We start from the raw sequence: 115343 nt of genomic DNA on the forward strand, positions 1-115343 counted from the left end.
CCAGCGGGTTATGGTTAGCCATCAGACCGCTGATGTGATTGCCCAGGGCCACTACGCAGGCGCCGGTCAGAGTGGCGACGTCAATCACGCACTCAGGCTCAAAGCGCTCAACGTAAGTCAGTGCGTCACACAATACCAGGCGGCCTTCGGCATCGGTATTGAGCACTTCCACGGTTTGCCCTGACATAGTGGTCAGGATGTCACCCGGACGATAGGCATTGCCGCCCGGCATGTTTTCACAGCCTGCCAGCACGCCTATCACATTGATGGGCAGATTCAGTTTCGCCAGTGAACGCATGGCACCGAATACGGTAGCCGCGCCACACATGTCGTATTTCATCTCGTCCATGTTGGCTGACGGCTTGATGGAAATACCGCCTGAGTCAAACGTCAGACCTTTACCGACCAGCACCAGCGGCTTGGCATTAGGATCAGGGTGACCTTTGTACTCAATGATCGACATCATGGCTTCATTTTTCGAGCCCTGGCCCACGGCCAGATACGAGGTCATGCCCAGCTCTTTCATTTCCTGCTCGCCAATGATTTTGGTGCTGACGGTGTCGAAGTCATCTGCCAGTCGGCGGGCCTGAGAGGCCAGGTAGGCCGGATTCGCCACGTTAGGCGGCATATTGCCCAGATCTTTCGCTGCGCGGACACCCGAAGCGATCGCCAGACCATGGCTGATAGCACGCTCACCCAGTGACAGCTCGCGGCGTGTCGGGACATTGAAAACCAGCTTGCGCAGCGGGCGGCGGGTTTCCGGCTTGGTGCTCTTGAACTGGTTAAAGGTGTAGAGGCTGTCTTTGGTGGTCTCAACCGCCTGACGGACTTTCCAGTAAGTATCACGGCCTTTAACGTGCAGTTCAGTCAGGAAGCAGACGGCTTCCATTGACCCGGTTTCATTCAGCGTGCTAATAGTTTGCTTAATAATTTGTTTGTACTGGCGTTCATCCAGCTCACGCTCTTTACCACAGCCAACGAGTAAAACGCGCTCGGAAAGAACGTTCGGGACATGGTGAAGCAACAGCATCTGGCCAGGCTTTCCTTCCAGATCACCACGACGCAGCAGGGAACTTATGTAACCCTCGCTGATCTTATCCAGTTGTTCAGCAATTGGAGAGAGGCGGCGTGGTTCAAAGACGCCAACGACGATACAGGCACTGCGCTGTTTCTCGGGGCTACCACTTTTTACACTGAACTCCATGCGTACTCCTACATCCTATAAAGACAATTAGGGCTAAATGTTAGATAATACCGCACTTACTTGTTGGTTCTTGAATTCAGGTTAAGATCAAAGTGCAGGCTGACAGTTAGCCGAAAGATAAAAAAATAACTGATTTACCGGAAAATTATAGTGATTCCAGCAAAAAAACAAGTTTTCTATGGGTATATAACGCGTGATTATTGTTCGTTATTTGACACGTGAGACAATCAAGAGCCAGGTAGCGGTCCTTTTTGTATTGTTTCTTATCTTTATCAGTCAGAAGTTTATCCGCATTCTGGCTGATGCGACAGACGGATCCATTCCTGGTGATCTGGTGCTGACTCTGATGGGGCTTTATATGCCCTCAATGGCGATGCTGATGCTGCCGTTGAGTTTATATATTGGGATCCTGCTCACTTTCGGACGATTATATGCCGAAAGTGAAATCACAGTCATGAATGCAACCGGTATCGGGAACACCTTCCTGATTCGGGCGGCACTGTGGCTGGCGATTATCACAGGGGCAATTGCGGCGTTCAATGCGCTGTGGCTGGCTCCCTGGAGTGCCGAAAAAGAAACTCAGGTCATGGAGAAAGTGGAAGCAGACTCAGGTCTGGATCTGCTGGTGAAAGGCCAGTTTCAGGGCGCGCCGGATGGCCGTGGCGTGGTGTTCGTCGATGATATTTCTGACAAGGGCAGCAAGCTGCACCGGGTATTCGTCGCACAGCCGACTGCCAGTGATACATTGCGTCCTAGTGTGATGTTTGCCAACAGCGGTACTGTGGATGTACTCAAAGATGGCCGCCAGGTTCTCGATCTGCAGGATGGCGTCCGCTATGAGGGACTGCCGACCCGTTTGGACTATTCCATCACGGCTTTTGATAATTATCAGGCGGTGATCGGCCAGCGCGCAATCAAAGAAAAAGATCGTGACTGGGATGCATTGCCAACCTTGGCCCTGATGCAGCGGCCAGAACTGGCGGCCCAGGCCGAATTCCAGTGGCGGATGTCCCTGGTGATCTGTATCCCGCTGCTGACTATGGTGGTGGTGCCTTTATCGGCGGTGAATCCGCGGCAGGGGCGCTTTGCCAAACTGGTGCCTGCGGTGCTGATCTATCTTTGTTATTTCCTGGCGATCAGCGCGGCGAAATCGGCGGTGGAAGATGGTGGGCTGCCGGTCGGTGTCGGATTGTGGAGTATTAATATTGTCATGCTGTTAGTGGCGATTGGGCTCAACAGCTGGGACTCGCTGCCAATGCGACAATTCAGAGACAAATTCCGGAGACGCGGCTGATGTTTAAAATTCTCGACTGGTACATTGGCCGTACCATTATTGCCACTTCTGCTCTGACGCTGTCGACCCTGGTGGGCCTGTCAGCCATCATCAAATACGTGGAACAGCTGCGTAAAGTGGGCGACGGAACGTACGATTTATGGAAAGCATTACTCTTTGTGCTGCTCAGCGCACCACGTGATATCGAAATGTTCTTCCCGATGGCAGTATTGCTGGGAGCGCTGATAGGTCTGGGCACACTGGCGTCCAGTTCAGAGCTGGTGGTTATGCAGGCGGCAGGCTTCTCTAAGCTGGATATCGGCCTGTCGGTGCTGAAAACCGCTGTGCCACTGATGTTGCTGGTGATGGTGCTGGGGCAGTGGGGAGCCCCGGAAGCGCAGAAAGCAGCGCGGGAATTACGTGCGATCTGGACTTCTGGCGGTAATGTGTTTTCGGTACAGCGCGGGGTCTGGGCCAAAGATGATAACGACTTTATTTACATTGGCCGAATTCATGAACAAACCAATCTCAACGCAATAAACATCTGGGAATTTGATGAAAAAGACGCGCTGAAAGACAGTTTGTTTGCCCGCTCTGCGACTTTTCTCGACGGAAAAGGCTGGGAGCTGAAAGATGTCACTGTGACCCACATTGGCGAAGAAAAGCAGGAAAATATCCATTTCGACACCAAAATCTGGCAGACCAGTCTGACCCCGGATAAGCTGGCCGTGGTCACAGTCAAGCCGGAAGAACTGGCACTTTCAGGTGTATACGATTATGTGCAGTATTTAAAAGACACCAAGCAGGATGCCTCCCGCTATGAGCTGGCATTCTGGCGTAAAGCCCTGCAGCCGTTCTCAATAGCCGTCATGATGCTGCTGGCTCTGTCTTTCGTTTTCGGGCCGTTACGTTCCGTAACTATGGGGGCACGGGTACTGTCCGGGGTGATCTTCGGGTTTGCTTTCTACATTTCTAATGAAGTGTTCGGCCCGCTGAGTATGGTGTACCGTTTGCACCCTGTTATAGGTGCGTTGGGGCCAAGTCTGGTTTTCCTCTTTATTACCCTCTATCTGCTCCGACGCAAACTCTGAGTCTGATGACAGGCTCCGATGACAGATAGACAAAAGGCGCCGTTCAGGCGCCTTTTTTGCACGTTCGATCTGCCGATCAGTTGGGTTTTGGCAGCAGCACCATTTCACATTCTGCCATCAAATCCTGCAGTGATTGTTTGGTGTGGCTGAAAGGCACCAGCAAATTGCCCAGGCCAAAGGCCGATGTCGCCATGCGGATAAGGGCTTGGGTAAAACGGATATTTGAACCATCGGCATTTTGAATGCGCAGCTTCCAGGCGCGCATTCCCAGTGTCTGGCCAGCCTTGCACCAGAAATAGCCAAAGAAGGCGACTATGGTGGCACCCAGATACACAGAGTATATCGGTGCAGCAACCGGATGCCGGGTGAGATATTCACTGGCATCAGCATAGTTGCCCAGGCTCAGTGCGCCACTGCTGAGCAGCAGAGCAATAATGGCCATGGCAAGACCGCCTGCCAGCATCAGTACCGCTGCGACGACCAGAGCGTCATAAATCCAGGCCCCGATCCGGCGAAATAGCCCCGGATATTGTTTGGTTTGCGTCATGTCCTTTTTCACTGTTGTTGTCATGGTTCCACCAGAAAGAGTAAAGAGGGCAGGCAAACCTACCTGCCCTAAAAAAACTGCGGCACAGTGTAGCAATAGTTCCAGGCTCAGGGTACTCAAGTCGCGAGTTACCGTGCCATTGCACCTCATAGTGTCGACTGGATTGGCAACATTATGCATGGGAAAAAGCCGCAGTGATGAAAAATGCAGCAAACGGTGTATCACTCTTCATAAAGTTGCTTGCACATCAACACCGTATACGTATAATGACCGCCATTGCCCGGGTGGCGAAATTGGTAGACGCAGCGGATTCAAAATCCGCCGGTGGTAACACTGTGCCGGTTCAAGTCCGGCCCCGGGCACCAACTTCAACGACAAAGCCTCGACGAAAGTCGGGGCTTTGTCGTTTCTGCCGCTCAAAAACTTACGCTCGCTTTTTTCTTGTCATCAACCTGCGAGAGGCGAGCTTAAGCCTTTTTATCCTCATTCGATTGTGCATGAAAATGTCAGTGGCGGGATTTAGTGTACTGAGCCATACCTTGCCACAAACATCTTCACTGTTTCTTCGATCACGCTTTGCTCGTCGGCATTCTCTAGTGCGCTGAACCCATAGAGTTTCGGGTAAAACGTAAAGGCTTTCAGCTGGTAGACAAACTGCCGCGCTGCGAAGTCGCAATCTTCCACCATCAGCACACCGGCTGAATTGGCATCCTGTAAAAATTGCACCAGCGCAGTCATACAGCCGATGTCTGTATTATCAAGCGACTGCATCAGTTCGGGTTGCTGCAACATTTGCATAAAGGCAATTTTGGCGATGCGTAACAGCTGCGGTGAGGTCAGTAGGGCGACCTCCTGCCCGGCAATTTCTGTCAGCTGCTCTGCAATGTCCCGACTGGCATTAAAGGGTTTGTCCACTCCCTGGCTCAACTGCTCAAACATGCGTGCCAGGATAGCTTCAAACAGTACCTGCTTGGTGGCGAAGTGGTTATACACGGTGCGCTTTGAGACGCCGGCCTCACTGGAGACCTGATCCATACTAGTCTGTTCGACTCCCTGTTGATGAAACAGGGTTTCAGCGGCGTCCAGAATCGCCAGCCTCTTTTTCTCTGATAACGTCATGCCAGTCCTCACTATTCACCCCGGCATTGTAGCCAAACACAAAAAAACTTGCACTACAGAGTTTACTTTGCTTTGTTTGAGTGTAAAACTACACCGTATAGTTTACTTTATTGGGTGGGGAAACATGCGTATCTGTCGATGGACATTAACCTGTGCCGTGGGTATAGCAGTCGGAGTGATGATCGTGAATAACAACTTATCTGCCGAGATGACGGAAACCGCCGCTCAGTCTGAGCGCTTTTATGAAGGGACCTTTCATAATGCCAAACACCGCGAGCAGCCGGGCTTGATGAAGACACTGGGTATCCTGACTCGCTATATCACAGAGAAGCGGGTGGATGTATCGCCCAGCAGTGCAGTACCTGTCCAGGCGTTGAGCAGAAGGCAGTTGGATGCGCTGAGCACAGATGCCATTCATGTCGTTAAATTAGGCCACTCTTCCATCTTACTCAAAGTGAAGAGTGAGTACTGGCTGCTTGATCCTGTGTTTTCTGAGCGCGCCTCGCCTTTTTCTTTTTTAGGGCCTAAGCGCTTTCATCCTGCGCCTATCAGCATAGATGCATTGCCGCCTATAGATAAAGTGCTGATTTCTCATAATCATTATGACCATTTAGATAAAGCGGCGATAAAACAACTGGCCGCGAAAACCTCGCAGTTTCTGGTGCCTCTGGGGGTAGAAGGTGATTTGAAAAACTGGGGCGTTGATGAAGCGAAAATCCTGACATTTGGCTGGTGGCAGGAACACCAGAGCAGGGATGCCATGATAGCGTTTACGCCGACCCAGCATTTTTCAGGACGCGGACTGACGGACGCGAATCAGACCTTATGGGGATCATGGGTGATCAAAACGGAGGACACCAGTTTGTATTTCAGTGGCGATTCCGGTTATTTCGACGGTTTTAAGGCCATCGGGCACAAATACGGCCCTTTTGATCTGACTATGATCGAAACCGGCGCTTATGATAAAGACTGGGCCAGCGTGCATATGACGCCGGAAGAATCGGCACAGGCCCACCTGGACTTACAGGGCAACATCATGATGCCCATCCACAACGGGACTTTTGATCTGGCGTTTCATGCCTGGTACGAACCGTTGGAACGTATCTGCTCGGTCTCCAAAGAGCGCGGTATTACTCTCACAACCCCTGTATTTGGCCAGCCAATGGCGCTGACACAACTTCCTGTCACCACAGCCTGGTGGCGAGAGATCTGAGCCGTCAGAATTGAGCCCCGGATATGATGAAGCCCCTGCTTGTAAGAGCCGGGGCTTTTTACTTCATTGCAGGCCATTGACCTGTAGCGTTGAGGAAGAAATAAATACTGCATCTTGCTGATAAATGAATTGATTAGAGCGCTACAGTGCGTAAAATCTGATTCTCAGAAGGCATATTTATACAGATATCAGAGCCGGGCAGAAGAAAGCACACGCTCAGAATCCATGAAAAAGGCCCGATACCACCTTGCTGGTTTATTCCTGTCGCAGAGGAGAAGGGGTTTAACCTCGATATTGGCAACTGGGTGCTGATGCAGGCGGTGTCAGATATTCATAGATTAAATGGCGAGCTGGCCACACAGTTGGCAGTGCCTATCAATATTTCCAGACGTCAGTTACAGGCTGAACACCTTTATTCTTTGATTGATTATGATGACGAACACTCTGCTGGTCTCATTTAAATGACAAATTTAATATTTATATTCACTCATTTTGTACAGGTAAATTAAGCAGAGGAAAAACTTCACATAGAGCATGTTTTATAAATATCAAATATTTATTTCGACATGTTTCACACTTTAACTTAATCCTTTTCTTTAGTGTGAGTGTTATTTTATTTTCGTTTTTATTCCCTTTAAAAACAATACGATATGTGTGTTTTTGCTGTGCGGGTGAAGCGGTTTCATTATCAGGTTTTCTTGACGAATATGTACTCGGGTATACACTCAATGAGTTCCCTGATTGAGCGATGGTTTTGTATTTAGCTTGGGAGCGAAATACGAAAGGATGTTTAATTGGAGTAAAAGATGGATTTAATTCACAATCTCTTCACCTCAACACCTCTTATTGCTTTATTTGTTACACTCGCTCTTGGTTATCTTGTCGGGAAAATATCAATAGGAAAGTTTGTATTAGGCGGCGTTGCTGGCACGCTTCTTATGGGGGTTCTGGTTGGTCAGTTTGGTGTCGAAATCGATGGCGATGTGAAAAGTGTTTTCTTTGCTTTATTCATTTATGCCGTGGGATTTCAGGGGGGACCACAATTTTTCAAAGCAATCAACTTTCGTACGATCAATATATTGCTTTCTGCAGTAGTCATGACTTTAAGCGGATTGCTCGTTGTGCTCTGTACCGCGTGGCTATTTGATTTAGATCGTGGAACAGCGGCTGGCCTGGCTGCTGGCGGACTCACACAATCAGCCATTATTGGTACTGCCGGTGATGCAATAGCTAAGCTTCCTGGTATTTCTTCAGATGTTGTTCATACAATGCAAACCAATGTTGCTGTTGGGTATGCAGTCACATATATTTTTGGCTCTCTTGGACCTATTTTGATGGTTTCTATTATTCCGGCCATTATGGGATGGAATATTCGTCAGGAGGCACTGAAGTTAGCTGAAAAACAAAGCTCAGGAAAACCTGAGTTAGAACCTGGTCAGTTCAATGCATTAACGTTTTTGGTGTCGAGGGCCTATAAAGTGACGCCTGAGTCGTCCGTTTACGGTAGGACGATCTCTGATATTAATAACGATTTGCTAGATACAGCGATAGAGTTGGTTGAACGCGATGGGGAAACAATCAATCTGGATCAACTGAAAACGCTTAATGAAGGCGATATCGTCACTGTGACTGGACGGCGTGATGCTATTAGCTCAGAGCAGCTTACATTTGGTCAAGAAATCAGCCTACCTGCCGATCAGGTTTTGGTCGAGGAAGACAGAGAACTTATTATTCAAGACCCAAGCTTAATCGGAAAAACGCTGCAGGAAATTAAACAAAATATCAATCGTGATGAATATCGTGGTGTCTACATTACTCATTATAAACGGGGTGGAGAAGCTGTTGAAATTACACCTGACTTGATAGTGAGAAAAAATGATGTGATCCAGCTTACTGGGGCACCCAAAGATATTAACCGTATTGAAAGTCGTATCGGTCGCCGTTTGGGGTCTGCATTTGTCACTGATTTTGTACTATTTGGTTCCGGTATGGTGCTTGGATTTCTTATCGGAATGATCCACTTTAAAATTGCAGGTATTCCCGTCACTATTGGATCGGGTGCCGGTTGTCTTGTCTCTGGGCTTATTGTTGGGTGGCTTCACAGTCGTCGCCCCAGTAATGCCTCTTTCCCGCTAGGAGCGTCAAATTTTGTTCGTGATATTGGCCTTGCTATATTTGTTGGAATTGTCGGTTTGGAGGCTGGTCCTCAGGCAGTAGAAACCATCAAGGAACATGGTATGGCACTGCTGTTCATGGGGGTCGGGGTTACCATTATTCCGCAGATTATCGGATTTTTGATTTCTTACTATATTTTGAGAATTAAAAATCCGGTTGAAGTGTTGGGTTGTCTAACGGGTGGACGAAGTGCAAATCCAGGTTTTGCTGCATTGCTTGAAAAAACAGAAAATGCGACTCCTGTTTTTACCTTCACTGTTACCTATGCTGTCGCCAATGTGCTTTTAACACTTTGGGGGCCGATTATTGTCGGTGTTATATCCGTAAATGCAGGTATGTGATGTTTATTTGATAGTGATTAATACACCTGATCAATGCTTTGAAAAAGGAAAAGTATCATGACTGATAACAACATTTCACAGTTCGAAAACTTAAGTCCATTTGAGTTAAAAGACAAGCTTATTGATGCGGCAAAGTCTGTTCCTGATCGCCTGCTTCTTGATGCAGGGCGTGGTAATCCCAATTTTCTAGCGACACTTCCCCGTAGGGCTTTTCTGCGATTAGGAGATTTTGCCATAGAAGAGGCTGAGCGAGCTTATTCGTATCTTGATGCGGGCTTTGGTGGTATCCCTAATGGGCAAGGAATGGTGGAACGCTTTGATACATTTGCGCGTGATAACAGTAATACGGTAGGTATCAGTTTCCTGCAACGGGCCATGAGCTATGCACAAGATCGATTGGGTATTAATAAACAAGACTTTTTACATGAATTCGTATTAGCTTTTCTGGGGTGTAATTATCCTGTACCTCCTCGGATGCTGACGCATGCCGAAACAATAGTGAAAGAATATATCTGTCGCGAAATGTATGGCTCAATGCCGCTGTCTCAGGATTTTGACCTGTTTGCCACGGAAGGGGGGACGGCATCTATGACATACTCCTTCCATACATTATTTACGAATGGCTTATTGGCAAAAGGCGATAAAATCGCACTGATGACGCCAATATTCACCCCTTATCTAGAAATTCCTGAACTAGAAGAATATGAACTTGATGTTGTTGAAGTTCGCCTAAATGAAGAAACCTGGCAATTAGATGACAGCGAAGTTGAAAAACTGGCAGATCCTGCTATTAAACTTCTGTGTGTCGTGAATCCGGCTAACCCTGCTTCAGTCCGACTATCAAATGAGTCTCTGGACAAAATTGCACGTTTAGTTGAAAACCAAAGACAGGATCTGTTTATTATTACAGACGATGTGTATGGCACTTTTTCCGATGACTTTATCTCATTGTTTGCTAAATGCTCATATAACACTATGTGCGTTTATTCGTTTTCAAAATATTTTGGCGCGACTGGATGGCGACTGGGTACCACTGCGATTCATCATAAAAATGTATTTGATGATGCGATTCAATCTTTACCTGAGAGTAAGCTAAAGTCTTTGGATCAACGTTATCAAACACTCCTTCCTAATCCAAGAGAGCTTCGTTTTATTGATCGTATGGTTGCCGATAGCCGAAATGTAGCTCTTAACCATACGGCTGGGCTTTCATTGCCTCAACAAGTTCAAATGGCATTGTTTTCCCTATCATGCCTGATGGATTCTGCAGAGGTTTACAAATCAGCTTGTAAGCGAATTATTCGTGAACGCTATAATACGCTTTATAAAAATATTGGTGTGATACCTGAACATTCAGATGAAAGTGTCGACTACTATACCTTACTGGATTTGGATATTTTAGGTGTCAAAATGTATGGCCAGGAGTTTGTCGACTGGTTTAAAACTAACAATAAAGGTAAGGGATTTCTCTTCCGACTGGCAGAGCAAACTGGCGTGATTCTGCTACCCGGAAAAGGTTTTGATGTTATTCATGGTTCTGCTCGTGTTTCATTGGCTAACTTGACTCATTATGAGTATGAGTTGATTGGTCGTGAAACCCGGAAAGTTCTTGATGAATATTACACAGATTATTTAGAAAGCAAAAAGTAGATTTATACGATCTGTATAAACAATCTTCTGGACAGGATCGCGATTTCATCAATCTTGTTAGCGATAAAAAAGCAGCGAAAGATATCATATCTTTCGCTGCTTTTGTCTGATCACATCACTATAGACTCAATAATCTGCTTTACAACCTCACTGACTATGGGCGAGACTTCTCCCTGTAAATTTTATGGTCAATGTTTTGTGCTGTTTGCTGCTGTGCAGGGCGCGATAATCTGCTAACAGGTTGAATGCTAACTATGTGGGATCCTTTCTTGGAAAAAATTGAGCTGGTCATGATGTACTTTTTGACCCACAAACTCTTGCTCAGTCTGTGTGTCATACTGCTGGTGATCGTGATCCGTCGTGTCACCATCACGCGGATCCGTGGCGAGGTTAATTTTCTCAGTGAAGATCAGCGAAAATGGATCTCGCGCACCAAAAATGGCGCTTTTACCTTATTGCTGCTGACCCTTTTTCTATTATGGGAATCGGAAATCAGCAAGTTTGCCCTGTCGCTGACCGCCATTGCAGTGGCCCTGGTGGTGGCATCGAAAGAAATCATTCTCTGTATTACCGGCTCCCTGCAGCGTGCCAGTTCCCGTTCGTTCCGAATTGGCGACTGGATTGAAGTGGGACCAGTTTACGGCGAGGTTATCGAGCATAATCTGATGGCTACTGTGATTCAGGAAATTGCCCTGCAGCAAGGCCAGTACCATTACACGGGCAAAACCATTACTTTGCCGAACAGTATGTTTTTTACCGTGGCGGTAAAAAACCTGAATTTCATGAAACGCTATGTTTATCATGTGTTTACTGTCACAGTGAAAGAAACGGTGAACCTCTATCCTATGGTTCCTGTTCTGTTGGATAAAATTGACGAACATATCGCCGACTTTATCGATATAGCCAGACGCTATAACCATATGATTGAGCGCCATGCCGGGGTCGATTTACCGGGTTCAGATCCGCATATTTATATCACCACGACCGCCACGGGTGAGCAGCAGGTGCACTTTAAGCTGTTTTGTCCGACAGTGCAGGCAGCCGAACTGGAGGCGAGAATCCGGGAAGACTTTATGACCCTGTACTGTGAACAATATCTGCCTGTTGCCGCCAAAACCGTTGATCTGGAATACCAATCAGCCTGATCTGCGTCGGATAAATCACATCATATATCGCAAAAGCCAAGCAGCGCCCTGAGGCGCTGCTTGGCTTTTGCACAAACTGATTTTCATTGAACACAACACAGTTCGGGTAGTGAATGATCACCACTGTGATTGAAGCAAGTTGCAGGCCAGCATGCGTTCAGTTTCAAGTCTTTGAAAGTTAGAGCACTAAAATGGCTCTACTTGGGTTTTCGGTCTGGCAATTGCATTTTGCAGTTGCTTCTTGCAACCCCACTCAGAATTTGCAATTTGAAAAGGCACAAGGCATTGTGCTACCGGATGTATAAGTATTAAGGATGACACGTATGTTCAGTCAGATCGTTGATCAGGATATCGAACTGGTTCTGATTCAGCCTTCTTTCGCAGCCCGTTATGTCGAGCTGGTGAATGCGCATTTTGATTATCTGGCCCAGTGGCTGGCCTGGCCGCCACACTGTAATACCGAGGCGGATTTTACCGATTTTATCCGTCGCTCCCTGCATGATTACGCAGAGGGGAAATCCCTGGTGTGCGGCATTTTTTACCGGGGACAACTGGTCGGCAACTGCAGCTTTAATACCATAGATTACAGCCTGAAAACGGTGGATATCGGTTACTGGCTGGCGGCCGATTTTCAGGGGCAGGGCATTATTACCCGGGTATGCCGCCATCTTTGCTGCCTGGCGTTTGACCACTTTGCTATGGAGAAAGTGGTGATTTCAGCCGCGGTTGAAAATACGGCGAGCAGAGCGGTTGCGGAACGTCTGGGCATGAAGCTGGAAGGAGTGATCACCCGCAGTGAGAACCTCAACGGCCGCATCCTTGATCATGCTATTTATGCCCTCCATCGTGATTCAGAACATTAATGATTGTAAGGAGAGATAATGAGTGAAGTGACTTACCCTATTCACGGGGCCTGCCAGTGTGGCGGCGTGACGTATACATTGCTCACACCGCCGGCAATGGTTGTGGCCTGCCACTGCAAAGAGTGCCAGAAGCTCTCGACCAGTGCGTTCAGCATTACCGCTATGGTGGACGCCAAAGACGTGGTTTTTGAAGGCGAGATGGCTGACTGGTCTCGTCCTGCTGACAGCGGTAATACCAGCGCCGCGAAATTTTGCCCGACCTGCGGCAACCGTATTTATCATTTTAATCCCAAGCAGCCTGATGCCATTAAACTGAAACCCAGTAACCTGAGTGACACCCGCGTGATTCAGCCGACTGCTCATGTCTGGGTCAGTGAAAAACAGGACTGGGTTTCCATTCCGGCTGGCGTGAAGCAATTTGCCCGGCAGCCGTAAATCCAGCCCACTCTTCCCTGCTTAATCAGTGCCTACTGCCTAACCTCGCTTGATCGTCTACCCCTTAGCTATGGGATATAACTCCAATGGTATGAAAGGTTTGTGCAGACAAGAGATTACTAATCACGGTGCTTTTTTGTTCTACACTCAGAAAGGCAATGTCCGGCAACCTCAGCATGCACGCTGTAAAAGGGCCGGGTGTAAAGCATGACATAAATAAGAATAACAGGGTATCGCGATGAGCAATGTATTCAATATTGGGCCAGGAAAGGCCTGTGGGTGGTTAGGCTTAGGTTTGCTGCTGTTATCTGGCGGCATACAGGCAAAAACAGAAGAAGAGGCAAAAGCGCAGATCAAGCAGGATCTGATAGGCTTTTGTTCAGATTGTCATGGCAGAAACGGGGTGTCTGAGCTTAAGAATGTGCCTAACCTGCGTGCCCAGCCTCCTGAGTATCTGAAAGCGCAGTTGCTGGCTTTTCGCAGTCAGCAAAGAAGCAGCTCCTTCATGGATGCATTTATCTATCAGATTAATGATGCACAGATTGAGCAGGCTGTGGCCCATTTCTCTGCCCAGCCTTCGGCACTGAAAGGCAAACCAGCCTGGCGCGGTGAGAAATGGCCCGGTGACATGGCCGCCGGCGAACAGCTTGCGTATGTGGGTAATGCGTCGGCCAATGTTCCCGCCTGTGTGGCCTGCCACGGCCCAAGTGGTATTGGGGTGGAACCGGGTTTTCCACGGTTGGAGGGGCAGAAACCTCAATACATGATCAACCAGCTTAAAGCATGGCAGGCCGGTAAACGTCCGCCAGGCCCCCTTGGTGTGATGAGTGCTATTGCCAAGTCAATGACGGATGATGAAATTGTCGCCGTTTCTCACTACTTTGCGCAACTGGGGGGCGAACAATGAAAACGCTAATGTTGTTCACTGTGTGTCTGATGAGCTCTGCGGTCTCGGCCGCCACCGAGTATGAACAAGAGTATGTGCATTTAGGCGAAGTGGAGCCGGGCAAGCGATTGCCAGAGGGAGAAAACTACCACGCCCTGCCAGACTGGAATAACCTGCCTGAAGCGCATTTTGGCGAAGCGGTAAAGAAGGGCTATACCCTTTTTACAGATACCCAATCGCTTAAAGAGCAGGGAGTGATCAAAGGGGGGCTGAACTGTGTTAACTGCCATCTGAACGCTGGTCGTCTGGCCGGTGGCGCTCCGCTTTGGGCCGCTTATGTGGCGTATCCGGCCTACCGTTCCAAAAATGACAGAGTGAACACTTTTGAAGACAGGCTGCAGGGATGCTTTCGCTATTCGATGAACGGTGGCGATAAAGTACCGGCGCTGGACAGTGATGAAATCCGAGCCTTGACGGCGTATTCCTATTGGCTGGCAACCAATGCGCCGGTTAACAGCCAGTTACCCGGCCGCGGGTATTTCAGTGCAGACAAACCTGCACAGGCTCCTGATTTTGCACGTGGTAAAGCGGTTTATCAGGAACAATGCGCATTTTGCCATGCGCAGAACGGTGAGGGACGTAAAGCTGAAGGACGTTATGTTTTCCCGCCGCTTTGGGGAGAAGACAGTTATAACTGGGGCGCTGGTATGCACCAGATCAATACTGCGGCTGCTTTTATTAAAACCAACATGCCGCTGGGGATGGGCAATACGCTGACCGATCAGCAAGCCTGGGACGTCGCCCTGTACATCAACAGCCAGAACCGGCCCCAGGATCCGCGCTTTACCGGCAATGTAAAAGAAACCGCTGAAAAATATCATGCCCATCAGGGCATGTATGGTAAGCCTTCGCCGGCTGATAAGCACATTCTTGGTGATCCGGCTCAACAACCCAAATGACCCGGTGAGTTGAAATTAAGCGAGATAGCGAATGACGGCTCGCTGTCTCGCTTATTACGGCCGATTAAATCATTACACCTTGAAGTGACCAGCCATTTTTTCCAGTTGGGCAGAGAGGGTGGACAGCTCTTCGCTGCTGGCTGATATCTGTTCGACCGCGCTGCTGGTGTCGCGCGACATAATATAAATATTGTTGATATTATTGCTGATTTCTTCTGACACTGCAGATTGCTGCTCAGAGGCTGCCGCGATCTGAGATGTCATGTCTGCGATATGTTCCACCGATTGCACCACTTGCTGAAGGCGCTGAGTGGCATTGGTGGCCTGTTCAGAGACGCCGTAAGTGTGCTCAATGCTTCTGGTCATTACATCGCTGACGTCACGGCCGTGGTTGAGCAGGGTTTCCAGCATGGTGGCGGTGTCGCTGGTGGCATCCTGAGTGTGTTGAGCCAGATGACGCACTTCTTCTGCAACAACGGCAAAGCCACGCCCGTGTTCGCCTGCCCGTGCAGCTTCAATCGCGGCATTGAGGGCAAGCAGGTTAGTCTGGTCAGCAATATTGCGTATGGTGTCCAGTACCTTGGTGATCTCATCTGAGCTTTGACGAAGCAGGCCCAGTTTATCGTTGGCTTCACGCATGTCACTGGACATTTCATTTAGCCTTTCAGTACTTTGCATAAGTAGGCCAGCGCAATCTGTCACTTGGGTGTTGGCATCGTTGCTGACAGTGGCGACTGTCGCTATATTGCCTGAGATATCTTTGGCTGTGGCACTCATCTGATCGATCGCCACTGTCAGCTGTGTGGTTTCCTGCTCCTGCCGCGATACAGTCTCTGCCGTCTGCACCGCACTGGCAGCTAATGCCTCCGCTTCACTGCGCTGCTGACCGGCCGCGATTTTCAGTTGATGGATGATCTCACTCAGTTTACCGGACATGGTTTTCATCGAGGCATACACCCCGGTCGCCGGTTTGTCGTCAGCCATGTCCAGACGCAGATTGCCGTCGGCAATGGCGCTGGCAATGTGTTCCATGTGCTCAGGCTCTCCGCCTATCGGTCTGGTAATGCTGCGGCTGATCAGGAGGGCGGCAGGAATGATCAGTACCAGCATAGCCAGAATGACAAAAAAACCGCTGATATTGAGCTGGCTGATGGCTGCCAGCGCTTCAGCTTGGTCGATCTCTGCAACGATAACCCAGCGTATGGCCCCGAATTGAACCGGTGCAAACGCCGATAGCACGGCGTTTCCTTTGTAGTCACTGATGGCATCAATATTGGTTTCACCCGCCAGGGCGCGGCGCACGGCTTCGGTATCAATACTGCCTTTGTCAGGATGCAGGAAAGAAGCATGTACTGAGTGGTTAACAGGGTCGATATACGAGTTGGAACGCATCAGCTTATCCGGCCCGACAAGGTAGGTTTCCCCGCTGTCACCCAGTCCGGCCCGGACGCCCATAATGGCCGTCAGACGATCGATCGGAAACTGAATAACTAATACACCAGCCAGACTTGCCCCCTGATAAACCGGAGCCGCTATGAAACCGGCCGGAGAGTGGTAAGAGGGCAGATAGAGGCTGAAATCTATCAACGCAGTCTGGCCTTTCGCCAGCGCCATTCCAGCCTGGTAAGCGTGACTGAGCAAGCTGGCACTGAAAGGGCCGTTATTCAGAGAGGTCGCAAAATCCACTTCCTTGTAGACGCTGTACACTACCTGTGACGTTTGCGCATCGATCAGAAAGAGATCGTAATAGCCTGAGGTTTCAATCAGCTCCCGAAAAAATGGGTGATAGGCAGCATGGGCCTGATCGTAGGCTGAATCACCGCTTTCATCGAGCCGTTGCTTCTCACCCAAAGGATAAGGACTGTTCGCCAGGTAGCTGGCTTGCAGTGAAATAGCTGCAGGAGAAAGCTGGCTAAATAGCGAGTCTGCGGATATCTGAAGATCCGGCGCGTTAGCCTTCAGCTTGGGGATGAACTGCTCGGTGTAAAACTGTTTGACCTGGTGACGCGCAGTCTCATCGACCGGCGGCAGATCAGCGATTCCCTGACGCAAAGCCTTCAGTGCCTGCGCCGTGAACGGGTTGTTGGCTTCCAGTGTAATTTGCTGATTGAGTGCGGAAAAGTAACGCTCTACCGCATCCAGTTTTACTTCGCGTAATGATTCCAGCTGGTTATAGGCTTGCAGTTTTAGCGAGTCTCCGGCCTGATAAGTGGCAATGATCATCATAGCCAGTGCCGGAACCAGTCCTGACAGGAGCAAAGCGGTGAGTATTTTTTGCTGCAGTTTCATGGTTTGCCTCGTAGAAGCGACGCTGCTGTAATTCGAAATTAGTTCACGTTTTGTGCGACGACGTCAGTTAAACGCGATCAAGAGTGCGTTTTGTGATGTGAATCAAGTGTAATAATGTGAGTGTTGAATAAGCGCATTCAGGGCAGGGGCACGGATGAAGAATCAGGACAATTGTCCCAAAAATAAATGAATTTGCAGTCAGTCTCGGTGCTGAGCAGGCGATTCTTTTTCTGATCGATAAGATTCCGTCGCCCTAACTAGCAGTAATGAACTTAGTCAGGAGACTGTTTTGATGGCAAAAGTGACAACGCTGAGTGCAGAAGAGAAGCAAAATCTGGTGAATGAACTGAAACAGCTCATTGCCCTGCGCATGGGAAAATCGGTCAGTGTGACGCATCAGTTCAATGATGAACAGGGCTTAGTCGTAGCCTTTGCTGTCGAAGGACAACGCTGTATGGAAGTGGCCTTTTAGCCGCCAGTTGCCCGTGCTGAGGTAGCGACGGGCCGCTGACAGATTACACAGGATCAAAAGTGGCCAGCGCCAGTATCTGCTCGATAGTCCGGGTAAAGTCGAGACCGATTTCGCGGCTGGCCATCGGAAAGACGCTGCGCTGGGTCATACCCGGTGACGTATTCATTTCAATAGGGTAGATCTTACCGTCGTCGCCGAGAATCACATCCAGCCGGCCCCAGCCGCGGCATCCTAGCGCCTGAAAAGCCGACAGTGAAAGTTGCTGAATAGCCCGTTCTGTCTCGGTGTTAAGGTCGCTGGGGCAATGGTAACTCGCAGTCTGGGCGCCGAATTTGGCTGTCCAGTCAAAGAAAGTGTCAGAGCGAATTTGTACTACGGGCAGTGCGGTGTCACCCAGAATACCACAGGTGTATTCCCGGCCAGTGATGAAAGCCTCAAGCAGGATATCGTGGTCATATTCAAAGGCCTGCATCACTGCGGCCTCCAGCTGAGCTGAGGACTCTACTTTCGACACCCCTATGCTGCAACCCTGAGAGCTGGGTTTGACGACCAAAGGGTAGCCCAGATCGTCGGCTGCCGACTGAATCTCTTGCAGCGACTGCTGACGATGAACGGCGACCCAATTGGCATAGTGATAACCGTGTTGAGCCAATATCTGGCGTGTGCGCAGTTTATTGAGACACAGTGCTGATGTGGCCAGGCCGCTGCCGGTATAAGGGATTGTCAGCCAGTCCAGCAACCCCTGAATATGACCGCTTTCTCCCAGGCTGCCATGCAGGGCAATAAAGACCTTATCGACCGACTGCAATGCCTCCAGGGTACCGTATAGGCTGGAGGGATCAATCGCCACCACCTCATGCCCTAATTCACCAATGGCTTCGCAGACGGCCTGACCAGAACGCAGTGATACACTCCGCTCGCTCGATTCCCCGCCCATTAACACACCTACACGCATAATCAATCCCTTCCATAAGTCCGTAAGCTCATATAGTAACGAATTAGCCCTGTGATACAAAACTATTGATTTACAAAACAATAATGAAACATGACCTTGGTTCGGTAAATGACAGCTCAATCATTTACTTACCTTTAGATAAAAAACGTGTCAGCGGATAACGAAATCAGATCGCATGAGGTGGCATTGTTGTGATGATCTTCAAAGACAGCCCTTCTTTTTCTCTGCTAGCATTTGTTATCAAAGTTACCGGTAACATAACAACTAACAGCCGGTCTTTAACGACAACGACGTGACTAATAACAATAGGACTGTACCTGATGAAAAAGCTCACCTGCACTCTGCTCGCTGCCTCACTGGCCGGCACTTTTACTGCTTCCGCGCTGGCGGCTGACTACACCTTTAAATTCCAGTCGTCTGACCCGGCTGGAGATAAAAACTTTCAGGTTCAGCAAGCCTGGGCGGAGCGTGTTGAAACCATGTCTGCCGGCCGTATCGACATTGACTTACTGCCTGTGGGCAGTGTGGTTAAACACACCGAAACCCTGAACGCGATTAAACTGGGGATCCTGGATGGTCACATCACAGCGACCAGCTACTTTTCCGGCAAAGATCCTGCGTTCGGTTTGATTGGTAACACGGTCGGTGCCTGGTCTGATACCACTCAGCTGTTGCAGTACGTGAATTACGGTGGCGGCTATCAGCTGATGACCGAGCTGTATGCACCTTACGGGGTGAAATTTGTCGGCGGCTCGACCACAGGTGTGGAGTCTTTTGTGTCTAAAGTACCGGTCAATGGTGTGGACGATCTGAAAGGCCTGAAACTGCGTGCCCCGGAAGGTCTGGTTCAGCAGGTGTTTGCGGCGGCGGGGGCCTCACCGGTTAACCTGCCGGGTTCAGAAGTGTTCACCGGCCTGAGCAAAGGTGTGATTGACGCCGCGGATTACACTGTCTTTTCCACTAACCAGAAAGCCGGTATGAACGATGTGGCCACACACCCGGTTCAGCCGGGCTTCCACTCACTGCCGCTGATCGACATTTCGATGAGCCAGAAAAAGTGGGACAAACTGCCTGCGGATCTGCAGGAGATCCTGACGACCTCTGTACGCGATTTTGCCTATGACATGACCACTCAGCTTAAGATCGCCGATCAGCAGGCGGTGAAAGAAGCCCAGGCGAACCCTAACATTACCATTCACAACTGGTCGGACGAAGAGCGTAAGAAATTCCGGGAAATCGCCCGCGAACAATGGAAAGTATTTGCTCAAAAGTCGCCAAATGCAGAGAAAGTCTACCAATCTGTAACTAAGTTCCTGGAAGATAACGCACTGTTGTAATCCTCCGAACAGCTTGTCTGACACGCACCACTAATCCCCCTGTGAGAGGGCTGTAATCAGCCCTCTGTATCCGATGTAGTAAGAGTTGTGAACTGTCATGAATACCAATCCAACCCCCGCAGAGCATGATGAGGACAAGCCGAAGAATGGCTTGGATGCGGCCATCGTCCACATAGGCAATGCGCTGAGTCTGTTGTTTATTTTTACGGTGATCATTTCATTTTATGAAGTGCTGATGCGCTATGTGTTTGATTCACCGACTATCTGGGTGCATGAAACCGCATCGTTTCTTGGTGGTTCTCTCTTTATTGTCGGCGGCCTGTATGCCATGGCGACCAACAAGCACGTGCGTGTGGTCCTGCTGTACGACATGGTGTCACCGCGCACGCGTCAGTACCTGAATGTATTCCATCATGTGATGGGGCTGCTGTTTTCTGTGCTGATGTCATGGGCCTCGTACACCATGGCCCGTGAAGCCTGGATCACCCCTTGGGGCGAAATGCGTCTGGAAACCTCAGGTTCTGCCTGGAACCCTCCTTTTCCCGCTTTGCTCAAAGGGATCATTTTTATCTGCCTGTGTGTATTGTCTGTGCAGTTTCTGTTGCACCTGATCGCTGAAATCCGTGGACTGAGGAAAAAAGATGTTTGAGTTATCGTCAATGGGGATCGGCTTCGGCAGCCTGCTGATGCTGGGGCTGATGATTGCCTTGTTGCTGACCGGGATGCAACTGGCGTTTGTCACCGGCCTGGTGGCACTGATCTTTACCTTGGGCTGGTTTGGTCCGGATGCCTTGCCGCTGGTCACCAGCCGGATGTATTCGTTTGTCGACGGCTATATTTTCCTCGCTGTGCCTATGTTCGTGCTGATGGCAGCGCTGCTTGATCGCTCCGGCATCGCCCGTGATCTTTTCGACGCCATGAAATCCGTCGGCCGTCGTCTTCGTGGCGGCGTCGCGGTGCAGACCTTGCTGGTGGCCGTGGTGCTGGCGTCCATGTCGGGCGTGATCGGTGGTGAAACCGTGCTGCTGGGTATTCTGGCGTTGCCGCAAATGCTGCGCCTGGGGTATGACCGCAAGCTGGCAATCGGCACCACCTGTGCCGGCGGCGCGCTGGGCACTATGCTACCGCCGAGTATCGTGCTGATCATCTATGGTCTGACGGCCAGCGTGTCGATTGGCGATCTGTTCAAGGCGGCTTTCCTGCCTGCCTTGTTGCTGGCACTGATGTACATCGGCTATGTCCTGATCCGCTGCAAACTCAACCCTGCGCTGGCCCCTTTGCCAACCGAACAAGAGCTGGCGGAAGACGCCGCCAGGGATATCAGCTATTTCAAAGCTTTATTTTTCCCATTACTGTCGGTCGGGGTTGTGCTCGGCAGTATTTACACCGGTGTGGCTTCAGTCACGGAAGCCTCTGCGCTGGGTGTGGTCGGCATCATGATCAGCACTGTGATCCGGCGCGAAATGAGCTGGAGCATGCTCAAAGACAGTGCCATTGCGACCATGCGTACCTGCGGCATGATCATGTGGATCGGCATCGGCGCCAGTGCGCTGGTTGGTGTGTACAACCTGATGGGCGGCATTGATTTCGTTGAAGAAACCATTCTGGCCTTCAGTGGCGGCAGTCCGACCATGACCTTGCTGATTATGATGGTGATCCTGCTGGTACTGGGTATGTTCCTGGACTGGGTGGGAGTCGCGCTGCTGACTATGCCTATCTTTGTGCCCATTATTACCGGTCTGGGCATGGACCCGATCTGGTTCGGCGTGGTGTTCTGCCTCAACATGCAGGTCTCTTTCCTGTCTCCGCCTTTTGGCCCGGCGGCTTTCTATCTTAAATCGGTGGCACCCAAAGATATCAGTCTAGGTGAAATCTTCAGTTCTCTGCTGCCTTTTATCGGCCTTCAGCTGATTGCACTGACTCTGGTGATTGTTTTCCCGCAGCTTGCGCTGTGGTGGCGTTAAGAAAATAACAATAACAATAACTATAAGGAACTGCCCTGCGCTGTGAGCAGGGCTGGGATAATGGCGATGAAACCAAAAAAGATAATTGTAATGGGCGTATCAGGGTGCGGCAAAAGCCTGATAGGCAGCACGCTGGCGACGGCACTGGGGCTGCGCTTTTTTGATGGCGATGATTTTCACTCGCCGGACAATGTTCGCAAGATGAGTGAAGGCGTGCCCCTCAATGATGAAGACAGGGCTGAGTGGCTGGCACGGCTCAACCAGTTGTTGCGGGATGCCCCCAATGCGGTGCTGGCTTGCTCTGCGCTGAAACCTGAATACCGCCGCCAATTGCGCGCCGGGATCGACGGGCTGGAAATTGTCTACCTTCAGGGGGATTTTGACACTATCTGGAACCGCCACCAGCAGCGTGCGGATCATTATTTTAACGGTCGCGCCATGCTGGAAAGCCAGTTTGCGACTCTGGTTGAGCCAGAGCAGGATGAAGCACTGTTTATCGATATCCGCCAGTCTCAGCATGAGGTATTGCAGGATATTCTCACGCGACTGTCGCCGGCCTGAATAAGGCAAAGCGATTTTGAGTCACTCATTGCAGTAAAGGAAAAAGGAATGACATCAACCCAGTGCAATATAGCCATGATTGGTTTAGGCGTGATGGGGCGGAACCTGGCGCTGAACCTGCTGGAACACGGCTTTGCGGTGGCTGGCTTTGATCTGCAGGCCTCCCTGGTGCAGCAAGCCGGGCAGCAGGCTGAAAAGCTGGCGAAAGCGCCATTTACTGGCTGTGATTCTCTGCATCAGGTATTGGCGGCGCTACAGTCGCCGCGGGTGATTGCCTTGTCTGTCCCGGCAGGAAAACCGGTTGATGCCGTGATCTCTGCGTTACTGGAAGCCGGACTGGAACCACAAGATATCGTGATTGATACCGGCAACAGCCTGTGGACGGATACCCTGGCCCGCGATAAGCAGTTTAAGGGCCAGTTCCAGTTTTTCAGCACAGCTGTGTCGGGCGGTGAAGAAGGTGCCCGCCATGGCCCGGCTTTGATGGCCAGCGGCAGTGCCGCGGCCTGGCATCAGGTCGGCCCGATGTGGACAGCCATCGCCGCACAGGTCGACAGTGCGGGTCAGCCGCTGCCGCCGTTGAGTCAGGGCGAGGCCTGCGCGGCTTACCTGGGACCGGACGGTGCCGGCCATTACGTGAAAATGGTGCATAACGGCATTGAATATGCCGACATGCAGTTGATCTGCGAGGTTTATCACTTTCTCAGCCAGCACCTTACAATGTCTGCTGCCGAGATAGGTGAGATCTTTGCCAACTGGAACCAAGGGGTACTGAACAGCTATCTGATGGAAATCAGTGCCGATATTTTGCAGCAGCAGGATCCTGACTCCGACCGGCCGCTGGTGGAAATGATCCTGGATAAAGCCGGGCAGAAAGGCACAGGTTTGTGGACGGCCGTCAACAGCCTGGAAGTCGCCAGTCCGGCCCCGACTATTGCCCAGGCGGTGTTTGCCCGCGCGATGAGCGGGATGAAATCTCTGCGTGTGCAGGCGGCCAGCTCACTGCCTCTGGTCGCGGATGACGCTCAGACCCAGAATAAAGCCGAACTGATCGCCCAGCTGCACGATGCACTCTACTGCGCCAAGCTGTGTACCTACGCACAGGGATTTGCGCTGATGAAAACCACAGCTGCCGGGCAGGGATGGCCGCTTGATTACGCCGTTATCGCCAGGATCTGGCGTGCCGGCTGTATTATTCGCGCTATTTTCCTGCAGGATATCAGTCGTGCCTTTGAGCAGCAGCCAGCGCTGGAAAACCTGCTGTTAGCCGATCACTTCCGCACTCAGCTTACCGAGCGTCAGTTAAACTGGCGTAAGTCCGTTGCGTCTGCCAGCCTGGCCGGTGTTGCCATGCCGGGGATCAGCTCAGCGCTGCAATACTTTGATACCCTGCGCAGTGAAGTGCTGCCGGCCAACTTGTTACAGGCCCAGCGCGATTACTTTGGTGCCCATAGCTATTCCCGCATTGATCAGCCAGAGGCTGACGCCTTCCATCTCAGCTGGGGTCAGTCCCCGCGCGTGCAACGCAAAGTGTAATGCAAACAGGCCGGAGGGCCTGTTTCTTTTTGCGCCAGGTTACAAATCACAACAGGCGCTTGTGGTAATCTTGGGCTTGTTTAGCCCAATCCGACACATGAAAAATACCATGACAACCAAAAATAAACGCCCGACTTTGCAGGATGTTGCGAACCTGGTCGGAGTGACTAAGATGACGGTCAGTCGTTACCTGCGCGATCCCAGTCAGGTTTCAGCGGCCTTGCAGAGCAAAATTGCCGCCGCTGTCGAGGAGCTGGGATACATTCCCAATCGCGCCCCCGATATTTTGTCCAATGCCAAAAGTTATGCCATCGGTGTGCTGGTACCTTCACTCACCAACCAGGTGTTTGCTGAAGTGATCCGGGGCATTGAAAAGGTCACCGGTCCTGCCGGTTATCAGACCATGCTGGCACACTATGGCTATAGCGCTGAAATAGAAGAGAAAAATATCGCCTCTCTGCTGTCCTACAATGTGGATGCCATTATTCTGTCGGAAAGCGTGCATACCGAACGGGCGCGAAAAATGCTCGATACTGCCGGGGTGCCTGTGGTGGAAATCATGGATTCAGTTTCCCCGGCCATTGCTCAGGCGGTGGGGTTTGATAATCAGGCCGCCGCTGAGGCGATGACAGAGCAGATGATCGCCCGCGGTCGCCGCCATATCGTGTATTTTGCCGCCCGTATGGATGCCCGAACCCACTTGCGTTTTACCGGATATCAGCAGGTAATGAGGAAATACGGGCTGGTGCCGCGCAGCATTCAGACCGAGGAAGCCTCCTCGTTCAGCTTAGGCGCCGGTTTACTGCGGCAGTCACTGGCAGAATATCCGGAGGCTGACGGTATTTTCTGCACCAATGATGACCTGGCTATCGGGGCGATTTATGAATGCCAGCGGTTAGGTATTCAGGTGCCGGAGCAAATGGCGGTGGCCGGTTTTCACGGTCATGATATCAGTCAGGTGATGGTGCCGCGCCTGGCCACTGTGGTTACCCCGCGTGAGCGGATTGGCTATGTTGCTGCCGAGCAGATTCTGCAGCGGTTGCGCGGCGAGCCGGCGACAGAGAAAGTGATCACCCTGGATGTGAAAATTGAGCTGGGCGAGAGTATTTAGCGGCCCTGAGTTTGGCTTGTTCACGCAACACTGAGCAAGTCATCCGGCTAGTGGCAGAGGTAAAAAAAGGGGACCAGAGGTCCCCGAACTTATTGCCAACACAACCATATAGGATGTAAAAGACACTTCACGACACACGACAGAACCCACCCGCAGCTCACCACTGTGACCTGGCTCTGGACATGTTCTGTTAACCCTGGCGGTAGTTCAGTCCCACCCGGTCTAAATAGTTCAGCTGGCCATGGAGGCGGGCTTTGAAATCATCCCAGTCACGCTGATCCGGCGGACACCAGCAGACTTCACTGACCGCCAGCAGGCGGGGATAGAGCAGGTATTCAAACCTTGCCTGGCTGTAGACATGCTCACACCATAACGCGCACTGAATACCCATGATTTGATTCAGTTTGGGATCGTTTGGCTCCAGCTCGGCCAGCGGGCGATAGCTGTACACAGTTTCCAGCGGTAAGATCCCGGCCCAGTTTGCACCGGCTTCCTCGGCGGAATGTCCCTGCGCCAGATCCAGATAGGTGTACTGCGCGGGCTGCATGATGACCTGATAGCCTTTGCCTGCACACTCCAGTCCTGCCTGTTCATTTATCCATGGCATCACTATGGTGTTTTTACTGACTTTGTCGCCTTTGACCACTTCCTGCCAGCCGAGTATGCGCTTGCCTTTCTGAGCCAGATAATTTTCGACAAAGCGTAAAATATGGCCTTGCAGTTCAAACGGGTCTTCATAGCCCTCTGCGGCCATCAGTTCGCGACACGCGGGGCTGTCAGTCCAGACACCGTTTGGCACTTCGTCTGCCCCCACATGCAGGAAAGGCGCCGGGAACAACTCGCAGACTTCATCCAGCACTGTGGTCAGGAAGGTGTAAGTGCCTGCCAGCGCCGGTGACAAAATGTTGTCTGAGTAATTCTGGATGCTGCGGTACTGCGAGCGATCAGCTTCATCAACCAGCAGCTCCGGCAGCGATTTTATGGCTGCCCGGCAATGGCCGGGAATATCGATTTCCGGGATCACCTGAATACCGCGATCTGCCGCATAGGCGACGATATCCCGGATCTGCTGTTTGGTGTAAAAGCCGCCGTACCGGCGATCAACAGTCGAAAACTGCGGGACCAGCTGCTCTTGCGGCCCGCGCCAAGCTCCTATGTCAGTCAGGGCAGGGTAGGCTTCTATCTCGATGCGCCAGCCTTCATCGTCGGTCAGGTGCCAGTGGAATGTATTGAACTTATAACGGGCAAGCTGATCGAGCAGTTTTTTGATCCGGGCAACGGAATGAAAATGGCGCGCGCAATCCAGCATCATGCCGCGGTGGCCGTATTGCGGCTGATCGTTAATTTCCACCATAGGCACGCTGAGCGAGTGCTCAATCTGATGAGTCGGCTGAGCAGGCAGTAACTGCAGCAGGCTGGCTGTCGCATGGCTGAACCCGGCCGAGGAGCTGGCTTCGAGCCAGATGTGATCGGGTTCGATCAGCATATGGTAAGCGCCTTCAGCCAGATCGGCGCGCGCCTGATAGTGAATATTGCCGCCGGGGCCGACCTGCAGGGGCGTGTCGAGCCAATGGGCCAACTCCTGCTGCAGCCAGTTCACACAGCCCTGTGCGGCGTCAGGAAACGCTGCCAGTGCGGTATCGCGGGTAAAACGGAACTCGCCCGGTAAGGTTTTCAGACTGGCGGGAGCCGGGATCAGGTTAATCGACTTGGGCGCAGGCAACTCGACAGTCTGTCTGTCCTGCACCGGGTGTTTCAGGTTCACCGGGGTCACAGTCACCGGCAGTGCTTCGCCTTGCTGACTGGCATACAGGCAGGCTTCGATCACGCCGTCACCATGCAGGGTGAGTGGCGGGGTCTTAATGGAAAATTCGGTATAGAAATGGCTGTTGGGTGCCAGGGCGGTAGCGTCTGAGGCTGACAAGGTGCAGTAGCTGCCAATCTGCTGCAACACGCCGCGAGAGACCGAAGCCGGTTCAATCCAGCGACTGAGGATAAAAGCCAGGGACCAGGCTTCCAGCGTCTGTTCACCCAGGTTGTGTAAGGTCAGCGCGAAGCGGGATTCCGTATCGGTTTGATTGATAACAGTTAAATCAAGGCGATAGCTCATGATAGCCCCTTATAATGGATACAGGTTATGATCGCCCTGAGCGATCAGTATTGCGCCATCCATGGCATCTCCCTGCGGAGCAGCCAGTCGGCGTTGAATAGCGGGTGTCAACCAGGGGGCGATGCGCTCGCCAATGCCGCCCATCAGACACACTTGGTCTGCACCGCACGTCAGCAGAGCGTTCAGCCACATCTCAATATCTGTGGCTGTCTGCTGAAGCAATGCCACCGCCAGGCTGTCGTTTTGCTCTGACAGCCGGAAAATCTGCGGGGAAAACTGGCCATAATCGCAAGGACGGGCGGTTTTTGACCATTCGACAATGGCATCGACATCCTGTCCGAAGTGAGCCAGTACATGGCGGACCAGTTCGGTTTGAGGCACGATACCGTCAACGCTCAGTAACACTTGCTGAATGAGGCGCAGGCCCATGATGGCGCCGCTGCCCTGATCGGAAATCGGAAATTCCCGCCCGCCCAGCACAGTGATCTCCTTGCCGCGGCGAAGAATACCGACAGAGCCGGTACCGGCGATGAAAATCGCGCCGTCCTGCCCGTTCCAGGCACCCAGACAGGCGCCATAGCCGTCTGTGTTGAGCGCCATCCGGCCATAGGGATGCGGCTGGGCCATGAAGTCGTACCAGGCTTTGCGATGTTCAGCGCCTGCCAGTGCCAGACCGACAGCCATGTGAGAAAAGTCGGCATCGGTCAGGCCGGCTTGTGCCGCGGCGGTTGCAATCGCATCCTGTATCGATGCCATGGCAACTTCCGCGCCGAGCAGAATATTGGCGCTGCCGGTTTTAGCTTCAGCCAGTAGCTGGCCGTTATGATCGCAAAGCCGTGCCCGGCAAGAGGTGCCGCCGCCGTCAATACCGACCAGAAAACGCAAATCATCAGCCATGATGGCGCTCCTTACATTGCATCACGATAGCTAACAGATACCAGGCGGCATGCGGGATCCATTGCTCCCCCCAGCGCCAGTTCTGCAGCATGTCATTCGCCTGGGCCGGTGGCGCAAAGGCAATATCCGCTTCATTGTCAAAACCTGAGGTAATGCCATTGCAGATACCGCCTTTGGCATTGAAAAAACCTAACTCAGGCAGATAAAGCGGATTATTACGGCCGTGTCCGTCCAGCATACTCATATCAAAGGGGTTGAGGCCCAGCATCCAGTTCAGGAGCTGAGTGCCGTAATCTTTCAGCCTGCGGCTCAGTTCACTGCTGTGCACAACCGGGGCGGCCATGAAGGCCATAGCGGCGAGAGAGCCAAGTCTGGCATTTTCTCCCTGCCACCAATATCCGCTTTCATTATTGTGCGGAATAAAGAAAGCACAGTGCTTGTCGCCATCCACTGCTTTGACATACTGGCGCGGATAGCCAAAAGGATTACTGGCCGATTGCGTGATGTTCAATTCAAATTGCAGTGCATTGTCCAACACCTCTTCCATCGCGTTCAGGCGGTGTTGATCCGATTCAATCTGTAAATACTGCAGCAAACTGATGACCGGCAGACCCGCTTCGGCGGCATGAAAATACGGCCGGCTGCCATCAGCGTTCGCGCTCCAGTAATGTTGCTGCTGGTTATCGGACTGCTGACGTGCAGCCAGTCGATCGGCCCAGTAACGGGCTTCGCTGAGATAGCGGGTTTGATCAGTCGCTTTACTCAGCTCGACCGCCGCCAGCAGCGCGCAATATTCATCAATGATGTTTTCTTCACCATTATCCAGATATTGGCTGTTGTGGGTTTTAAGGTGCCAGTATGCCGTCTGGGCCGATTCCAGATAGGCGTCGGTATGTTTCACCTTGCCCAGATCCAGTTTGCTCACCGCAGCACTGCGTACCAGCCTGGCCGCTGCGGCCAGGGCGGCAATCGCCATGCCGCCGCCCTGACGAAAAGCGGCCTGATAGCTGTCAGCTTTTATTCCCTCCTGAGTTGAATAGCTACAAATCTCCCGTTGCCCGGTGGACTTACTCCACTTATCGAACACTGTCATATAAAAATAACCCTGCGGTGCATGCATCCGCAGTAAAAAATCCGCGCCAAAAAGTGCCTCTTCAATCAGGCGGACGCGGGAAAAATCCGCAAAAGCGGGATCACCCTGCAGCGACTCAAAGGCGGTGAGCATATTCCACACCACCATAGGCGTCTGCTGCGGATTGAGGTAATTGGCATAGGACAGGTGACTCAGGTATTTACTGACATCGCCCGAGGCGTCGTACCAGCCGCCATGGGCGTCGACGACTGTGTCCTGATGGCCAAACAGCGGGACGGCATGATCATGCTGATCGAATTTGCCGCCGCAGCGCTGGGATTTGAAATAGTGCAGTACATCACTGAAAGTGCGCTGCATCAGCAAGCCGTCTGCGATCTCAAAGTCTGAAGACTCAAGATCACCAAAGCGGATCCGGTAGCGTCCTGCTTCCTGCCAGGCACTGAAATCGATGGGTGTTGCCGTGCCTGTGTGCCATTGATCTGTGCGCTGGCTTTGAGAGAGCGGCAGTTGCATCACAGCTTGTCGGTCGTCACTGCGGATCAGGGTCGCCTGCGTCAGGGATAAAGGGGCCTGATGCTGAACTATGGCAACCTTATTACCTGTGCGTTCATAACCGAGATGGTTGATTAACAACTGCATAGCTTTCCTTTGTTGTTGTGAGTTATTGTCGGTTTTTCAGCGATGTTCGCTGCGATTAGTTACCTGAGCTGCCATCAGCTATTGAACAGATAGCAGCGGACAAAATGGTTTTCCGCCAGCTGCGTGACTTCCGGCAGGCGTTGACGGCACTGCTCGGTCGCGTGGACACAACGCCCTGCAAACGGACAGCCGACACTGTCTGGTGTCCACAGCGGAATATCCCCTTTGTTACCGGCTAACGGCTCATGGATCGACTTGCTCGGATCCGGCACGGCAGAGACCAGTAACTGGGTATAAGGGTGCTGCGGATGATGGATAATCTCTTCGGTATCACCCCATTCCACCATGTGACCGACGTACATTACGGCCAGATCTTCGGCGATATAACGCGCAGTGGCGATATCGTGAGTGATATAAAGCAGCGCCATCTCGCGCTCAAACTTCATTTCTTCCATCAGGTTAAGGACACCGGCACGAATAGAGACATCCAGCATGGAGGTCGGTTCATCGGCCAGGACCACTTCGGCACCAACCGCGATATTGCGGGCCAGGTTGACGCGCTGACGCTGCCCGCCGGATAACTGGTGCGGGTACTTTTCTGCTGTGGCTTTGGGCGGGATCAGACCGACTTGCTCCAGCAGCTCATAGACTCTCTCTTCCAGCTCTTTTTTATTGCCCCGGCTGACTTTGTTGTGGATCAGCAGGGGACGGGCCAGGTGGTGAAAAATAGTATGGGTTGGGTTGAGCGATCCGAACGGATCCTGCCAGACCATCTGTACCCCCTGACGGTACTGCATCAGCTCGCTTTTTTTGGTGATGTCCTGAATATCACGACCGAAATATTCGATAGCCCCTGAAGTGGGCTCGTACATTTTGGCGATCATTTTCGCTGTGGTGGATTTACCGGAACCGGATTCTCCCACCACCGCCAGGCCACGACTTTTGTACATTTTAAACGACACCTGATTCAGTGCCCGCATCTTGGATTTTTTCAGCGAGTTACTGTTGACCGAAAAGTCTTTGACCAGGTTCTTCCCTTCGATAATGGGTGTTCCGACTGGATTGCTCATTTTGCCTCCGATCCTTCTTGTTATAACTTGTTGTACAGGTGGCAGTTGCTAAAACGGCCGGGTTCCAGTTGGCGAAGCTGTGTGCTTTGCGAGAAGCAGGCGTCGTGCGCTTGGCTACAGCGCGCCTGGAAACGGCAGCCCTGAGGCACTTCCAGCAGGTTGAGCGGATTGCCCGGAATGCCGGTCAGACGGGTTTTTGGCCCGGTCAGTGGCGGAAACGAGCTGCCCAAACCCTGGGTGTAAGGGTGGAACGGGGATTCCAGAATCTGCTTTGACGGCGCGACTTCGACCAGCTCACCGGAATACATGATGCCGATACGATCGGAGAACTCGACCATCAGAGACAGATCATGGGTGATGAACAAAATCGCGAAACCGAATTCTTCTTTCAGGGCATAGATCTTTTGCAGGATCTCGCGCTGTACCACCACATCCAACGCTGTTGTCGGTTCGTCCATGATGATCAGTTTGGGGTTCAGAGCCAGGGCAATGGCAATCACCAGGCGCTGGCGCATACCGCCGGAAAACTGGTGCGGGTAATCGCTCAGTCGGTTCGGGTGGATATCAACGATCTCCAGCAATCCCTGAGCGCGGTGCACGGCCTGCTCTCGGGTCATGTTGGTGTGACGCATGATCACATCACAGAACTGCTCTTCCATGGTCAGTACCGGGTTGAGGGCGTTCATCGCACTCTGGAAGACCATGGAAATCTCACTCCAGCGAAAGCTGTTCAGTTTCTGGTCGCTGAAAGTCAGTATGTCGCCGTGACCGTCGAACAGCACTTCACCGGCAGTAATAAACGCAGGCGGCTTGTGCAGACGCATCAGGGAAAAGGCAACGGTGGATTTACCACAGCCAGACTCACCAGCCAGCCCGAAGACTTCACCTTTACCAATGTCAAAGCTGACATCGTTGACGGCGCGGACATCACCGGCGTCGGTAATATAGTCGACGCACAGGTTGCGAATGGAAATTTGTGGAGTCGTCATTACTTCTCTCCTCCTTGCAGTGCAGGCTTGACGGTCGTCGCGGTGGCACGCTGTGCCTGTTGGTTTTTCTTTGCCATGTTCTGCCAGCGGCGCAAGCCTTTGTGCGAACGCAACTGCGGGTTGGCAATCTCATCCACGGCGAAGTTCAGCATCGCCAGTCCGATCGCAATCAGTGTCAGGGCCACGCAGGGTGCCAGCAGCTCCCACCAGGCGCCAACCAGCATGGAAGAAGAGGTCTGTACGTTGTACAGCATTACGCCCCAGCTGATAGAGTTCGGATCGCCCAGGCCGAGGAATGACAGGGTGGCTTCTGTCATGATGGCGAGCATTACTGAGCCGATGAAGCTGGCGCCGATAATCGAAATCAGGTTAGGCAGAATTTCGACAAAGATGATGCGCCAGGAAGATTCGCCCAGAACTTCAGCCGCTTTGACGAACTCTTTTTCGCGCAGTGACAGGGTTTGCGCCCGGACCACACGTGCGCCCCATGCCCAGGAGGTCAGGGCGATAACCACGGCAATCGTCAGCGGTCCGGCCTGGCCGATAAAGGCAGCGATGACGAACAGAATGGGGAGCTGAGGCATCACCAGCATGATATTCATCGCAGCAGTCAGGGTGTCGTCGATCCGTCCGCCAAAGTAACCGGCAGACACACCGATCACCGTTGCCAGGAAACAGACCATCAGACCGGCACCGAAACCGACCGCCAGAGACGTACGGGCGCCGTAAACCAGCTGTGACCAGATATCACGGCCCATACGAGAGGTGCCCAGTACATGGTCTGCTTTTTTTGATAACCGCAGGGTCCGGTTGTTATCAGCTAGATTCTGTGCCACCCAGCTGTCCGGGTTGCTCTGTGCCGCCTTGACGATAAAGGCCGGATACTCGTGCGGATTGCCGGTGCGGCGGTCAGGTTCATGCTTGGTGATCAAAGGTGCGAACACAGCGGCCAGAATAAATAAGCTGATAATGATTAAGCCAGCCAGTGCTTTATTGTTGTTGGACAATAGTTTGATTAAAGCTTTCATGATTATTTGCCTCCCTTACGCAGGCGAGGATCCAGTGCCACAATCAGCAGATCGGCCAGGAAGTTAAAGAACAGCATAAACAGCGTCATGATCAGCAGCTGCCCTTGCAGAACCTGATAGTCACGGGCGTGAATGGCATTGAGCATCACTGTGCCCAGGCCCGGATAGTTAAAGATGATTTCGACAATCAGCTGTCCGCCAATCGCCATCCCCAGCGCCATAGACAGTGCCGTTACGCTCGGCAGCATGGCATTACGGGCGGCATAGTTGAAAACCACGCGGTTTTCATTCAGCCCTTTGCCTTTGGCCATGGTGATATAGTCTTCGTTGAGCAGGTTGATCATGTTATTACGCATGCTGATCAAAAAGCCGCCGATTTGAATAGCTGTGGCACACAGCAGCGGCAGTACCGCGTGGTACAGGACGTCTTTATAGAAAGCCAGGCTGGTCCAGTCTGGCAAAGTGCCCGGTGTATAGGCATAGCTGGTCGGGAACCATTTCAGGCCCATGCCGAAAGTAAAGAGCACCAGCATGGCGATAACCACAGGCGGCACGGCCTGGATCACCAGCATACCGGGAGACACAAAGGCGTCATATTTACTGCCGCGTTTCCAGGCGGCGAAAATCCCCAGTACAGAGCCGATGCAGAAGGCCATGATGACAGCAGAACCGGCCAGGAACATTGACCAGCCGACCGCCCCGCCCAATATTTCGGTCACGGTTTGCGGATAAAATTTGATTGAAATACCCAGATCCCAGTTGAGGATACTTTTGATATAGGTGAAATATTGCTGGTACCAGACCTGGGCTTCATCAAAGCCAAGCAGTTTTTTCATTGCTTCGATACGCTCGGCTGTCACCTGAACGGAAGCATTGGCAAACATCATTGTCACCGGATCGCCGGGCATCGCCCGGGGAATTGCGAAGTTCAACGTGGCTGCAAACAGCAAGGCAACCAGGTAGAACGATAAACGACGTAGAAAAAATCCCATAACTCACACCTTTCCCAACCAGTGACTTACGACTCTGGGCTGAACTCTGGACGAAAAACCCCCTGACGCCAGGCGCCATACTTTACACAGTGTGGGGGAAGAGGCGGTGCGCAGAACACGCACCGCAAATTAAACAATAATTATGATTTTGGTTTCAGGTCAATGACTTGAAGTAAGCGCTCTGGAACGCCAGCCCAAACCATTGGACGACCGTTCGGGTGTTTCTCATTCCACCAGCCAGTGAAGCGGCTTGTGTTGTACTGGAACATATCAGCACTGGACATCACAGGAATGGTGATCTGATTTTCAGCAATGATTGCCTGAATCTGATAGGCCATTTTCTTCTGCTCGTCTTTGCTTGCTGTTTTGTAGAAACCATCCAGCAATTTGTCTAGCTCGGCATTCTTGAAGAAGTGCATGGCAAAACGTGGGTTTCCTTCGCCCTGCAGGCGGGAGTTGTAACCACTGTTCCAGTACAGATGCGGATCCGCACCGTGGAAGTAGTTGGTGTACGCCACGTCATACGTTCCTTTGATCATGCCTTCGTTATACACAGCGAAGTCAGGGGTGCGTGCGTTGGCCTTGATACCGGCTTCCTGCAGTTGCTCAACTGCCAGCTGTACTGTGTTGTTGAAGTCGGTCCAACCGTTCGGAGACTGAACGTCCAGCTCAATCTTTTTACCGCTTGGCGTTTCAACGAAACCGTCACCGTCGATGTCTTTAAAGCCGGCTTTTTTCAGCAGGGCTTTTGAGTTCTCAAGGTTGTAGGTGTTGAAATCTTTGTACTTGTTGTAAACCGCATTGTCAGACCAGGCTTTGAAACCCTCACCCAGACCAGACGCATAGTGGTTTGGTGTACCGCTGCCATAGAAGGCAATGTCGATAATGGTCTGACGGTCAATCGCCATAGAGAAAGCACGACGGAAGTCTACATTGTTGATAGCTTCGTTGTTACCTTCTTTTGGCGACTTGAAGTTCAGCATGAAGGCTTGGGTGCCAGACGCCGGATACCAGTATTTGTGGTTCGGGTTAGAGGCCGCGTACGTGCTGTCGATGTCCGGGATGAACGACGATGTCCAGTCCAGCTCAGAAGCAATAACTTTGCTCAGCAACTGGTCATTGTTGGCAATCTGAGGCATACGAAGACAGTCAACATCCAGATTATCATTATCCCAGTAGTGCGGGTTACGGCACTGAATGTACAACTGAGGTGTGAAAGTGTCGATTTCAGTAAACGGACCTGTACCAACCGGATTTTCGTTGGCAAAGGTTTCAGGCTCTTTCACTTTGCTCCAGATGTGCTCAGGTACGATAGAAACGAAAGACATTTCATAAGGTACGTTGGAGTTGGCTTCAGTCAGACCGAAAGTGATCTTATTGCCGTCAACTTTGACATCTTTCACCCACTTGATGATACCGCGCTGGTCAAGTGCAGGATGATTTTTCAGCAGCTCATAGGTGAAGGCCACGTCTTTGGCTGTGAAGGGTTTACCGTCTGACCACTGAACGCCGTCACGAATCACAAAAGTGACTTGCAGCAGGTCGTCAGACATATAGAAATCTTTCGCCAGACGCATGACAGGCTCGTTACCGTGCATCTGGTTGAAAATGACCAGTTGCTCATAAACGAAGTCTGTGGTGGTACGCAGGTTGGTTTGCAAATATGGGTTGAAGTTACGTACCAGAGTCGGATAAAAATCGGGCACTATGGTCAGCTCACTGCGTTCAGCACTCATCGCAGGAGAAGTCATGGCAGCGGCAGCCGCGGCCAGGATGGCAAGTGTTACCTTTGTTTTCTTTATGTTGGCAAGCATAGCTGTTCCTTACTCTTTGCTTTGTAGGGTTTACATTTCACTTAGGTTCCCCTCCATCTATGGTGGGGCTGGTAATCCACTCTGGACCGGTTGAGTAAAGCGACCTGGTTCAGATGGCCTGTGGACACTCAGTGCCCTAAGGAAACGACTTCGGGCGGGAATCGTCAATTGCATTGCACGTTAAAAACGTCAAAAACATTAAGCTTGCTGTCAAAAACGTAAAAATCGCCCGCTATTCTACGGGAAAATGCCAGCCATTCTAGCCTTAGAACGAATTGATAACTATCCGCATGTTGGCGCTTACTATCTAAATATTTCATTATTATTAATGATTTAGTTTTTATTTTAACAATGAGGATTACAGGCTTTGAACGTAAAAGCGCTTATTTTCAAACGGAAAATTTTTGTAAAGATTTTGTTGTGATTGGCGTCTCATATCATGAAATTTATCATTAGCTGCCCCTGGTTTGCTGTGGTTGAGGCGATTTTTTCATCACTACCTGGTGGCAGTTTGTACTTTATGTTGAGTGAAAACTAAGCTTATTTTTCGTCACGTGAATTCACTGACGGGCGATTTAGAGGCGAGGACTGTAGCATGAGCCGCGACCTGAAAAACGCACAGGATGCGCGCGTGGCTGAACGGCTGATGGCGGATGGGAGGCTGATGGTATGGCGAACTGATAGCGCACGGGAGGCTGATGGCACGCGGGGAACTGATGGCGGATGAGAGACTGATGACGTGGCGTACGGAGGGCGACGGAATTGCTGTCCGGGCCGCAGAGTGACACAAACCAGTCTCTAATCAAATAGGGTTATTTAAGGCCATAGATGGCTGTCATTCATCCAGCAGCGGGGGGGAGCTGCCCCATTGTCCGGGATGAAACGGCTGAATTTACTGGCTGATCATACGCTGAAGACGATTACGCATCTCAAGGATTGCTTCCCTGTCCCGGCTCTCTTTGGCACAGCGTTCCAGCACAAAATCCAGTGTGTTGAGAACGGTGCGCCAGCGCGGTGTTTTCGGCAGTGTTTCCAGCTGTAAATATTTGTCCAGGGTACGTGTTTGCAGTGTGCTCCTGTCGAGGTACACGCGCCACAAGCCACTTTCTTCTGCTAGATCAAACTTGGTTTTTCCGGTAGAGGCTTCCCAGAACTGCAGGCAGTCTTTCATTACATCTACCAGCATTTGTCTCAACTGATCGGCTTTATCCGGCTGAGAGTGATCCAGCCGGTCTGCCAACTGGCTGAACTCACCACCCATGTCGCGTAAACGCTGCAGGCTGTGCTTGTCGCCATCTGTCGCGAAACCGGAGAGCACATCGACGGCATTTTCCAGTAACGCAATGCGTTGTACTGAGCTGGGACCCTGACTGTCAAAGATAAACATCTGGCTGAGCCCGGACTCGGCGGGCAACTGGATAAGATCGGTCGCCAGAGTCTGCTTGCCATCCTGAATCCGATAGCTCAGTTCACCGCTGTAATGGCGGTTCTGTTCAATATCTTCAGGCAGTTGGGTCAGCAGCAGATCCTGAATCGACAAGCGTTCCAGCTGCTCCGGTGCGCGCTGAAAGAGCTGGCCGGCCGCATTGTTAGCATAGCGGATGCGGCCATCTTCGCGGGTGCACAGGATGGCCTCGCTGGTGGATTCCAGCAGACCCAGCAGGCGTGTCTGGGTATCAAGCAGGGCCAGCTGCACCTGTTCGCGGTGGCGGATTTCCTGCTGCAGCCATTGATTTTCAGTGCGCTGCCTTTCTGTCTGGGCGGCTTGCAGGTGGGCCCGGATCCGGGCGGTCAGCTCGTCTTTATTAAAGGGTTTGGTCAGGTAGTCGTTGGCACCGAATTCAAAGCCTTTTACCCTGTCCCGCACTTGCCCTAATGCAGACAGCATGATGATCGGCAGTTCTGTCAAACTATAGCGGGTACGTAATTGCTGACACACTTCATAGCCGCTCATGCCCGGCATCATGACATCAAGCAGGACCAGTGACGGTTGATGCGCTTCCATCAGACTGAGGGCTTGCTGACCGTTTTCAGCTGTGATCACCCGATAGCCGGCAATGCGTAAAAAGCTGGTGACGACCTGTAAGTTCACCGGTTCATCGTCGACGACCAGCAGGATCTCGCCATCAGGATTATCAGGCAAGTCATCAATATTGACCGTGTTGGCATCCTGGCGAGGAGCCTGAAAATGGTCATGCTGCGGCGTGCTGAGCTGGCTGCGGGCAATGTCTTCTTTGGTGGCCAGTGGCAGGATGAAGCTGAAGGTCGTCCCTATCATTGGCTGGCTGCTGACATACAGGCTGCCGCCCATCAGCTCAATCAGCTGACGGCTGATGGACAGTCCCAGCCCGGCCCCCTGGTGGTAGTTCGCCGAGCCTGTGTTGGCCTGCACCAGGGGTTCAAAAATGTGTTCCAGTTGCTCAGCAGGTATGCCCTGACCGGTATCAACTACCTGAATGCGGACCTGACTTTCCAGCACAGTGGCGGAAAGAATAATTTTGCCCTCTGAGGTGTACTTAATGGCGTTGCCCACCAGGTTGTACAATATCTGTTCCAGGCGTTGTTCGTCAGCGATCACCAGAGGTAAATCCGCAGGGATCTGATTGATGATACGCACCGGTTTGCCATCCAGCAGATGTGCCGACAGTTCAAGCACTAAGCGGTTGGCCGCCGCAAGATCGACCGCGTGGGGCTGGATATCGAGATCGCCATAGCGCATTTTGTGGTAGTCGAGCAAATCGTCGACCAGTTTGGTCAGGCGCTGACCACTGCTGATGATCATGTCCAGCTGGCGTTGCTGATCCGGCTGGATCGGTCCGTTGGCCCCGGCCAGCATGGCTTCGGCGATGCCGACCATACCGTGCAGCGGGGTACGCAGCTCATGGGAGGTGGTGGCAAGAAATTCGTCTTTGAGCTTGTCGGCGGTCTGCAATTCTTCGTTCTGTTGCTGGATAACGGCCAGATTGTGTTCCAGCTCGGTATTTTGCTCGCGGATCAGGGTGATTTTTTCGCGAATGGAGCGTTGCATTCTGGCAAAGCTGATCGCCAGACGGCCAATTTCATCACGGCGATCGGTCGAGGTGATCTTTTGATCCAGATCGCCGGCTGAGACTTGCTCGGCGGCCCAGGTTAAACGCAGCAGCGGGGCGGTAATGTAATTGGACAGCCAGTGCGCCGTGATGGTCACCAGTATGACGGCAGCCAAAATGGCCAGAAGGAAAAATTCCTCTAACTGGTGGATGCGGGAGAAAGCTTCCTGCTCCGGCAGTTCAACTACCAGGGCCCATTTGTTGCCGAGCACGTCAATGGGGGCATACGCACTCAGCACAGGAATCTTGTTGAAATTCAGTAAGCTGCCGACGCCTGCCTGGCCTGCCAGTGCATGATCAATACCGGCACTGGCCAGCTCTGCCGGTAAGTCACCGTCGTTGGGCAAGCGCAGGTTGTGGTCCTGCCCGATGAGCAGCGTCTGGACGTACTGATTAGCCTCACTGCTGCTGGACATGACGTCGGCAATGGTGCGGTTGCTCAGTTTAAAGAAAGCGTAACTGTGCAGGTAGCCATGCTGAATGATAGGAGCGGCGAACCAGGCGGTCGCTTCTCTGTTTTCGCCATCGGCGGCGAAATCGGTAAAGGCGATAGGCATCTGCTCTGGCTCGCGATCACCCAAGTTTTTTTGGCTGTTACGAGATTGCCGCTCTCTGAACTGAGCGGTCAGGTTTTTGATGGTGCTGTAAGTCTGGCTGAGTGCCGGGTATTGCGCGCTGCCGGCCCCTAAACGGGCTGCAAACAAATCCGGGCTGCGAGAGGTGTACACCACATTACCATCAAGATCCACCAGCAGAAGGTCACTGAAATCAGAGCGTTTCAGATATTCCTCATAGGCCCAGTGATAGCGTTTGTAGATCAGGCGGTATCTTTCCTGAACGATATAATCAGGGGAGGTGTTATCCACTTCGCTGGACGGTGGCCGGGAGATCAGGGTACGACTGAAATATTCGCCGTTAGTAGAGCCTTTGCTGAGGCGGTTGATGTCCCCTAACTGGCGGAAGGCGCCGACTATGCCATAAAAACGCCCGCCACTGGCGTTGGCCAGTTCGGAGCGAACAAAGCTCTGTATTTCAGATTCTTTCGCGGTAAAAAAGGCACTGATCTGCTGGCGTTTGTTATCGCGCAATGAAGCCAGGTGATTGGTACTCTGTTCAGCCAGATCCCGGGTGTGTGAATGCAGGAAAAACAAGGAAGACAGGGTGAGCGGGATCAGGCTCAGCAAAAGGAAAGCCAGCATCAGAGTATGCTGGAGACGTTTAAAACGGGTGGTATTTTGCATGTCCGGCTGACCTTTGATCTGCTGATACAAATCTGTCTGTGATGCTATCAAAAGCGCTCACTGGCATTTTTGCCAAAACGCAGCCAGCCGTTTTGACGGCGAACGGGCAGTTTACGCGGGGGCTTTTGCAGCTGAGTTACCGTTTATACTGAGTTTTTTTTTACAATCAAGGAAGTCATGGATGAAGCGTGTGCTATGACACAATTTTGACGGATTTGACGGACTTTGTCGCGAAAAGCAGGGATTTCATTGCCTGCCATCACAAAAGACGGCAGGCAAACAGACTTATTTTTTTGCGTGATAAATGGAGAACTTATTGTTTTTTGCGCGAATATCATAGCCCCCCAGGCAACGTTCCAGCAAAGGCGGATATTGCAGAAAATTGTTGGCCACTATCAACAGCTCTCCACCAGCACTCAGGTGAGCCGGAGACTGTTCGATAAACTGCTCAGTGGCAGCATAGAAGGTTTTCAAACCGGCATGGAAGGGCGGGTTGCTGATGAGAAAGTCGTATTGTTCCGGCAGTGAATGATAAACATCGGTGGCAATAAAACCCCCTTCCAGGTGGTTGACGCGGAAAGTCTCTCTGGCAGAGGCAATGGCCAGGGCGCTGATATCCGCCAGATCCAGTGTGATGTCCGGAAAACGGGTTTTCATCACCGCACCTATGACGCCGGCGCCGCAGCCAAAATCCAGCACGCGTCCGGACAGATCCGGCAGATTGTCAACCAGAAGGCGGGATCCCTGATCAAATTCGCCCAGGCTGAATACGCCCGGCAGTGAACGGATAGTCAGCGTTTGCTCACCGATAGTCAGGGTGTAATTGCGGAACCAGTCATCAAGCTTGAATTCTGGTGCCTGATCCTGACAGCGTCCCCAGTAAAAACTGCACCGGCGTGCGGTGTCGTATTTGTTGAGCGGGCCGTACGGGGCAAACATTTTTTCGGCACTGCGCACGCCACTGCGGTTTTCACCCACAATGCAGATCTCGGTTTCCGGTCCGCAATGCGCCAGCAGCATCGCCAGCAGATAGTCGGCTTCGGCTTTGGCTTTCGGCCAGTAGAGCAGGATCATGTCGACCCCTAGTGCATCATCGGCTGACAGCTCTGCGCCGAAATGGCTGCTGATCTTACTCGAACGGCTCAGGCTGAGATGCTGGCCATAGTGGGTGGTGAAAACCCGGACACTACTGGCGACTGCTGCCAGCTCTATTGGATAGAGATCGTCCAGTTCTCCGGCTACCAGCACATGGCGATCGGTAAAAAAGTCGATTTGACGGGCAACTACCTGGCTGGCAGCACTATAGGTCGACGCATTGGAAGACATGAGAGCCTCTGTGGTGATTCTGATTCCGGGCGCGAATTGTTCCACAATTCCGGCCGTATGGAAAGGCAGCCGTTGATTCGGCTGCCGACGGTTGACTAGCTATGATCCTGCTGGTCGAGAAAGTCTTTAAACTCAGTTTCATACAGTTTAAACAAGACTAGGGTGACCGCGAAAATGATCGGCCCGTATATCAGCCCAATCAGGCCGAACAGATGTAAGCCGCCCAGAATAGAGAAGAAGATCAGCAAGGTGTTCATGCCTGAATTGCCCTGCATCAGCAGTGGCCGAACGAAATTGTCGATAGAGCCAACCACTATAATGCCCCAGGCGATCAAAAACACCGCCCATTCCCATTGATCAATCAGCAGGAGATATAAGGACGCCGGTAACCAGATCAGTGCCGTACCGAACACTGGAATGAAGGAAGCAAACGCCATCATAGATCCCCAGAATAGTCCGGGGAAACCGGCTAACCACATGGCAAAGCCGCCGGCGACACCTTGTGCCAGCGCCGTCAGGAAGGATCCCATGACGGCAGACTTTGCCACTTGCTCGACTTCAGTCAGTAAGGCATCTTCCTGGCTGCGCGATAAAGGCAATACATGGCGCAGGGTGGACACAATTTTGTCGTGGTCACGTAACAGAAAAAAGAGCACAAACAGCATCAGCAGAAAGCTGAGCACAAAGTTAGTGGCATCACCCAGCAATTTGGCACTGATATTCAGCAGCTGGGTACCCAGCTTAGAGGCCGCTGACGCCAGCTTCTGAACAATGGAGTGCACGTCCAGGCTTTCAAAAGGAGACCATTTATTGATGGTATGCAGCACAGTTTGCGCGTAAGGATGCGACAGGACTTCCTTGGGACCGCCTTCGGTCAGCCAGACGTAGCTGTCTTTGGAAAAAGCGGAGCCTTGCTGAACAATGGAGGCGAAGACGACCAGCACAGGGATCACTATGATAAAGGTCAGTATGGTGCAGGATAAAATGGCAGAGCGATTTGGCCGGCCAAAGCGCTTTTCAATTCTGGCGTGCAACGGATAGAAAAGCAGGGAAATGATAAAGGCCATGACGATTGGGCCGAGATATGGCTCAATCAACCGGTAACTGGCATAGGTGGCCACTGCCAGCGCAGCCATGAGCATCCAGTGTCTCGACTGGGCTTGAAAAGGTTTTGGCACGGGGTTGTCCTTCAGCAGATTTGCAATCTGTTTATCATTGCATCCGGTTGAGATGCTGGCAATGGCGTCAGTGAGTATTTCTGTGATATTTCAGTGACATCTGTCCGGAACAAAAAGATGTTCATTCTGTAACAAAAGGTAAGCTGCAGAAAGAGCCAAGGAATGTGTAAAGGGTAGTGCAAAGAAAAGGGCAGGATTTCTCCTGCCCTTGCGCAACCAGAAATAGGACGCGTGTTTTACCGGGCTTCTTGTGCCAGTGTTGCAAACGCGTATTCTGCCGCTTCCAGGGTGGCGTCGATCTCTTTCTCGCCGTGTGCCAGCGAGGTAAAGCAGGCTTCGAATGCTGAAGGTGCCAGATACACACCTTTTTGCAGCATCAGGTTGAAGAAACGCTTGAATCTCTCTACATCACAGCGGGCAACGTCCTGGTAGCTGTGCACATTTTGCTGATCGGTAAAGAAGAAACCAAACATAGCACCGACCTGATTAGTGACCAGCGGGATGCCATATTTGTCGGCCAGCGCCTGAAAACCTTCGGCCAGACGCTGGGTGGTTTGCGCCAGGCGTCTTTCATTGCCTTCCTGGGTCAGGATCGTCAGGCAAGCAAAGCCTGCAGCCATGGCCACCGGGTTACCCGACAGCGTACCGGCCTGATAGACAGGGCCGGTCGGTGCAATATACTGCATGACCTCGCGTCGGCCGCCGAACGCGCCGACAGGCATACCGCCGCCAATGATTTTACCTAAAGTCGTCAGATCCGGTTTAACGTCGTAGTAAGCCTGAGCGCCGCCGTGAGCGACGCGGAAACCTGTCATTACTTCGTCCAGGATCAGCAGGGCACCGAACTCGTCACAGATCTCGCGCAGCCCTTGCAGGAAGCCCGGTACAGGTGGAATGCAGTTCATGTTGCCAGCCACAGGCTCCACTATGATGCAGGCAATTTGCTCCGGGTGTTCAGCAAAGGCTTCACGCACCGATTCCAGGCTGTTGAAGGTGCAAGTCAGTGTGTGTTTGGCGAAATCTGCCGGTACACCCGGCGAGCTTGGCTGGCCTAAGGTCAGGGCGCCGGAACCGGCTTTTACCAGCAGGCAGTCAGCATGGCCATGGTAGCAGCCTTCGAATTTGATAATTTTGTCGCGGCCGGTGAAACCACGGGCCAGGCGAATGGCACTCATGGTGGCTTCGGTGCCAGAGCTGACCATGCGCACCATTTCCATGGATGGCACCAGCTGAGATACCAGCTCTGCCATGGTGATTTCCATCTCGGTCGGCGCACCGAAGCTCAGACCCTGACGGGCAGCATCGATCACCGCATCACGGATGGCAACATGGTTGTGGCCAAGGATCATAGGTCCCCAGGAGCCGACATAGTCGATGTAAGCTCTGCCATCGGCATCAAAAATATAGGCACCGTCGGCACGCTCAATAAACAGCGGATCGCCGCCCACGCCAGCAAATGCGCGGACCGGAGAGTTGACCCCGCCAGGAATGGTATGTTGTGCTTTGGCAAATAATTCAGCCGATTTGCTCATGGTTATTTCCTGTAATCCTTTGGTGATAAGGGCGCTATTGTACGTAAATGCGAATTCAATGGCGAGAGGGCATTTTTGTTGATCCGCCCACTTATACGACGCGTTTGTGGTCAATACTTGAACGCAGCAGTCAGGTATTAGATAATCGTCTCAAAGGTCAGTTGACCAACATGAAGATGAATTGAGAGGTTGCTAATGAGCGATGCCAGTTTCCCGCTGAACTTTTCGGATGTTGCAGCGAATAAGGTGAAAGCGCTGATAGCGGAAGAGGAAAACCCTGAGCTGAAACTGCGTGTGTATATCACAGGCGGTGGCTGCAGTGGCTTCCAGTATGGTTTCACCTTTGACGAAAAAGTGAATGACGGCGATACCACCATAGAGAACAGCGGTGTCACCCTGGTGGTTGACCCTATGAGTCTGCAGTATCTCATTGGCGGTACGGTTGATTATACCGAAGGACTGGAAGGCTCCCGTTTCTTTGTGAGCAACCCGAATGCCACCACCACTTGTGGCTGCGGTGCATCCTTTAGCGTGTAAAGAGCCGTTACATGCGACGCCAAAAAAAGCCGTCACCTTGGGTGACGGCTTTTTTGTTTGCCATTTTTATCTCAAACCTCAGCTTCTGGACGGTATTAAACTGGCATTGCTATTGGTGGCCAGTAATTGTCGCAGCTGAGTGAGCTGCGCCAAACGTTCACTGGCTTGCTGCTTGAAGGCGGCTTTGTCTTTACCTTGCAGCGAGTCTGACTGAGGCAGAGAGACTGTTCTGGGGTTCTTGTGTACGCCGTTGACCAGAAACTCATAGTGCAGGTGAGCCCCGGTTACCCGGCCACTGCTGCCCAGTTTACCTATTGTTTGTCCCTGTTTAACCCGCTGTCCGGTTTTCACCAGGCGTTTGCTCAGGTGCAGGTATTTGGTGACATAGGTGGAACTGTGGCGGATAAAGACATAATTACCGTTGAACTGATTGTAGGCCGATTTCATCACCACACCGTCACCGGCCGACCAGATAGGTGTCCCCACCGGGGCCACGTAATCGGTGCCGCGGTGCGCTTTCACCTGGCCGGTTACCGGGTGCAGACGGCGCGGGTTAAAGTTTGAACTGACGTAGCGGAAGTTCACCGGGGAGCGCAGGAAGGCTTTTTGCATCGCCCGGCCATCCGGATCGTAATATTTGCCGTCGCTGCTGTTTCTGACCGCAGTGAAGGTCTGACCCAGGTTAGAGAAGGTGGCGGCAAGAATATTGCCACGGCCTATGGGCTCGCCTTCGACATAGCGTTCTTCAAACAAGACTGAAAAGGTGTCGCCTTCGCGAATATCCAGAGCAAAGTCGATATCCCAGCCAAAAATACCGGCAATTTCCATGATCTGGTTCGGTGTCAGACCGGCATCCGCCGCGGCATTCCAGAAGCTGGAAGTGATCACCGCCTGGGCAAAATTGAGCTGAGTATCGACCTTCTTCACTTCTGTTCTGGAATGGAAAGTGTCGCCCTTGCGTGTGATATAGAGGGTTTCTGTGGCATTTATCGGCTGAATTAACTGAATCAGATCTTTTTTGTCATCGAGCCCGAACCGTAGCTTGTCGCCGGGGCGTAATGTGATCAGGGATTTGGTGCCCTCATCGGCATTGATCAGGCGATAGAGTGTGGCTGGGCTGAGGCCGACTTTATCAAACACCAGCGCCAGGCTTTCACCCGGCTTGATCACATGCTCTGTCCAGCTCAGCGGGGGCGGTAATAAGGGCGGTGTGACGCCGGTTGCCTGCAGCTGAGGCCCGTCGACATTGATGTCGAGCGGATAGAGTTTGCCGATTTCAAACTTTTGTTCAGGCTTCTCCATCTCCTCTGCGCCCGGCAGCAGGATCAGCAGTACAGTCACCGCACTGATAATGGTGATGAGAATCTGATGTATCCTTGGCAAACGGGAAAATTTTGATATTAGCATTTGATAATTATTTTGATGTTTTTTGCGCATAAGAGAAAAATAAGACAAGGCTAAGTCTAACTGGTTTCAAAAAACATCGCTATTCAAGTAATATTGCCCTTTATCATATTTATGCCAATTTTGTGGGAGTGAACAGGAATGGCCAGCATTGAGCATGCGTTAGCGGAAATTAAGCGCGGGGTCGACGAACTGATCCCGGAAGAAGAGTTGATTGCCAAACTGAAGGAAAATCGTCCTCTGCGAATTAAACTGGGGGCGGATCCGACAGCGCCGGACATTCATCTGGGCCACACTGTCATCCTCAATAAACTGCGTACCTTCCAGGAGCTGGGCCATGAGGTCACTTTCCTGATTGGCGACTTCACCGGCATGGTGGGTGATCCTACCGGTAAAAACACCACACGTCCTCCCCTGACCCGTGAAGATGTACTGCGCAATGCCGAAACCTATAAAGAGCAGGTTTTCAAGATTCTCGACCCGGCCAAAACCAAAATTGAATTCAATTCCACCTGGCTGTCGGAGCTGGGCGCTGAAGGCATGATCCGCCTGGCGGCCAGTCAGACGGTTGCTCGCATGCTGGAACGTGATGACTTCAAAAAGCGCTATAACGAAGGCCGTCCGATTGCCATTCACGAATTCATGTACCCGTTGCTACAGGGCTATGACTCGGTGGCAATGAACACCGATGTGGAGCTGGGCGGTACGGATCAGAAGTTCAACCTGCTGATGGGCCGTGAGCTGCAGAAAGCGGAAGGTCAAAAGCCTCAGGTGGTGCTGACTATGCCACTGCTGGTGGGCCTGGATGGCGTGAAGAAAATGTCCAAATCGGCCCATAACTACATTGGTGTGGCCGATGCCCCGACTGAGATGTTCGGCAAAATCATGTCGATTTCTGATGAGCTGATGTGGAACTACTATGAACTGCTGTCCTTCCGTCCGCTGGAAGAGATTGAGCAGCTCAAGCAGGAAATGGCGAACGGCCGTAACCCGCGCGATGTGAAAATTCTGCTGGCGAAGGAAATCATTGCCCGCTTCCACTCTGAAGCGGATGCCGATGCGGCAGAGCAGGATTTCATCAACCGTTTCCAGAAAGGGGCGATGCCGGATGAAATGCCTGAGTTCGAATTTGCAGCCGGCGTGGCAATCGCTAACCTGCTGAAAGATGCCGATCTGGTCAATTCAACCTCTGACGCACTGCGGATGATCCGCCAGGGCGCGGTGAAAATCGACGGCGAAAAAGTGGATGATACCAAGCTTGAGCTAAGTGCCGGTACGGCTGTGTATCAGGTCGGTAAGCGCAAGTTTGCCCGTATTACCCTGAAATAACAGCTTGTCATAGCATGAGAGAAGGCGCCATTACGGCGCCTTTTTTGTTTCTGTCAGGCCAGAGACGGCACAGGCGCACCGGTCACTACCGGCTGGGTTTGCAGGAGTGCCGCCACCCGCTGGCCCAGATGGGCCGCGGTTTTCACGTCGGCGTCACTGAGCTGTCCGGTTGGGGTGTGACCACTGGCACCCAGCTGGCGGCCCATAGGATTGATCCGTTTGTCGTCATAGCCATAGGGCATATCCATACCGACCCACAACATGCCATGCTGCATTGCCAGTACGAAGAGGTAATTCAGGGTACTGTCCTGCTCGCCGCCCAGACTGCCGCCGACGGTAAACCCGGCAGCCAGCTTGTTACGCCAGCCTTGCCCGCTCCAGCTGTCGCTGCTGGCATCGGCAAACGCTTTGAACTGAGCGGCGGGGCCGCCCATATAGGTCGGACTGCCAAAGAGAATGGCATCGGCCTGCTGCAGGCTGGCAAACAGATCCGGGTCGCTGAAGCGGCCGTTCTGAATATCTTCACCGACAATGCGGTAGCGCATCACCTGAGTGCCGGGCTGGGTTTTGGCACCCTGCGCAATCGCCTCGGCCATTTGATGGGTTGCGCCAGAGCCGGAATAGTAAACCAGTGCAATTGTTTTCATGCGGTGTTCCTTCATAGTTCTTCGTGGGCGGCTAAGCGCATTTGAATGGCCGACAGATATTCGTTGAACTGAAAAGTCTGATACAGGCGGCTGCAGCTGTAGGTCAGTTTGATACTGTGGTCGTCCGACAGGGTGGCGACTGTGCTGAACCAGGCAACCCAGTCCGGCTCAATGCTGCTTGGCTGCGGCTGATTCGGGAACGGACGATCCTGCGTGGAGCAGAAAGCCGCGACATACCCCTGCCAGTAGTAGGCCAGTGCCAGCTGGCGATCCGGCAGGAAAGGCATGAGTTGCAGCAAGGCATCAAACCCGGTGACCCCGTGCAGCAGGGTAAAGTCGTTGCTCGCCAGATAAGCGCGAATAGTGAGGCGGGCAATATCCGATTCTGTGAGATCATCAGGAACGGCGGCGATGGACTGATAGGCTGCGTGATGAACCACTTCATTAACGCGATCAACAATGATGCCGGGTTGAAACGCATAGTGCCTGAAAGCCTCGCACGCCTGCTCGAGTTGAGTCTCAGCCTGATACTGCTCGGTGAAATGTAGTTCACCTAAAGCCTGATACTCACTGGCCCAGTAGGCAAGCGAAACGGCAATTTCATCGGATTCGCCCGTTTCTACCGCATAACTGAGGCGTATCAAACCGTGAAACGCGCTGGTGGCAAGGCCGGGCAGCAGGACGGGGAGCCATTCGTGCAGGACGGAAACGACACCCTGTGCCGCGATGTGCTGGCGAAATTGCCGGTAAAAAGCTGCGAAACTGTCGCGAATACCCAGCTCTGGTGCTGTTTCCTGTGTCGGGTTCCCCTGCCGGATTGGCTGCAATTGCGGCGTGTATTTCTGATAAAAATGCTGTAGCTGTAATGGGCTGGCACCGCAACGTGCCAGAGCGACCAATGCCATGGGTAAATGATTCGACAACTCAGGCCCGTAGATGGGGTCAAATTGCAATCCATTGTCAATCAAAGCCAGACATTCGGCGTGAATGGGCGCATACATTTTAAGATCTCCTGTCCTGAGGGGTTAGAGGGAATAATCATTGCGCAGCAATGGATCGTCACTCAGATACTGGGTGAATTCCCATTCAATACCGTCCCTGTCATAAAAGTAGATCCGCTGGCGCCATGGGTGACGGGTTTCCATGTCATTTTCCCGATACCCCGCGCTGAGCAGGCGCTCACGTACCTGTACAACATCATCAACCACCAGACCGATATGGTTGATCCCCAGATCCTGATAAGGCGTGCGATCGATCTGATCGCGAGCCACCACTTCCTGCAACGCCAGATACGTGCCTTCTGTGCCGATATGACACCAGCGATGTGTGGGTTGTTGCCCCTGGTGACGAACTGCAAATTCCGGGATCGCGGTTTGCTGAAAGTGAATCGTGTTGTCCAGATCACGGACTGTGACATTGGCGTGTTCAACGTAGGGCACCATATGACCTCCTGTCGGATGTTGTGTTTTTGTTAGTAAGGTGTTTTGTTTACATATTAGTGTGGATTTGAATTAAGTAAAGTTTTTTATTTACTTATAAGTGTGAGATCTTTCTTACGACGGCAATCGGGTATAGCATTAAAGTAAGCACACTCAGGAGAAGTTCATGCAGGAGCTGGTGCAGGAATTGTCGCCACTGATCGAGCAATACGGTTACTTAGTGCTGGCACTGGCGATTGCCATTGAAGGGTTGGGGGTGCCGGCACCCGGCCAGTCTCTGCTGATCGTGGCCAGTTATCTTGCCGCGAGCGGTGCGCTTTCTTTGCCGTCTGTATTGCTGGTGGCGGGGGCGGCCAGCTGGCTTGGGAACACGGCAGGCTATGTGCTGGGTGCGATGCTGGCCCGGCTCGTCGAGCGACGAGGATGGGCAAAGCCGGCATCTTTAGTCAAAGTACATGCTTTTATTGATAAATATGGCGTGATTGGCTTGATCCTGAGCCGCTTTCTGGAAGGGGTGAAGCAATTGATCTGTCTCGGGTGCGGCCTCGCTCAGATGCCCTGGCCCCTTTTTCTGACAGGCAACACTCTGGCGGTGGGGATCTGGCTGCTGGTGTTCGGCTATGGGCCGGCCTATTTTTATGACGAGATCGGACAGGCGGGTTTGTTCCTCCAGCGTCATCAGTATGCTTTATGGGTACTGGCGGTAATTGCAGGGCTGGCGTTGCTGCTGAAATTCATTCGCAAGCGCCGCCCGACAAGTTAATTTTACTGACTGCTTCGCAGTGAGAAGGTCGGCAGCGACAGGTGCCAGCGAATGGCCGCCAGCCGGATAGACAGGGTCGTGGCAATACCGCACAGGCTGGCGGCCGCTGTTTCCAGCCCGAAGTGCAGTCCTACTGTGTGGACAATACCGCCCAGAATACAGGCTGTGGCATACACTTCGGTTCTTAATACCATGGGGACTTCACGGGCCAGTACGTCACGGATCACCCCGCCGCCGCAACCTGTGATCACGCCCATGATCACGGCCACCATAGGGGAAGCGCCAAAACGCAGCGCTTTTTCCACACCAATGGCGACGAAGACCGCCAGGCCTATGGCATCGGCCACCGGCAGGAAATACCAGGGCATTTTACGCGGGTTCTGGATCGCCAGCATCGCCAGCAGACAGGTTGCAAAAATCACCCACAAGTAATTGGTGTCTGTGATCCAGAATACAGGTGTCGCGCCCAGTGCCATATCGCGGATAGTCCCGCCGCCAATGGCGGTGACACAGGCCAGTACGACAACACCAAAGGGGTCCATCCTTAACCGTCCGGCAAGCAAAATACCTGAGATGGCAAAAACAGCGGTGCCAAACATATCAAGAGAGTAAATCAGCATAGGATTCCTGCACACAACCAGTGATTAAAAACCGCGCCACCCTGATGACGATGTCGCGGTAAAAAGCGGCTGAGATTGTACGGCGAAATGTAACGCGCACAACCGATAACTTTATCTTTGTGAGCTTATTCACATCCTATTGTGGGTGATGTTTGCGCACTTCATCCAGTTGCTTACAAACTTCCTGAGCGGCCAGCAATGCTCTGGGAGTAGGCCGGTTCAGCCAGTCTGCCTGGGTCTGATACAGATGCTGATCCCGGACCGCAGACAATTGCTCGCGCCAGGGTAACCAGAGGGTGAAGGCGTTGGCATCGGGGCCTGCACTGCCGTGGGTGGTGAAAATCGCTTCAGGGCGGCGGACGATTACTTGCTCTTTCGATACCTGCGGGTACGCCACTGGACTGTCGGCAAAAATATTTTCGCCGCCGCAGAGCGCGAACACCTGGCTGGGCCAGCTATCGCCGGACATGCTCATGAGCGGCGATATGCCCAGCTGGTAAAAATAGCGTACCGGTTTTTGATGCCCGTATTGCTGATTCAGCTGCGCCATGGTCTGACGGAAATCCGAGGCGGCCTGATTGGCTGTGGTCGGATCATCGGCAAAAGTGCCGAGTGTTTCCAGGCTGTCGGCAATCGCATCGAGCGTCGTGGGATGGGAGTAAAAGATCCGGATGCCTAACTGTTCCAGTTTTGCCATTTCTCTGGGCGGGTTACCGCCTTGCCAGGCCAGCACCAGATCAGGCTTCAAGGCCAGGATGCGTTCCAGCTTGATGCCCCGGTAATTCGCGACCCGTTCCAGTGCCAGAGCTTGTGGCGGGTAATCACTGTATTCACTGGCGGCGATAAGTTTGTTGCCCAGTCCGGCGGCATAGGCCAGCTCAGTGGTGTGCGGGGCTAGGCTGATAATACGCTGAGGCTTGCTGCCACTGGCCTGCGCTTCTTTGGTCTGTGCTTCTTTGCCATCTACTGTCGTGACGACCAATGTCAAAGGCATCAGCAGGGTAATAAGCAAGGGTTTAAACAGATTCACAACAGACTTCCCATCAAAAACATGCACACACTTTGCAGCGCCACCCAGGCCCATAACCGCTGTTGCATCAGACGATCAATTTGCGATAAATGCAGGGCGGCAGGGGCGATACGACCTCCGAGCCGCGGACGTTCGAGCTTGCTTGCATCGTAGATAGCCGGACCACCTAAGGCTAGCTGCAGCTTATGGCCGGTGGCGGTGAGCAGCCAGCCCGGTCCGGGCAATTGCCAGTTTTCACCTTGTTCACGCAAACCACGAAAAGCATCACGGCTGTTCTTGCCGACACTGATAGCCACGGCGAGCAGACGCAGGGGGACAATATCCAGCGTAGCCAGAATACGTACCGCAGGTAGACCAAAATGCTGATATTGCTTGCGGCTGGGAGACCAGCAACGGGCCAGGCTGACGGCCAGGCGGTAAAGAATGGCACCAAAACCGCCTGCCACCGCGTACCAGAACAGCACCGCTGCAACCTGGCGGCCATAGCTCAGCAGCTGGGTTTCGGCACAGGCTTTACCCAGGCCAAGCAGTGACAGAGTGTCAGTGTTTCGGTTAAGGGCGACAGAGAGCTGTGCTTTACAGCTGGCCTTATCTTCCCGGCTGTAGGCTTGAATGAAGTTGTGGCTGAAACGGCGGCTGTCACGCCAGCCGAGCGCTATCCACAGCAGCACCAGATGAAACAGGCTGTCTATCCACACCAGCTGATAAAAGGCAATCAGTAGGATCAGAATGGTCATCCACATCATTGACCAGGCCAGCGCGCCGGATAATATCCGCTGGCGCGGTGTATCTGTGGCTTTGTTCACCCGGGCCGCCAGCTGAATGGCGATCTGTTGCCAGATAAGCAAAGGATGGATACTGGCTGGTATGGGCAGCAGCCAGTGTAATGCCAGCGCTCCCCACATCGCCAGCAGGGTTGGATGTTGACTGAGGAGCACAAGCAAATCGTTCATTAGCGGTTAAGCAGCTCCGCCATTTTAACCACCATGGCAGAAGAACTTTTCGCCGCCAGCGGCAGGAATTCTTCGAAGCTCATCGGTGATTCTTTATCGGCCACATCTGAGATAGCACGCACTACCACAAAAGGTACCTTGAACTGATGGCAGGCCTGGGCAATTGCCGCGGCTTCCATTTCAACCGCCACCACCTGAGGGAAAAACGTGCGGATGCGTTGCTGTTGTTCAGCGCTGCATACGAAGGCATCACCGGTGCAGATCAAACCACGTACCGCATGGGGGGTGTCATCCAGCTGAGCCAGCGCCTGCTCGGCGATCTGCATCAGTTTTTCGTCAGACTGGAAAGCGGCAGGTTGCTGCGCCATCTGGCCCATCTGGTAACCAAACGCAGTGACATCGGCATCGTGATAACGCACTTCGGTAGAGATAACCACATCACCGACACTCAGGCTGCTATCAAATCCGCCGGCTGAACCTGTATTGACGACCAGGTCTGGTTCGAAAATTTCCAGCAGAATGGCAGTTCCTACGGCGGCCGCGACTTTACCGATACCGGACTGAAGTAAGACTACTTCTGCACCATTGAGGGTGCCGGTATAAAAGGTGCAGCCCCCTTTTTGCAGGGTGGTGCAGTTGTCGAGTTGGTTTTTCAGGATCACGACTTCCTGTTCCATTGCCCCAATAATGCCGATTTTCATTTACGTTATCTCTTTCTTAAAGTGAACCTTACGGTGATTGGATGCGATTGTAACAATGCCAGACAGCGTGGGAAAGCCTAAACAAAAGGCGACAGAATCAAAGGGGAACTGAAAGAAAAAAGCGAGCGGGGGAGAGCCGCTCGCTTGGCCAGGCCTGCTGGTTTTATTCACCAACAGACCGTTTGGCATAACAGACCTGACTGGCTGGGATCACAAACCGAGGAAGCCCAGAATACCATCGGCGGCGCGACGGCCTTCATCGATGGCGGTGACCACCAGATCCGAGCCGCGCACCGCGTCACCACCGGCAAAGATTTTGCTGTTGGTAGTCTGGAAGGCGTGCTCGCCGCTGGTTTGAATGCGGCCCCACTGATCCAGTGCCACATCAAAGGTGTCCAGCCAGGGCATGGCATGCGGCTGGAAACCAAAGGCCATGATCACGGCATCGGCTTCCAGCACATGCTCGCTGCCCGCGACAGGTTCAGGACGGCGGCGACCCGCTTCATCGGGTTCGCCCAGCGCGGTTTGCACCACTTTTACCCCAGTGACCTGGCCGTTGCCGTTAACGACCACACCCAAAGGCTGAAGGTTGAACATGAAGTTCACCCCTTCCTCACGGGCATTTTTCACCTCACGGCGTGAACCCGGCATGTTGGCTTCATCACGGCGGTAGGCGCAGACTACATCGCTGGCTCTCTGACGGATGGAGGTACGGACGCAGTCCATCGCGGTGTCACCACCGCCCAGCACCACTACGCGTTTACCCGCCATGTCGATATATTCAGGGGCATTGTCTTCCAGATTCATCACCTTGTAAGTGTTGGAAATCAGAAAAGGCAGTGCATCGTAGACACCGGCGGCGTCTTCATTTTCCAGCCCGGCACGCATGTTTTTATAGGTACCGACACCGAGGAAAACCGCGTCATACTCATCGATCAGATCCTGAAGCTGCACATCAGTGCCAACTTCTGTATTGAGGCGGAACTCAACCCCCATCTCGGTAAAGATCCGGCGGCGGTTGATCATCACCTCTTTTTCCAGTTTGAACGACGGGATACCGAAGGTCAGCAGGCCGCCAATTTCCGGATAACGGTCAAATACCACAGGTTTAACGCCGTTACGGACCAGAATGTCGGCGCAGGACAGACCAGCAGGGCCGGCACCGATAATGGCGACTTTCTTGTCTGTCCATTCAACGCCGGACATGTCCGGTTTCCAGCCCATTTCAAAGGCTTTGTCGGTAATGTATTTCTCAACATTACCGATAGTTACCGCGCCGAAATCATCATTGAGCGTACAGGAGCCTTCACACAGACGGTCCTGAGGACACACCCGGCCACAGACTTCCGGCAGGGTGTTGGTCTGGTGAGCGAGATCAGCCGCTTCGAGAATCCGGCCTTCATTGGCCAGGCTCAGCCATTGCGGGATGTAGTTGTGTACCGGACACTTCCACTCACAATAGGGGTTGCCACAGTCCAGACAGCGGTCAGCCTGAGCGCTGGCCTGCTGCTGAGTAAAAGGTTCGTAGATTTCGACGAACTCAATTTTACGGATTTCAATCGGCTTCTTCGGCGGATCGACACGTTCAACATCGATAAATTGGTAAATGTTCTGGCTCATTGGATTCCCTCCCTTATTGTGCCTGAACGCGGAGTTCAGCAGCTGAACGGCTTTGGTGACCCAGCAGAGTGTTCACGTCTGCCGACTTCGGTTTAGCCAGGAAGAATTTCGGGATCCACTGATCAAAGTTGGCCAGAATTTCCTGTGCACGGCTTGAGCCGGTTTCTTCCAGGTGGCGGTCGATCAGACCGCGCAGGTGTTCCTGATGAATCGTTAACTCCTGCAGTGGCAGAGCTTCGATCAATTCAGGGTTCACCCGGCCGGCGAAATCGCCGACTTCATCCAGAATGTAGGCAAAGCCGCCTGTCATACCTGCGCCAAAGTTGACGCCTGTGTGGCCAAGAATCGCCACGATGCCGCCTGTCATATATTCGCAGGCATTGTCACCGGCGCCTTCGACAACGGCAATTGTGCCAGAGTTACGAACCGCAAAGCGCTCACCGGCGCTACCGGCTGCAAACAGCTTACCGCCGGTAGCGCCGTACAGGCAGGTGTTACCTATGATGGTGGATTCATGGGACTTGAATGCTGACCCGACAGGTGGCCGGATCGTAATCACACCACCTGTCATGCCTTTGCCGACATAGTCGTTGGCATCACCGGTCAGATACAGGTTCAGGCCACCGGCATTCCATACGCCGAATGACTGTCCTGCCGTACCCGACAGATGCACATTGATGGGGTTTGCCGCCATGCCCTGATTGCCGTAGCGCAGCGCAATTTCACCCGACAGGCGGGCACCGAAGGAGCGGTCTGTGTTGCGGATATCCAGATAGATATCGGCGCCACTCTGTGCTTCCACGGCGGGCAGTGCTTCGTCGACCAGTTTCTGGTTCAGTACACCGGTATCAAACGGTGTGTTCGGCTCACTGCAGTACAGGGTTTTGCCTTCAGCTGGCGTAGGCGCATGCAGCAGGCCGTTGAGATCCAGCTTGCTTTGCTTGGCGGTAAAGCCGTTGACCATTTCCAGCAGATCGGTGCGTCCGATCAGGTCGGTCAGTTTTTCAACGCCCAGTTTTGCCAGCAGCGTGCGCACTTCTTCACCCAGGCCGACAAAGTAGTTCATGACCTGCTCAGGCAAGCCCTTGAAGAAATCGCGGCGCAGGGTGTCATCCTGAGTCGCTACACCGGTTGCACAGTTGTTGAGGTGACAGATACGCAGGTATTTACAACCCAGAGCCACCATAGGCGCGGTCCCGAAGCCAAAGCTTTCTGCACCCAGAATAGCGGCTTTCACCACGTCCAGTCCGGTTTTCAGACCACCATCCACCTGCAGGCGGATCTTATGACGCAGGCCATTGGCCACCAGTGCCTGCTGCGTTTCCGCCAGGCCCAGCTCCCACGGGCTGCCAGCGTATTTCACCGAGGTCAGCGGGCTGGCACCTGTACCGCCGTCATAGCCTGAAACGGTGATCAGATCGGCATAGGCCTTAGCCACACCGGTAGCGATAGTGCCGACGCCGGGTTCTGATACCAGCTTGACCGAGACCAGAGCTTTCGGGTTGACTTGTTTGAGATCGAAAATCAGCTGCGCCAGATCCTCAATCGAATAAATATCATGGTGCGGTGGTGGTGAAATCAGGGTTACACCCGGTACCGCATAACGCAGTTTGGCGATTTCAGTGGTGACTTTATGGCCGGGCAACTGGCCGCCTTCACCGGGTTTTGCTCCTTGCGCCACTTTTATTTGCAGCACATCAGCATTGACCAGATAGTGAGGAGTAACGCCGAAGCGGCCGGATGCGACCTGTTTGATTCGGGAATTGCGCTCGGTGCCGAAGCGACGAGGATCCTCGCCCCCTTCACCTGAGTTGGAGAAACCACCGAGACGGTTCATGGCAATTGCCAGGGCTTCATGGGCTTCCGGGCTCAGAGCACCGATAGACATTGCGGCTGAGTCGAAGCGTTTGTACAGCTCGGTAGCAGCTTCTACGTTGGCGACGTCAACCGGGTTGGCCGATTCTTTCAGTTTCAGCAAGTCACGCAGCGTTGCTGCCGGACGTTCGTTCACTACTTTGGCAAAGGCGAGATAATCCTGGTATTCACCGGATTTAACGGCTTTTTGCAGCGTAGTGACAACATCCGGGTTGTAAGCGTGGAATTCGCCACCATGGACAAATTTCAGCAAGCCACCGTGATCGATTTGCTTGCGCTTGACAAACGCTTTACGCGACAGATTGAACAAATCTTGCTGGAAATCATCAAAGTTAGCGCCTTCAATACGGCTCGATACACCCTTGAAGCACAATGCCACCACATCCGAATGCAGACCGACAGCTTCAAATAGCTGCGAGCAACGATAAGAGGCGACTGTGGAAATCCCCATCTTCGACATGATCTTATACAAACCTTTGTCGATACCATTACGGAAGTTCAGCATCACGTCGCGGTAGGGCTTATTGATAGCACCGCTGTCAATCTGCTGTGCCAGCGACTCGTAAGCCAGATACGGATAAACAGCCGTGGCGCCAAAACCCAGCAATACAGCGAACTGGTGCGGGTCACGGGCTGTGGCGGTTTCCACTATGATGTTGGCATCACAACGCAGGTTGGCGGTCACCAGACGTGCCTGCACTGCACCCACGGCCATCGCAGCCGGGATCGGCAGCTTGTCGGCACTGATACCACGGTCAGACAGCACGACAAGTACAGTCCCGCCACGGACCAGGCGTTCTACCTGATCACAAAGATCGACCAGGGCCTGCTTCAGATCTTTCTCGTTCGGATCGAAGTTAATGTCGATAATGCTGTTACGGTAATGCTGGTTATCCAGACCCAACAGCTGCACCATGTCAGAGTACAGCAGGATAGGTGATTTGAACGCCACACGGTGTGCATGGCCGTCGGTTTCGTTAAACACGTTCATTTCACGGCCGATACAGGTGGCCAGCGACATCACGTGTTTTTCACGTAACGGATCGATCGGCGGGTTCGTGACCTGTGCGAACATCTGACGGAAATAGTCAGACACCAGACGTTCTTTGGAAGACAGCACGGCCATAGGGGCATCATCACCCATAGAGCCGGTGGCTTCCTGACCGTTTTCACCGATCACCCGCATGACCTGATCAAGCTCTTCACGGTTCACCGCAAAGAGTTTCTGGTAAGTGTTCAGCTCTTCCGGCGACATTTCCCGGCTGCCGACCTGATCATCACCCATCTCTTCAAACGGTACCAGGCGGCGAACATGGGTATCCAGCCACTCTTTATAAGGGTGACGTTCCATCAGATCGTTATCAATGTCGGCGGAATGCCAGATTTTGCCAAGCTTGGTATCAATGACCAGCAGTTCGCCAGGGCCGACCCGGCCTTTTTGCGCCACTTCGTCCGGCGCGTAATCCCAGATACCTACTTCTGAAGCCAGGGTGATCAGTTTGTCTTTGGTGATGACAAAACGCGCAGGGCGCAGGCCGTTACGGTCGAGGTTACAGGCGGCATAGCGACCGTCAGACATAACGATACCGGCCGGGCCGTCCCACGGCTCCATGTGCATGGAGTTAAAGTCGTAGAAGGCGCGCAGTTTCGGATCCATATCCGGGTGGTTTTGCCATGCCGGCGGCACCAGCATGCGCATGGCACGGAACAAGTCCATGCCACCGGCCAGGAACAGCTCCAGCATATTATCAAGGCTGGAGGAGTCAGAACCGGTTTCGTTAACAAAGGGCGCGGCTGTTGCCAGATCAGGCAGCAGCGGGGAGGCAAACTTATACGCCCGCGCCCGAGCCCACTGACGGTTACCGGCTATGGTGTTGATCTCACCATTATGGGCCAGGTAACGGAACGGCTGAGCCAGTGGCCAGCGGGGTTGTGTATTTGTCGAGAAACGCTGGTGGAACAAACAGATAGAGGATTCCAGACGTAAGTCACCTAAGTCTTTATAAAACTTAGGCAGATCGGCGGGCATACACAGGCCTTTGTAGACAGTGACCTGAGTCGACAGGCTACAGATATAGAAATCAGGGTCGTCCTGAATGCGTTGCTCAATACGGCGACGGGCAATATAAAGGCGGCGATCCACATCCCTTGGCTTCCAGCCAGCAGGCGCATTGATAAATACCTGAGCGATAGCCGGCAGGGAGGCTTTTGCGATAGGCCCCAGCACTTGCGGGTTGATCGGTACATCGCGCCAGCCGGCAATAGACAGGGTTTCTTTGCTTAATTCTTCCTGGATGATCGTGCGGGCTTTTTCAGCCAGGACAGGATCCTGACTAAGAAACAGCATACCAACGGCGTACTCACGGGCCAGTGCCCAGCCAAGCTCTTTAGCAACCAGCTGATAAAAGCTGTCCGGCTTTTTCATTAACAGGCCGCAGCCATCACCGGTCTTGCCATCAGCAGCGATGCCGCCTCGGTGTGTCATACGATCCAAGGCCGATATTGCGGTACGGACCAACTTGTGGCTGGCTTCGCCTTCTGTATGGGCGATCAGACCGAAACCACAGTTATCTTTTTCCAGCTTTGGGTCATACAGTGTCATTGCAACTCTCCCTTGCGCCTGCTCCATTGAGCAGGGTTACTGCATAATTATGACAATCTCCCTGATTGTCACTCTCGCGTCCAGCGGACTTTCAAACTAACGGCAAATTACAAAAAGGTCAAATTTTCTTTAATTCTGGTCATAAATTCTGGATTATTCAAAGTCAACTATTTATCTGTATGATTTATAGTGATTTATTATTTTTTTGAAATATTTTGTTTACAATTGAAAGTGTCAGAAATGAGACTTTTTTGCGGTAAAACGAACTGATTTTCATTTGCAGGCAAAGTCAGTGTTAAAAAGGATAAAACACTGATTAGTTTTAAATAAAAAAGCCAGCTCCTGGGAGCTGGCTTTAAATTTTAGTATAAAATCCAGATTGATCAGGATTCTGATAGCATAAGTGAATGGTCTTTCGCTTCTAACTTAGAATCACCCATCAGGTAAGCGTCAATTTCGCGGGCACATTCACGGCCTTCATTGATGCATCGTACGACAAGTGACTGCCCGGTTCGCATATCACCCGCAGCAAACACGCCTGGCTGGTTTGTCGCAAATCCCTGAGTTGCGACATTGCCGCGATCATCGAGTCCAATATTAAGCTGGGCCAGCACACCCTGAGGTTCCGGATGCAGGAAACCCATGGCTAAAAAGGCCAGATCACACGGAATGATACGCTCGGATCCCGGTACTTCTTCAAAGCCTGGGCGTTCACCGGGTTTGGCTTCGTTCCAGCTGATGTCCGCAATGCGCAGTGCCGTGACCTGACCGTCTTCATTGCCGATGAATTCTTTGGTCAGGATATTCCAGTGGCGCTCACAGCCTTCTTCATGAGAGGTGGAGGTGCGCATGATCATCGGATACGCAGGCCAAGGTTGGTTCACCGGGCGCTTTTCTGGCGGCATCGGCATGATTTCGACCTGAGTGATGCTGGCTGCACCGTGGCGGTTAGAAGTACCGACACAGTCAGAGCCAGTATCACCGCCGCCAATCACCACCACGTGCTTGCCGGCAGCATGAATCTCTGCTGTTTTCAGATCCATGCCATTGGCGCGGCGGTTGTTCTGACCCAGGAACTCCATGGCAAAATGGACGCCTTGCAGTTCACGGCCCGGGATCGGCAGGTTACGAGGCACAGTGGAACCGCCGGTCAGCAGTACTACATCGTGCTGTTTACGCAGTTCACGCGCATCAATATCCACACCTATGTGGGCATTGACCACAAATTTGATACCAGCCTGAGCCATCATATCCAGTTTACGGTCAATCACGCTCATGCTGAGTTTGAAATCAGGAATACCAAAGCGCAACAGGCCGCCTATTTTCTCGTCGCGTTCGTACACTGTGACTGTGTGGCCGGCGCTGTTAAGCTGCTCCGCGGCTGCCAGGCCTGACGGGCCGGAGCCGATAATCGCCACGCTTTTGCCTGTGCGGCTGCGCGGGGTTTTTGGCTTTGCGTAGCCTTCACGGTATGCTGTTTCAACGATTGTCTTCTCTATGTTGCAGATGGTGATGGGATCTTGGTTGATCCCCAGTACGCATGAGCTCTCACACGGAGCAGGGCACACACGCCCTGTGAATTCCGGGAAATTATTGGTTGAGCTCAGGATATGCCAGGCTTCTTCCCAGCTGTCCCGGTACACCGCATCGTTAAACTCAGGAATGATGTTGCCGATTGGGCAGCCGTTGTGACAGAAAGGCACGCCGCAATCCATGCAACGTGAGGCCTGTGTGCCAATTTTGCTGCCGAACTCGTCATTCAGAACGAATTCTTTGTTGTCCTGAATACGCACTTCAGGGGCAATTTTTGACGGCAGTTCACGGCCGTGCTCGAGAAATCCGGTTGCCTTACCCATGGCTCACCTCCAGTGCTTCCTTGTTCTGTGCTTCTGCCGCTGCTTTACGTTTTTGCAGCACGGCTTTGTAGTCGCGTGGCATCACTTTGACGATGTGCTTGAGGTTTTCCTCCAGATTGCTGAGGAAGGTTTCAGCCACCGAACTGCCGGTCAGTTGCTGGTGACGGCTCACCATGTCTTTCAGCAGAGCAATGTCTTCGCTGTCCAGTGGATCCAGATCGACCAGTTCAGGGTTGAGTTTGCTTGCAAAGTCGCTGAACTGATCCCAGACATAGGCGACACCGCCGCTCATACCTGCTGCGAAGTTACGACCGGTCTGACCGAGAATAATCGCTACGCCGCCTGTCATGTATTCGCAGCCGTGGTCACCCACACCTTCAACTACCACACGGGCACCTGAGTTACGGACACAGAAACGCTCACCGGCTTTACCTCGGATGAAAGACTCGCCCGATGTGGCGCCGTAGAAGCACACGTTGCCGACTATGATGTTGTCTTCGGCAATCAGATCAGACTTGGCATCCGGGTAGAGCACCAGCTGACCGCCCGACAGGCCTTTGCCCCAATAGTCGTTGGCATCACCTTCAACGTCAAAGCGCACGCCTTTCGCCAGGAAAGCCCCCAGACTCTGGCCGGCTGAACCTTTGAATTTAACCTGCATAGGTTGCGGCAGGCCCTGGTCTTTGTAGACTTTGGAGATCTCGTTCGACAGCATAGTGCCGACGCTGCGATCTATGTTGGTGATCGGGAACTCAGCATTGACTGCTTCACCGCGCTCCAGCGCAGGCTGAGCCGCAGCAATCAGCTGGCGGTCAAGCACGGCATCCAGATGGTGGTTCTGGCTGCACTGGTTGTATACACCGTCGGCCTCACGGGCCGGTTCAATGTGCAGCACAGGGCTGAGATCCAGATTTTTGTATTTCCAGTGGCCTATATTGTCGCGGATTTTCAGGCGCTGTGACTGGCCGACCATCTCATCTATGGTACGGAAACCCAGCTCAGCCATGATTTCACGCAAGCCTTCAGCCATGTACTGGAAGAAGGTGACAACATCTTCGACGCGGCCGTCGAAACGTTCACGCAGGGTCTTGTTTTGTGTTGCGATGCCCACAGGACAGGTGTTTTTATGACACTTACGCATCATGATACAGCCTTCCACCACCAGAGCGGCGGTGGCAACACCCCATTCTTCGGCACCCAGCAGGGTGGCGACAGCCAGATCACGCGGGGTTTTCATCTGACCGTCACTTTGCACCACGATACGGTTACGCAGGCCGTTTTTCAGCAGTGTCTGGTGTGTTTCTGCCAGACCCAGCTCCCACGGCAGGCCTGTATGGCGAATCGAGGAAATCGGAGAGGCGCCTGTACCGCCGTCGAAACCGGCGATCAGTACCACGTCGGCTTTGGCTTTGGCGACACCTGAAGCTATGGTGCCGACACCGGCTTCAGAAACCAGTTTGACGTTGACACGGCTCTTGCGGTTGGCGTTTTTCAGGTCATAAATCAGCTGCGCCAGATCCTCAATAGAGTAAATATCGTGGTGTGGCGGCGGCGAAATCAGGCCGACACCTGGGGTGGAGTGACGAGTCGCACCGATCCAGTCGTCCACTTTGTCACCCGGCAACTGACCCCCTTCACCTGGCTTGGCACCCTGTGCCATTTTAATTTGCAGCTCATCGGCATTGGTCAGGTAATACGATGTCACCCCGAAGCGGCCAGACGCGACCTGCTTGATGGCAGAGCGTTCCCAGTCGCCGTTTTCTTTTTTCTCGAAACGGGCCGGGTCTTCACCGCCTTCGCCTGAGTTCGACTTGGCGCCGATACGGTTCATGGCGACAGCCAGTGTGGAGTGTGCTTCATGCGAGATAGAACCGAAGCTCATTGCACCTGTGGCAAAGCGCTTGAGGATATTTTCGGCCGGTTCTACTTCATCCAGCGGGATGCTGTGGCTGGTATCAACAGCAAACTGGAGCTGACTGCGCAGAGTGGCGGCATGGTCGCCCTGACTGTCTACAGCGTGGCAGTATTGCTTGAACTGACTGTAGTCTTTGCCGCGGGTGGATTGCTGCAGCAGAGAAATTGTGGTCGGGTTAAACAGGTGCTTTTCACCACGCTGTTTCCACTGATAAACACCACCGACATCCAGCATTTGCAATGGGATATCACGCAGCGGGTAACCGAGGCGGTGGCGGATCAGCACTTCTTTGGCAATGTCGTCCAGGGTCAGCCCCTGAATACGCGAGACGGTACCGGTGAAATATTTGTCGACCACGGCTTTGCTGATCCCCAGTGCTTCAAAAATTTGGGCACCGTGGTAGGACTGCAGGGTCGAAATCCCCATTTTGGAGAAAATCTTCAACAGGCCGCCGTTAACGGCTTTGCGGAAATTGTTGAAGTATTTATCGACACTGGTGTCTTTAGCCAGCTTGTTACGTTGCTGCAGCGAAACTATGGTTTCTGTCACTATGTACGGGTTGACCGCATTGGCACCGTAGCCGATCAGGGTGGCGAAATGGTGTGTTTCGCGGGCGTCGGCCGTTTCAACTACCAGATCGCACTTGGCACGCAGCCCTTTGCGGATCAAATGATGGTGTACCGCACCGACAGCCAGCACGGCCGGAATATGGGCATGCTGTGAGTTCACTGCACGGTCACTGAGGATCAGGATGGAGTAGCTGTCATTGACCGCATCTTCGGCGTGCTGGCACAGATGGTTCAGTGCTTGTTCCAGCTTGCCTGCTTCATCACTGGCCTTAAACACGATATCCAGGGTTTTGGCCTGCAGGTGGGGCTTGTCGATGGCGCGCAGCTTTTCCAGCTCGGCATCGCTCAGTACCGGTGAGTTGAGCTCCAGTTTCTGGCAGTGCGACGGACCTTCACTCAACAGGTTCTGATCTTCACCCAGATAGGTGTTGAGTGACATTACCATACGTTCACGGATCGGGTCGATCGGTGGGTTGGTCACCTGAGCAAACAGCTGCTTGAAGTAATGAGACAGATGCTGCGACTGGTGTGACAGAATCGCCAGCGGCCAGTCCGCCCCCATCGAGCCCAGAGGCTCTTTGCCGTCGCCGGCCATTGGCAGGATGATCTCATTGACTTCTTCATTGCTGATGCCAAAAGCCTGCTGTTGATGCAGTAGCTTCTCGGCTTCAGGCTGGCTATGGCTGTAATCGGCGTCAGGCAGATCGCTGAGATGAAGCAGGTTGTTTTTCACCCAGTCTTCATAAGGTTTGGCTGAGGCAATGCTGTCTTTGACTTCATCATCGGAGACGATGCGGCCTTGCTCCAGATCCGCAACAAAGATACGGCCGGGCTGTAAACGGCCACGGAAATGGACATTTTCAGGGGCGATATCCACCACGCCGGATTCGGAGGCCATAACCAGGAAATCATCTTTGGTTACTGTATAGCGAGACGGACGCAGACCATTACGGTCCAGGGTGGCACCCACTTGTACGCCGTCAGTGAAGCAGACAGATGCCGGGCCATCCCAGGGCTCCATCAGGTTGGCGTGATACTGGTAAAACGCACGGCGTTTGGGATCCATGGCCGGATTTTCCTGCCAGGCTTCCGGGATCAGCATCATCAGTGCATGGGGCAGGCTACGGCCAGACAGCACCAGCAATTCCAGGGCCATATCAAAGTTGGCCGAGTCCGACGCTCCTTCCTGGCAGATAGGCAGCAGCATGTTCAGCTCTTCTTCGCTGAACAGATCAGACTGCAACAGAGCCTCGCGGGCTTTCATCCAGTTCAGGTTGCCGCGCACTGTGTTGATTTCACCGTTATGGGCGATGTAACGGAAAGGCTGCGCCAGACGCCATCTCGGGAAGGTGTTGGTGGAAAAACGCGAGTGGACCAGCGCCAGAGCACTGACCATGGCCGGGTTTTGCAGATCGAGAAAATACTGCGGAACCTGCTCTGTCGTGAGCTGGCCTTTGTATACCAATGTTTTGCTGGAGAAGGCGTTAATGTAGAAATCGTCACCAATATTGGTCACGCTTTCCAGACAGACTCGAACCGTGTAGTTACGCAGGACATACAGCTTACGCTCCAGTTCTTCCTGCGGCATATCGCTGCCGCCGGTGACAAAAGCGTGTTCAAATTGCGGCTCAGTGCTGAGGGGATCGGCACCAATCATGCTGTTATCTGTAGGCAGCACTCGGTAGCCAAGTACGCTCAGGCCCAGTCGCTGGGCGTTGCGGGCCAGAATGTCGCGGCACTGTTCACGTTTGTCTTCGTCTTTCGGAAACAGGATGACACCGACGCCATACTGCTCAAAGGCAGGCAGTGTCAGGCCAATTTTCTGACATTCCTGCAATAGAAATTCATGGGGTTTTTGCAGCAGAATACCGGCACCGTCACCACTGCAGGGGTCGCAACCCTGGCCGCCCCTGTGCTCCATACGAGCCAGCATGTCCAGTGCCTGAGTGATAACCTGGTGGGATTTACGGTTCTTGAGATGGGCAACAAAGCCGATACCGCAGGCATCATGCTCCATTTCAGGGACATAAAGCCCCTGACCATTCAACACTTGATCTGTCATAACTACATCCTTCCAGTGTAGAGCAGACGGTTCCTCCGTCTGCGGTTCCCTATTTATTTTTATATATACCTGCATGTCTTGGTCAGGCGGGCATCTTGCCCGTTACTGGCCGCAGGAGGGCTGCCTTATCTGAAGGGAGGCAGCCAGTCTCAGACGTACGGGCTAAGCCAGCACGCTAAAGACATGAAAGCCATCCTGATGGATGGCAATCTGGTTATATAATGCACACAATGAAAATATATTACAGATCTGTTGGCTGAATTACTATCACTAAATCCGACTTTAGTTGTAGTGCGAGCTAAAACCCTGGCCGTTCTAGTTAAAATTATGACTAAAAATTCATGATATCCCGATGTTGATGAATTGTTACTCATTGGTGTAAAGGGAGGAGATTTTTTGATGGGAAAGTTTCAGTTGTATTTGTGGTTATTTTATTTCAGATTGTGTTTTTGGCATGATGGGGTGTGATTTAGATTGCGGACTAGCAGATTACTCTGTCCTGATGAATGTAATTAGTGTCGAATCCTTGACGCTCAGGAGTGTCAAACATCACTTTTTGGCATATTAAAAATCCGCGACATGCAGCAGCTTCTTGCAACTGTGTTAAATTGGCGGTTGAGTATTGCAGAGCCAAGATGGCCTACACGGAACCGCCAGGGAAGACTGCGGGGAGAAGAAACAGCATGCAGAAAGTGAACATGATGGCGTTTGCTATCGTTGCCTGTACCGCTTTACCGGTATGGGGGGAAGCTGAAGAAGGGCTGAATATGTCAGTCATTGGTATGACATTTCTGTTGGTGGCTGTTTTGACTTCACTGGCGGCCTGGATAGTGCATCATTTGGGCAGTCTGGCCTTTCGGCGTCTCCATGCCACTATTTCCCGGCTTCCCATTGCAGCGGCCATTGTCCGCAGTAAAGATGGTGAGCTGTTTTATGCCAATGCCAGCTGCCGAGAGCTCTTGGGGGTCAGTAAAGTGGAGAACCGCTTTTACTATCCGGAAGGTATTGGCGCGCGGATGATGGCGGATGTGCTGCGCCCCTTACAGCCAGGTACCGGGTTCGAAAACGTAGAAGAAACACTGCAACTCGGCAATTCGACCATCAGGGTGCTAATTTCCGGACAGTTGCTCAGCTATCGCTGGCAATCAGCCTGGTTGCTGTTTTTTGTCGCGCCAACCAGTCAGGCTAACCCTTACGTTCAGATAGAACAGCGAGTTTTCCAGCGCGTCCTGAACTCACTGTCAGAGTTGGTATATTTTCAGGATAAGGCCGGTAATATCATAGGCACCAATACCGCCTTCGATCGTTTCTGGCGCGGCCGTCGGGAAGAGGGACTGATACAGGGCGATCCGACCGGCATCGGCGAGACGCCTGTGATTCATACCTGGACCACGGCACCGGATGGTGCCAGCCGGTTGCTGGAAACCAATAAAACCGTGATGACAGACGAAGACGGTCTGATCATTGGCACGCTGAGTATCAGCCATGACGTGACCGACTGGCACGAGATGCAAGAAAGCCTCAAGCAGGAAATAGAGAAGCGGGAAGTCACGGAGCAGATCCTGGCTCAGCGTAACACCCTGCTCAACTCCATCCTCAATGCCAGTCAGGATCCTATCGGTTTGTATAATGAGCACGGCGTCTATGTTGGCTGTAATGAACCTTTTGCCAAAGTGCTGGGGTTCAGTGCCAAAGAGTTGATCGGTAAGACAGCCCGCAATGTGATTGATCCTGAGATGCTGCAGGAGTTCTATCAGACTGACATTAAAGTGCTGAGAGACGGCCTGACCGTGAAGACGGATGCCTATGTCATTCTCGAAACCGGTGAGCCGGTCTGGTATGAAATTGTGAAATCCCCGTATCGCGATCCGACCGACGGCTCAGCCGGCGTGTTGCTGATAGCCAGGGACGTGACAGAGCGTAAGCAGGCTGAGCAGCAGCTGGCCGACGCCATCATGGAATTGCAGGAGCTCAGTTTTGTCGACAGCCTGACAAAAGTGGCCAATCGCCGCAGCTTCGATGAACAACTGCGCAAGCTCTGGCACAGCCATATGCGCGAGCAACAGCCTCTGACATTAATTCTTTGTGATATCGACAGTTTTAAAGCTTACAACGATAATTACGGTCACCAGCAAGGCGATCACGCATTGCAGGAAGTGGCCCAGGTGTTCGATAGCGTGATCCGCCGGGAAACGGATGAAGTCGCCCGTTATGGCGGCGAGGAGTTTGCCTTTCTGCTGCCGAATACGCCTTTGGCGGGTGGGCAAACAGTGGCAGGTAAAATCCACAATAAACTGGCTGAGAAAGCCATCCCTCATGGCTTTTCAGGCATCAGTGACATGCTGACTGTCAGCTTAGGTGTGGCCACCATGACACCTATGCCAAATCAGGATTATGGCGAGTTGATTGCAATGGCAGACAAAGCGCTTTACAAAGCAAAAGCAGACGGGCGGAATACTACCCGCCTGATGGCCGAATCAGATGAGTTTTAATGCTGCCTGAGGGCAGCATTTTGTTGTAGCAGGAATCACAATGAAACAAATAAAAATGTTGGCGCAGTTCTATGTCGACCTGTTGGTGAAGCTTGGCATAGTGCGCTTCAGCCTGCTGTTGGCGTTAGCACTGGTGGCATTGGCTGTGGTGGTACAGGTGGGGGTCACACTGGCACTGCAGGGTGAAGTATTGGACATAGATATTGTCCGCTCTGTTTTTTTTGGTTTGTTGATCACCCCCTGGGCGGTTTATTTTCTGTCTGTGGTGGTGGATCAGCTTGAAGATTCCCGCCAGCGGTTGTCCAAGCTGGTGACCAAACTGGAAGAAATGCGCTCACGGGATCTGACCCTGAACAAGCAGCTGAAAGATAACATTACTGAGCTGAATCAGCAGATCGAAGTGCGGGTTAAGGCTGAAGAAGAGCGCCGGGTTGCGATGCAGGACTTGGAGAATGAGGTGGCACAGCGTGAGAGCGCCCAGCTCGAACTGGCAGAGCAAAGTGCCTTGCTGAAGTCCTTTCTTGATGCGTCGCCGGATCTCATTTATTACCGTAACGAAAAGAATGAATTTTCTGGCTGTAACCGGGCGATGGCCGAATTGACCGGCAGAACGGAACAGGAGCTGGTCGGACTGACTCCCTGGGATGTGTACAGTGAAGAGGTGGCGGTCAAAATAGTGGAAACTGATCAGCAGGTTTTCACCCAAAATATCTCGCTGACCTACGAACAGTGGCTGGAATACCCTGACGGCCGCAAAGCTATATTTGAATTGCGTAAAGTGCCTTTTTACAGCCGTGATGGCCGCCGGCTTGGCCTGATGGGATTTGGCCGCGACATTACCGAGCGCAAGCAATATCAGGAAGCCCAGGAGAAAGCCAGCCGTGATAAAACCGCATTTATCTCGACCATCAGCCATGAATTACGGACACCGCTGAACGGGATCGTGGGACTGAGCCGAATGCTGCTGGAAGGCCCGCTCAATGAGCAGCAGCGCGGCTACATGCGTACTATCTATGTCAGCGCCATTACCCTGGGCAATATCTTCAATGACATTATCGACATGGATAAGTCGGATCGCCGTCGTCTGGAGTTGTTGCCAACGCCGCTGGACTTCGATGCTTTTATCGAAGAAATGGGCAATATTTCCGGTCTGATGGCCGAGCAGAAGGGTCTGCGATTCGATCTGGAACAACTGACTGATTTACCACCCTATATTCAGGTCGACGGCACGCGGCTGCGTCAGGTGCTGTGGAATCTGATCAGCAACGCGACCAAGTTCACCAAGGAAGGCGGGGTTATTCTGTCTGTGAGCAGCGAACTGCTGGACAATCAGCAGGCGGAAATCACCTTTGAGATCGAAGACAGCGGGATCGGCATTCCTGAGTCTGAGCTGGATAAAGTCTTTGCTATGTACTATCAGGTGAAACAGGGTCAGGATAATCTGCATGCCGTCGGCACCGGTATTGGCCTGGCGGTATCGCGCCAGCTGGTGAACATGATGGGCGGGGATATTGAAGTCAGCTCCGAAGTCGGGGAAGGCAGTACGTTCACTGTCACTATCTGTGTCCCTGTGCTTGAGCAGATTGTCGAGGATGAAGAGCTGCCCGAATTGGCACAGCATTCACTGCGCATTTTCATGGTGGAAGACATAGAGCTGAATATCACAGTTGCCAAGGCATTGCTGGAGGGCCTGGGGCATCAGGTCACTGTGGCGATGCGAGGGGATGAGGCACTGGAGGTGTTTACACCGGCTCAGTACGATTTGGTGCTGCTGGATATTCAATTACCGGATATGACAGGTTTTGAAATCGCCAAAGTCCTGCGTGCGCGCTATCGCCAGTTGCCGCCACTGGTGGCGCTGACGGCCAATGTTATTAAAGACAAACACGAATATCTGGATCAGGGCATGGATGATGCCATCAGTAAGCCGCTCAGCGTTAAGGCGATTAACACTGTGATTCAGACTTTGATACAGCAGGGTGCCAGCCAGACGGAGGGCCAGGAGCCTGTGATAGCTGACGAGAACAGTCTGAGCGAGGATACGCTGAGCAAACTGTTGGATTTGGAGATGCTGGACTCCTATGTGGATATTGTCGGTGCTCAGCCTGTGTATGATTCACTGGATATGTTCGAAAAAATGATGCCTGAATATCTGGCGATTCTTGATTCGAATATGACGGCGAAAGACAAGGACGGCATTAAGTTTGAAGCGCACAAGATCAAGGGAGCCGCGGGTTCTATTGGCCTGAAGCGTATTCAGCAGGTGGCCCAGAAAGCACAGTCGCCTGAATTGCCGGCCTGGTGGGAAAACATCGAAGACTGGGTTGATGAAATTAAAACGAGTTATCAGGCCGATTTGAAGGTGCTGAAAACCTGGTTAGCCAATAAAGAGAGCTGAACAGGCGGATAGCAAACCATTAAAAAAGCGTCGCAATAGCGACGCTTTTTTGTGTTTGCCCAGCGAAGCTGGTAAACCCGTCAGGTTGAAAGAACCCTGAATCGCCCCGACTGAGGGGAAGATAATCCGAATCGCAAGGGCATAGCTGGCCAACGGCTGGGTCTGAAGGAAGCGATAGGAAGTTAACGGTACACAACGCAAGTGAACCTGTTACGGCAGTTTAGGTGGGTAAGCGTGCACAATAGCGCGAAGCCCGATACTCAGTCAGACCTGAGCTGTGTTTGAGGGTGGGATCGTTAACAGGGAGCCAGTGCAGTAACTGGGGAAGCCTGGCACCACATCCGGGTAGACACCGGAAACACGGGGACAAGGTGAAAGCCAAGTCTCGTGTTGGTGTGAGGTGGCAGATGAATCCGTAGTAGTGAGTAAGGCTCGGCCTGTGAAGCCCAGTAATGGTGTGGAGGATAAAACTGAGCTGACCATCGGTACTGCGTCCGATGGGGCACGGCATCGCCCAAAGCATGCCGTGTTGCGAAGGGAGGAAGTACATTTTAAGTCTGTGATGAGCAGATGTTTTTTTTTCATGGTACACGAGCCGGTTCGCGACCGGGGTATTCTCGCTCGGTAAACTGGGAGCAGGACACTGAGGGATGAAACCGTACACGGCAGTAATCAGGGCTCACTGTAGTAGATTGCCATTGCGCTAGAAGGCTATACAGTCCGATGAAACAGGCCGACATGAAAAGAAGGCATTCTGTCCCCACACGGCACACAACCCAAAGGGAGAAGATGAGAGTCTATTACAGTCTGTACGGTCATCTGCTGAATAAGGCGCGGCTGTACAGGGGATTTAAAAAGGTGTGGAAAGCAAAAGGCGCGGCAGGAATTGATATGCAGAGCCTGAGCGACTTCGCCTCAAATCTGAGTGATAACCTCGACCAACTTCTCCTGGAGCTGAAAACCAAGCAGTATCGGCCCCAGCCCGTCAGGCGGGTGGAAATCCCGAAAGACGATGGCGGGATCAGGCTGCTGGGCGTCCCGACGGTTCGGGACAGAGTCGTTCAACAAACCCTGAATGACATACTCACGCCTATCTTTGAGGCGCAGTTCCATCCATCAAGTTTTGGATACCGGCCACAGAGAAGTTGTCACGACGCCATCAACAAAGCGACCATGTTCATCCGGCGATATGGATTACAACATGTTGTGGATATGGACCTGTCTAAATGCTTCGATAAACTCGACCACGAGTTCATCCTGACGAGCATCCGAAAACGGGTCACAGATGGCAGTGTACTGGAGCTGCTCAGGCAGTTTCTGAAAAGCGGAGTGATGGTCAACGGGCAATGGCATGCAACAGAGATTGGAAGTCCGCAAGGCGGAGTGATCAGCCCGCTGATCGCGAATATCTATCTGGACGCGTTTGATCAGGAGATGAGAAGACGAGGCCACAGGATAGTCCGATATGCAGACGATATTCTGATTTTCTGTCGCAGCCGGTCGGGTGCAGAAAATGCACTCAGACAGGCGACGAAGATCCTGGAAAAAGATCTGAAGTTAACGGTGAACCCGCACAAGTCCCACATCGCCCACAGCGATGAAGGGGTGAAGTTCCTCGGTGTAGAAATCGGGAGTCGATACACCCGTATTCAGTCGAAGAAACTGCAAGGGTTCAAAGCGAAACTGAAAAGATTGACCCGGCGTAATGGCGGAAAGCCATTAGGGCAGGTGATCAGCGAGCTGAATCCAGTGCTCAGAGGTTTTAGCCAGTATTTTCGGATAGCCAATGCCAGCCGGGAGCTCAAGAAAATAGCCGCTTGGCTGAGGAGGCGGTTGCGCAGCATCCAACTCAAACTCTGGAAGAAGTCGAGCAGGCTTCACCGCTGGTTGAAGCAGAGAGGGTATAAGCCTCCGTTCAGCTACATCCAGATGTCGAGTTGGAGAAGCGCGGCGAGCCCACTCGCGAGCTATGCGATGCCAAACCAGTGGTTCAACGACCTAGGTTTGGTCAATCTTGAGCAGGTGAGGACGGGGTATGTGTTCAGCAGTTACGCTGAATGGAAATGTGCATGAGCCGTATACGAGGCCCGTACGTACGGTTCTGTGAGAGGGATGAGGCGGTAACGCCTCACCCTACTCGATATGGCGGACAAGTTAGTGTCTGGTCTTAGTTTTCTTCGATATCACCGCAGAAACGATACCCTTCACCATGGATAGTGGCGATAATTTCCGGGGTGTCGGACACTGATTCAAAATGCTTACGAATACGGCGGATAGTGACGTCAACTGTGCGGTCATGCGGCTTCAGATCACGGCCGGTCATCTTTTTCAGCAGCTCTGCACGGGTCTGGATTTTGCCTGGATTTTCGCAAAAATGCAGCAGGGCACGGAATTCAGAGCGTGGCAGCTTGAACTGATCACCGCTCGGGCTCATCAGAGAACGGCTGTTCAGTTCCAGAGACCAGCCATTAAACTCATAGCGCTCAACCAGGCGGCGATCTTCTGAGGCCAGCCCCTGGCTCATTGCGCGAGTTAACAGGTTACGGGCACGAATGGTCAGCTCTCTTGGATTGAAAGGTTTAGTGATGTAATCATCCGCACCAATTTCCAGGCCAAGGATCTTATCCACTTCGTTGTCACGTCCGGTCAGGAACATCAACGCCATATCGCCTTGCTCACGCAATTCACGGGCCAGCAGCAGGCCATTTTTACCTGGCAGATTGATATCCATGATCACAAGGTGAACATGATGTTCAGACAGCATCTTGTGCATTTCTGCACCGTCGCTGGCTTCTAAAACCGTATACCCTTCTGCTTCAAAGATGCTTTTCAGGGTGTTACGGGTTACGTGCTCGTCTTCTACAATTAGAATGTGAGGGGTTTGCATTGGCAGTACCTAATTACTCAAAACGGAATCTGGTCTAACAGAGAATATTTCAATTCTATAAAAATAATTCGCTTACAGGCAAAGTAACAGAACAGTTGCAGTTTGCACCCGTCTTTTCAACTACCTGCTGGTACGCCATCCTCATTTTTCAGCGGCCCAACGGACAACTTGCTGAAAAACCCGAACTTGCGGGACTGGCTACAATTTCCCTTGGATGCAGACGATTGTATGCATTTAACAGCGTACTAACAATATGATTTTATTGTATTGCGCTCAGTTTTTTCGATTTTACCGTGCGATACTAGCGTATCGGAAACACTATCTTATTGTTATAGCTCAAACAATTTGTTGTTTCATCAATGAAATAAGGCTGTTAAAGATAACAGTCGTATTGGCTGACCAGGCAGGGAGATCAGACACATGTCGGAAGATTGCCGCCACTCTGATGATGATCCGTTGCAGGACAGGCATGCGGAATGGCATGCCCGGCAGGCAATATGGCTAAGCTATCAGCAGATCATTTTTCGTGCGTCTGAGATACCTGACTACTCGAGCTTCGCTATTTTAACCGCTTTTAACCCTGAAAGTATCGTACTCAGTTGTAAGGAAAATCGTCAGCGGCAGCAGCGTCTGGAAGCTGAATTGTCCGCTTTGGGATATGCTTACCTGAGGCTTGATTGCAGTGCGCCGGACGGGCGCTGGCATGAGCCGAGTCTGGCAGTGTGTACCGGGTTGAGTCAGGCTTGTGAGCTGGCGGCGAAGTGGCGGCAAAATGCAATTTACTGGGTATCACAGCAGCAGCTGTTTCTGGTGCCCGTTATGCTTAAGCATCAGGGTTTTTCTCAGACCGAGCTCGGGAAATGGCCCGCTTATCTTCATATTCAAGGATTAGAGTAAGGAGTTCTACGATGAAAGATCTATTGCCGGATTTGTGTGACCACTACGAGGATGAAGTACGTTGGTTGCCGCTGGCACATCGCGATTTTGGTGGGAAGCCAGTGTTTTATGGCGAAGTGGTGACACTGCGCTGCTTTGAAGATAACAGTCTGGTGAGGGATATTCTCAACGAAGACGGCACCGGCAAGGTGCTGGTGATCGATGGTCATGGATCGTTAAACAAAGCCTTGTTGGGTGATCAGTTGGCTCTGCTGGCGATCAAGAATCAATGGGAAGGCATAGTGATTAACGGCGCAGTGCGTGATGTCGTCGCGCTGAGCGAGATGGCGCTGGGGGTCAAAGCCATTGCGGTATGTCCGTTTAAAACTGAGAAACGCCAGACCGGAGACAGGAATGTCACCCTGACCGTCGCACATACGCTGGTTTACCCCGGGGATATTCTGTACGCGGATCCCAATGGTATCTTGTTGAGTAAAGAGCCGCTGGATTTGTCCGTGCTTTAAGCCTGTGCTCTGTTGGTGTGGGGGGCTTAAAATCGAAAGCCAATACCGAGCTGATACACCTGCTCTAACGCTTCATAATCCATGGTGGCATGCAGGTTTACCTTCTCATTCAGCTCGTATTGACTGCTGAGCTCGACACCAAGACGGGTGTTTTCTTCCACCCGCTCAGACGTTACCGCACTACGCAGGCTGATTTTGGGGCTGAAGTTGTACTTTACGCCTGATAATAAGCCACGTGTTGCCGCCTGTTGCTGGTTGCCGCTTTTAAGGCGGGTACTGACATACACCTGGGTGGACTGGGTCAGGGCATAGGCATAACCGCTGTCTATCTGCCAGAGGTCAAATTGCTCAGCGCTGCGTGACTGAGAATTAAGAAACCATCCTGCCATTGCTGACGCTGAAACAGGCTCAGTTGCCGGCTCCGTGGCCAGCGCTGGCCAGGCCAGACAGAATAAGAGCAATAAGCAGCAGTGTTTCATCCTCAGCCATCCCTGTGAGTGCAGTTTCCTTTTGTATACCAATTAATCCTAGGCCAGAAATATTTCACAAAGTGCGTGTTTCGTCGCACATCACTGATTTACATCTCAGATTGCGGCAAAGATCAAATTACGAGTGTTTTTGTGCTCTTATCAGCCGATGTTTTTCTTTATACGGAAAAACATCTTCAAACCGCCCTTGCTCAATGTTTGACTGTAAGTGCTGCCAGTAGCCGGGGTCAAACAAATCGCTGTGCAGTTCATCGAACAGTTTTCGCACTTTGGGGTTGATCAGCAGGAAAGTACGAAATTCTTCCGGGAAAACATCATTGGTGCCCACGCTGTACCAGGGTTCAGCTGACAATTCATCTTCCGGGAACCGGGGCGGCGGAATATGGCGGAAGTTAATTTCGGTCATGTAGCTGATTTCATCATAGTCATAGAAGACCACGCGTTTATGGCGTGTCACACCGAAGTTTTTGAACAGCATGTCACCCGGGAAGATGTTGGCGGCCGCCAGTTGTTTGATGGCTTTGCCGTATTCATCCACGGCGTGGCGCAGATCGTCATCATTGGCTTGTTCAATATACAGGTTGAAAGGGATCATCCTGCGCTCGATATAGAGGTGCTTTATCATGATTTCCTTGTCAGTCACGATAAGGCTCGACGGTGCTTCACGCTGTAATTCTTCCAGTAACTCAGTACTGAATCGGCAGCGGTCAAAACTGAAGTTGCGGTATTCCTGGGTATCAGCCATCCGGCCGACCCTGTCATGCTCTTTAACCAGCTGATATTTCTCTTTGACTGTGGCTCGGTTCATTTCTTTCTGAGGGGCAAATTTGTCTTTGATCACTTTGAAGACGAACCCGTAGGAAGGAAGGGTAAAGACACTCATGACCATGCCCTTGATACCCGGCGCCAGATCGAACTTGTCGTCAGAGTGTTCAAGGTGATGGAGAAATTCCCGGTACAGCTCTGTTTTACCGTGCTTCTGGCAACCTATGGCGGTGTAAAGTTCGGCATGGGTTTTGTTTGGTAACAGCTCGCTGAGGAAACGGACCAGTGCAGCAGGTGCCGGAGCGTACACCATGAAATAAGAACGCGCGAAGCCAAAAACGATACTGACATCATCAACATGGCACAGACAGGCATCCACATACAGCTGGCGATTATCTGTGGTCAGCACAGGTAACACCAGGGGGATCTGGGTATTGTTTTCCAGCAACAACCGGCCAATCAGGTAAGCGGCTTTATTACGGTAAAACGGTTCTTTGATCAGCTCAAGTCGCGCTTTTTGCATCGCTGCACTGCCAAACTCATTGTTGAGCCTGTTCACTATCAGGGCAATATCCCGGTTTTTGTCTTCCCAGTTCAGTGTGAAAGGGGTTTCATCCATCATGCGTTCAAACAGATAGTGCGACCCGTTCTCAGACTGGTACAAACGGGTTAAAGCTGTTGGATAAGGCGCGATGCGCCCGGTCTGCGAGCTGTGCACAAACAGTTTGTCGCGGTTGATATCGCGATGCTCGAAAATTCGGCAATAGACGGAATTAAAGAAGCTTTCGGCAATGTCATAGCGAGGGTAATCCAGCAGCAGATCTTCATAGGAGGATTTGACGGCGGTCAGAAACTCGCGGTTAGCGTATTGCCTGCCGAGCATAATCTGGATCTGGCGGCTGACCAGTTCCACATGATGGTCGTAAAAGCTGATCCTCTGTTTCAGGGCCTGATGGACTGACATCCAGTCCTGATTTTCAAATCTGTCCTGCGCACCGGCGGTGACATCCAGAAACCGGCCGTACATGGCATCAAAGCCTTGGAGTATGGTATGTGCAACAAGCTGTTCCATCGCTGCTGTCATGCCGGATCCCTCCGAAATATTATTGTAATCATTGTCATCCTCCAGGCTGTCTTCCTGCATGGCCTGTGAGTGATCTCTCTGGTTCTGAGGGTGCGTTGACTTTCTTGAACCAGAACATTATTGGGCTTTAACGGGTTAATTGCTTCAGGTCTTGCTTGAGAAGGCAAATAATCCTTACGAGTTACTATGCTATGTCAATGAGTTAACTGCAATTGCAGAAATGCGATTTCCTCTAATTTTATGCGACTAATCTATTCTTGGCGGGAATAATGAATTGGCAGAGACAAAAACTGTATTCTGGGAAAGTAAGAAATAAATCACTAGTCAGTGTTGACTCATACCTGAGGATCAGGTAAACGTAAACAACACGCACACAACATTAGCAATAATATAAAAACATGGCACTTAACCTTATCGGCACCACCACCATTATTATTACCGGCACAAACAGTGTTGGGGCGGGCTGATACGCGCAAGATTTCAAAAAAAAGCCCGCACCTCACAGTGCGGGCTTTTTTTTCACCATGATTTTTTCAGATTCAATGGCAATATTCACTGGCCACATACAATAACAGCCAGGAAGCAATTGCCGACAAGTCAAAATTAACGGAAGTGGAGTAGGGAATGCGAGTGCTTAAGTTTGGCGGTTCATCTTTATCGGATGCCGACCGGTTTCTCAGGGCGGCGGATATCATCGCCAGTAATGCCCACCAGGGTGAAGTCTCAGTGGTGCTGTCAGCACCGGGCAAAGTGACCAACAAACTGGTGTCAGTCATAGATACCACAGTCGCGACGGGCGATGCCGAGCTGCAGCTCACCGATCTGGAAAACACCTTTAACAGCCTGTTTGATGGTATTGAGCAGCTTTTACCTGCGTTTGAGCGTTCAGCCGTGGATGCCAAACTCGCCAGCTCGCTGGGGCAACTGAAGCAACTGGTCCACGGGATGAAGTTGCTGGGACAGTGCCCGGACAATGTTTACGCCCGTGTCATCAGTAAAGGTGAACGTATTTCTATCGTAGCCATGAAAGCGGTGCTGGAAGCCAAAGGGCATAAAGCGGATCTGATTGATCCGGTTGCTTCTTTAGTGGCGCATGGTGATTACCTGGAAGGGCATGTCGACATTGAAATCTCAACTGACAACTTCCGCCGTCATCCGCTGGCTGAAGGGCACATCCATATCATGCCGGGTTTTACGGCCGGTAATGAGAAAGGTGAGCTGGTTATTTTAGGCCGTAACGGGTCGGATTATTCAGCCGCTGTGCTGGCAGCCTGTCTGCGTGCTGAGTGCTGTGAAATCTGGACAGATGTCGATGGTGTCTATAACTGCGATCCGCGTCTGGTGCCTGATGCCCGTTTGCTGAAATCGCTCAGTTACCAGGAAGCAATGGAACTCTCTTACTTCGGTGCTTCGGTACTGCATCCCAAAACCATTGCACCCATCGCGCAATTCCACATTCCCTGCCTGATCAAAAACAGTTTTAACCCGCAAGGTGCCGGTACACTGATCGGTCAGGATACGGGTGAAGACAAGCTGGCGATCAAAGGCATTACCACGCTCAAAAACCTGACCATGGTAAATGTGTCCGGCCCTGGTATGAAAGGCATGGTCGGCATGGCGGCCCGCGTATTCGGGGCAATGTCAGCAGCAGGGGTATCAATTGTTCTGATCACTCAGTCCTCGTCTGAATACAGCATCAGTTTTTGTATCGAAAGTGATGATCAACTCGTGGCTGAGCAGGCGCTGCGTAATAATTTTGAGCTGGAGCTGAAAGAAGGTCTGTTAGAGCCGGTAGAGTTTATTGACGATTCAGCGATCGTGACCCTGGTCGGGGACGGTATGCGTACTTCCCGTGGTGTGGCGTCGCGATTTTTTACCTCGCTGGCCGAAGTGAATGTCAATATTATCGCGATTGCGCAGGGCTCTTCTGAAAGGGCTATTTCCGCTGTGATTCCGGCCAACAAAGTCTCGGAAGCGGTGAAAGCCTGTCATGAGAACCTGTTCAACAGTAAGCATTTCCTGGATGTTTTTGTGGTTGGTGTCGGTGGTGTTGGTGGCGAGTTGGTGGATCAGATCCAGCGCCAGCAAGAGAAGCTGGCTGAAAACGGCATTGTCATTCGTGTCTGTGGCTTGTCGAACAGCAAAGGCATGTTATTGGACAATAATGGCCTGCCGCTGGAAAACTGGCGCGATGCGATCGGCCAGGCAAGCGGAGGGTTCAATCTGGCTAGCCTGATTCAGCTGGTGCAGCGTAATCACATCATCAACCCTGTGATTATCGATTGTACCTCAGACGAAGCCATTGCCGAGCAGTATGTGGATTTCCTGGCCGCTGGTTTCCACGTTATCACGCCCAACAAGAAAGCCAATACGACCAGTATGGCGTATTATCACCAGTTGCGTCAGGCCGCGCGCGTAACCCGCCGCCGTTTCATGTATGACACCACTGTCGGTGCCGGTCTGCCAGTGATTGAAAACCTGCAGAACCTGATGGCTGCCGGTGATGAGCTGGAGCGTTTCGCCGGTATTTTGTCAGGTTCGCTGTCTTTCATCTTCGGTAAGCTGGACGAAGGAATGAGCCTGAGTGAAGCAACGACTGTGGCCCGCAATAACGGTTTCACTGAGCCGGATCCCCGTGATGATCTGTCCGGCATGGATGTGGCGCGCAAACTCTTGATTCTGGCCCGTGAGGCTGGTTATGCCCTTGAGCTGAGCGATGTGGTGGTCGAGCCGGCCTTGCCGCCGGGCTTTGATCAAAGTGGCGATGTTGAGGCCTTCATGCAGCGTCTGCCACAGGCCGATGCTTACTTCAGTGAATGGTCAGCCAAAGCGGCCGCAGAAGGCAAAGTACTGCGCTACATAGGTGAAATTGACAACGGTAAATGCAAAGTGAAAGTGGCGGCCGTTGATCAGGATGATCCTATGTTTAAAATCAAGGACGGCGAGAATGCCCTGGCTTTCTACAGCCGTTACTATCAACCCATTCCTCTGGTCCTGCGCGGATACGGTGCCGGTACCGAGGTCACAGCGGCAGGGGTCTTCGCTGATCTGATGCGTACCGTCGGCTGGAAACTGGGAGTTTAACAATGAGTGTGACTGTTTACGCACCGGCATCAATTGGTAATGTCAGTGTCGGTTTTGATGTTCTCGGGGCGGCAGTGTCGCCCGTTGATGGCACCCTGCTGGGGGATAAAGTGACAGTGGCCGCCGGCACAGAGCCCTTTTCGCTGCGATGTGAAGGTGATTTTGTCGCTAAGCTGCCGGCTGAGCCGCAAGAGAACATCGTTTATCACTGCTGGCAGGTGTTTGCCCGTGAGCTGGATAAGAAAAGCGTCAGCCTGAAACCTGTGTCGATGACACTGGCGAAGAATATGCCAATTGGTTCCGGTCTGGGTTCCAGTGCCTGCTCAATTGTGGCTGCCCTGGATGCGCTGAACCGCTTTCATGAAAACCCGCTGACAGAGACAGAACTGCTGGCGCTGATGGGTGAAATGGAAGGTCAGATTTCAGGCGGTGTGCATTACGACAACGTGGCACCCTGCTATCTTGGCGGGTTGCAATTCATGGTCGAGGAGCTGGGGATCATCAGCCAGTCGGTCCCGAGTTTCGATAACTGGTACTGGGTGATGGCGTATCCTGGCATCAAGGTATCGACTGCTGAAGCCCGGGCTATTTTACCGGCTCAGTACCGTCGACAGGATATCATTGCCCATGGCCGTTATCTGGGAGGTTTTATTCATGCCTGCCACAGCCAGCAGCCGCAACTGGCCGCCAAAATGATCAAAGACGTGGTGGCCGAACCCTACCGAGAAGGCTTGCTGCCGGGCTTTAAGGAAGCGCGTCAGTACGCCTTGGAAGCGGGCGCTTTAGCCAGTGGTATTTCAGGTTCAGGCCCGACCATGTTCAGCATCTGTGATGATCTGGAGGTCGCAGAGCGCATTGCCCGCTGGTTGCAGCAGCATTATGTCCAGAATGATGAAGGATTCGTCCATGTCTGTCGTCTCGACAGCCAGGGTTCAACAGAAATAGGAAGTGAGTATTAATCATGAAGCTGTATAACTTGAAAGATCATCAGGAAGAAGTGTCTTTTGCCCAGGCAGTCCGCCAGGGGCTGGGCCGTAATCAGGGCCTGTTTTTTCCTGCTCAACTGCCGGATTTAGGCGACATCGATGCGTTGCTGGAGCAGGATTTCGTTACCCGCAGCAGCCGTATTCTGTCTGCTTTTATCGGTGATGAACTGGGCGCGGAAACCGTCCGGCAAATGGTCAGTAACGCTTTCCAGTTCCCGGCTCCGGTCGCACAAGTGAAAGACGCAGTCTATGCGCTGGAGTTGTTCCACGGCCCGACGCTGGCATTCAAAGATTTTGGTGGCCGCTTCATGGCGCAATCGCTGGCGGCAGTGTCTGACGCCAATGGCAATATCACTATTCTTACCGCGACCTCAGGCGATACCGGTGCGGCTGTGGCCCATGCTTTCTACGGTATGGACAACATCAAGGTGGTGATCCTGTATCCGAAGGGCAAAATCAGCCCGCTGCAGGAAAAGCTGTTCTGTACGCTGGGCGGCAATATCCACACTGTGGCAGTGAATGGCACCTTTGATGATTGTCAGTCGCTGGTCAAGCACGCTTTTGATGATGCTGAACTGCGTCAGGAAGTGGGCCTGAACTCAGCCAACTCTATCAATATCAGTCGCCTGATGGCGCAGATCTGTTACTACTTCGAAGCGGTGGCGCAACTGCCGAAAGCTGCTCGCGGCAATCTGGTGGTGTCGGTTCCTAGCGGCAACTTCGGTAACCTGACCGCCGGCCTGCTGGCCAAAGCGCTGGGTTTGCCAGTGAAACGTTTTATCGCCGCCACCAATGTGAACGATACCGTGCCTCGCTATCTGCAAGACGGCAAGTGGGATCCTAAAGCGACGGTACCGACCATTTCCAATGCCATGGATGTCAGCCAGCCAAACAACTGGCCGCGTATTGAAGAGCTGTGCCAGCAACAAGGCTGGGGCCTGAACGAGCTGGGCTACGGCGCGGTAAGCGACGAGCAGACCGCAGAGACACTGCGTCAGATGGATGCCGACGGTTATCTGTGTGAGCCACATGGCGCCATTGCCTATCGCATACTCAATGAGCAGCTGCAAGCCGGCGAGACAGGTCTGTTCCTGTGTACCGCGCACCCAGCCAAGTTCAAGGAAGTGGTGGAAGATATCCTGCAAAAAGAGATAGATTTACCTGCGCCGCTTGCCAAACATGGCGCAATGGAGTTGCTGTCGGTTGAGCGTGACAATGATTTTGCTCAGTTAAAAGCTGTGCTGCAAGCCGTTCAGGACTGATACCTCTCTGCGAGTCATACTCTGATTGAGCCACCGTTATGGTGGCTCTTTTTGTTTGTATCGTTTCTTCATCATCAGGTTAAGATTATAATTTGATTATCATGTCCGACCGAGAGTAGCTGAGTGTGGAAAGCAAGACTGCCCGTTTTACCGTATTGATGGATCCCCGCAAAAAGCAGGCTTTTGAAAAGCTGTGCGCTTCCCAGGATCTGACACCGTCCCAGGTGGTCCGTCAGTTAATCCGTGAATACCTGGAAAAGCACGACATCAGTTATCTGGATGATGACGCAACGAAGAACCCTCAGGTGAAGTAATCGCTTCAGACAGCCATGCTGGTCCCGTATAAGGTGTTGTTTTAATTGATATTACCTCCTTCATGGCAGGGGGTTGTGATGACAGAACCGGCGAGGTGATAATTTAATGATAATTACATTATAATGTCAGGCATCTCGTCCGGCACTGGCAAGTCAGTGGCGGGCGAATATCTTTAAGTGATGACTTTTTAAATGAGAGATAGCAGCGTATGAGCGATACCTTACCTCCTTGCCCTGAATGCAATTCATCTTATGTCTATGAAGACAGCAACCTGTTGATCTGCCCTGAGTGTGGTCATGAATGGATTCCGGGTGAAGTGACAGAAGATGTGGATGCACTGATTGTGAAAGACGCGAACGGCACTGTGTTGCAGGATGGCGATTTCGTTACCCTGATTAAAGATCTCAAGGTAAAAGGTTCGTCGTCTGTCGCCAAAGTGGGGACTAAAGTGAAAATCAACCGCCTGGTGGATGGCGACCATAACATCGACTGTAAGATTGATGGTATCGGGGCTATGATGCTGAAATCTGAATTTGTGAAAAAAGCCTGATTTCAGTAAAAATTAGACGGTAAAAACGCCGCAGACCAATAGGTTGCGGCGTTTTTGTACGGCAAGCTTTTATAAAGTGCTGGTAAACGTCCGGGCGATGACATCACGCTGTTGCTCTGGCGTCAGCGAGTTGAAACGTACCGCGTAACCAGACACCCGAATGGTCAGCTGCGGATATTTTTCCGGATGCGCCACGGCGTCTTCCAGAGTTTCTCGCCTGAGCACATTCACGTTGAGGTGCTGCCCGCCTTCAATACGCGGAGCCTGTTCAACAGGCAGTTCGCGGTACTCAATCTGACCCAGTTCAGACAGGGCGATGTCCTGATCTTGCGCAAAGTCGTCAATGGTACACAGGCAGCGGGCTGTGCCACTGGCAGCATCCAGCAGCCAGATGGAATTGAGCAGTTGAGGATTAGCCGCTTGGGTAATTTGAATGCCGGTGATCATGGCAGCTCCTTGGTTGTCATCTGAAACAGCAAAATAGTGTGCCTGACAAAGTGGTCAGGGATAACGGCATCCTACCGCGTTGGGCCCCCGGTCCCTTGATCTGTATCAACTAAGCACTCTTACTGCCTTACTGCCTATTGCGTGACGCTGCACAAATTATGCGCACAAATGCGCTCAACTGGCGCATTGGCGATAAAGCAGATTGCTGCTTTGGTCGCCTGAGGTCTACAGATGCCGCTAAATCACTGTAAGAAAACTCTAGTGAACAAACTGACAAAGTTGGCATTGATCTTTCATTGAATAGACTGAACCTTCAATTATGAGGAAACACCCTATGAAATCGAGCGCAATGCCAGCCCCCGGAATGAACTCAGTAAGCGGCTCACGCCTTCCTCAGGCCAATCGTCCTATTCAGGGACGCGGTCACTGGCGTACACCTGTTGGCCCTGTGTCCCGGCCCAAATGATACCTGTTGTCATTGCGATGCCGTGATCAGACAGGCAGAATGTCGGCTTACCTTCATTTTCCCCGCAGGAGCCGACATGTCTGTTTCAGATTCCCCATCTTCATCTCTTTTCGACTGGAAACAGTTGCTGGAACAGGAAAGGCAGCAAGCTTACTTTCAGCAGGCTGAGGCACAAGTTGCCGCAGAAAGGCAGGCTGGCAGAGTGATCTATCCGGCTGAGGCCGATGTATTTCGCGCTTTTGATACCACTCCCTTTGATCAGGTCAAGGTAGTGATCCTGGGCCAGGATCCTTATCACGGCCCTGAACAGGCACACGGGCTCAGTTTCTCGGTGCAACCCGGAGTTAAAGTCCCCCCGTCTCTGGCCAATATGTATAAAGAGCTGGCCACTGATATCGACGGATTCAGCATTCCCAGCCATGGCTGCTTACAGCCCTGGGCAGAGCAGGGCGTACTTCTGCTCAATACTGTGCTGACGGTTGAGCAAGGCAAAGCGCATTCGCACAGTAAGTATGGCTGGGAAATGTTTACCGACAGGGTTATTACCAGTCTGAATCAGCACAGAGATGGTCTGGTGTTCCTGCTGTGGGGAGCGCATGCCCACAAGAAAGGAAAACATATCGACAGGGACAGACACTGGGTGCTGGAAGCGGCACATCCGTCACCCTTGTCTGCTTATCGGGGCTTTTTTGGCTGTCGCCATTTCTCTCAGGCAAACAAGTGGTTGCGACAAAGCCGTAAAAGTGAGATTAACTGGCAACTTCCTGAACAAATGTAAGGCAACTTAACCTGGATCAAACAGAATTCGCTATCCCGGTTTACACTTATAGCTGGGATGTTAATGTCCGGGAGGTCGAAATGCTATTGGACAGTATTCACACCGAACATGGTTATATCAACCGGTTGCTTAAACTGTTAGGTACAAAATTAAAAGGGATCCAAGCGGGTCACGAAGTGAATTATCAGCTCATTCGCGACATAGTGACCTATCTGCAGAACCAGGCCGAGCACTGTCATCACCCAAAAGAAGATGTCATATACCATTACTACCTCAGACACTATGGTGAGGAGCAGGACATTTTGGATCTGGAGGCGGAACATATAGAGCTGGCTAGACTGACCGCAGAGTTTGCTGAAACCGTCGACATGATTCTGATGGATGCCGTGATTCCGCTGGATGTTTTTGCGGGAAAATTGAATGCCTTTGTAGAGCGCCAGCACCAGCACCTGGACACCGAAGAGAAGAAGGTGTTCCCTGTGATCCGCCAGCATTTTACCGACCAGGACTGGGCAGCCGTTGAAGAAGAATACCAGGATTGCCTGTGTGATCCTCTGTTCGGTAAAGAGGTTTCAGCTCAGTACCGGGAGTTGGCAACCCGGCTTGAGCCCGATCATTAACATCTGCCGGGCCACAAAAAACAGCACCGGCTGCAGAGCCGGTGTTGGTCGTTTGATACTAGCCTTAACCTAGTAATGGTAGTGCAAAACCCAGATTACAAATCTACCTCATCGGTAAACTCATGTAAGATATCAATGTCCTGAAGTTCCTTTTTCAGTTTTTGCTTATCTTTGAGTGCTTCAATTTCCCGCCACTTACGCTTAACAGGTTTACTGCGTGCATTGCGACGAGGAAAATCGCTTTCAAGCATGTTGTCGAATCCAAAGCCATCCATATTGCACCTCTCTACCATCCTGAGTATTGCTCAGAGCGGGGGCATCTTGCCCCTCGATCATCAGTTAAATATCACAATACGGCGTAGAATAAAATTGAAGTATTTCGCATTTGTTATTTATTTGTGAAATTAGTTCAAACTGAATCATTGAACCCAATGGTTTGTCCAGTTGGTTAGAAAGTAATGCAGTGCTCAATTCTGTTCAGTGTGGATTGATTTTTTGCGACTAACTCCGCATCATCGCTCAGGTTTTCGGCAGCCGGGAACCAAAACGGGCTGAGATCAGCCAACAGGTCAGTATCTGCAATGCAAATGTTTTTCTGGCTTTATCTCAGCTTGGGCTGACAGATGAATTACAGTTGAATGAAGTGGCACAGCAAAGGCGTGCCGGGCAAAGATACCTTTGAGCAAGCTAAGGGGTTGGTGTGACAAGTCAGATAAATTTCCTCAATGATCTGCTGTGGGGATCTGTATTGATTTACCTGCTGGTCGGGGTAGGGATCTATTTTACCTACTTGCTGGGGTTTATTCAGTTCCGGCATTTTGTCCATATGTTTAAAGTGATGAAAAACAGCCGTAAGTCGGATGCTGCCGGTATCTCTTCTTTTCAGGCATTATGCACCAGTCTGGCTGCCCGGGTCGGAACCGGCAACATGGCCGGGGTCGCCGTGGCACTTACCTTGGGTGGGCCGGGCGCGATTTTCTGGATGTGGCTGATTGCCATGTTAGGGATGGCGACAGCATTCGCGGAAAGTGCGCTGGCCCAGTTGTACAAGACCCGGGATGATGACGGCAATTACCGGGGCGGTCCGGCGTACTACATGGAAAAAGGGCTGGGAATGCGCTGGATGGGGGTGGTGTTCTCTATCTTTCTGATCATTGCCTTCGGTCTGGTATTCAACGCGGTTCAGGCTAACTCCATTGCCAAAGCCATGAATGTGGCCTTTGGCTGGCAACCTGTGGTGGTCGGCATGGTGCTGGTGGCGCTGACCGGTTTTATCATATTCGGTGGCATGCGAACCATTGCCCGCACTGCTGAAATTCTGGTACCAGTGATGGCGATTTGTTATCTGTTGCTGGCACTGGTGGTCGTGGCAATGAATATCGAACAGGTTCCTTCGGTGATCGCCCTGATTTTCCGCAGTGCCTTTGGTCTGGAAGAAGCGGCCTCCGGCGCTCTGGGTTATACCATAGCTCAGGGCATGATCAATGGCCTGAAGCGTGGGCTGTTTTCCAATGAAGCGGGCATGGGTTCGGCGCCGAATGCGGCCGCCTCGGCCACGCCGTACCCGCCGCATCCGGCGTCGCAAGGCTATGTGCAGATGCTGGGGGTCTTTACCGATACTATCGTTATCTGTTCGGCCACTGTGGCGATTATTCTGATGTCTGGTGAGTATGTACCTCATGGTGAAGTCACAGGCATAGAGCTGACGCAGCGGGCGCTGGCTTCTCAGGTGGGGGACTGGGGAGGGATCTTCATTGCTATCGCTATCTTCCTGTTTGCCTTTACCTCGCTGGTAGCCAATTACTCTTATGCCGAAACCAACCTGATTTTTCTTGAGCATAACCACAAAGCCGGACTGCTGATTTTTCGCGCCGTGGTATTGGGCATGGTGATGTTCGGGGCGCTGGCCGAATTACCGACGGTATGGGCGATGGCGGATGTGTCTATGGGAATGATGGCCATTATCAACCTGATCGCTATTTTGCTGTTGTCGGGCACAGTGGTGAAACTGGCGAAAGACTATAACGCGCAATTGGCTCAGGGTAAGGTGCCAACGTTTGACAGCGCCCAATACCCGGAATTGCATGCTCAGCTGGATGAAGATATCTGGACCAGCCGTTCAGATCGATAGGCTGTCCCTATGGCAAAGAAAGCGACAACCACGCGCGTTGTGCGTGGTTTTTTGATGCCGAAATGGTAATCTTGCCGACAGACACGCTTACAGGACATAAAAACATGCTGATAGTGGTTTCCCCTGCTAAAACCCTGGATTATGAATCTCCTCTGGCAACAAAGACTTATACTTTTCCTGAGCTGACCGATCACTCGATGGAGCTGATTGATGTTTGCCGTCAGCTGACGCCTATGGACATTGCGAGCCTGATGAAGGTGAGCGATAAAATCGCCGGACTCAATGCGGCCCGTTTTGCCGACTGGCACCCGGATTTTACGCTTGAAAACGCGCGTCAGGCGATTCTGGCCTTCAAAGGTGATGTGTATACCGGCCTGGAAGCCGATAGCCTGAGCGAGGATGACTTCACCTTTGCCCAACAGCACCTGCGCATGCTGTCCGGTTTGTACGGTTTGTTACGGCCGCTGGATCTGATGCAGCCTTACCGTCTTGAAATGGGCACTAAGCTGGCCAACGGCCGCGGCACTAACCTGTATCAGTTCTGGGGCAGTATTATTACGGACAAACTGAATGACGCGCTTGCCGGGCAGGGCGATGATATCCTGATTAACCTGGCCTCCAATGAATATTTTAAAGCCGTTAAGCCGAAGTCTCTTAAAGGTAAAGTGATTACCCCGGTGTTTAAAGACGGCAAAAATGGTCAGTACAAGGTGATCAGTTTCTACGCCAAGAAAGCCCGTGGCATGATGGCACGTTATATCATTGATAACCGCCTGACTTCAGTGGAACAGCTGAAACAATTTGACGTGGCTGGCTATTACTTCGTACCGGAAGAATCGACGGCCGCTGAACTGGTATTTAAACGCGAAGAGCAATAAAGCTTCAGCGTTAAACCGTTGGCTGAAAAAAGGGCCGGATACTATATCCGGCCCTTTTCTGTTTTAGTCTGCAGCTACGGCAAAGATTATTTGGCCGCCGCCTTTTTGTTGACGGATTTTTTCTTCTTGGCGTCTTTCTTTTTCGTGTCTTTCTTCTTACCGTCTTTGACTTTTTTCTTCTTCACGGTTGCCGGCTTTTTGTGTTTAGGGCGCAGGCCTTCAATAAAGCGCTCCGGTATTTCTTCTTTCATATAACGGCTGACACGCTCTATCATGCCTTGATCATGCGCTTCCACCAGCGAGATGGCTGTGCCTTTTTTACCGGCACGGGCAGTACGGCCGATACGGTGCAAATACACATCGGACGTACGCGGCATGTCAAAGTTGATGACATGGCTGACGTCTGGCAGGTCAATACCCCGTGCTGCGACATCGGTGGCGATCAGTATGTTGGTTTCACCTTCACGGAAACGACGAATGGCATTGTTACGGGTGGCTTGTGCCATTTCTCCCTGAATCCAGACGCAAGCGATTTTCAGTGACGCCAGCTGATCGCGCAGCTCGGCCAGTCGCTCGCGGGTTTTGACAAAAATAATACTGCGCTCGGCCTGATCGCTGAGGATATTTTCCAGCAACGCCATTTTGTGCGCCATGTCGTCACAGCGGTGGTATACCTGATGGATCTTCTTGCGTTCGCGACGCGGTGGCTCAGCGTTCACTTCGACGGGCTCACTTAAGATCGTCTGGGAGAACTCTCGTACCCCTTTGCCTTCCAGGGTGGCGGAGAACAACAAGCTCTGACGGCGCCAGCGACATTCTTCATGCAGGCGTTTCACAACGGCCCCAAAACCCATGTCGAGCATGCGGTCAGCTTCGTCCAGGATCAGGCACTCGATGGCACGGCAATCGAATTTCTCGCCTTCGATGTATTCCATCAGACGGCCCGGTGTGGCAACCACAATGTCCTGAGTTTTGCCCAGATACTCAGCGTGCTCGTCGTAAGAGATACCGCCTGTGATGGTGAAGATTTTCAGGTCAGTATGGGCCGCCAGGGCTTTGGCCTGATCGGCGACCTGAATGGCCAGTTCACGGGTTGGTGTCAGAATCAGCACGCGGGCCGGGCCGGGTTTACGGCGCGGAAAATCAAGCAGGTGCTGAATCATAGGCAATACAAAAGCGGCAGTTTTTCCGGTACCCGTTGGTGCGGATGCCAGTACGTCACGGCCATCCAGGGCATGAGGGATAGCCTGAGACTGCACAACGGTTGGACGGGAATATCCCATATCTTCAATCGCTTGTAGCAGAGCGCCATCTAACTCTAATTCGGAAAAATCTCTCACCAGTCTTACTCCTAAGTAGCGGGCTGCCCGTATGGGTCGCATGTCGATGGGCAGTTTGCTGCTGTGATTCAGTTAAGGGGCGGCATTATAGTGTGATTTGATGCAAGTATCACCGATTAAAGCACAAAAACTTGGATTATCCCTGCCGCTCGCTGACAGGATCAGAGCTTGAGATAAAAGTCACGGGTCAGGGCCGTAAACCCGGCCGAGTACTGGCCTTGCTGATTGATCGTCAGCTGTGTTTCGTCACAGTCACCGTCCTGAGGGGAAAGCGCAATCAGCAGGCGATGAACCGGTTTGGCGGCGGTGCTTTTCACCCGGCACAGCCGACGACAGTGCAAGCCATAGTCAGCCAGCATCGTCAGCAGTGCTTCACCTTCGTAGACCGGCAGAATCAGGCTGGCCTGTCCTGCCGGTGCCAGCAGGTATTGCAGGCAGCTGAGCAGCTCGCTGTGGGAGAGGGTGTCTGTGTGTCGGGCGGTCGCCCGGCGCTGGCAGTTCGCCTGTTCACCGTGATTGAAGTAGGGCGGATTGCATAATATGGCCTGAAAGCGGCCTTTGGGCTGAGAGCGGACCCATTCACGGATATCCTGGCGCTCGGCCTGAAGCCGCACGGACCAGGGCGAGGCCGAGAAATTTTTGCCGGCCGCTGTCACGGCTGCCGGGTCAATATCCAGCGCCAGAATATCGGCGGTGCCGGATTGCGTACGCTGCGCTGCCATTAAGGACAGCAAACCGCTTCCGCAACCAATGTCGAGTATCGTCTGGCGATTGACCTGAGTCTGACTGTCACGACAGCTTGACACCCAGGCCCATGCTCCTAACAACACACCATCTGTGCTGACAGGCATGCCGCATCCGTGATCGTCAACGTGAAATTGTTTAAACGTAAAACCTTTATTCATCTAATGAATGTCCGAAAAGGCGGCGAGTAAAATCAGTCCGCCATTATAGCGTTTATTCCTGTCAATGGTTGAGTTGCGGTCAAACACTGTAAAGTTTGGTGATCTGGTGGTTTTATATTCTGTGTTGGATGTTTTGTGAGCAATATTTATTTTGGTTTTTAGTTCTAATTTATTGTTTTATATTGGTGCTTTATTTTGGTTTTCTGGCTATACATCCGAAGAAAGTGGTGTTTTTGGCTGCAAGGTTGTCACTGGCATTCTTTTGCTTCATTATGCTGCCTCTTTTGCTGGATGTAGTGATATATCTCAGTAATGAGCCATTAATGCTAACACAACATAACAATAGACGAGTGGGAAGGTGCAGTTTGAATAACACACTCAAGGTTTCAGATATTTTTGCGATAGGTTTCATGACCTTTGCGTTCTTCCTGGGGGCCGGAAATATTATTTTCCCGCCACAGGCCGGTTTAAGTGCAGGTGATAACCTGCTGCCAGCGATGTTTGGTTTCTTATCGACGGCAGTTGGCTTGCCGCTGATCGGCATTATAGCCGTGGCTGTTGCCGGCGGCGGCTGGAAGGGGCTGACCCGTGATCTTCCGCCTCAGCTGGCAACGCTGATGGCCGTTCTTATCTTTATCATCATCGGCCCTGCTTTTGCTGCGCCTCGTACCGGTCTTGTGGCCTACGAAATGGCAGTCAAACCTTTTATGGCTGATGGGGGACAAACCAGTCTGACCATTTTTTCTGTTGTCTTTTTTGGACTGGCGCTATTCTTTGCATGGTCACGCGGCAGGCTGATCGATTCTATCGGTAAGCTGCTCACCCCGGCGCTCTTTGCTGTACTGGCTATTTTGGCTGTGGCGGTATTCCTCAACCCGCAAAGCGAGATTCAGGCTGCACAGGGTGATTATGTGAACATGGCGTTCACCAAAGGATTCCTGGAAGGTTACAACACCATGGATACCTTTGCGGCGCTGATGTTCGGCATGCTGATTGTTGATGTGATCCGCAACAAAGGTATCAAAGATGATAAAGCCACCTGCAAATATCTGATGATGGCAGGTGTGATTGCCGCAGCAGGCCTGGCGTTTGTGTATATCTCGCTGTTTTATCTGGGCGCTACCAGTGCGGCGGTTGCCGAAGGTGCAGCCAATGGTGGTGCCATTCTGGCAGGCTATGTGCTGGCGTTGTTTGGTCCTGTCGGTCAGTACATTCTGTCGGCAATTGTGATGCTGGCCTGTCTGACCACGGCGATTGGCCTGATCAGTGCCTGTTCTGACTATTTCAGTTCGCTGACCCGATTGTCCTATGAGACATGGGCTGTGATCCTGGCAGTGATTTGCGGTGTGGTGGCCAATGTTGGCCTGAATCAGTTGATCAGCCTGTCGGTGCCTGTGCTGTTTGCCCTGTACCCTGTGGCGGTGGCGCTGGTTATCCTGACCTTTGTTCGCCGCTGGCTGCCAAATCCGCGTCTGGCATACCGTGTGGTGCTGTTGGTTTCTCTGGTCTTCAGTCTGATTGATGCGGCCAAAGTGATCGGTTTGGATATGTCGTTTCTGAGTTTCCTGCCAATGTTTGATTACGGTATGGCCTGGACAACACCTACCTTGCTGGCACTGGCTGTGACCCGTTTCATCCGGGCAGACATCCGTGAGCCAAAAGCGCAAACGGTTTAAACAGCAAATAACAATTTGTCTGACCGAAACGCCCCGGTTTTTACCGGGGCGTTTTTTTACGGCCGAGATGGACAGCGACAAACATCTACCTAATGCTGAGGGTCAGGCAATATACTGAGCAGCTCTCCCGTTACAGCCTGGCTTTTTTGCCAGGCCAACAAGCATGGGATGATTCAGGAGCTGTTTGGTCAGTACCCGCCCGTCTCGCTACGGGCGTTAAACGTCGGACTAGAGTGAATCGCCGTACTCGGTCAGTACCTGCTCGCACCATTGCTGGATGCGCTCATCACTGAGTTCGTACTGGCTGTCTTCATCCAGTGCCAGCCCGACAAACAAGCTTTTGTCTTCGGTCAGGGCTTTTGAGGCTTCAAAGTTGTAGCCTTGATTTGGCCAGTAGCCAACGAACTGGGCACCGGTCGGCAGCAACTGATCGTGCAGTATGCCCATGGCGTCCAGGTACCATTCTGTGTAGCCTTCCTGATCGCCCAAACCGAACAGGGCGACGGTTTTTCCGGTCAGCGTCAGGCCATCCAGTTGATTCCAGACCGCTTCCCAGTCTTCCTGCAGTTCACCAAAGTCCCAGGTTGAGATGCCCAGGATCAGCAGATCATACTGGTTCATCTCGCTGAGTGCCGCTTCTTTGATGTTGTGCAGCTCAACCAGCTCGCCGCCGATGCAATCGCGGATTTTCTCCGCGGCCATTTCGGTATAGCAGGTGGTCGAGCCGTAAAACAGGCCGATTTTCATACTGATATTTCCTGGGGTGGCAACTAATTTGCGCTGATTTTACCCTGTCAGGCGCCTGGGTGCATCCCTCAAGCGTGCGCACCTAGTTACATTACAGGCGAAATTCAGTACTATGCTGCAATATACTGTGTTTATATCCAGATGTTTTGGGAGTGGCGCGACGTGGAAACCAATAACGATATTGCCCTGATCGAGCGCTTTTTAGATGCGATGTGGATGGAGCGTGGGCTGTCGGCCAACACCCTGTCTTCGTACCGTAATGATTTAATGAAACTGCAGCAATGGCTGGATTCACGGCGGCAGTCGCTGTTGTCACTGCACTCCGGCGATCTGCAGGATTACCAGCAATGGCTGTTTGAGCAAGACTTCAAGCAGAGTTCCCGGGCCAGAATGACATCGGCGCTGCGGCGGCTGTTTCAGTACTTTCACCGTGAAAAGCTCAGGGAAGACGATCCCAGTGCCATTTTGCACAGTCCCAGATTGCCGCAGCGGTTGCCGAAGGACATTAGCGAAGATCAGGTCAGTGCCTTGCTGGGCGCGCCTGATGTCAATGATCCGCTCGAGTTGCGCGATAAAGCCATGCTGGAGCTGCTGTATGCAACGGGCCTGCGGGTCACTGAGCTGGTCAGTCTGCGGATGGATAACGTCAGTCTGCGCCAGGGCGTGGTCAGGGTCACAGGTAAAGGGGATAAAGAGCGACTGGTGCCAATGGGCGAAGAAGCCATGGAATGGATTGAAACTTTTCTGGCTCAGGGACGACCGTACCTGTTGGGGGAAGTCAGTTCAGATGTTCTGTTTCCCAGCAAGCGTGCCCGCCAGATGACGCGTCAGACCTTCTGGCACCGTATTAAACATTATGCGGTGTTGGCCGGGATTGATGCCGATACCTTGTCGCCGCACGTCATGCGTCATGCGTTTGCCACCCATTTGCTCAATTACGGCGCGGACCTCAGAGTCGTGCAAATGCTGTTAGGTCACAGTGATTTATCTACCACACAGATCTATACTCATGTGGCAACTGAGCGTCTGAAGCAGCTGCATCAGGAACACCATCCGCGAGCCTGAAACCAGCAGTGACCTTTTGTTACACTTCGGCCAGTGCTTACTGGGGCAGAGATCCCAATCATAACCCTGCAGAGTCACCGGATTATGAAATCACTTGCCTTTTGAGATTGAACTTTGAAAGATGACCATACTCAAAGGGTCTGTATAGTATTCACAGGGACTATCCCTGAATTGCCAACGATTTGTTAAGGATGTTTTCATGTCATTTTCCCGCCGTCCCCTGCTTGTTGCACTGGCTGCGTTCACGGCTTTTTCTGCCAGTGCAGAACCTGATGTCCGTGCCATTGAAGCTACGTTGAATCCACTGGGCCTGACTGCAGCGTCAGTGACGCCATCACCGCTTAAGGGAATGAACGAGGTGGTGACCGAACGCGGTATTATTTATATGTCTGATGACGGTCAGTATTTTGTTGCAGGTCACCTGTATCAGTCTGTGGACGGTGAACCTGTCAATCTGACTGAACAGAAAATGGCCTCAATCAACAAAGACAAACTCAAAGGCATGGAAAGCGAAATGATCGTCTATCCGGCCAAAGAGGAAAAATACGTGGTGACTGTCTTTACTGATACCAGTTGTGGTTATTGCCGTAAACTGCACAGTGAAATGCAGGCCTACAACGACGCAGGTATCACTATCCGTTATCTGGCTTTCCCGCGCGGTGGTGAGCGTTCGCAGAATTTCGGTGAAATGAGTGCTATCTGGGCATCGAAAAACCGGGCGCAGGCCATGGATGACGCCAAGAAAGGCAAACTGAATATTGAGCAAAGTCCGCATAATGACTCGCTGGTGATGAAGCATTACCAGCTGGGTGTGGCAATGGGCGTGACAGGTACGCCTGCGCTGGTGCTGGAAGACGGGACTATGCTGCCTGGCTATCAACCGGCTAGCCGACTGCTGCAATTTCTCAACAGCCGCAGTTAATTATTGCCTCTGCTGAGCAACAGCCCGCAGTCCTTGCGGGCTGTTGCGTTATTCGCATTCGGGGTGATTTTCTGATCGGTCAGTCTTGTGAGTCCGATGCTGGATTGGCCTGTTCGGGTACCCGCCGCTGCGGTTTTTTGGTATAACACCTGCTCATTTTTTCCCATCTGCCAATCGCCATTAAGTAGTCTAATGAAAATCGAAATCAAGCGTCGCCCTGAAGCGGATACCTCGGGTTTTTCCTCTGAGATCCACCCTCTGCTGAAGCGTATTTATGCCAGCCGGGGGTTGCGCTCTGACACAGATCTGGAGCGCGGCGCTAAGGGGCTGCACAGTTATGACCAACTTAATGGTATTGATGCTGCCGTTACTCTGCTGATTGATGCATTGCGTGAACACAAGCGCATTATTGTGGTGGGCGATTTCGATGCCGATGGTGCCACCAGCTCAGCGCTTTCTGTTCTGGCGCTGCGCCAGTTAGGTTGCCGCAATGTCGATTATCTGGTGCCGAACCGTTTTGATGATGGCTATGGCCTGAGCCCGGAAGTGGCCGAGCAGGCCGCAGCCCGTGGTGCGGAAATCATCATGACGGTGGATAACGGCGTCTCGTCGGTGGCTGGAGTGGCGGCGGCGAAAGAAAAAGGTATCCGGGTGCTGGTGACAGATCACCACTTACCGGGTGACGTCCTGCCAGCCGCAGATGCCATCGTCAATCCGAATCTGCACAGCTGTGACTTTCCGTCCAAGGCGCTGTGCGGGGTGGGGGTGGCTTTCTATCTGATGCTGGCACTGCGGGCGGCGCTGCGTCAGCAGAACTGGTTTATCGAGCAGGGGATCCCTGAACCCAATTTAGCCGGGTTATTAGATTTGGTGGCCCTGGGCACAGTGGCCGATGTGGTCGCACTGGATGGCAATAACCGGATTCTGGTGCATCAGGGCCTGCAGCGCATTCGCGCCGGGCAATGCCGGCCGGGGATTCAGGCGCTGATCGAAGTGGCGAATCGCGATCCGTCCCGGCTGGTGGCCAGCGATCTGGGTTTCGCGCTGGGCCCGCGCATTAATGCGGCGGGTCGTCTGGATGACATGTCTTTTGGCGTTGAACTGCTGTTGTGCGAAGACATTCAGTCGGCGCGGCGAATGGCGGTCGAGCTGGACGGCCTTAATCAGACGCGAAAAGAAATTGAACAGGGCATGAAAGAAGAGGCGCTGGCGATTTGCGAGCGTTTGAAATTCAGCCAAAAAGACATGCCCTACGGACTGGCGCTGTATCAGGCGGACTGGCACCAGGGAGTTATCGGCATTCTGGCATCGCGGATCAAAGAGTTGTACCACCGCCCTGTGATTGCCTTTGCGGCGGCGGGCGAGGGCGAAATTAAAGGGTCCTGCCGGTCGATACCCGGCCTGCATATGCGTGATGTGCTGGATCTGATCGATACCCGCAACCCGGGGATGATCCTCAAATTTGGCGGTCACGCCATGGCTGCGGGATTGACGCTCGCCGCTGATAAGTTTGAAGCATTCAGCAAAGCCTTCGATCAGGTTGTCCGGGATGAGCTGGATGAGTCTGCCCTGCGCGGCATCTTACTGACTGACGGTGAGCTGGCGGCGCAGGAGATGACGATGGACACGGCCGAGCTGATACGCGGTGCCGGTCCCTGGGGGCAGCAGTTCCCGGAACCGAGCTTTGATGGCCGTTTCCGCTTGCTGCAGCAGCGTCTGGTCGGCAGCAAGCACTTGAAAATGATGCTGGAACCTGTCGCTGGTGGCAGTATGATAGACGCCATTGCATTCAATATTGATGTCCGGCGCTGGCCGGATGCTTCGGTACAACAGGTCAACCTGGTGTATCGTCTGGATATTAATGAGTTTCGGGGTAATCGTAGCGTTCAGCTGATGGTTGAGTACCTCGAGGCGGTATAATCTGTCTATCGGTGAAGCTGTCGCTTCACCGTTTTTCTTTTGTCCGAAAATCCATGCTGTCAATATTGCGAGTGATATTTTGGATAAGTTTTGTGATCCTCTGTTTATTCCTGCCGCAATTCGCTAGAATCCTCCGGTTATGTCCGTTTCGGCGAAAAGGCTAAGAAGAGTGGCAATGTTCGAAGTTAATCCTATTAAAAACCGTCTTGAGGATGTGTCTGCACGGACCGACATCCTTAGGGGGTACCTTTGACTACGATGCTAAAAAAGAGCGTCTTGAAGAAGTCAATGCAGAATTAGAGCAACCTGATGTCTGGAATGAGCCAGAGCGTGCTCAGGCATTAGGAAAAGAGCGCGCAGCGCTGGAAGCTGTGGTGGAAACCATCGACCAGCTGGATCAGGGCGTCGAAGACGTCGAAGGTCTGCTTGAGCTGGCGATCGAAGAAAGCGATCAGGAAACCTTTGACGAGATTGGTCCTGAACTGGACGAGCTGGTTAACAAGCTGGAACAGCTTGAATTCCGTCGTATGTTTGCCGGCGATCACGATAGCGCAGATTGCTATGTCGATCTGCAGGCCGGTTCTGGTGGCACAGAAGCCCAGGACTGGACATCTATGATGCTGCGTATGTACCTGCGCTGGGCTGAAGCCAAGGGCTTCAAAACAGAAGTGATTGAAGTCTCTGAAGGCGATGTGGCCGGACTGAAATCCGCCACGGTGAAAATCAGCGGTGAGTACGCTTATGGCTGGCTGCGCACTGAAACCGGCGTTCACCGTCTGGTGCGTAAGTCGCCGTTCGACTCAGGCGGCCGTCGTCATACGTCTTTTGCATCGGCTTTTGTGTATCCGGAAGTGGATGACAATATTGCTATCGATATTAATCCGTCTGATTTGCGGATTGATGTTTACCGTGCCTCAGGCGCGGGCGGTCAGCACGTAAACACCACGGAATCTGCGGTACGTATTACCCACGTACCTACCAACACTGTTGTGCAGTGTCAGAATGACCGATCTCAGCATAAGAACAAAGATCAGGCGATGAAACAGCTGAAAGCTAAGTTGTTTGAACTGGAAATGCATAAGCAGAACGCCGAAAAACAGGCGAATGAAGATGCGAAGTCTGATATTGGCTGGGGCAGTCAGATCCGCTCTTATGTGCTGGATGATTCCCGAATCAAAGATCTGCGTACCGGTGTCGAGAACCGCAATACCCAGGCGGTGCTGGACGGAGACCTGGACCGCTTCATTGAAGCTAGTCTGAAGTCCGGTCTTTAATGCCGGCCCCGAACTGTTGTTAAGGTTAACCATGACTGAACAAGTACAAGACGAAAACAAACTGATTGCAGAGCGCCGCGCGAAACTGGAACACATTCGTCAGGATTGCAAAGCAAACGGCCACCCGAATGATTTCCGCCGCGATAGCCTGGCTGCTGATCTGCAGGCCGCTTTTGGTGATAAAACCAAAGAAGAGCTGGAAGAAGCCAACAACATTGTTGCGATTGCCGGTCGTATTATGGCCAAGCGTGGCCCATTCCTGGCGATCCAGGATGTCTCCGGCCGTATTCAGGCTTATGCGTCCAAAGACGTACAGAAAGAGCTGAAAGAAAAATATTCAGGTCTGGATATTGGCGACATCATAGGTGTGAAAGGGGCTTTGCATAAGTCCGGCAAGGGTGATCTGTACGTCAACTTTGACGAGTACCTGTTGCTGACCAAAGCACTGCGTCCGTTGCCGGAAAAATTCCATGGTCTGACTGACCAGGAACAGCGTTACCGCCAGCGTTATGTGGATCTGATCGTCAACGAAGATTCACGCAATACCATGCTGATGCGCTCCAAAGTGGTCAATGCGATTCGCCAGTTCATGACCACGAAAGGGTTCATGGAAGTGGAAACGCCTATGATGCACGTGATTCCTGGTGGCGCGACTGCGCGTCCGTTTATCACCCATCACAACGCGCTCGACATTGATATGTACCTGCGTGTTGCCCCTGAGCTGTACCTCAAGCGTCTGGTGGTCGGTGGTTTTGAGCGCGTATTCGAAATCAACCGTAACTTCCGTAACGAAGGTTTGTCGCCGCGCCATAACCCAGAATTCACTATGATGGAATTCTATATGGCGTATGCGGATTATCGTGATCTGATGGATCTGACCGAAGACATGCTGAGCTCTATTGCGCAGGACCTGTGCGGTTCCACTGGTCTGCCATATGGCGATGAAGTGATTGAATTTAAAGGTCCGTATCCGCGTCTGAGTATGCTGGACGCCATCAAGCAATATAACCCGAACCATGACACCATTCAGACCCTGACCTATGAGCAGGTGCAGGATCGTGATCTGATGGTGGGTATCGCGAAATCGCTGCACATTGAGGTTGAACCTTTCTGGACCTGCGGTCAGTTGCTGGAAGAAATCTTTGGTGAAACGGCCGAGCCTAAACTGCTGCAGCCAACATTCATCACTGAATATCCTGCTGATATTTCACCGCTGGCGCGCCGTAATGATGACAATCCGTTCATTACCGACCGTTTTGAGTTCTTCATTGGTGGCCGTGAAGTGGCCAACGGCTTCTCGGAGCTGAACGATGCAGAAGATCAGGACCAGCGCTTCAAAGCCCAGGTTGATGCCAAAGATGCCGGTGATGATGAAGCTATGTTCTACGACGCTGATTACATTACGGCGCTGGAACATGGTCTGCCACCAACGGCGGGTCAGGGGATTGGTATCGACCGCCTGGTGATGCTGTTTACCAACAGCCATACCATTCGTGACGTGATCCTGTTCCCGGCAATGCGTCCGCAGAACTGATGTGTTGAGACAATGCATCCCTTTAAGCCACTTCTGCAGAAGTGGCTTTTTTATGCCTTCAAAGCGACACAGGAGCGCGAAGTCGCGCAGCTGGCTGAAAGGTAAAACGTATTTCAGCGATGTTTAACATTTTTTGTTATCCGGTATAGATGATTTTATGAGTAAAGTGTCATAATTCAGGCTTTGTAGTGATGTGAACAACGTTAGGCTGATAAATGAAAAAAACGATCATTCCTGCTTTTGGCGCCATGGTGCTTACCGGCTGTGCAGCAATGGCACTGACTCAACCGCCGACAGAGTTTGTCGGTTCGCTACCTGAAGAGTGGAAACAAGAATTCACTAAGTTTAATGATTTACCTCCAGAGGGAGATCGGGGCGAAGTGCGTCAGTACCACTTTGACAGTGAGCGTTCACTGTTAACTATTATTCGCCAGTTACGCAGCACACGGTGGAACTGGCAGCTGGATGCGTCAAAAGTGAAGCCCGCTCTGGTTGATGTTGCCTGTGATAATTTTGGTGATGCCATTGCCATGGGGCTGGGGGTACGCTTTTGGTACACAGGTGCTGGCGGCTTTGTCAGTGAACCCGTGACGAACGAAGCCTGTATAGCAAAAAAATCCTAATCTCCATTTTTTAAACCTTATCCTCTTGAAGCCCTTCTGGAAATATCACCTGTTTTAGTTATTACAGGTGATATTTTTGTTATCTGGCGATCCTGTCTCTTATACTTGTTGAATACTGTTTTGCATTTTTATGATCAGAACCACTGTAGCAGTCTGGCTCCGAATGGTGCTGCTATCGCTGAAATGGGTGAATGAATGGGAATGGATGCGCGCAAGGATATCTGGCACGGTGAACTGGTGTTGCTCGGGGGACACACTATCCCCTGGCTGAATGCGTTGAAGCAGGCCGGATGGATTTGTCATCACTGTCACGATCTGCGGGCAGCAGAAACCTTATTACTTGAAACCGGCCCTTGCCTGGGGGTGGTTGATCTGAGCCATGATGATTTCAGTCTGCAGGCGATTGCCAGTCTGGTCAACCGGCACAAGCAGGTACGATGGCTGGCCCTGGTCAGAGACGAGCAGCTCAGCATCGAATCTGTCTGCCAGTTTATCGTCAGTTTTTGTATCGATTATTTTACCTCGCCGATTCCTGAATCCCAGTTGCTGAAAACTTTAGGCCACCAGCGCGGTATGCTGACACTGGAACGCAAAGTCTGGCCAAAGCTCGGTCACTTCGGCCAGCAGGGACTCCAGGGCAATACACCTGTCATGAAAAAGCTGCTGCAGCACGTGAAACGTCTGGCGGCGGCGGACATGCCGGTATTGATTCAGGGGGAGATAGGTACAGGCAAGGAAGTGGTTGCAGAGGCCATTTTTCAGGCTTCAACCCGCGCCAAAGGGCGTTTTGTTACCGTGAATTGCTCAAGTATCGGCCAGAGCTGGGCGGTGAAGGGAACTGAGTCTGAGTGCTGTTTTGAGGCGGCCAGAGACGGTGTGCTGTTTCTCAATGAAGTCACCTCATTACCTCAGGATCGCCAGCAAGAGCTGGTTCAGTGGCTGCAGGACGGGCGCTTTACCAAGGAAAACGGCTCTGAGGTCAGTGCTGAGCCCAGGCTGATCGCTGCGACACATTATCCGCTTGATACTTTAGTCAGCGAAGGGCGGCTGTGCAAAGCGCTTTTCTATCGGCTGAATGTGCTTAGCCTGACGGTACCGCCTCTGCGTGAGCGCGGAGACGATTTACTGATGCTGGCCGATGCATTGCTACTCAAGTATGCCCGCCAGTATAACTGCGGAGTGAAAGCATTTTCTGACAATGCCAGACAGGCCATAGTCACCTATAACTGGCCTGGCAATGTACAGGAGCTGATCGGGCGAATAAAACGGGCAGTGCTGCTGACAGAGCAGAAGAATATTGAGGCCGATCATCTTGAGCTGCCAAGGCAGGCCGATGATAAACAGAGTTTGAAAAAAATCCGGGAAGAATCAGAGCGCAGCGCCTTGTTAAGTGTACTGGAGAATAACCGGGGACAAATTTCAGCGGCGGCCCGTGAGCTTGGCGTATCCCGCGCCACTATGTACCGGCTGCTTAACAAACATGACTTGATCCCGCCACCGCGGGATCTGAGCCAGAATTCTTAACCACGTCAGGCCGTCTGTGTTTCAGGCAGTGGATACACTTTGTCGTAGGTCAGGTTATAAACATATGCGTAAATCAGATAGAAGATCACCAGGCCAATATCCATCACCAGCGCCTGCCATAAACCGATCTCCAGCCACCAGGCCATGATAGGCAGCGTCAGCCACAACAGACAGAGCTCAAAGCCCAGCGCATGCACCATGCGGTGTTTGGTGCTTTTGTGCACATGGCCAGCATACTTCAGCATGGCTTTATCAAACCACAGGTTATAGACATAGTTCCAGACGGTGGCAATTACTGAGAACACAATGCCCAACAGACCAATTTTGGCCATGTCGAACCCAAATCCCTGACTCAGCACCAGGGTGATGAGCACCAGCGCAATCAGTTCAAAACCGACGGCATGACGAATTCTGTCCCAATGCGTACGCATACTCTTAACCTCTTAGTGAAAAACGTAACCGGGGGATATACTAAGTTAAATACAGATAGATAAAAGTTAGTTACTATCGTAATAACAGATAGGTTAAGGGTTTTAAATTGGACTTCTCTCTTGAACAGCTCAGGGCATTTGTCACCGCGGCGGAAACGGGGTCGTTTTCGGCCGCGGCCCGCAAGCTGGGTAAAGCGCAGTCGGTTATCAGCACAGCTATCGCTAATCTGGAGACGGATTTCAACCTGATACTGTTTGATCGCAGCGGTAAATGGCCGGTGCTGACACCTAATGGTGACGCCTTACTGGTTAAAGCCAGGCGGGTGCTGGCACAGTGCGGGGAGCTGCAAGTGGCTGCCGACAGTTTTCAGCAGGGGGTGGAGCCCAAGTTAACCCTGGTGGTGGAATCAATGGCGATGATCCCGGCACTGGCAGACACGTTGCAGCAGTTTGAATCCAGCTTTCCGTTCGTGGAGGTAGAAATTCTGACTGTAGGCATGGGCGATGTGGTGAAACTGCTCAATGAAGGCCGGGCACAGCTGGCGCTTATGGTGCAGTTGTCTTTCCTACATTCTGATATCGCTGTCCATGGCCTGGGACTGATTGATGTCTGGTGTGTGGCGGCCAGTAATCATCCACTGGCAGCACTGCAACAGGTGGATTGGCCGGATCTCAGACAATACCGGCAAATATTACTGACAGGCCGCTATGGTCAGGACAGCGAAGAATGGCGGGTTTCTGATGCTATCTGGCGAACCGAGCACATTCTGTCTGCGCTGGAACTGGTTCAGCGAGGGATCGGCTGGACAGTATTACCCGCTGACATGGTCAGAGACAGAGTGCGGGCCGGGCAGGTCGTCAGACTGGAACCTGCCTTTGAGGCACAGGCATGGAAGCAACCGATAGATCTGGCATGGAGCAGCCGGCATGCTTTGGGTCCGGCGGGCAAAGCGCTGCTGACTATGATGAAAACCATGAAACTGTCCTGACAGAAACTGGACGGCTGAATGGTATCTGCACTGAAAAAGAGGAATGCGCTGACATTTTAAGCTAAACAAAGAAATCTATCTGGCTTGGCCTGTAGTCTTGTGCATTCGCTGGAGTATTTCCCTTTTTATTCTGTAATTCAAAATAACTTCTTGTTTTTGATGTACTATCAGGCAAAAATAACACCCATATCACATCATTCTATCTTATAACCAGGAGGAACACACAATGAGCACATTCAATACTAAATGTCTGCGTCCTGCTGGTGTTAAGGATCACACTTCCCATCAGCACTGAGATCATCGATCTTAGTTACTTTTTACAGTAATACACTCTGTAAATGGGCCGCGGATACGTCTGTCGCGGCTAGTATGTTGTCAGCCTGAAAACGGTCGTATTTGCGTCCCTCCATTTTATCAACCTGGAGAGCACACTTATGCGCCAATCAGTCTATTTACGTTTTGCTGTTTTACTTATCCGTCTTGATTTACACCGTGAAGAAGAAGCATGGCGTCGCGAGCACCGACGTATGCAGGTTCATCTGCCACATTTATCGCCACATATTCTCAAAGATATGGGCATCGACAAAGACCTGCGTGTGGATTCAGCCCTGGTCAGTCTGCGAGTCAGCCGTAAAACACGTCATCTGAGGCGAGCGTTGAGGTGGCGAAGTCTGACGTAATCTCTGGCCTTACTCTGCGGAGTAAGGTCTGAAGAACACTGATAGCCCCCATTTAGATGGGGGCTTTTTTTCAGTTTGGAAAAATAGGGTTAAGGGCAAGGATTCGAATAGGTGATGCCAACTTGTTCTAAGTCTGCCAGGACGTCTGCACTGAGTTCCACCGACAGGCTGTCGATGTTGGCCTCAAGCTGAGACAGGCTGGTTGCACCAATCAGGGTTGAGGCATTAAACGGCTGCTGGTTAACAAAGGCCAGGGCCATTTGCGCCGGATCCAGACCGTGTTTTCTTGCCACTTTGACATAGGCTTCCGTGGCAGCCACACCTTGCGGCGTGAAATAACGGACAAAGCGGTCAAACAGCGAACAGCGGGCACCGTCGGGTTTTTTGCCATTGAGGTACTTACCGCTTAGGGTGCCGAAGGCCATCGGAGAATAGGCCAGTAATTTTACCCCTTCATAATGGCTGATTTCAGCCAGACCTACTTCAAAGCTGCGGTTGAGCAGGTTATAGGGGTTCTGAATGGTCACCACCCGTGGCAGGTCATGCTTCTCAGCCAGGCGCAGGAAAGACATCACACCCCATGGGGTTTCGTTAGATAAGCCGATGTAGCGAATTTTGCCTGCCCGCACCAGTTCAGCCAGTGCCTCAAGTGAGTCTGTCAGCGTGACACCGGTATTGGCGTCGGGATAAGGGTAATTGAGCTTGCCAAAGCAATTGGTTTCTCGCTGAGGCCAGTGCAACTGATACAGATCGATATAGTCTGTTTGCAATCTTTCCAGGCTGTTTTCAACGGCTTCGTGAATATTTCGCCAGTCGAGTGCCATATTGTCGCGGATGTGGGGGACATTACGGGGACCGGCGACTTTGGTCGCCAGAATCACTTGGTCGCGTTTACCTGATTTCTTCAGCCAGCTGCCGATATAGGCTTCGGTCAGCCCCTGAGTGTCAGCTTTCGGCGGTACCGGATACATTTCAGCGGTATCAATCAGGTTGATACCGCGCTCCAGAGCAAAATCAAGTTGGCTGTGTGCCTCGGCTTCAGTATTTTGCTCACCAAAAGTCATGGTGCCCAGGCCAATCTGGCTGACTTCAAGGTTTGAATGGGGGATCTTATGGTATTTCATTTGCCCTCCTTGGACCGCAAATTCTCCCTGACTATAACCTAGGAAAGGGTTACTGAGAAGCCGCAGTAAAATGAAGCAGTTATCTCATAGGCTGCACAGCCAAACCTTGCTGATACGCGAATGTTCGCACATAGTTAAAACAGTTCCCTTGAAAAGGAGTGATCATGAAACTGTCCCAATTCAGGCACTGGGTAAAGTCACCCGGAGAAGAGGTCCCTAAGTGCGTACTGACCAGTTATGCGGGTCGGGCTGATTATCTTATGGAAGTTGAATATAAACATCATCTTGAGCCATTAAAGGATGACGATGACAACATGCTGCATTTTCAGACTATGGAGCAGGTGAGGGATTTTCTGCGGCCACTTGGGATCAAGTCGATCACATTAAGGACGATTGATCCTCATGATGAATTCTCACTGGATGGTAAACCTGAGTGTTGCCAGGATGACATGACGATCAATGTATAGCCCGCTCTGTTATCAGAGCATAAAGTGGCGTTTGAGCAGTTCGGTGGTGAACTGGGTTTTGAGGTAAAAACCCCGGGGTAAGGTTTTGATCGGGTGGCCGTCTGCGCCGTAAGCATCGGTCTGTACTCTGCTGTTGGCGGCTTTGGGTCTCAGCTGCAGGACTTCACCATGGCGGGCTGTAATCTGCTCCACTTTTCCCAGTACGATCAGTTCCATCAGCTCTTCCCAGTCCTGGCGTAACCGGGCTTCTTCGTCGGCAGATGGACTCCACAACAGAGGAGAGCCGACATGGCGTTCAGTCAGCGGGATTTCACGCTCACCTTCTACGGGGATCCACAGGACCCGGGCGAGTTTGTGCCGGATATGGCTGTTTTCCCAGTTCACGCCCTGCAAGCCAATCAGAGGGGCAACGCAGACAAAGGTGGTTTCCAGCGGTTTGCCCAGATGGCTGATGGGAATAGTTTTGAGTTCAATGCCCAAATTGGCGAAATCAGGGACGGGCTGGCTGCCTGCCGTTGCCCCCAGATGCCATTCCAGCAACTGGCCCACCCAGCCTTTATCCCGGCGCAGATCCGGTGGGGCGATTTGTCCTGCCAGCTCAGCCAGCTCACCCAGAGTAAAGCCGGCCAGCGCCTGTGCCCGGCTGAGGAGTTCTGATTCTGAGTTAGGAGCGGGTTGTCTGGAGATCGTCATTAGGATGAGTAACTTTTCAAAAACGTGGCCATGCATTTTAACACATTTGATGCTTTGTGCTGCTGAATGACTGTCGGCTTGATCAGACTGTTTGCGTAGGATCCTGGGATTAAGATATCCACAGGTACTTTTTTGAACAATGTGTCTACTGTGTAAGCTGGACGTATTCACAGGGTTTTGTGCAGTATTTAAACGCCTCTGCGATGATTATTTGACCATTAATCATCAAGGGGTGTGGATAAAGCCGAGGGTGGTTGATCTTTAACCAGTGGCAATGATCCTCTGGAAAGTCATTTAATCTGTAGCTGTATTTTAAACTTAACCTCTATGTAAGAGATTGATTTTTAGTTATTTGTTGTTTTTTATGCACTAGTGCCGCAGTTGTTTGGATTCTGATTTATTGTTGATTAAATGGACAATAGGAGAGCTTCTACACACAACTATCCACAGAAAGCGTGAATAAATGTGGGAGAGGTCTCATTTCTTTGTTTATAACCTCTGAATTCCTCTTAAGTTATCCATAAAGTGAGTGCTAGGTAGGAAAAAACAGTGATTGATGACAATGAATGTTTACCCTGAGGCTAATTCTGTGAAAAAATCACTGTTAATTGATATTTTTACTTGAGGTCGTCCAGTGATTGATGGCGATGGATATCGCCCTAATGTGGGGATAGTTATCTGTAACAGCCATGGCCAGGTATTTTGGGCTCGACGATATGGACAACACTCTTGGCAGTTTCCACAAGGCGGTATTGATGAAGGGGAAACCCCGGAACAGGCCATGTACCGTGAACTGTATGAGGAAGTGGGTCTGACCAAAAAAGACGTCAGGATTCTGGCATCCAGCCGCCATTGGCTGCGATACAAGTTGCCTAAACGTCTGGTAAGGTGGGATTCCAAACCAGTTTGTATCGGACAAAAGCAAAAGTGGTTTTTGCTGAGTCTGGAATGCGATGAGTCTAAGGTGAACATGCAGCGTGGCAGTACACCGGAGTTCGATGGCTGGCGTTGGGTCAGCTACTGGTATCCGGTTCGTCAGGTTGTGTCCTTTAAACGGGACGTTTATCGCCGGGCGCTGAAAGAGTTCGCGGCGATGGCGATGCCTTTCAAGGAGCGCAAGGAACGCAAGTTAAAACGTAAACACAAGCGGAGTTAACCTAGGGAAAGTAACGCTTATGCTGACCCAGCTAAGAGAAATTGTAGAGAAAGTGGCCAGTGCTCCGACATTACTCGAGGCGCTGGATCTGCTGGTCGTCAGTATTTGCCAGGCAATGAAGACTGAGTGCTGCTCAGTCTACATTGTTCACGAACACCGCAAGCAATATATGCTCATGGCTACCCAGGGGCTGACCAAGCCTTCTTATCAGGTCGGGCTTGGGTTTGATGAAGGCCTGGTCGGTCTGGTTGGCCGTCAGGCTGAGCCTGTCAATGTGGCCGATGCGCGCCAGCACCCTAACTTCAAACATATCCCAGGGACCAACGAAGAAACCTTCCGCTCCTTTTTCGGCACACCCATTATCCATCAGCGTAAAGTCCTCGGTGTATTGGTTATCCAGCAACGCGATATGCGTGAGTTCACTGAAAGTGAAGAGTCGTTCATGGTGACACTGGCCGCACAGCTGGCGGTAATTCTGGCGCATGCCAAAGCGCAGGGTATGTGGCCAGGCCAGCGTGACGGACTGCATTTAACAGGTTCGGCCGCATCGACCGGGGTTGCCATCGCCAAAGCCTGGTGGGATGACAACCAGCCTCGGTTGGAAGCTGTGTCACCGGCCTCCTGTCTGGACAGAGAGTTTGAACAGGAACGCCTGAGCATTGCCATTGAGATGGCGAGTAATGAATTTCGCCGGTTGCGAAAACGCTTTGACAGCGAGTTGCACAAAGACACCCTGGCGATTTTTGATCTTTTCAGCCACTTGCTCAATGATCCCATGCTGCGTAAGGATCTGTTTTCCAAAGTGGCGGGCGGCGATCAGGCCGAATGGGCCGTCAGGCAGACAGTGGAGGCCTACTCTGTCCGCTTTGCCAATATGAAGGATGATTATCTGCGTGAACGGGCGCACGATATTCGCGAACTTGGCCAGCGCCTGCTGTTTTTCCTCCATAACGAAGAGGGTGTCGAGCACCAGTGGGATGCCCCGATCGTATTGCTGACCCGAGAGCTGACAGCCGCTATGCTGGCCAGCATTCCGCGCGATAAACTGGCCGCTGTGGTGGCTCAGGAAGGTGCCGCCAACTCCCACGCGGCGATCCTTTCCCGGGCACTGGGCATTCCTGCCATCATGGGGGTCGATTTTGTACCGGAGAAAGTCCACAACGCCCTGGTGGTGGTCGACGGTTATCGCGGCGATCTGCTCATTGAACCCAACCGGCAGATTCTGGCCGAATACAAGCGGTTACTGAAAGAAGAAAATGAGCTGACGGCTCTGGTAGAACAAGATCTGGATAAAGCGACGGAAACGAAAGATCAAGAAAGGATCTATCTGCATCTGAATGCCGGATTAAGTGCTGACACCAATATTGCAGTCAATAAAGGGGTCGATGGTGTCGGTCTGTACCGGACTGAAGTGCCATTTCTGCTGCAGCGCAGTTTTCCGTCGGAAGAAGAACAGGCTGCACAGTACCGCTCAATACTGGCCTCTTACCCGGGTAAATCTGTGGTAATGCGCACCTTAGACATAGGCGGCGATAAACCTTTGCCGTACCTTACTATTGAAGAAGATAACCCTTTTCTTGGCTGGCGTGGTATTCGTTTTACCCTGGATCATCCTGAAATTTTCCTCATTCAGGTCAGGGCTATGCTCAAGGCCAGTATTGGCCTTGATAATATGGACATCCTCTTGCCCATGATTTCAGGCATTCCTGAACTGGATGAATCAAAGGCATTGATTGATCGTGCTTTCAATGAAGTGGCTTTATATGCTGCCAGCAAAGGGCAAGTGCTTAAGCGGCCAAGATTGGGCATTATGATCGAAGTCCCTTCGATTTTGTACCAATTGCCGGCTCTGAAAGGGCGGGTCGACTTTATTTCGGTAGGCAGCAACGACTTAACGCAATATTTATTGGCTGTCGACAGGAACAATTCCCGTGTTGCCAGTGTCTATGATACTTTCCATCCGGCAGTTATTCAGGCACTGAAGCACATTCAGGATTCCAGCCATGCGTTATCAATACCGGTGAGCGTGTGTGGCGAACTGGCCGGTGATCCTCTCGGCGCCATACTCTTGGTTGGCATGGGATACCGCTCTTTAAGTATGAATACCCGCAACGTTGCCAAAATTAAATATGTCCTTCGGCATGCAACTTTGGCTGATATGAAGCAACTTTCTGATAAGGCGTTACAGGCGACTTTCGGCCATGATGTCAGGCAAATGGCATCAGAGTTTGTCGAACAACGTGGTATGGGTGGCTTCATCCGGGCAGGTAAGTGATGCCGGATATGTTATGGCTGCTCCTGATGTGTCTGGGGCTGGGGGTTGTGGTCGGTCTGCTGGCAGGTTTGCTGGGTATTGGCGGGGGATTATTAATTGTCCCCGCTTTAGTCTGGATGCTACCCCAAACTGGTATTGAACCTGGATTAGTAATGCATATTGCTCTGGCAACCTCGCTGGCCTGTATTGTGCTGACGTCCGGCTCTTCGGCCCGCAGCCATTTGCGGCTGGGGAATGTGGATGTCTCTTTGGTCAGATTACTCGCACCGGGTATGGTGCTGGGGGGCATTGCCGGGAGTGCTGTGGCCGAGTGGGTGCCTGCGGATTGGCTGCCCCGGATATTTGCTGGTATTGTGCTTTTACTGGCGCTGCAAATGCTGCTCTCCTTGAAAGTCACAGGGCGTCATCCTATTCCGGGTCGGGTTGCAATCGCTGGCAGTGGCAGTGTGATTGGTCTGGTGGCCAGTTTAGCGGGGATAGGTGGTGGTTCGCTGATCGTACCTTATCTGAGCTGGTATGGCGTAGAAATGCGCCGTTCTATCGGGACAGCTGCTTTTTGCGGGTCCATTATTGCTATAGCGGGCATGGCCGGATTTATTGTGGCGGGCAGCGGTGATGACAGTTTGCCGCCATACAGTCTGGGCTATGTGTATCTGCCGGCGCTGATCGGTGTGGCTTGCACCTCTGTCCTGACTACTCGATATGGCGCGCGTATGGTCAGTCACTTACCGACTCCGACACTAAAAAAAATCTTTGCCATCTTTTTGTTATTTGTGGGTGGTAAAATGTTGTTTTAACTCGGGTCAGTCACGGGGACTGGCATGAGACTTTTCATTGTGGGTACATGCTGTACCGCCGTGAACTTCTTTATTGATTAACCACGAGTATGTTGAATGAGCCAAGGTTATCTGACATTTCCAAACTTTGACCCAATCCTGTTTCAAATCGGCCCGCTGGCGATCCGCTGGTACGGATTGATGTACCTGCTGGGTTTTGTATTCGCGCTCTGGCTGGCAAACCGTCGTGCAGATAAGCCAGGCAGTGGCTGGACACGAGATCAAGTCAGCGACCTGCTGTTTGTTGGTTTCCTGGGTGTCGTGATCGGCGGCCGTGTGGGCTATGTCCTGTTTTATAACTTCGAAGTGTTCCTGGCCGATCCGCTTTACTTATTTAAAGTCTGGACCGGAGGCATGTCATTCCATGGTGGTTTGTTAGGCGTCATGACCGCTATGGTCTGGTATGCCCACCGCAATAGCCGGCGTTTCTTCGATGTGGCAGATTTTGTGGCGCCGTTAGTGCCGTTTGGCCTAGGCGCTGGCAGGCTCGGAAACTTCATCAATGGTGAGCTCTGGGGCCGGGTAACGGATGCGCCTTGGGGCATGGTTTTCCCGACAGGCGGACCGCTGCCTCGCCATCCTTCTCAGTTATATGAATTTTTCCTGGAAGGCCTGGTGTTGCTGATCATCCTGAATGTCTTTATCCGTAAACCGCGTCCGGCGGGTGCCGTATCCGGGCTATTCCTGCTGGGTTACGGCTCGTTCAGATTCCTGGTTGAATACTGCCGTGAACCCGATGCTCAGCTTGGCCTGTTTGCCGGCTGGATCAGCATGGGACAGATTCTGTCTCTGCCTATGGTGATTGGCGGTGCTCTGCTCATGGTATGGGCCTATAAGCGGGCCGGTAATCACCGTACTGCTTAACAGTCGTATCAGGCAGCCCATTGGCTGCCTGATTTGTGATTATGGTATGCTTGCAGACAGATTTTCTCCCGCTATTTTGGGTTAACAGAGACATGAAACAGTATTTAGATTTATGCCAGCGGATTATCAGTGAAGGTGAGTGGGTTGCCAATGAACGTACAGGCAAGCGTTGCCTGACGTTGATTAACGCTGATCTGACTTATGATGTTGCCAACAATCAGTTTCCGCTGATCACCACGCGTAAAAGTTACTGGAAAGCGGCGATTGCAGAGCTGCTCGGCTATCTGCGAGGCTATGACAGTGCCGCACAGTTTCGTGCGATCGGTTGTAACACTTGGAATGCCAACGCGAATGACAATCAGGCATGGCTGAGTAATCCACACCGCAAAGGTACCGACGACATGGGCCGTGTGTACGGCGTGCAGGGCAGAAGCTGGCGCAAGCCCGATGGCAGCACCCTGGATCAACTGCGGAAAATTGTTGATGATTTGAGCCGTGGCCTCGACGATCGCGGTGAGATACTGACGTTTTATAACCCGGGTGAATTTGAAATGGGCTGCCTGCGTCCGTGTATGCACACTCATACATTTTCGCTGTTGGGTGACAGCCTGTATCTGACCAGTTACCAGCGTTCTTGTGATGTGCCGCTCGGGCTTAATTTTAATCAGATTCAGGTGTATACCCTGCTGGCTCTGATGGCGCAAATCACAGGCCATAAAGCCGGCAAGGCCTACCACAAGATTGTCAATGCGCATATCTATGAAGATCAATTGGCGTTGATGCGAGATGTTCAGCTTAAGCGAGAGCCGTATCCATCGCCCCGGTTGGTGATTAACCCAGAGATTAAATCACTGGAAGATCTGGAAACCTGGGTCACTATGGATGATTTTAAAGTAGAAGATTATCAGCACCATGAGCCGATACAGTATCCGTTTTCAGTCTGATAAAAGATAAAACCAGAGCCTCACGAATGTGGGGCTTTTTTGTGCCTGAAAGGGCGTTAAAGCTGCTAACGGCCAGCCTGAGTATTCACTCTTGTTGTTGGTGCGATAGGATAGGTGGTTATCATCAGATGAAAAAATCCCTGCTCGCAGCGAGCAGGGATTTTTTAGTATTCACAAGGTTACTTATGCAGTTAAGGCCAGAATGCTGCCAGGGATAATGATAAAGACCAGTCCCAGATAGGCCGCCACGGTTGATTTGCTTTTCACTGCCAGCTCGCCCAGGTAGATAGCCCCCTTCAGCGGCAGTTCACGCAGGAACGGCAAGCCAAAGATCAGCAGGGTTGCCAGCACATTAAAGCACAGGTGCACCAGCGCAATTTGCAGGGCAAACACGGCATGGTCGCCAGAAATGGCTGTTGCAGCCAGCAGTGCGGTAATACAGGTGCCTATGTTGGCTCCCAGCGTAAATGGATACACATCGCGTACTTTCAGCACTCCGGTACCGACCAGAGGCACCATCAAACTGGTCGTTGTAGAGGACGACTGCACGAGTATGGTTACAATGGAACCTGACACGATACCGTGTACCGGGCCACGGCCAATCGCACTTTTCAGGATGTCACGGGCACGGCCAACCATCAGGCTGCGCATCAGCTTACCCATGACAGTAATTGCCAGGAAGATGAGCGCGATACCAAGCGCAATCATAATGACACCGCCCATGGTGCCCAATGATTCCAGTGGCGCTTTTACGGCGTTCACTGCCGGTTTTGTCAGGGGCTTAATGAAGTCCAGTCCCTTCATACTCATGTCACCGGTCGACATCAGGGGTGAAACCAGCCAGGCCGAAATTTTTTGCAGCAGGCCAAACATCATTTCCAGTGGCAGGAAGATCAGGACGGCCAGCAGATTGAAGAAATCATGCACCGTAGCAGCAGAAAATGCGCGGCGGAATTCATCTTTACAGCGGGCATGACCCAGACTGACCAGTGTATTGGTCATAGTCGTACCAATATTGGCACCCATCACCATAGGAATCGCGGTTTCAACGGGCAGACCACCAGCAACAAGGCCCACTATGATAGAGGTAACTGTACTGGAAGATTGGATGAGAGAAGTGGCTCCCAGACCGATCATCAGGCCTGCAACAGGGTGTGAGGCAAATTCAAACAGGGTTTTGGCCTGCTCTCCTACCGACCACTTAAAGCCGCCGCTCACCAGTGAGACTGCGACCAGCAGCAGATAAAGCATGAAAACCAGGTTTGCCCAACGAACCCATCGCATGGAGCTTTGTATTGGCTCAGCTGTGGTGGCTTGGGTAGTCATATTCTGTTCTCCGTGACATTGTGATGTCATTTTGGTGTCAGTTTTTTGAATGTTGCCGCGATAGTAGAGAACGAATATTTCAGAAATATGACACAGTGAAGCCTTTCTGTCATACCAGAGGATTTTGTGGTCAGGAGCAAAGAATGGGATCAGGATCTATCTTTTAATCTATGGGCTTAAGGCTGTGATTTTTTTGATAAAACGTTTATTAGTATTGAAGAGAAGGATGTCGAAAAAAAACAGATAAAAAATTTGCCGGGTGGGTTTTCAGTGTCATAGTGGTGGCAGCTTACTCTGGAAAGTGTGCTGTCACTGACCTGGGATGATAGTTAAATACTGCGGGTATTACGGTGTATTACTGTCAATGGTTCGGTTTTACCGAGTTGTTGGCTCTAAACAAACGATTTCACAGAGATGTCAGTAGGCGTCTACACTGTTTCAACCGCACATCAATAAAAAGTGTGATTTTACAGTGAGTAGTAAGGAGCTGCGGTCAATGACCGATGTAATTCTGAAATTCTTTAAATTAGAGTCTGCCGGCGGCATCTTGCTGATTGTTGCGGCGGCTCTGGCCATGATTATTGCCAACTCGCCTTTGCAGTCAGTGTATGAGGGCGCATTACATACTTATATTGCAGGCCTGTCGGTTGAGCATTGGATTAACGATGGTTTGATGGCGATTTTCTTCCTGGTGATTGGCCTGGAAGTGAAGCGTGAACTGATCGAAGGTGCACTGAATACTAAAGAGAAAGCGATTTTCCCTGCCATCGCCGCATTGGGTGGCATGGTCGCACCAGCTTTAGTGTATGTGCTTTTTAACTATGCCGATCCTGTGGCGATTGGTGGCTGGGCAATCCCAGCTGCGACAGATATCGCATTTGCGTTGGGTATTATGGCCCTCTTGGGTAATCGGGTACCGGTTAGCCTGAAAGTCTTTTTGCTGGCATTAGC

General features: G+C 52.0%; 94 protein-coding genes, 1 tRNA gene and 1 other annotated feature (2 of these 96 cut by a window edge). Of the genes, 54 read left to right on the forward strand and 41 right to left on the reverse strand.

Annotated features, from left to right (window positions below):
- Window positions 1–1204 carry the 5' portion of a leucyl aminopeptidase gene (gene pepA, locus Q4491_RS02990; protein WP_192015483.1) on the reverse strand. Its footprint begins 305 nt before the window's first position, so only the first 1204 of its 1509 coding nucleotides appear in the window; the start codon lies at window positions 1202–1204; the stop codon falls past the left edge of the window.
- Window positions 1205–1397: 193 nt separating this feature from the next.
- Here pepA and lptF point away from each other — a divergent pair, with 193 nt between their 5' ends.
- Window positions 1398–2498: an LPS export ABC transporter permease LptF gene (gene lptF / locus Q4491_RS02995; RefSeq protein WP_303454443.1), complete on the forward strand. Its 1101-nt coding sequence runs from the start codon at window positions 1398–1400 to the stop codon at window positions 2496–2498.
- Entirely contained in the window at window positions 2498–3568 is a 1071-nt protein-coding gene (lptG, locus tag Q4491_RS03000) for an LPS export ABC transporter permease LptG (protein WP_303454447.1), read from the forward strand. The genes lptF and lptG overlap by 1 nt, the downstream gene beginning before the upstream one ends.
- 76 nt (window positions 3569–3644) lie before the next feature.
- On the opposite strand, the gene Q4491_RS03005 is transcribed toward lptG, so the two are convergent.
- Complete coding sequence (locus Q4491_RS03005; RefSeq protein ID WP_225445135.1) at window positions 3645–4139, reverse strand: RDD family protein; 495 nt, start codon at window positions 4137–4139, stop codon at window positions 3645–3647.
- 254 nt (window positions 4140–4393) lie between these two features.
- Here Q4491_RS03005 and Q4491_RS03010 point away from each other — a divergent pair.
- A tRNA-Leu gene (locus Q4491_RS03010) sits at window positions 4394–4480 on the forward strand.
- 154 nt (window positions 4481–4634) lie between these two features.
- Here the strand turns inward: Q4491_RS03010 and Q4491_RS03015 are convergent.
- Window positions 4635–5234, reverse strand: coding sequence for a TetR/AcrR family transcriptional regulator (locus tag Q4491_RS03015; RefSeq protein ID WP_237793786.1), 600 nt, complete (start codon window positions 5232–5234; stop codon window positions 4635–4637).
- Between the two features lie 124 nt (window positions 5235–5358).
- Between Q4491_RS03015 and Q4491_RS03020 the strand changes: the two genes are divergently transcribed.
- From Q4491_RS03020 to Q4491_RS03055, 9 genes are all read left to right on the forward strand, one after another.
- A complete protein-coding gene (locus tag Q4491_RS03020) occupies window positions 5359–6447 on the forward strand; it encodes an MBL fold metallo-hydrolase (protein WP_303454455.1) in 1089 nt (362 codons plus the stop codon).
- A 221-nt stretch (window positions 6448–6668) separates the two neighbouring features.
- Window positions 6669–6908: an EAL domain-containing protein gene (locus tag Q4491_RS21510; protein ID WP_368393374.1), complete on the forward strand. Its 240-nt coding sequence runs from the start codon at window positions 6669–6671 to the stop codon at window positions 6906–6908.
- 345 nt (window positions 6909–7253) lie between these two features.
- Window positions 7254–8963 carry an aspartate-alanine antiporter gene (aspT, locus tag Q4491_RS03025; RefSeq protein WP_218383469.1) on the forward strand — a complete coding sequence of 570 codons (1710 nt, stop codon included), beginning with the start codon at window positions 7254–7256 and terminating at the stop codon, window positions 8961–8963.
- Window positions 8964–9020: 57 nt separating this feature from the next.
- Window positions 9021–10613: a bifunctional aspartate transaminase/aspartate 4-decarboxylase gene (locus Q4491_RS03030; protein WP_218383467.1), complete on the forward strand. Its 1593-nt coding sequence runs from the start codon at window positions 9021–9023 to the stop codon at window positions 10611–10613.
- A gap of 269 nt (window positions 10614–10882) precedes the next feature.
- Window positions 10883–11758 (forward strand): mechanosensitive ion channel family protein, encoded by an 876-nt coding sequence (locus Q4491_RS03035; protein WP_303454464.1) that lies wholly within the window; start codon window positions 10883–10885, stop codon window positions 11756–11758.
- Between the two features lie 323 nt (window positions 11759–12081).
- The gene (locus Q4491_RS03040; protein ID WP_303454466.1) at window positions 12082–12621 is read left to right on the forward strand and encodes a GNAT family N-acetyltransferase; all 540 of its coding nucleotides are present in this window, start codon (window positions 12082–12084) and stop codon (window positions 12619–12621) included.
- Window positions 12622–12648: 27 nt separating this feature from the next.
- Entirely contained in the window at window positions 12649–13056 is a 408-nt protein-coding gene (locus Q4491_RS03045) for a GFA family protein (RefSeq protein ID WP_303454731.1), read from the forward strand.
- 238 nt (window positions 13057–13294) lie between these two features.
- Window positions 13295–13963, forward strand: a complete 669-nt coding sequence (locus tag Q4491_RS03050) for a cytochrome c (protein WP_218383462.1) — start codon at window positions 13295–13297, stop codon at window positions 13961–13963.
- The gene (locus tag Q4491_RS03055) at window positions 13960–14901 is read left to right on the forward strand and encodes a c-type cytochrome (protein WP_303454469.1); all 942 of its coding nucleotides are present in this window, start codon (window positions 13960–13962) and stop codon (window positions 14899–14901) included. The genes Q4491_RS03050 and Q4491_RS03055 overlap by 4 nt, the downstream gene beginning before the upstream one ends.
- A gap of 72 nt (window positions 14902–14973) precedes the next feature.
- Here the strand turns inward: Q4491_RS03055 and Q4491_RS03060 are convergent, their stop codons facing one another.
- A complete protein-coding gene (locus Q4491_RS03060; protein ID WP_303454472.1) occupies window positions 14974–17190 on the reverse strand; it encodes a methyl-accepting chemotaxis protein in 2217 nt (738 codons plus the stop codon).
- 292 nt (window positions 17191–17482) lie between these two features.
- On the opposite strand from Q4491_RS03060, the gene Q4491_RS03065 reads away from it, so the two are divergent.
- Complete coding sequence (locus Q4491_RS03065) at window positions 17483–17662, forward strand: hypothetical protein (protein ID WP_192015495.1); 180 nt, start codon at window positions 17483–17485, stop codon at window positions 17660–17662.
- Between the two features lie 43 nt (window positions 17663–17705).
- On the opposite strand, the gene Q4491_RS03070 is transcribed toward Q4491_RS03065, so the two are convergent.
- Complete coding sequence (locus Q4491_RS03070) at window positions 17706–18617, reverse strand: D-alanine--D-alanine ligase (RefSeq protein WP_192015496.1); 912 nt, start codon at window positions 18615–18617, stop codon at window positions 17706–17708.
- A gap of 320 nt (window positions 18618–18937) precedes the next feature.
- Between Q4491_RS03070 and Q4491_RS03075 the strand changes: the two genes are divergently transcribed.
- From Q4491_RS03075 to gntR, 6 genes are all read left to right on the forward strand, one after another.
- Complete coding sequence (locus tag Q4491_RS03075; RefSeq protein ID WP_192015497.1) at window positions 18938–19954, forward strand: TRAP transporter substrate-binding protein; 1017 nt, start codon at window positions 18938–18940, stop codon at window positions 19952–19954.
- Window positions 19955–20051: 97 nt separating this feature from the next.
- Window positions 20052–20603 (forward strand): TRAP transporter small permease subunit, encoded by a 552-nt coding sequence (locus Q4491_RS03080; RefSeq protein ID WP_192015498.1) that lies wholly within the window; start codon window positions 20052–20054, stop codon window positions 20601–20603.
- Window positions 20596–21918 (forward strand): TRAP transporter large permease subunit, encoded by a 1323-nt coding sequence (locus Q4491_RS03085; RefSeq protein WP_192015499.1) that lies wholly within the window; start codon window positions 20596–20598, stop codon window positions 21916–21918. The genes Q4491_RS03080 and Q4491_RS03085 overlap by 8 nt, the downstream gene beginning before the upstream one ends.
- Before the next feature lie 66 nt (window positions 21919–21984).
- Window positions 21985–22479: a gluconokinase gene (locus Q4491_RS03090; protein ID WP_027253165.1), complete on the forward strand. Its 495-nt coding sequence runs from the start codon at window positions 21985–21987 to the stop codon at window positions 22477–22479.
- A gap of 48 nt (window positions 22480–22527) precedes the next feature.
- Window positions 22528–24015, forward strand: a complete 1488-nt coding sequence (gene gndA / locus Q4491_RS03095) for an NADP-dependent phosphogluconate dehydrogenase (RefSeq protein WP_303454482.1) — start codon at window positions 22528–22530, stop codon at window positions 24013–24015.
- Window positions 24016–24124: 109 nt separating this feature from the next.
- Window positions 24125–25126: a gluconate operon transcriptional repressor GntR gene (gntR, locus tag Q4491_RS03100; RefSeq protein ID WP_192015501.1), complete on the forward strand. Its 1002-nt coding sequence runs from the start codon at window positions 24125–24127 to the stop codon at window positions 25124–25126.
- Window positions 25127–25316: 190 nt separating this feature from the next.
- Here gntR and Q4491_RS03105 read toward each other — a convergent pair whose 3' ends face one another.
- The 12 genes from Q4491_RS03105 to hemL form a co-directional block, all read right to left on the reverse strand.
- A complete protein-coding gene (locus Q4491_RS03105; RefSeq protein ID WP_303454487.1) occupies window positions 25317–27236 on the reverse strand; it encodes a beta-N-acetylhexosaminidase in 1920 nt (639 codons plus the stop codon).
- Between the two features lie 9 nt (window positions 27237–27245).
- Window positions 27246–28133 (reverse strand): BadF/BadG/BcrA/BcrD ATPase family protein, encoded by an 888-nt coding sequence (locus Q4491_RS03110; RefSeq protein ID WP_303454490.1) that lies wholly within the window; start codon window positions 28131–28133, stop codon window positions 27246–27248.
- Window positions 28126–29865, reverse strand: coding sequence for a glycoside hydrolase family 9 protein (locus Q4491_RS03115; protein WP_303454493.1), 1740 nt, complete (start codon window positions 29863–29865; stop codon window positions 28126–28128). Before Q4491_RS03115 ends, Q4491_RS03110 begins: the two co-directional genes overlap by 8 nt.
- A 74-nt stretch (window positions 29866–29939) precedes the next feature.
- A complete protein-coding gene (locus Q4491_RS03120; RefSeq protein ID WP_192015505.1) occupies window positions 29940–30935 on the reverse strand; it encodes an ABC transporter ATP-binding protein in 996 nt (331 codons plus the stop codon).
- Window positions 30936–30955: 20 nt separating this feature from the next.
- Window positions 30956–31924: an ABC transporter ATP-binding protein gene (locus Q4491_RS03125; protein ID WP_192015506.1), complete on the reverse strand. Its 969-nt coding sequence runs from the start codon at window positions 31922–31924 to the stop codon at window positions 30956–30958.
- On the reverse strand, window positions 31924–32952 hold the full coding sequence (locus tag Q4491_RS03130) for an ABC transporter permease (RefSeq protein WP_161443389.1): 1029 nt from the start codon (window positions 32950–32952) through the stop codon (window positions 31924–31926). Before Q4491_RS03130 ends, Q4491_RS03125 begins: the two co-directional genes overlap by 1 nt.
- 2 nt (window positions 32953–32954) lie before the next feature.
- Window positions 32955–33944, reverse strand: a complete 990-nt coding sequence (locus tag Q4491_RS03135; protein ID WP_192015508.1) for an ABC transporter permease — start codon at window positions 33942–33944, stop codon at window positions 32955–32957.
- 140 nt (window positions 33945–34084) lie between these two features.
- Window positions 34085–35758, reverse strand: coding sequence for an ABC transporter substrate-binding protein (locus Q4491_RS03140; protein ID WP_192015509.1), 1674 nt, complete (start codon window positions 35756–35758; stop codon window positions 34085–34087).
- A gap of 892 nt (window positions 35759–36650) precedes the next feature.
- The gene (locus Q4491_RS03145; RefSeq protein WP_303454733.1) at window positions 36651–40088 is read right to left on the reverse strand and encodes a response regulator; all 3438 of its coding nucleotides are present in this window, start codon (window positions 40086–40088) and stop codon (window positions 36651–36653) included.
- Window positions 40089–40373: 285 nt separating this feature from the next.
- Window positions 40374–41414, reverse strand: coding sequence for a 16S rRNA (guanine(1207)-N(2))-methyltransferase RsmC (rsmC, locus tag Q4491_RS03150; RefSeq protein ID WP_218383446.1), 1041 nt, complete (start codon window positions 41412–41414; stop codon window positions 40374–40376).
- A gap of 95 nt (window positions 41415–41509) precedes the next feature.
- Window positions 41510–42556 carry an AI-2E family transporter gene (locus Q4491_RS03155; protein ID WP_192015678.1) on the reverse strand — a complete coding sequence of 349 codons (1047 nt, stop codon included), beginning with the start codon at window positions 42554–42556 and terminating at the stop codon, window positions 41510–41512.
- Between the two features lie 272 nt (window positions 42557–42828).
- On the reverse strand, window positions 42829–44124 hold the full coding sequence (gene hemL / locus Q4491_RS03160; protein ID WP_218383442.1) for a glutamate-1-semialdehyde 2,1-aminomutase: 1296 nt from the start codon (window positions 44122–44124) through the stop codon (window positions 42829–42831).
- 195 nt (window positions 44125–44319) lie between these two features.
- Between hemL and erpA the strand changes: the two genes are divergently transcribed.
- Window positions 44320–44661 (forward strand): iron-sulfur cluster insertion protein ErpA, encoded by a 342-nt coding sequence (gene erpA, locus Q4491_RS03165; RefSeq protein WP_027253150.1) that lies wholly within the window; start codon window positions 44320–44322, stop codon window positions 44659–44661.
- 78 nt (window positions 44662–44739) lie between these two features.
- Here the strand turns inward: erpA and Q4491_RS03170 are convergent, their stop codons facing one another.
- Complete coding sequence (locus Q4491_RS03170) at window positions 44740–46068, reverse strand: peptidoglycan DD-metalloendopeptidase family protein (protein ID WP_192015513.1); 1329 nt, start codon at window positions 46066–46068, stop codon at window positions 44740–44742.
- 138 nt (window positions 46069–46206) lie between these two features.
- Between Q4491_RS03170 and tyrS the strand changes: the two genes are divergently transcribed.
- Window positions 46207–47394: a tyrosine--tRNA ligase gene (gene tyrS / locus Q4491_RS03175; protein ID WP_192015514.1), complete on the forward strand. Its 1188-nt coding sequence runs from the start codon at window positions 46207–46209 to the stop codon at window positions 47392–47394.
- Between the two features lie 53 nt (window positions 47395–47447).
- On the opposite strand, the gene Q4491_RS03180 is transcribed toward tyrS, so the two are convergent.
- Genes Q4491_RS03180 through Q4491_RS03190 form a run of 3 tightly spaced genes read right to left on the reverse strand, consistent with a single transcriptional unit; the run spans window position 47448 to window position 49483 of the window.
- A complete protein-coding gene (locus tag Q4491_RS03180; RefSeq protein ID WP_218383438.1) occupies window positions 47448–48041 on the reverse strand; it encodes a flavodoxin family protein in 594 nt (197 codons plus the stop codon).
- A gap of 11 nt (window positions 48042–48052) precedes the next feature.
- Complete coding sequence (locus tag Q4491_RS03185; RefSeq protein WP_303454525.1) at window positions 48053–49042, reverse strand: questin oxidase family protein; 990 nt, start codon at window positions 49040–49042, stop codon at window positions 48053–48055.
- Between the two features lie 24 nt (window positions 49043–49066).
- Window positions 49067–49483, reverse strand: a complete 417-nt coding sequence (locus Q4491_RS03190) for a VOC family protein (RefSeq protein WP_303454529.1) — start codon at window positions 49481–49483, stop codon at window positions 49067–49069.
- 163 nt (window positions 49484–49646) lie between these two features.
- On the opposite strand from Q4491_RS03190, the gene Q4491_RS03195 reads away from it, so the two are divergent.
- Window positions 49647–50243, forward strand: coding sequence for a DedA family protein (locus Q4491_RS03195; RefSeq protein ID WP_303454532.1), 597 nt, complete (start codon window positions 49647–49649; stop codon window positions 50241–50243).
- 2 nt (window positions 50244–50245) lie between these two features.
- Here the strand turns inward: Q4491_RS03195 and Q4491_RS03200 are convergent, their stop codons facing one another.
- From Q4491_RS03200 to gltB (Q4491_RS03235), 8 genes are all read right to left on the reverse strand, one after another.
- Window positions 50246–50863: a TRIC cation channel family protein gene (locus tag Q4491_RS03200; protein ID WP_027253144.1), complete on the reverse strand. Its 618-nt coding sequence runs from the start codon at window positions 50861–50863 to the stop codon at window positions 50246–50248.
- A gap of 136 nt (window positions 50864–50999) precedes the next feature.
- Complete coding sequence (gene btuF, locus Q4491_RS03205; protein WP_303454541.1) at window positions 51000–51893, reverse strand: vitamin B12 ABC transporter substrate-binding protein BtuF; 894 nt, start codon at window positions 51891–51893, stop codon at window positions 51000–51002.
- Window positions 51890–52846 (reverse strand): cobalamin biosynthesis family protein, encoded by a 957-nt coding sequence (locus Q4491_RS03210; RefSeq protein ID WP_303454544.1) that lies wholly within the window; start codon window positions 52844–52846, stop codon window positions 51890–51892. The genes btuF and Q4491_RS03210 overlap by 4 nt, the downstream gene beginning before the upstream one ends.
- Entirely contained in the window at window positions 52846–53547 is a 702-nt protein-coding gene (gene mtnN / locus Q4491_RS03215; RefSeq protein WP_192015521.1) for a 5'-methylthioadenosine/S-adenosylhomocysteine nucleosidase, read from the reverse strand. The genes Q4491_RS03210 and mtnN overlap by 1 nt, the downstream gene beginning before the upstream one ends.
- Window positions 53548–53757: 210 nt before the next feature.
- Window positions 53758–55167 carry an FAD-dependent oxidoreductase gene (locus Q4491_RS03220; RefSeq protein ID WP_192015522.1) on the reverse strand — a complete coding sequence of 470 codons (1410 nt, stop codon included), beginning with the start codon at window positions 55165–55167 and terminating at the stop codon, window positions 53758–53760.
- A gap of 13 nt (window positions 55168–55180) precedes the next feature.
- A complete protein-coding gene (gltB, locus tag Q4491_RS03225) occupies window positions 55181–59644 on the reverse strand; it encodes a glutamate synthase large subunit (RefSeq protein ID WP_303454550.1) in 4464 nt (1487 codons plus the stop codon).
- Window positions 59645–60027: 383 nt separating this feature from the next.
- Window positions 60028–61500, reverse strand: a complete 1473-nt coding sequence (locus tag Q4491_RS03230; protein ID WP_218383428.1) for a glutamate synthase subunit beta — start codon at window positions 61498–61500, stop codon at window positions 60028–60030.
- Window positions 61493–66046, reverse strand: a complete 4554-nt coding sequence (gene gltB / locus Q4491_RS03235) for a glutamate synthase large subunit (RefSeq protein WP_303454555.1) — start codon at window positions 66044–66046, stop codon at window positions 61493–61495. Before gltB (Q4491_RS03235) ends, Q4491_RS03230 begins: the two co-directional genes overlap by 8 nt.
- Window positions 66047–66729: 683 nt before the next feature.
- On the opposite strand from gltB (Q4491_RS03235), the gene Q4491_RS03240 reads away from it, so the two are divergent.
- From Q4491_RS03240 to ltrA, 3 genes are all read left to right on the forward strand, one after another.
- Window positions 66730–68538: a diguanylate cyclase gene (locus tag Q4491_RS03240; protein ID WP_192015526.1), complete on the forward strand. Its 1809-nt coding sequence runs from the start codon at window positions 66730–66732 to the stop codon at window positions 68536–68538.
- Between the two features lie 40 nt (window positions 68539–68578).
- Complete coding sequence (gene arcB, locus Q4491_RS03245) at window positions 68579–70936, forward strand: aerobic respiration two-component sensor histidine kinase ArcB (RefSeq protein ID WP_303454561.1); 2358 nt, start codon at window positions 68579–68581, stop codon at window positions 70934–70936.
- Window positions 70937–71725: 789 nt separating this feature from the next.
- Window positions 71726–73009 carry a group II intron reverse transcriptase/maturase gene (gene ltrA, locus Q4491_RS03250; RefSeq protein WP_303454564.1) on the forward strand — a complete coding sequence of 428 codons (1284 nt, stop codon included), beginning with the start codon at window positions 71726–71728 and terminating at the stop codon, window positions 73007–73009.
- Window positions 73010–73103: 94 nt separating this feature from the next.
- Here ltrA and arcA read toward each other — a convergent pair whose 3' ends face one another.
- Window positions 73104–73823 carry a two-component system response regulator ArcA gene (gene arcA / locus Q4491_RS03255; RefSeq protein WP_192015528.1) on the reverse strand — a complete coding sequence of 240 codons (720 nt, stop codon included), beginning with the start codon at window positions 73821–73823 and terminating at the stop codon, window positions 73104–73106.
- A 420-nt stretch (window positions 73824–74243) separates the two neighbouring features.
- Here arcA and Q4491_RS03260 point away from each other — a divergent pair, with 420 nt between their 5' ends.
- Together Q4491_RS03260 and Q4491_RS03265 are read left to right on the forward strand one after the other, a co-directional pair.
- Window positions 74244–74720: a DUF3293 domain-containing protein gene (locus Q4491_RS03260; protein ID WP_303454567.1), complete on the forward strand. Its 477-nt coding sequence runs from the start codon at window positions 74244–74246 to the stop codon at window positions 74718–74720.
- An 11-nt stretch (window positions 74721–74731) separates the two neighbouring features.
- Window positions 74732–75223: a putative 4-hydroxy-4-methyl-2-oxoglutarate aldolase gene (locus Q4491_RS03265; protein WP_192015530.1), complete on the forward strand. Its 492-nt coding sequence runs from the start codon at window positions 74732–74734 to the stop codon at window positions 75221–75223.
- Between the two features lie 26 nt (window positions 75224–75249).
- Here Q4491_RS03265 and Q4491_RS03270 read toward each other — a convergent pair whose 3' ends face one another.
- Together Q4491_RS03270 and aceK are read right to left on the reverse strand one after the other, a co-directional pair.
- Window positions 75250–75702 carry a hypothetical protein gene (locus Q4491_RS03270; RefSeq protein WP_237793810.1) on the reverse strand — a complete coding sequence of 151 codons (453 nt, stop codon included), beginning with the start codon at window positions 75700–75702 and terminating at the stop codon, window positions 75250–75252.
- 127 nt (window positions 75703–75829) lie between these two features.
- Entirely contained in the window at window positions 75830–77560 is a 1731-nt protein-coding gene (gene aceK / locus Q4491_RS03275) for a bifunctional isocitrate dehydrogenase kinase/phosphatase (protein WP_303454574.1), read from the reverse strand.
- A 405-nt stretch (window positions 77561–77965) separates the two neighbouring features.
- Window positions 77966–78081, forward strand: a sequence feature (Thr leader region).
- A 103-nt stretch (window positions 78082–78184) separates the two neighbouring features.
- On the opposite strand from aceK, the gene thrA reads away from it, so the two are divergent.
- The 5 genes from thrA (at window position 78185) to Q4491_RS03300 (ending at window position 83757) form a co-directional block, all read left to right on the forward strand.
- Entirely contained in the window at window positions 78185–80644 is a 2460-nt protein-coding gene (gene thrA, locus Q4491_RS03280; RefSeq protein WP_303454577.1) for a bifunctional aspartate kinase/homoserine dehydrogenase I, read from the forward strand.
- A 2-nt stretch (window positions 80645–80646) separates the two neighbouring features.
- On the forward strand, window positions 80647–81603 hold the full coding sequence (thrB, locus tag Q4491_RS03285) for a homoserine kinase (RefSeq protein WP_192015534.1): 957 nt from the start codon (window positions 80647–80649) through the stop codon (window positions 81601–81603).
- 2 nt (window positions 81604–81605) lie between these two features.
- Window positions 81606–82892 carry a threonine synthase gene (gene thrC / locus Q4491_RS03290; RefSeq protein WP_192015535.1) on the forward strand — a complete coding sequence of 429 codons (1287 nt, stop codon included), beginning with the start codon at window positions 81606–81608 and terminating at the stop codon, window positions 82890–82892.
- A gap of 125 nt (window positions 82893–83017) precedes the next feature.
- A complete protein-coding gene (locus Q4491_RS03295; RefSeq protein ID WP_027253128.1) occupies window positions 83018–83206 on the forward strand; it encodes a CopG family transcriptional regulator in 189 nt (62 codons plus the stop codon).
- Between the two features lie 209 nt (window positions 83207–83415).
- Window positions 83416–83757: a zinc ribbon domain-containing protein YjdM gene (locus Q4491_RS03300; RefSeq protein ID WP_192015536.1), complete on the forward strand. Its 342-nt coding sequence runs from the start codon at window positions 83416–83418 to the stop codon at window positions 83755–83757.
- 69 nt (window positions 83758–83826) lie between these two features.
- Here Q4491_RS03300 and grcA read toward each other — a convergent pair whose 3' ends face one another.
- Window positions 83827–84204 (reverse strand): autonomous glycyl radical cofactor GrcA, encoded by a 378-nt coding sequence (gene grcA, locus Q4491_RS03305; protein ID WP_192015537.1) that lies wholly within the window; start codon window positions 84202–84204, stop codon window positions 83827–83829.
- A gap of 334 nt (window positions 84205–84538) precedes the next feature.
- On the opposite strand from grcA, the gene Q4491_RS03310 reads away from it, so the two are divergent.
- From Q4491_RS03310 to Q4491_RS03320, 3 genes are all read left to right on the forward strand, one after another.
- Window positions 84539–84670, forward strand: coding sequence for a hypothetical protein (locus Q4491_RS03310; RefSeq protein ID WP_303454589.1), 132 nt, complete (start codon window positions 84539–84541; stop codon window positions 84668–84670).
- A gap of 76 nt (window positions 84671–84746) precedes the next feature.
- The gene (gene ung / locus Q4491_RS03315; RefSeq protein ID WP_192015538.1) at window positions 84747–85448 is read left to right on the forward strand and encodes a uracil-DNA glycosylase; all 702 of its coding nucleotides are present in this window, start codon (window positions 84747–84749) and stop codon (window positions 85446–85448) included.
- Between the two features lie 80 nt (window positions 85449–85528).
- Window positions 85529–86068 (forward strand): hemerythrin domain-containing protein, encoded by a 540-nt coding sequence (locus Q4491_RS03320; RefSeq protein WP_218383409.1) that lies wholly within the window; start codon window positions 85529–85531, stop codon window positions 86066–86068.
- A 95-nt stretch (window positions 86069–86163) separates the two neighbouring features.
- Here Q4491_RS03320 and Q4491_RS03325 read toward each other — a convergent pair whose 3' ends face one another.
- Window positions 86164–86343, reverse strand: a complete 180-nt coding sequence (locus tag Q4491_RS03325; protein WP_192015540.1) for a DUF3545 family protein — start codon at window positions 86341–86343, stop codon at window positions 86164–86166.
- 425 nt (window positions 86344–86768) lie between these two features.
- On the opposite strand from Q4491_RS03325, the gene Q4491_RS03330 reads away from it, so the two are divergent.
- The gene (locus Q4491_RS03330) at window positions 86769–88199 is read left to right on the forward strand and encodes a sodium:alanine symporter family protein (protein WP_192015541.1); all 1431 of its coding nucleotides are present in this window, start codon (window positions 86769–86771) and stop codon (window positions 88197–88199) included.
- A gap of 104 nt (window positions 88200–88303) precedes the next feature.
- Window positions 88304–89077, forward strand: coding sequence for a peroxide stress protein YaaA (gene yaaA / locus Q4491_RS03335; protein WP_303454598.1), 774 nt, complete (start codon window positions 88304–88306; stop codon window positions 89075–89077).
- Between the two features lie 86 nt (window positions 89078–89163).
- Here yaaA and srmB read toward each other — a convergent pair whose 3' ends face one another.
- Window positions 89164–90417: an ATP-dependent RNA helicase SrmB gene (gene srmB, locus Q4491_RS03340; protein ID WP_192015543.1), complete on the reverse strand. Its 1254-nt coding sequence runs from the start codon at window positions 90415–90417 to the stop codon at window positions 89164–89166.
- A 161-nt stretch (window positions 90418–90578) separates the two neighbouring features.
- Entirely contained in the window at window positions 90579–91322 is a 744-nt protein-coding gene (locus Q4491_RS03345) for a tRNA1(Val) (adenine(37)-N6)-methyltransferase (RefSeq protein ID WP_237793818.1), read from the reverse strand.
- Window positions 91323–91687: 365 nt separating this feature from the next.
- On the opposite strand from Q4491_RS03345, the gene brnQ reads away from it, so the two are divergent.
- Window positions 91688–92998 (forward strand): branched-chain amino acid transport system II carrier protein, encoded by a 1311-nt coding sequence (gene brnQ, locus Q4491_RS03350; RefSeq protein ID WP_192015545.1) that lies wholly within the window; start codon window positions 91688–91690, stop codon window positions 92996–92998.
- 228 nt (window positions 92999–93226) lie between these two features.
- Here the strand turns inward: brnQ and fldB are convergent, their stop codons facing one another.
- Window positions 93227–93745 (reverse strand): flavodoxin FldB, encoded by a 519-nt coding sequence (gene fldB, locus Q4491_RS03355; protein ID WP_303454603.1) that lies wholly within the window; start codon window positions 93743–93745, stop codon window positions 93227–93229.
- A gap of 141 nt (window positions 93746–93886) precedes the next feature.
- Here fldB and xerD point away from each other — a divergent pair, with 141 nt between their 5' ends.
- The 7 genes from xerD (at window position 93887) to Q4491_RS03390 (ending at window position 102607) form a co-directional block, all read left to right on the forward strand.
- Window positions 93887–94810, forward strand: a complete 924-nt coding sequence (xerD, locus tag Q4491_RS03360; protein WP_192015547.1) for a site-specific tyrosine recombinase XerD — start codon at window positions 93887–93889, stop codon at window positions 94808–94810.
- A 199-nt stretch (window positions 94811–95009) separates the two neighbouring features.
- Complete coding sequence (gene dsbC, locus Q4491_RS03365) at window positions 95010–95732, forward strand: bifunctional protein-disulfide isomerase/oxidoreductase DsbC (RefSeq protein WP_303454609.1); 723 nt, start codon at window positions 95010–95012, stop codon at window positions 95730–95732.
- A 192-nt stretch (window positions 95733–95924) separates the two neighbouring features.
- On the forward strand, window positions 95925–97652 hold the full coding sequence (gene recJ, locus Q4491_RS03370; protein ID WP_303454611.1) for a single-stranded-DNA-specific exonuclease RecJ: 1728 nt from the start codon (window positions 95925–95927) through the stop codon (window positions 97650–97652).
- Window positions 97653–97827: 175 nt separating this feature from the next.
- Window positions 97828–98926, forward strand: a protein-coding gene (gene prfB / locus Q4491_RS03375) for a peptide chain release factor 2 (protein WP_192015550.1) whose coding sequence is annotated in 2 segments (ribosomal slippage) — window positions 97828–97902 and window positions 97904–98926 — 1098 coding nt in all. Because the reading frame shifts where the segments join, the coding sequence is not laid out codon by codon here.
- 31 nt (window positions 98927–98957) lie between these two features.
- Window positions 98958–100460, forward strand: a complete 1503-nt coding sequence (gene lysS, locus Q4491_RS03380; RefSeq protein ID WP_303454614.1) for a lysine--tRNA ligase — start codon at window positions 98958–98960, stop codon at window positions 100458–100460.
- A 215-nt stretch (window positions 100461–100675) separates the two neighbouring features.
- On the forward strand, window positions 100676–101083 hold the full coding sequence (locus tag Q4491_RS03385) for a hypothetical protein (protein WP_218383397.1): 408 nt from the start codon (window positions 100676–100678) through the stop codon (window positions 101081–101083).
- A gap of 201 nt (window positions 101084–101284) precedes the next feature.
- Complete coding sequence (locus Q4491_RS03390) at window positions 101285–102607, forward strand: sigma-54 dependent transcriptional regulator (RefSeq protein WP_192015553.1); 1323 nt, start codon at window positions 101285–101287, stop codon at window positions 102605–102607.
- 5 nt (window positions 102608–102612) lie between these two features.
- On the opposite strand, the gene Q4491_RS03395 is transcribed toward Q4491_RS03390, so the two are convergent.
- Window positions 102613–103038 (reverse strand): PACE efflux transporter, encoded by a 426-nt coding sequence (locus Q4491_RS03395; RefSeq protein ID WP_303454619.1) that lies wholly within the window; start codon window positions 103036–103038, stop codon window positions 102613–102615.
- 107 nt (window positions 103039–103145) lie between these two features.
- Here Q4491_RS03395 and Q4491_RS03400 point away from each other — a divergent pair, with 107 nt between their 5' ends.
- Window positions 103146–104027 carry a LysR family transcriptional regulator gene (locus Q4491_RS03400; RefSeq protein WP_303454621.1) on the forward strand — a complete coding sequence of 294 codons (882 nt, stop codon included), beginning with the start codon at window positions 103146–103148 and terminating at the stop codon, window positions 104025–104027.
- Between the two features lie 434 nt (window positions 104028–104461).
- Complete coding sequence (locus Q4491_RS03405; RefSeq protein ID WP_192015556.1) at window positions 104462–104707, forward strand: hypothetical protein; 246 nt, start codon at window positions 104462–104464, stop codon at window positions 104705–104707.
- 89 nt (window positions 104708–104796) lie between these two features.
- On the opposite strand, the gene Q4491_RS03410 is transcribed toward Q4491_RS03405, so the two are convergent.
- Complete coding sequence (locus Q4491_RS03410; protein ID WP_192015557.1) at window positions 104797–105831, reverse strand: NADP(H)-dependent aldo-keto reductase; 1035 nt, start codon at window positions 105829–105831, stop codon at window positions 104797–104799.
- 164 nt (window positions 105832–105995) lie between these two features.
- On the opposite strand from Q4491_RS03410, the gene Q4491_RS03415 reads away from it, so the two are divergent.
- Window positions 105996–106298, forward strand: coding sequence for a DUF6482 family protein (locus Q4491_RS03415; RefSeq protein ID WP_192015558.1), 303 nt, complete (start codon window positions 105996–105998; stop codon window positions 106296–106298).
- A 12-nt stretch (window positions 106299–106310) separates the two neighbouring features.
- Here Q4491_RS03415 and mutH read toward each other — a convergent pair whose 3' ends face one another.
- Window positions 106311–106991, reverse strand: coding sequence for a DNA mismatch repair endonuclease MutH (mutH, locus tag Q4491_RS03420; protein ID WP_303454626.1), 681 nt, complete (start codon window positions 106989–106991; stop codon window positions 106311–106313).
- 634 nt (window positions 106992–107625) lie between these two features.
- On the opposite strand from mutH, the gene rppH reads away from it, so the two are divergent.
- The 5 genes from rppH to Q4491_RS03445 all read left to right on the forward strand — a co-directional run bounded on the left by rppH (window position 107626) and on the right by Q4491_RS03445 (window position 113066).
- Window positions 107626–108147: an RNA pyrophosphohydrolase gene (gene rppH, locus Q4491_RS03425; RefSeq protein ID WP_192015560.1), complete on the forward strand. Its 522-nt coding sequence runs from the start codon at window positions 107626–107628 to the stop codon at window positions 108145–108147.
- 19 nt (window positions 108148–108166) lie between these two features.
- Complete coding sequence (gene ptsP / locus Q4491_RS03430; RefSeq protein WP_303454629.1) at window positions 108167–110422, forward strand: phosphoenolpyruvate--protein phosphotransferase; 2256 nt, start codon at window positions 108167–108169, stop codon at window positions 110420–110422.
- Window positions 110422–111219 carry a sulfite exporter TauE/SafE family protein gene (locus Q4491_RS03435; protein ID WP_303454632.1) on the forward strand — a complete coding sequence of 266 codons (798 nt, stop codon included), beginning with the start codon at window positions 110422–110424 and terminating at the stop codon, window positions 111217–111219. The genes ptsP and Q4491_RS03435 overlap by 1 nt, the downstream gene beginning before the upstream one ends.
- 96 nt (window positions 111220–111315) lie before the next feature.
- Window positions 111316–112122 carry a prolipoprotein diacylglyceryl transferase gene (gene lgt, locus Q4491_RS03440; protein ID WP_192015563.1) on the forward strand — a complete coding sequence of 269 codons (807 nt, stop codon included), beginning with the start codon at window positions 111316–111318 and terminating at the stop codon, window positions 112120–112122.
- A 92-nt stretch (window positions 112123–112214) separates the two neighbouring features.
- Window positions 112215–113066, forward strand: a complete 852-nt coding sequence (locus tag Q4491_RS03445) for a thymidylate synthase (protein ID WP_303454637.1) — start codon at window positions 112215–112217, stop codon at window positions 113064–113066.
- Between the two features lie 183 nt (window positions 113067–113249).
- On the opposite strand, the gene Q4491_RS03450 is transcribed toward Q4491_RS03445, so the two are convergent.
- Window positions 113250–114392: a Na/Pi symporter gene (locus Q4491_RS03450; protein WP_303454640.1), complete on the reverse strand. Its 1143-nt coding sequence runs from the start codon at window positions 114390–114392 to the stop codon at window positions 113250–113252.
- Window positions 114393–114888: 496 nt separating this feature from the next.
- On the opposite strand from Q4491_RS03450, the gene nhaA reads away from it, so the two are divergent.
- Window positions 114889–115343, forward strand: the beginning of a protein-coding gene (gene nhaA / locus Q4491_RS03455) for a Na+/H+ antiporter NhaA (RefSeq protein WP_303454643.1). It continues 727 nt past the right edge of the window; the window shows 455 of its 1182 coding nt (coding positions 1–455); its start codon is at window positions 114889–114891; its stop codon lies off the right edge, out of view.

The organism is Photobacterium sp. 2_MG-2023, from assembly GCF_030547675.1.
GTDB classification, from domain to species: Bacteria; Pseudomonadota; Gammaproteobacteria; order Enterobacterales; family Vibrionaceae; genus Photobacterium; species Photobacterium arenosum.

What these genes read in the sequence shown, in the direction of transcription:
- lptG (WP_303454447.1), top strand. Translation starts at nt 2,498, where the DNA reads ATGTTTAAAATTCTCGACTGGTACATTGGCCGTACCATTATTGCCACT.
- Q4491_RS03005 (WP_225445135.1), bottom strand. Translation starts at nt 4,139, where the DNA reads ATGACAACAACAGTGAAAAAGGACATGACGCAAACCAAACAATATCCG.
- Q4491_RS03015 (WP_237793786.1), bottom strand. Translation starts at nt 5,234, where the DNA reads ATGACGTTATCAGAGAAAAAGAGGCTGGCGATTCTGGACGCCGCTGAA.
- Q4491_RS03020 (WP_303454455.1), top strand. Translation starts at nt 5,359, where the DNA reads ATGCGTATCTGTCGATGGACATTAACCTGTGCCGTGGGTATAGCAGTC.
- aspT (WP_218383469.1), top strand. Translation starts at nt 7,254, where the DNA reads ATGGATTTAATTCACAATCTCTTCACCTCAACACCTCTTATTGCTTTA.
- Q4491_RS03030 (WP_218383467.1), top strand. Translation starts at nt 9,021, where the DNA reads ATGACTGATAACAACATTTCACAGTTCGAAAACTTAAGTCCATTTGAG.
- Q4491_RS03040 (WP_303454466.1), top strand. Translation starts at nt 12,082, where the DNA reads ATGTTCAGTCAGATCGTTGATCAGGATATCGAACTGGTTCTGATTCAG.
- Q4491_RS03050 (WP_218383462.1), top strand. Translation starts at nt 13,295, where the DNA reads ATGAGCAATGTATTCAATATTGGGCCAGGAAAGGCCTGTGGGTGGTTA.
- Q4491_RS03055 (WP_303454469.1), top strand. Translation starts at nt 13,960, where the DNA reads ATGAAAACGCTAATGTTGTTCACTGTGTGTCTGATGAGCTCTGCGGTC.
- Q4491_RS03060 (WP_303454472.1), bottom strand. Translation starts at nt 17,190, where the DNA reads ATGAAACTGCAGCAAAAAATACTCACCGCTTTGCTCCTGTCAGGACTG.
- Q4491_RS03065 (WP_192015495.1), top strand. Translation starts at nt 17,483, where the DNA reads ATGGCAAAAGTGACAACGCTGAGTGCAGAAGAGAAGCAAAATCTGGTG.
- Q4491_RS03070 (WP_192015496.1), bottom strand. Translation starts at nt 18,617, where the DNA reads ATGCGTGTAGGTGTGTTAATGGGCGGGGAATCGAGCGAGCGGAGTGTA.
- Q4491_RS03075 (WP_192015497.1), top strand. Translation starts at nt 18,938, where the DNA reads ATGAAAAAGCTCACCTGCACTCTGCTCGCTGCCTCACTGGCCGGCACT.
- Q4491_RS03080 (WP_192015498.1), top strand. Translation starts at nt 20,052, where the DNA reads ATGAATACCAATCCAACCCCCGCAGAGCATGATGAGGACAAGCCGAAG.
- Q4491_RS03085 (WP_192015499.1), top strand. Translation starts at nt 20,596, where the DNA reads ATGTTTGAGTTATCGTCAATGGGGATCGGCTTCGGCAGCCTGCTGATG.
- Q4491_RS03090 (WP_027253165.1), top strand. Translation starts at nt 21,985, where the DNA reads ATGAAACCAAAAAAGATAATTGTAATGGGCGTATCAGGGTGCGGCAAA.
- gndA (WP_303454482.1), top strand. Translation starts at nt 22,528, where the DNA reads ATGACATCAACCCAGTGCAATATAGCCATGATTGGTTTAGGCGTGATG.
- gntR (WP_192015501.1), top strand. Translation starts at nt 24,125, where the DNA reads ATGACAACCAAAAATAAACGCCCGACTTTGCAGGATGTTGCGAACCTG.
- Q4491_RS03105 (WP_303454487.1), bottom strand. Translation starts at nt 27,236, where the DNA reads ATGAGCTATCGCCTTGATTTAACTGTTATCAATCAAACCGATACGGAA.
- Q4491_RS03110 (WP_303454490.1), bottom strand. Translation starts at nt 28,133, where the DNA reads ATGGCTGATGATTTGCGTTTTCTGGTCGGTATTGACGGCGGCGGCACC.
- Q4491_RS03115 (WP_303454493.1), bottom strand. Translation starts at nt 29,865, where the DNA reads ATGCAGTTGTTAATCAACCATCTCGGTTATGAACGCACAGGTAATAAG.
- Q4491_RS03120 (WP_192015505.1), bottom strand. Translation starts at nt 30,935, where the DNA reads ATGAGCAATCCAGTCGGAACACCCATTATCGAAGGGAAGAACCTGGTC.
- Q4491_RS03125 (WP_192015506.1), bottom strand. Translation starts at nt 31,924, where the DNA reads ATGACGACTCCACAAATTTCCATTCGCAACCTGTGCGTCGACTATATT.
- Q4491_RS03130 (WP_161443389.1), bottom strand. Translation starts at nt 32,952, where the DNA reads ATGAAAGCTTTAATCAAACTATTGTCCAACAACAATAAAGCACTGGCT.
- Q4491_RS03135 (WP_192015508.1), bottom strand. Translation starts at nt 33,944, where the DNA reads ATGGGATTTTTTCTACGTCGTTTATCGTTCTACCTGGTTGCCTTGCTG.
- Q4491_RS03140 (WP_192015509.1), bottom strand. Translation starts at nt 35,758, where the DNA reads ATGCTTGCCAACATAAAGAAAACAAAGGTAACACTTGCCATCCTGGCC.
- Q4491_RS03145 (WP_303454733.1), bottom strand. Translation starts at nt 40,088, where the DNA reads ATGCAAAATACCACCCGTTTTAAACGTCTCCAGCATACTCTGATGCTG.
- rsmC (WP_218383446.1), bottom strand. Translation starts at nt 41,414, where the DNA reads ATGTCTTCCAATGCGTCGACCTATAGTGCTGCCAGCCAGGTAGTTGCC.
- Q4491_RS03155 (WP_192015678.1), bottom strand. Translation starts at nt 42,556, where the DNA reads ATGCTCATGGCTGCGCTGGCAGTGGCCACCTATGCCAGTTACCGGTTG.
- hemL (WP_218383442.1), bottom strand. Translation starts at nt 44,124, where the DNA reads ATGAGCAAATCGGCTGAATTATTTGCCAAAGCACAACATACCATTCCT.
- erpA (WP_027253150.1), top strand. Translation starts at nt 44,320, where the DNA reads ATGAGCGATGCCAGTTTCCCGCTGAACTTTTCGGATGTTGCAGCGAAT.
- Q4491_RS03170 (WP_192015513.1), bottom strand. Translation starts at nt 46,068, where the DNA reads ATGCTAATATCAAAATTTTCCCGTTTGCCAAGGATACATCAGATTCTC.
- tyrS (WP_192015514.1), top strand. Translation starts at nt 46,207, where the DNA reads ATGGCCAGCATTGAGCATGCGTTAGCGGAAATTAAGCGCGGGGTCGAC.
- Q4491_RS03180 (WP_218383438.1), bottom strand. Translation starts at nt 48,041, where the DNA reads ATGAAAACAATTGCACTGGTTTACTATTCCGGCTCTGGCGCAACCCAT.
- Q4491_RS03185 (WP_303454525.1), bottom strand. Translation starts at nt 49,042, where the DNA reads ATGTATGCGCCCATTCACGCCGAATGTCTGGCTTTGATTGACAATGGA.
- Q4491_RS03190 (WP_303454529.1), bottom strand. Translation starts at nt 49,483, where the DNA reads ATGGTGCCCTACGTTGAACACGCCAATGTCACAGTCCGTGATCTGGAC.
- Q4491_RS03195 (WP_303454532.1), top strand. Translation starts at nt 49,647, where the DNA reads ATGCAGGAGCTGGTGCAGGAATTGTCGCCACTGATCGAGCAATACGGT.
- Q4491_RS03200 (WP_027253144.1), bottom strand. Translation starts at nt 50,863, where the DNA reads ATGCTGATTTACTCTCTTGATATGTTTGGCACCGCTGTTTTTGCCATC.
- Q4491_RS03210 (WP_303454544.1), bottom strand. Translation starts at nt 52,846, where the DNA reads ATGAACGATTTGCTTGTGCTCCTCAGTCAACATCCAACCCTGCTGGCG.
- mtnN (WP_192015521.1), bottom strand. Translation starts at nt 53,547, where the DNA reads ATGAAAATCGGCATTATTGGGGCAATGGAACAGGAAGTCGTGATCCTG.
- Q4491_RS03220 (WP_192015522.1), bottom strand. Translation starts at nt 55,167, where the DNA reads ATGAGCCAGAACATTTACCAATTTATCGATGTTGAACGTGTCGATCCG.
- gltB (WP_303454550.1), bottom strand. Translation starts at nt 59,644, where the DNA reads ATGACACTGTATGACCCAAAGCTGGAAAAAGATAACTGTGGTTTCGGT.
- Q4491_RS03230 (WP_218383428.1), bottom strand. Translation starts at nt 61,500, where the DNA reads ATGGGTAAGGCAACCGGATTTCTCGAGCACGGCCGTGAACTGCCGTCA.
- gltB (WP_303454555.1), bottom strand. Translation starts at nt 66,046, where the DNA reads ATGACAGATCAAGTGTTGAATGGTCAGGGGCTTTATGTCCCTGAAATG.
- Q4491_RS03240 (WP_192015526.1), top strand. Translation starts at nt 66,730, where the DNA reads ATGCAGAAAGTGAACATGATGGCGTTTGCTATCGTTGCCTGTACCGCT.
- arcB (WP_303454561.1), top strand. Translation starts at nt 68,579, where the DNA reads ATGAAACAAATAAAAATGTTGGCGCAGTTCTATGTCGACCTGTTGGTG.
- ltrA (WP_303454564.1), top strand. Translation starts at nt 71,726, where the DNA reads ATGAGAGTCTATTACAGTCTGTACGGTCATCTGCTGAATAAGGCGCGG.
- arcA (WP_192015528.1), bottom strand. Translation starts at nt 73,823, where the DNA reads ATGCAAACCCCTCACATTCTAATTGTAGAAGACGAGCACGTAACCCGT.
- Q4491_RS03260 (WP_303454567.1), top strand. Translation starts at nt 74,244, where the DNA reads ATGTCGGAAGATTGCCGCCACTCTGATGATGATCCGTTGCAGGACAGG.
- Q4491_RS03265 (WP_192015530.1), top strand. Translation starts at nt 74,732, where the DNA reads ATGAAAGATCTATTGCCGGATTTGTGTGACCACTACGAGGATGAAGTA.
- Q4491_RS03270 (WP_237793810.1), bottom strand. Translation starts at nt 75,702, where the DNA reads ATGAAACACTGCTGCTTATTGCTCTTATTCTGTCTGGCCTGGCCAGCG.
- aceK (WP_303454574.1), bottom strand. Translation starts at nt 77,560, where the DNA reads ATGACAGCAGCGATGGAACAGCTTGTTGCACATACCATACTCCAAGGC.
- thrA (WP_303454577.1), top strand. Translation starts at nt 78,185, where the DNA reads ATGCGAGTGCTTAAGTTTGGCGGTTCATCTTTATCGGATGCCGACCGG.
- thrB (WP_192015534.1), top strand. Translation starts at nt 80,647, where the DNA reads ATGAGTGTGACTGTTTACGCACCGGCATCAATTGGTAATGTCAGTGTC.
- thrC (WP_192015535.1), top strand. Translation starts at nt 81,606, where the DNA reads ATGAAGCTGTATAACTTGAAAGATCATCAGGAAGAAGTGTCTTTTGCC.
- Q4491_RS03300 (WP_192015536.1), top strand. Translation starts at nt 83,416, where the DNA reads ATGAGCGATACCTTACCTCCTTGCCCTGAATGCAATTCATCTTATGTC.
- grcA (WP_192015537.1), bottom strand. Translation starts at nt 84,204, where the DNA reads ATGATCACCGGCATTCAAATTACCCAAGCGGCTAATCCTCAACTGCTC.
- Q4491_RS03310 (WP_303454589.1), top strand. Translation starts at nt 84,539, where the DNA reads ATGAAATCGAGCGCAATGCCAGCCCCCGGAATGAACTCAGTAAGCGGC.
- ung (WP_192015538.1), top strand. Translation starts at nt 84,747, where the DNA reads ATGTCTGTTTCAGATTCCCCATCTTCATCTCTTTTCGACTGGAAACAG.
- Q4491_RS03320 (WP_218383409.1), top strand. Translation starts at nt 85,529, where the DNA reads ATGCTATTGGACAGTATTCACACCGAACATGGTTATATCAACCGGTTG.
- Q4491_RS03325 (WP_192015540.1), bottom strand. Translation starts at nt 86,343, where the DNA reads ATGGATGGCTTTGGATTCGACAACATGCTTGAAAGCGATTTTCCTCGT.
- yaaA (WP_303454598.1), top strand. Translation starts at nt 88,304, where the DNA reads ATGCTGATAGTGGTTTCCCCTGCTAAAACCCTGGATTATGAATCTCCT.
- Q4491_RS03345 (WP_237793818.1), bottom strand. Translation starts at nt 91,322, where the DNA reads ATGAATAAAGGTTTTACGTTTAAACAATTTCACGTTGACGATCACGGA.
- fldB (WP_303454603.1), bottom strand. Translation starts at nt 93,745, where the DNA reads ATGAAAATCGGCCTGTTTTACGGCTCGACCACCTGCTATACCGAAATG.
- xerD (WP_192015547.1), top strand. Translation starts at nt 93,887, where the DNA reads ATGTTTTGGGAGTGGCGCGACGTGGAAACCAATAACGATATTGCCCTG.
- dsbC (WP_303454609.1), top strand. Translation starts at nt 95,010, where the DNA reads ATGTCATTTTCCCGCCGTCCCCTGCTTGTTGCACTGGCTGCGTTCACG.
- recJ (WP_303454611.1), top strand. Translation starts at nt 95,925, where the DNA reads ATGAAAATCGAAATCAAGCGTCGCCCTGAAGCGGATACCTCGGGTTTT.
- lysS (WP_303454614.1), top strand. Translation starts at nt 98,958, where the DNA reads ATGACTGAACAAGTACAAGACGAAAACAAACTGATTGCAGAGCGCCGC.
- Q4491_RS03385 (WP_218383397.1), top strand. Translation starts at nt 100,676, where the DNA reads ATGAAAAAAACGATCATTCCTGCTTTTGGCGCCATGGTGCTTACCGGC.
- Q4491_RS03390 (WP_192015553.1), top strand. Translation starts at nt 101,285, where the DNA reads ATGGATGCGCGCAAGGATATCTGGCACGGTGAACTGGTGTTGCTCGGG.
- Q4491_RS03395 (WP_303454619.1), bottom strand. Translation starts at nt 103,038, where the DNA reads ATGCGTACGCATTGGGACAGAATTCGTCATGCCGTCGGTTTTGAACTG.
- Q4491_RS03405 (WP_192015556.1), top strand. Translation starts at nt 104,462, where the DNA reads ATGCGCCAATCAGTCTATTTACGTTTTGCTGTTTTACTTATCCGTCTT.
- Q4491_RS03410 (WP_192015557.1), bottom strand. Translation starts at nt 105,831, where the DNA reads ATGAAATACCATAAGATCCCCCATTCAAACCTTGAAGTCAGCCAGATT.
- Q4491_RS03415 (WP_192015558.1), top strand. Translation starts at nt 105,996, where the DNA reads ATGAAACTGTCCCAATTCAGGCACTGGGTAAAGTCACCCGGAGAAGAG.
- mutH (WP_303454626.1), bottom strand. Translation starts at nt 106,991, where the DNA reads ATGACGATCTCCAGACAACCCGCTCCTAACTCAGAATCAGAACTCCTC.
- ptsP (WP_303454629.1), top strand. Translation starts at nt 108,167, where the DNA reads ATGCTGACCCAGCTAAGAGAAATTGTAGAGAAAGTGGCCAGTGCTCCG.
- Q4491_RS03435 (WP_303454632.1), top strand. Translation starts at nt 110,422, where the DNA reads ATGCCGGATATGTTATGGCTGCTCCTGATGTGTCTGGGGCTGGGGGTT.
- lgt (WP_192015563.1), top strand. Translation starts at nt 111,316, where the DNA reads ATGAGCCAAGGTTATCTGACATTTCCAAACTTTGACCCAATCCTGTTT.
- Q4491_RS03445 (WP_303454637.1), top strand. Translation starts at nt 112,215, where the DNA reads ATGAAACAGTATTTAGATTTATGCCAGCGGATTATCAGTGAAGGTGAG.
- Q4491_RS03450 (WP_303454640.1), bottom strand. Translation starts at nt 114,392, where the DNA reads ATGACTACCCAAGCCACCACAGCTGAGCCAATACAAAGCTCCATGCGA.